Below are 111,790 nucleotides of genomic sequence, written 5' to 3'. Positions count from 1 at the left end.
TGCATCCGCATCATGACCGGCGCGCCGCTGCCGGCCGGCCACGACAGCGTCGTGCCGCAGGAACTGGTGACGCTGGCCGACGGCCGCGTGACGATCCCCGCCGGCGCCGTGCGCGCCGGCCAGCACTGCCGCCGCCGCGGCGAGGACCTGCGCCAGGGCGGCGTCGCCGTATCCGCCGGCCGCCGGCTGCGCGCGTCGGACCTGGGCCTCGCCGCTTCGCTGGGCCAGGCGACGCTCGCCGTGCGCCGCCGGCCGCGCATCGCCTTCTTCAGCACCGGCGACGAACTCACCACGCCCGGCGAGCCCTTGCCGCCCGGCGGCATCTACGACAGCAACCACACGACGCTGGGCGCGCTGCTCGCAGGCCTGGGCGTCGAAGGCGTCGACCTGGGGCATGTGCGCGACGACCGGCAGGCCCTCGCCGACGCGTTGCGCGCCGGCGCCGAGTGCGACGCGATCGTCAGCACCGGCGGCGTCAGCGTCGGCGACGCCGACCACACGCGTGCCGTGCTGGCCGGCGCCGGCGAGGTGCTGTTCTGGCGCCTGGCCTTGCGCCCCGGGCGGCCGATGGCGATCGGCCGGCTGCACGGCGGCACGCTGTTCTTCGGCCTGCCCGGCAACCCGGTGGCGGCGATGGTGTGTTTCCAGGTGCTGGTACGCGACGCGCTGCTGCGCCTGGCCGGCGCAACGCCGCGCCCGCTGCCGACCGTCGTCGCCCGCGCCACGGTGGCGCTGAAGAAACGCCCGGGCCGCAGCGAGTTCCAGCGCGGTGTGCTCTCACGCGGCGCCGACGGCGACTGGGAAGTCACGCCGACCGGCGACCAGGGCTCGGGCATGCTCAGCAGCATGAGCCGCGCCGACGGCCTGATCGTGCTCGCGCACGAGCGTGGGCCGGTGGCCGCCGGCGAGCGGGTCGAGGTCCTGCCCTTCGACTCGCTGGGCTGAAGGCGGCGCTCAGGCGGCCGGCGCCGCCTCGGCCTCGGTGATCTCGCCGGGCACGCGTTCGCGCGCCAGCAGCGTGTAGACCGTCGGCACGACGAAGATCGTCAGCAGCGTGCCCAGCGACATGCCGCCGACGATGACCCAGCCGATCTGATGCCGGCTCTCGGCGCCGGCGCCGCTGGCCAGCGCCAGCGGCAGCGCACCCAGCACCATAGCGCCGGTGGTCATCAGGATCGGCCGCAGGCGCAGGCTGGCGGCCTCGACGACCGCCTCGTGCATCGCCTTGCCCTGGCGGCGCAGCTGGTTGGAGAACTCGACGATCAGGATGCCGTGTTTGGAGATCAGCCCGACCAGCGTCACCAGCCCGATCTGCGAATAGACGTTCAGCGTGCCGCCCGAGAGCTTGAGCGCGAGCAGCGCACCGACCATCGACAGCGGCACCGACAGCAGGATCACGAAGGGGTCGATGAAGCTCTCGAACTGCGCCGCCAGCACGAGGAAGATGAACAGCAGCGCGAGCACGAAAACGAGCCCCAGCGCGCCCGAGGACGCACGGAACTCGCGGCTCACGCCGTTGAGTTCGGTCGCGTAGCCGGCCGGCAGCGTGCGTGCCGCCGCCTCGTCCATGAAGGCCAGCGCCTCGCCGAGCGAGTAGCCCGGGGCCAGCGAGGCGGTGATGCTGACCGAACGCCGCTGGTTGAAGTGGTTCAGCTCGCGCGGGCTGACCGACTCGCGCAAGCTCACCAGCGAGGACAGCGGCACCATCGCGCCGCCGGCGCTGCGCACGAAGAGCTTCTCGATGTCCTGCGGCGTCGCGCGGCCGCTGGTGCCGGTCTGCAGGATGACGTCGTACTGCTCGGCGTCGCGTTTGTAGCGCGTGACGTTGCGGCTGCCGAGCATGGTCTCGACGGTGCGCGCGACGGCGTCGACCGAGACCCCCATGTCGGCGGCACGCTGGCGGTCGACGTCGAGGTAGATCTCGGGCTTGTTCAGCTCCAGGTCGCTGTCGACCTGCACGAGGTTGGGGTTCTGTGCCATCTCGGCCATCAGCGCGCGTGTCGCCTTGGCCATGTTGTCGTAGGAGTCGCTGCTGACGACGACGAAGTTCAGCGGCCGCTCGCGAAAGCCCTGGCCCAGGCTGGGCGGGGTGATCGGGAAGACGTTGACGCCGGGCAGCTGGCGCACCTCGGGCAGCAGGGCCTGCGCCAGTTGCTGGGTCGTGCGATCGCGTTCGCTCCAGTCGGTGGTGCGCATCACCGCGGTGCCGCTGGAGACCTGGCCGCCGCCGACGAACATGAACCGCCGGTCGAACTCGGGGTAGGTGGCGGCGATCGCGTCGAGCTCGTCGAGGTAGCGCGCGGTGTACTCCAGCGTTGAGCCGTCGGGCGCACGCACCGGCATGATGATCACGCCGCGGTCCTCGATCGGCGCGAGCTCGCTCTTGGCGGTCATGAACAGCGCGGCACTGGCGGCCGCGCAGGCCAGCATCACCACGACGACGGCCCAGCGCAGGTTCAGCGCCGCCGCAAGCGCGTGGCCGTAGGCGGCCGACAGGCGCTCCAGGCCGCGCTCCATCCAGCGGTCAAAGCGTGTCGGATTCGTCTCGTGGCGCAGCAGCTTGCTGCACAGCATCGGCGTCAGCGTCAGGGCGACGAAGCCCGAGACCAGCACCGCGCCGGCCAGCGTCAGCGCGAACTCGCCGAACAGCCGCCCGGTGCGCCCCGGCGTGAAGGCCAGCGGCGCGAACACCGCGGCCAGCGTCAGCGTCATCGCGACGACCGCGAAGCTGATCTCTCGCACGCCCTTCAAGGCCGCCTGGAACGGCGTCAGCCCCTCCTCGATGTGGCGGAAGATGTTCTCCAGCACGACGATCGCGTCATCGACGACGAGGCCGATCGCCAGCACCAGCGCCAGCAGCGTCAGGGTGTTGATCGAGAAGCCGGCCACGGCGATCAGCGCGAAGCTGCCGATCAGGCTGACGGGGATCGTCACCAGCGGGATGAAGGACGCACGCAGCGTGCGCAGGAAGACGAAGACGACCAGCGCGACCAGCACCACCGCCTCGGCGATGGTGTGGAACACGGCCTTGATGGAGCGGTCGATGAAGACCGAGTTGTCGTTGGCCAGCGTCGCGGTGACGCCGGGCGGCAGCTCGCGCTGCAGTTCGGGCAGCAGCGCGCGCACGCCGGCGGACACGTCCAGCGGGTTGGCGGTGGCGTTGCGGATCACGCCGGTGCTGATCGAGGGCACGCCGTTCAGGCGCACGCGCGAACGTTCGCTGGCCGCGCCCTCCTCGATGCGCGCGACGTCGCGCAGCCGTACCGTGTAGCCGGCGACGGTCTTCAGCGCCACCTGCTCGAACTGGGCCGCGGTGTTGAGATCGGTGCGCGCGGTGACGTTGAACTCACGCTGGCGGCTCTCGATGCGGCCGGCCGGCACCTCCAGGTTCTGCGCCCGCAGCGCGTCCTCGACGTCCTGCACCGTCAGCCGGTACGCGGCCAGGCGGTCGGGGTCGAGCCAGACGCGCATCGAGTAGGCGCGGTCGCCGCCGATCTGCACGTCGGCGACGCCGGGCACGGTCTGCAGCCGCGGCTTGATGACGCGCGTGATCACCTCGGTGAGCTGCAGCGGGTCGACGCCTTCGCCGGTGTAGGCGATCCAGACGGTGGGCGTGGCGTCGGCCTCGACCTTGGCGATGACCGGCTCGTCGACCGCATCCGGCAGCCGCCCGCGCACACGCGAGACGCGGTCGCGCACCTCGGCGGCGGCGGTGTCCGGGTCCTTCTCGAGCTTGAAGCGCACCGTGATCTGGCTGCGTTCGGTGCGCGAGATCGAGGTCATGATGTCGACGCCGTCGATGCCGGCGATCGAGTCCTCGAGCGGCTTGGTCACCTGGCTCTCGATGACCTCGGAGGCCGCGCCGACCAGCGTCGTCGACACCGTGACCACCGGCTCGTCGATCTTCGGGTACTCGCGCACCGTCAGCTCGCGGTACGAGACCAGGCCGATCAGCAGCAGCAGCAGCGACATCACCGTCGCCAGCACCGGGCGGCGGATCGAGGTTTCGGACAGGCGCACGGCGCGGCCCTCCGTCAGGCCGCGGCCGAAGCCGCCGCCGCCGGTGCGGCGCCGCCGGAACGCAGCTCGACGACACGCACCGCCGGCCGCTCGCCATGCAGCCGGCCATGGCCCGCAGTGACGACCGCATCACCTTCGACCACGCCGCCGAGAAGCTCGACGACGCCGGGCCGGCGCATGCCGATGCGCGCCTCGATCCGTTCGGCGCGCGCGCCGCCGTCGGCCTGCACGACCTTCCAGACGTACTGGCGACCGCCTTCGGGCACCAGCGCTTCCTCGGGCACGACGATCGCGTCCTCGCGCACCGCGAAGACGACGCGCGGCCGCGCGAACATGCCGGGCTTCAGGCGCGCGGCGGCGTCGGCGACGCGGGCACGCACCAGCACCGCGCGGCCTTCGGCCTCGACCTGGGTGTCCAGCGCCTCGATGCGGCCGACGAAGGACTGGCCGGGTAGCGCGTCCAGCTCCAGCGCCACCGCCTGGCCGGCGGCCAGGCGCGGCAGGTAACGTTCGGGCAGCGTGAAGTCCACCGACAGCGAGGACAGGTCGTCCAGCGTGACGATGTCGGCGCCGGCCTGCACGAAGCCGCCCAGGTCGACGCGGCGGATGCCGGCCGTGCCGTCGAAGGGCGCGACCAGCCGCATGCGCTGCGCCTCGGCACGCGCCAGCGCCACCTGGGCCTCGGCGACGTCCAGCGTCGCGGCGTTCTGGTCGACCGCGCTCTCGCTGATGAAGCCCTGGGCCAGCAGCTCGCGGCTGCGCGCGAGGTTGGTGCGCGCGATCTGCGCCTGGGCCTGCGCCTGGCGCAACTGGGCCTGCTGCAGCGTGTCGTCGAGCTGCACCAGCAGCTGGCCGCGGCGCACACGCTCGCCGTTGCGAAAGCCGAAGGCGGAGATGCGGCCGGCCACCTCGGGCCGGAGCACGACGGTCTGCGCGGCGCGCAGCGACCCCACGGCCTGCGCCTCGTCGGCCAGGCGCATGCGGCGCACGCGGCCGATCTCGACGGCGGCGACGTCCGTCGTCGCGGCCGCGCCCGCCGGCGCCGCGGCGGCCGCCGGCGCGGGCCCGCGCTGCTGCCACCACCAGGCAAGACCTCCGGCCAGCGCGATGCCCAGCACCGCCACGATCGTGTGAACCCGCTTCAAGACCCCTGCACTCCGTCGAAAGGCGAACCGCCGAATGTAGCGTTTCGTTGCGACAGCCGGTTACGGAGGGCGCTCACGCCCGCAGGGATCGGGACATTCAGCGCCGCGCCGTCTCGCAGCCGCGGTTGGCCAGCGCATCGGCACGTTCGTTGCCCGGGTCGCCGGCGTGGCCCTTCACCCAGTGCCAGGACGTGTCGTGCGAGGAGGCCAGCGCCTCCAGCTGCTGCCAGAGCTCGGCGTTCTTCACCGGCTTCTTGTCGGCGGTGCGCCAGCCACGCTGCTTCCAGCCGTGGATCCAGCTCGTGATGCCGTTGCGCACGTACTCGCTGTCGGTGTAGATCGCGACCTTGCAGCGCCGCTTCAGGCTGGCGAGCGCCTGGATCACCGCCATCAGCTCCATGCGGTTGTTGGTCGTCAGCGGCTCGCCGCCCCAGAGTTCCTTCTCGTGTTCGCCGCTGCGCAGCCAGGCGCCCCAGCCGCCCGGCCCCGGGTTGCCCTTGCAGGCACCGTCGGTGTAGATCACCACTTCGTTCATTCAGATGTCCGCTTCCACCGGCTCACGGTTCGCGACCGCGGCCGTCGCCGCCTTGACGCGGCGGCGTTCGTTCTTCAACAGGCCGACCAGGCGCATGCCACGCACGCGTTTGACGGCCACCAGGAAATAGGCCGCGCCCAGCACCGGCCACCAGCGGTCGCCCACCGGGTCCATCCAGTCGAAACGCTGGAGCCAGCGCTCGGACGACAGCGGCGGGCGGTAGCAGCCGAAGCGCCCGCTCTCGATGTGAAAACCCAGCAGCCGCAGCCAGTCGCGCAGCCGCCAGTAGCCGATGAACTCGCCGGCCCGCGGCAGATAGGTGGGCCTGCCGCGGCCCAGGCCGATGCCGCGACGCGCGTTGCCGGCGCGCTGGCGCAGCGCCCACAGGCTCGCCGGATTGAGCCCGGAGATCACGACGCGGCCCTCGGGCACGAGGATGCGCTCGACCTCGCGCAGCAGCTGATGCGGGTCGGCGGCCAGCTCCAGCGCGTGCGGCAGCACGACCAGGTCGACGCTGTGCTGGGGGAACGGCAGCGCGTCGAACTCGCAGTACAGCGACACCGGCGCCGGGCGCGTGGTGATCAGCACGTCACGCGGCGGTGGCAGTTCGATGCTCTCGGGTGGCACCAGCGAGCCGCAGGCGACCCAGCGGTGCGGCATGCGGTTGGCACGCAGGCCCTGGATCTCGGGCATGCCCAGTTGCAACGCGTGAAAACCGAAAGCATCGGTCACCGCGTGATCCAGGCGGTCCTGCTCCCACTCCAGCAGATAGCGGCCGGCCGGGGATCGGAGCCAGACCCCCAACTCTATAATCGACTGGTCGCGCGTCATATGAATCTGGTCGCCATCCCCGCCCTTGCCGACAACGTCATCTGGATGCTGCACGACGGCCGCGACGCCGCGGTGGTCGATCCGGGGGACGCGACGCCGGTGGCCGCCGAACTCGACGCCCGCGGCTTGCGCCTCGGCGCGATTCTAGTGACGCACCACCACGGGGACCATGTCGGCGGCATTGCCGCCCTTCGGTCCCGGCTGCAGGGCCCCGTGTGGGGGCCCGCCCGGGAGCCCATCCCCACCCCCTTCGTGCCCGTGGCGGACGGCGACCGCATCGAGCTGTTCGGCCACGCTTTCGAGGTGATCGACGTGCCGGGCCATACGGCCGGCCACGTCGCCTTCTTCGAGCGCGACGCCGGGCGCGAACCGCTGCTGTTCTGCGGCGACACGCTGTTCTCGGCCGGCTGCGGCCGCCTGTTCGAGGGCACGCCGGCGCAGATGGCCGCCTCGCTGGCCCGGCTGGCCGCACTGCCCGAGGACACCCGCGTGTGCTGCGCACACGAGTACACGCTCTCCAACCTGGCCTTCGCCGCGGCGGTAGAACCCGGCAACGAGACGATCGCGGCCTACACTGCGCTGTGTCAGGCCCGTCGCGCGGCGGGCCGGCTCACACTGCCCGCGGTGCTGGCCACCGAGCGCGAAATCAATCCGTTCCTGCGTTGCCGCGTGGCCGCCGTCGTGGCGGCCGCGCAGGCGCAGGGCGCCGCCTCCCCGCAAGAAGTCGACGTTTTCGCCGCCCTGCGAGACTGGAAGAACCGATACCGATGACTCCCCCGACGCCTTCGCCGAGGCGCTTCGGCGCCCTGGCAGCCGCCACGCTGGCGGCTTTTCTGGCCGGCTGCGCCGGCACGCCGATCTCACCGGCTGCCGGCGGCGAGCCGACGGCGGCGATCTCCGCCAAGCCGGACTCGGCGCCTGCCGCCGGCCCGCGCCCTGCCGACGGCCCGACACCCGGTGCACTGATCCTCTCCCGCGACGGCGCCTCGCGGCCCGAGCTGGTGCCGGCCCCGCCGCTGGAAGCCGAGCCCGCGACCGCCGCCGACGCGACGCGCGCCGATGTCGCCGCGGCCGCCGACGTCGACCTCTGGGCCCGCGTGCGCACCGGCTTCTCGATGGCCGAGCTCGACGACGACTACGTGCACAAGTGGGAACAGTGGTATGCCACCCGGCCCGAGTACGTGGCGCGCATGACCGAGCGTGGTGGCCGCTACCTGTTCCACGTCATCGAGGAGGTCGAGCGCCGCGGCCTGCCGACCGAGCTCGCGCTGCTGCCTTTCATCGAGAGCGCCTTCAATCCGCAGGCGCTGTCCAGTGCACGTGCGGCGGGCATGTGGCAGTTCATGCCGATGACCGGGCGCGACTTCGAACTCAAGCAGAACCTGTTTCGCGACGACCGCCGCGACGTGCTGGCGTCCACGCGTGCCGCGCTCGACTACCTGCAGCGCCTGTACAGCCAGTTCGGCGACTGGCACCTGGCGCTGGCGGCCTACAACTGGGGCCAGGGCAACGTGCAGCGGGCGATCGCGCGCAACATGAAGGCCGGGCTGCCGACCGACTACGCCTCGCTGCGCATGCCGGCCGAGACACGCAACTACGTGCCCAAGCTGCAGGCGGTCAAGAACCTGATCTCGCAGCCCGAGGCCTTCTCGATCTCGCTGCCGGCGCTGGAGAACCACCCGTTCTTCCTCAGCGTGCCGATCGACCGCGACATCGACGTCGCGCTCGCCGCGCGCCTGGCGGGCCTGAGCCTGGAGGAGTTCCAGGCGCTGAACCCGCAGATGAACAAGCCGGTGATCCTGGCCGCGGCCACGCCGCGTGTGCTGCTGCCCTACGACAACGCCAACGAGTTCGTGCAGCGGCTGAAGGAGCACCGCGGCCCGCTGGCGTCGTGGACGGCCTGGGTGGCGCCGCGCACGCTCAAGCCTGCCGAGGCCGCGCGTCAGGTGGGCATGCCCGAGGCGCAGCTGCGCGAGATCAACCGCATCCCGCCGCGCATGCTGGTCAAGGTCGGCTCGACGCTGCTGGTGCTGCGTGCCGCGCATGCCACCCGCGACGTCGACGAACACGTCGCCGAGAACGCGATGATGGTGCTCGCACCCGAGGCCCGGCCGATGCGCAGGCTGACGCTCAAGGCCGGCCGCGGCGACACCGTCGCGACGATCGCCAGGCGCTACAAGGTCAGCGCCTCGCAGGTGGCCCAATGGAACGGCGTCGGCACGCGGGCGAGCTTCAAGCCCGGGCAGAAGATCGTCGTGATGGTCGCCTCGGGCCCGGCGCGCAGCGCCAGGCCGGCGGCGTCCAAGCGGCCGGTGGCCAAGGCCGCCAAGGGCAAGGCCACGGCGACCAAGGCGCCTGCGCCCAAGGCCAAGGCCAAGGTCTCGACGAAGAAGCTGCGCTGAGCGGGCGGCGCCCGGCATCCCCCGGCCGGGCACGGCCTTGGGCGCCGCGCGCCGCGACAATGCGGCCATACGCCCATGAACATCATCATCCTCGACGACTACCAGGACGCGGTCCGCAAGCTCCGCTGCGCGACCCGGCTCGAGCCGCTGAACGCGAAGGTGTTCACCAACACGGTCAAGGGCATCGGCCAGCTCTCGGTGCGGCTGCGCGACGCCGACGTGCTGGTGCTGATCCGCGAGCGCACGCACTTCCCGCGCGCGCTGCTGGAGAAGCTGCCGCGGCTCAAGCTGATCGCCCAGACCGGGCGCGTGGGCCCGCACATCGACGTCGCCGCCTGCACGCGGCTGGGCATCGCCGTGGCCGAGGGCGTGGGCTCGCCGGTGGCGCCGGCCGAGCTGACCTGGGCGCTGATCATGGCCTCGATGCGCCGGCTGCCGCAGTACATCGGCAACCTCAAGCACGGCGCGTGGCAGCAGTCGGGGCTGAAGTCGGCGTCGATGCCGCCGAACTTCGGCATCGGCATGGTGCTGCACGGCAAGACGCTGGGCATCTGGGGCTACGGCCGCATCGGCCGCATGGTCGCCGGCTACGGCCGCGCCTTCGGCATGAACGTCATGGTCTGGGGCAGCGAGGAGTCGCGCGCCCACGCCGGGGCCGACGGCCACCAGTCCGCGCCGAGCCGTGACGCCTTCTTCGAGCAGTGCGACGTGATCAGCATGCACCTGCGCCTGGGCGAGACGACACGCGGCATGGTCAAGCTCGACGACCTGGCACGCATGAAGCCGACGGCGCTGTTCGTCAACACCTCGCGCGCCGAGATCGTCGAGGAGAACGCGCTCGTGTCGGCCCTGAACAAGGGCCGCCCCGGCATGGCCGCCGTCGACGTCTTCGAGAGCGAACCCATCCTCCAGGGCCACCCGCTGCTGCGCCTGGAGAACGCCGTGTGCACCCCGCACATCGGCTACGTCGAGCAGGACAGCTACGAAACCTACTTCGGCGCCGCGTTCGACAACGTCATCAACTTCGTCAACAACAACCCGACGAACATCGTCAACCCGGACGCCCTGAAGGTGCTCCGGTAAGCCAGACAACGTGACGCCTTCGTCCCCGCGGGGACAGACCGCCGCAGGCGGTCAGGGGAAGCGCACAGCAAGCCCGCCTTCCCCTCGGGGACAGACCGCCGCAGGCGGTCAGGAGAAGCGCACAGCAAGCCCGCCTTCCCCTCGGGGACAGACCGCCGAAGGCGGTCAGGGGGAGCGGCAGTGTTAACGCGCCTGACCGGATCCGGGTCTCCCGGTCCGGTCAGGTTGCCCCCTCGGGGGGCGGCCGCCAGGCGGCCGGGGCTCCTACTTCGTGCCAAAGATCTTGTCGCCCGCGTCGCCCAGGCCGGGGATGATGTAACCGTTCTCGTCGAGGTGGCTGTCGATGGCCGCCGTCCAGCAGCGCACGTCCGGATGCGCGGCGTTCAGCGCCTTGATGCCCTCGGGTGCCGCCACCAGCACCAGCGCGCGGATGTCGTTGCAGCCGCGGCGCTTGAGCAGGTCGATCGTCGCGATCATCGAGCCGGCCGTGGCCAGCATCGGGTCGACGATCAGCGCGGTGCGCTCGTCCAGATGGCCGACGAAACGCTCGAAGTAGTGCTCGGGCTGCAGCGTCTCGTGGTTGCGCGACAGGCCGACGACGCTGACCTTGGCGTTGGGCACCATGTCGAGCACGCCATCGAGCATGCCGATGCCGGCGCGCAGGATCGGCACCACGGTGACCTTGCGGCCCGCGATCTGCTCGATCGTCGCCGGGCCGCTCCAGCAGTCGATCTGGATCGGCTCCAGCGGGAAGTCGGCCGTCGCCTCGTAGGCCAGCAGGCGCGCGATCTCGTTGGTCAGCTCGCGGAACTTCTTCGTCGAGATGTCTTTCTCGCGCAGCAGGCCGACCTTGTGGCGCACCAGCGGGTGGCGGACTTCGATGACAGGCATGTTGAAACTCGGAATTCGGTGATCCCGCCAGTGTAGCCAGTGGCCACCGGCGCGGCCTTGCGGCAGATCGGCGCCGCCTCAGCGCGAGCGCTGGCGCAGTGCCTCGTACAGGCAGATGCCGGCGGCGACCGAGACGTTCAGGCTCTCGACCGCACCCTGCATCGGGATGCGCACCAGCTCGTCGCAGGTCTTGCGCGTGAGCTGGCGCATGCCGTGGCCCTCGGCGCCGAGCACCAGCGCCACCGGGCCGCTCAGGTCGACGTCGTAGATCGTCTTCGTCGCGTCGTCCGAGGTGCCGATGACGCGGATGTCGCGCTCCTTCATCTCGCCCAGCGAACGCGCGAGGTTGGTCACCATCAGGTAGGGCACGGTCTCGGCGGCGCCGCTGGCGACCTTGGCCACCGTCGCGTTCAGGCCGACCGCGTGGTCCTTGGGCGCGACGAGGGCGCAGGCGCCGGCGCCGTCGGCCACGCGCAGGCAGGCGCCGAGGTTGTGCGGGTCGGTGACGCCGTCGAGCACCAGCACCAGCGGCGCGCCGGCGGCGGCGTCGAGCGCGTCGTCCAGCGAATGCGTGGGCGCCAGCGGCGTCACGCGCGCCACCACACCCTGGTGGCGGCCGCTGCCGGCGAGTTGGGTCAGGCGATCGCCGTCGCTGTCGACCAGCTTCGCGCCGGCGGCCTCGGCCCGCTCGACGAACTGGCGCATGCGCGCGTCGCGGCGCGTCGCGTCGACGTGGATCTCCTTGACCGACTGCGGCGCGGTCTTCAGCCGCACCGTCACGGCATGGAAGCCGAACAGGACCTTGTTGCTCACGGGGTTCACCTGGAATTGCGCCCGCCGCAGGGGCGGCGGGACGAAGGCGCGCATCGTAGCCGCCCGGACGGCGCACCGATCAGCGCCCGATCAGCCCCAGCGACAGCAGCGCCGTCAGCGTGCCGATGAACACCGGCTGGTGGACCATGTAGAACGACAGCGACCAGCGCCCCAGCAGCGCCAGCGGCGCCAGGGCGCGCGGCAGCACGCCGGTCAGCCAGCCGCGCCGCCTTTCCAGCGCCCACTGCCCGGCCGCCAGCCCCCAGAGCATCACGCCCAGCCAGGGCAGCAGCGGCACGTAGTCCTCGGTGACCGGCTTGTGCGTCACCAGGCCGACCCAGTTCGCCCAGCGTGTGTCGAAGAACGGGTGCTGCCAGACGAAGGGCAGCACGACGGCCACCGCGCCCAGCGGCCACAGCCAGCGCCCCAGCGGCGCGGCCAGGCGCGAGACGATCAGCATCAGCGCGATGCCGTGCAGCACGCCGAAGCTGATCCAGCTGTGCGGGAACATCGTCGCCGAGCCGGCGCTGACCAGCAGCGCGCAGCCCGCCACCTGCGCCCAGCGGCGCCAGAAACGCGGCCAGCCCTGGCCGGCGTCGAGTGCCGCGGCCTGGCCGAGCCCGGCGCAGAACAGGAACAGGCTGACGATGGCCGTGCGTTGCAGCGTCCAGGACGGATCGCCGTAGAAGTCCTGGCGCGCATCCAGCAGCCGGAAGTGGTTCAGGTCGAACACGAAGTGGTAGGCCGCCATCCAGACGATGGCCAGGCCGCGCAGCGCGTCCAGGCGGTCGAAGCGTTCAGCCCCCCGGCTCATGCTGTTTTCTCGTAAACGTCGGCGAAGCCCTGCCCGTCCCAGGCGTAGAGCAGGTGCGCGGCGTGCAGGCAGGGCCCGGCGCCACGCGGGCGGAACAGGCCGACGCATTCGCCGCCGGCATGGCGCACGCTGCGGTAGACGACGCCGTGCGAACCGGCGGCGCGCAGCGTGGCGGCCAGCGCACGCGAGGCGCTGTAGTCGCCCGGCGCATAGACCGCGTCGTCGACCGCGCCGGGCAGGCGCAGGTCGTGCAGCCGGGCGTCGATCGGCACGTGGTACAGCCGCATCGGCAGGTGCATCGCCGGCTGGCGCGTCGCGGCGAGGAAACGCGCGTGGTGGTAGCGCGTCTCGGCGATCGCGGTGGCGCGGTCGTGCGCGGCGTAGAACACGCCCTGGCGGCCGTCGGAGAAACGGCTGCCTTGTGGGTTCACGTGGGTGAACGCGGCCATCACCGGCCCGCTGCCGGGCCCGAAGACACGCTCGGCACGCGGCACGCGCTCGACGTGACCCAGCTCCTCGCGCAGGCGTTCGTTGGTCAGCGCCTCCAGGGCGTACAGCGCGTCGAAGTCCTCGGCGTCGGCGACACGGTCGAACAGCGTCACCGACGGGTAGCGTGTCGGCACGATGCGGCAGGCCTGCGTCCAGCGGACGCGGCGGACGTCGGGCGTGTTCAGGACCAGCCGCCGCCGCGCACGCCGTCGAGGTAGCGGCGCACGAAGTTCAGGTCGCCGACGTTGCCGGCCAGCATGCGCTCAAGCGCGCTGCGGCCGCCGAAGGCCTCGGCGCTGTTGGGCTGGCGCACCCAGGCGTCGGCGGCGGCCGGCTCGGGCAGCAGGATCTGCAGCGCCTTGTAGATGCCCAGCAGGTTGGACAGGCGCTCCAGCGTGTCGCGCGACAGCCGCGCCTTCTCGGGGTGCTGGCGCCAGGCGAAGAAGGTCGAGCGTGCCGGCTGGCCCAGCAGCACCAGCTGCTCGTCGACGCTCAAGCCCCAGGCCTCGGCGATGCGCCCGAAGGCGCGCAGGCCGGCCGCGGCCATGCGTTCGTCGCAGACGTCGGCAAAGGCGGGGATCGATTCGGTGGCGACGAGGCGCATGGCATCCAGCATCAGACTACAAAACCATCGTAGTCCAAAAACGGACGCCACGCCAGCGCGCGGCCGCGTTCAGCCGCCGTCGAGCTGGCGGCGCGCGGTCTCGTTGATCAGCCGCAGCTCGGCCAGCGTGGCGTCGAGGCCGGCTCGTTTGGCTTCCAGCTCGCGGATCGCCAGGTCGGTGCGTTCGACGACGTAGGCCAGCTGCTGCGTGCGGCCCTCGCCGTTGTCGCCGTAGAGGTCCAGGTAGTGCTTGATCTCGGCCAGCGAGGCGCCGATGGCCTTGCTGCGCAGGATCAGCGCCAGCCGCGCGCGGTCGCGCCGGGTGTAGACCCGCGCACCGTTGACACGCCGCGGCGCCAGCAGGCCCTTGTCCTCGTAGAAGCGGATCGTGCGCAGCGTGATGCCGAACTCGCGGCACAGCTCGGTGATGCCGAACAGCTCGCCGGTGTCGGTGTCGCGGTGCGACGCGACCACCGCCTGTGCGGCGGTGTCATCGGGTCGATCCGGGGTGTCGAGCATCGCGGGATGCTAGACGATGCGCTGGAGCTTCAGCGCCACGCTCATGTCGCCGCTGACCTTGATCTTGCCGGTCATGAACGCGGTCGCCGGCTGCAGCTCGCCCTTGATCATCGCGACCAGGTTGTCGTGCGTGATGCCGACGGTGCAGTCGGTCTCGCGGTCGACGTTGTCGACGGTGTTCGGCACGGCGCGCCCGTCGACGACGACGACGCCGTCGGCGCCGCAGTCGAACTTCAGCGTCGCGTTCAGGCCGCTGGACTCGCCGACCTTGCGGCGCAGTTCCTCAGTGCAGGCTTGAAGGTCCATCGGATCGGGGCTCCTGGGTGGGTGCGGCGCATCGTAGTCGTCGCGCATGCCCTTGAGATCATGGAAATCACCAACCCGTCACCCGGTTGACGTTAACGTTACCCACCGCGCCTAATGCCTGCGCATCACCACGACGGCGAGGCGAGATGAACGAGTCCGGCTACCGCAGCGTGTTCCGTCCCGGCCTGTTCGCCGGCCAGCTGCACTGGGTCACCGGCGGCGGCAGCGGCATCGGCCGCTGCGTCGCGCACGAGCTGGCGGCACTCGGCGCCACGGTCGTCGTCAGCGGCCGTCAGGCCGACAAGCTGGCGCGTGTGGCCGCCGAGATCGCCGAGGACGGCGGCCGCTGCGAGGCCGTGGTGCTCGACATCCGCGACGAAGACGCGGTGAAGGCCGCCGTCGCCCGCGTCGTCGCCGAACACGGCGCCATCGCCGGCCTCGTCAACAACGCCGGCGGCCAGTTCCCGGCGCCGCTGATGGCGATCTCGAAAAAAGGCTTCGACGCCGTCGTCGCCAACAACCTGAGCGGCGGCTTCTTGATGATGCGCGAGGTGTTCCTGCAGAGCATGCAGGGCGGTGGCGGCGCGATCGTCAACATGACCGCCGATTTCCGCAACGGCATGCCCGGCATGGGCCACAGCGGCGCGGCACGCGCCGGCATGGCCAATCTGACGATGACGGCGGCCTTCGAGTGGGCGCACGCCGGCGTGCGTGTCAACGCCGTCGCGCCGGGCTGGATCGCCTCCAGCGGCCTGGACCGCTACGGCCCGGAGATGAAACCCATCATCGCCTCGCTCGCCGGCCAGGTGCCGCTGCGCCGGCTGGGCGTCGAGGCGGAAGTGAGCGCGGCCATCGTCTTCCTGCTGTCGCCGGCGGCGGCCTTCGTCACCGGCGTCACGCTGCCGATCGACGGCGGCGCGCCGCTGGGCAATCAGAGCTTCCCGATGGGGCGCACGGCACGCTCGGCGCCCTTCGACGGTTTCCACCGGGCCACGACGCCCGAGGTGCTGCGCTGATGCCCGCGCTCGCCTCCCGGCTGGACCCGCGTTCGGCGGCCTTCGCCGCCAACGCGGCACGCATGCACGAACGCCTGGCCGAGGTGCGCGCACTCGAAGCCAAGGTCGTCGCCGAGTCGGCCAGCAAGGCGGAGAAGTTCGCCGCGCGTGGCCAGCTGCTGCCGCGCGAACGCGTCGCGCGCCTGCTCGACCGCGGCAGCGACTTCCTCGAGCTGTCGCCGCTGGCCGGCCTGGGCATGCACGACGACGATGGCCGCAAGAGCGTGCTCGGCGGCGGCGCCATCGTCGGCATCGGCACGGTCGCCGGGCGGCGCGTGATGGTCAGCGCCAGCGACAGCGCCGTGAAAGGCGGCACGGTCGCGCCGATGGGGCTGAAGAAGGCGCTGCGTGCGCAGGAGCTGGCGCGCGAGAACAAGCTGCCGCTGGTGGCGCTGGTCGAGTCCGGCGGCGCCAACCTGATGTACCAGGCGGAGATCTTCGTCGACGGCGGGCGCAGCTTCGCCAACCAGGCGCGGCTGTCGGCTGCCGGCATTCCGCAGATCGCCGTCGTGCACGGCTCGTCCACCGCTGGCGGCGCCTACCTGCCGGGGCTGTCGGACTACGTCGTGCTGGTGCGCGGGCGTTCCACCATCTACCTTGCCGGCCCGCCGCTGGTGAAGGCCGCGATCGGCGAGGACGCGACCGACGAAGAGCTGGGCGGCGCCGAACTGCACGCCCAGTTCACCGGCCTGGGCGAGTACCTGGCCGAGGACGACGCGCACGCGATCCAGATCACGCGCGAGCTGCTCGCCCGCCTGCCCTGGGACACGGTCGCCGCGCCGCCGCCCGCGCCCGAGCCGCTGTACCCGGCCGAGGAGCTGATGGGCATCGTGCCCGCCGACGAGCGCACGCCCTACGACGTGCGCGAGGTCGTCGCCCGTCTCGTCGACGGCTCGGAGTTCCTCGAGTTCAAGGCCGGCTACGCGCCCGACACCGTCTGCGGCCACGCGCGGCTGATGGGCCACGACGTCGGCCTCGTCGGCAACAACGGCCCGATCCAGCCCGCCGGCTCGACCAAGGCGGCGCAGTTCATGCAGCTGTGCGACCAGTCGGGCACGCCGCTCGTGTTCCTGCAGAACACCACCGGCTACATGGTCGGCCGCGAGGCCGAACGCGCCGGCGCGATCAAACACGGCAGCAAGATGATCCAGGCGGTGGCCAACGTGCGCGTGCCGAAGTTCACCGTCGTGCTCGGCGGCAGCTACGGCGCCGGCAACTACGGCATGTGCGGGCGCGGTTTCGACCCGCGTTTCATCTTCGCCTGGCCCAGCGCGCGCACCGCGGTGATGGGCGGCGCCCAGGCGGCGCAGGTGATGGATTTGCTGAACCGCCAGAAGCTGAAACGTTTGGGCCTGCCCGCCGACGAAACCGCGCTGGCGGCGATGAGCGACGCGCTGCGCCGGCGCCTGGACGCCGAGAGCACGGCGCTGTTCGGCACCGCGCGGCTGTGGGACGACGGCATCGTCGACCCGCGCGACACGCGCCGCGTGCTGGGCCTGTGCCTGTCGATTGCCGAAGAGGCCGGGTGCCGCCAGCTGCGCCCCAACAGCTACGGCGTCGCGCGCTTCTGACCCCGCGAACACCGAGGAGACACCGGATGCAGTTCACACCCGAACACCGCCAGATCGAGGACATCGTCACCCGCTTCGTCGACAAGGAGCTGAACCCGCACGTCGCCGCCTGGGAGGCGGCCGAGGAGTTCCCCAGCCACGAGGTCTTCAAGAAGCTCGGCGACCTGGGGCTGCTGGGCCTGAAGTACCCGACCGAATACGGCGGCGCCGGGCTGGACTTCAGCTACTCGATGGTGATGGCCGAGGCGCTGGGCGCCTGCCAATGCGGCGGCGTGCCGATGGCCATCGGCGTGCACACCGACATGGCGACGCCGGCGCTGGCGCGTTTCGGCAGCGAGGAGCTGAAGCGCGAATTCCTCGTGCCGACGATCGCCGGCGACTACGTCGCCTGCCTGGGCGTCAGCGAGCCCGGCGGCGGCAGCGACGTCGCCGCGGTGAAGACGACGGCGCGCACCGAAGGCGGCGACTACGTCATCAACGGCACGAAGATGTGGATCACCAACGGCCTGAAGGCCGACTGGTGCTGCCTGCTGGCCAACACCAGCGAGGGCCCGCCGCACCGCAACAAGAGCCTGATCGTCGTGCCGATGGACGCGCCGGGCATCACGCGGCAGAAGATCCGCAAGATCGGCATGCATTCGAGCGACACCGCGCAGCTGTTCTTCGACAACGTGCGTGTGCCGCGGCGTTACCTGATCGGCCAGGAAGGCATGGGCTTCACCTTCCAGATGCTGCAGTTCCAGGAGGAGCGGCTGTGGGGCGCGGCCTCGTCGCTGAAAAGCCTGGACCGGCTGATCGACCTGACGATCGACTACACCCGCCAGCGCCAGGCCTTCGGCAAGTCCATCCTCGACAACCAGGTCGTGCACTACCGCCTGGCCGAGCTGCGCACCGAGGTCGAGGCGCTGCGTGCGCTGACCTACCGCGCCGTCGAGCTCTACGTCGCCGGCCAGGACGTCACGCGGCTGGCGAGCATGGCCAAGCTCAAGTGCGGGCGGCTCTCGCGCGAGGTCACCGACAGCTGCCTGCAGTACTGGGGCGGCATGGGCTACACGCCGGAGAACCCGATCTCTCAGGCCTGGCGCGACTCGCGCCTGGTGTCGATCGGCGGCGGTGCCGACGAGGTGATGCTGGGCATCCTCTGCAAGCTCGAAGGCACCTTGCCGGGGCGTCGATGAACACCCCGGTCCTCGTCCACGAAGACGGGCGCGGCGTGCTGACGCTGACGCTCTCGCGCCCCGAGGTGCGCAACGCGATGTCGCTGGAGATGGTGCTGGCGCTGCGCAGCGCGCTCGCCGAGGCCGAAGCCGGCGGCCGCGTGCGCATCGTCGTGCTGCGTGGCGCCGGCGGCCACTTCTGCGCCGGAGCCGACCTCGCCGACATGGCCGCGGCGCGCCTGCGGCTGGCCGAGGACCCGAAGGCGATCGAGAAGGTGAGTGCCGCCTTCGGCGAACTCTGCGTCGCGTTCGCGCAGACGGGGCTGGCCACCGTCGCCCTGCTCGAAGGCAGCGTGATGGGCGGGGGTCTGGGGCTGGCCTGCGTCGCCGACGTCGCGGTCGCCGCGACCAGCGCGGTCTTCCGCCTGCCCGAAACCTCGCTCGGGCTGGTGCCGGCGCAGATCGCGCCCTTCCTCGTCGAACGCCTGGGGCCGTCGCAGGCGCGGCGGCTGGCGGTCTGCGGCGGCAAGCTCGACGCCCAGGCCGCACTGGCGCTCGGGCTGGTGCACGAGCTGCACGCCACCGGCGCGCTGGACCACGCGCTGGAGCGGGTGCTCGGCGACATCCTGCGCTGCGCACCCGGCGCCATCGCCGCGAGCAAGGCGCTGGTCGCGCAGGCGCGGCTGCAGCCGGCGGCCGGCATGGTGGCGCACGCGGCCGAGCTGTTCTCGCGTGCCGCGCTCGGGCCTGAAGGCGTCGAAGGCACGACGGCCTTCCTCGAACGCCGCGCCGCGGCCTGGGCACCCCGATGAGCCGGCCCTTCGAGACCGTGCTCGTCGCCAACCGCGGCGAGATCGCCTGCCGCGTGATGCGCAGCGCTCGGCGGCTGGGTTACCGCACGGTGGCGGTCTACAGCGACGCCGACGCGGCCGCGCCGCACGTGCGCCAGGCCGACGTCGCCGTGCGGCTGGGGCCGGGGCCGGCGTCGGAGTCCTATCTGAACGTCGCCGCGGTGCTGGACGCAGCGCGCCGCAGCGGCGCCGACGCCGTGCACCCCGGCTACGGTTTCCTGTCCGAACGCGCCGACTTCGCCGCCGCGGTCGAGGCCGCCGGTCTCGTCTTCATCGGCCCGCCGGCCGAAGCCATCCGCGCGATGGGCGACAAGGCCGGCGCCAAGCGCCGCATGCTCGCCGCCGGCGTGCCTTGCGCGCCGGGTTACCTGGGCGACGAGCAGGACGAGGCGCGGCTCGCGGCCGAGGCCGAAGCCCTGGGCCTGCCGCTGCTGGTGAAAGCCGTGGCCGGCGGCGGCGGGCGCGGCATGCGCCTGGTGCGCCGCGCCGACGAGCTGGCCGCGGCGCTGGCCGGCGCCCGGCGCGAAGCCGAGAGCGCTTTCGGCGACGGCCGGCTGATGCTGGAACGGCTGATCACCGGCGCGCGCCACGTCGAGGTCCAGGTCTTCGCCGACGCGCAGGGCCACGCCGTGCACCTCGGCGAGCGCGACTGCACGGCGCAGCGGCGGCGGCAGAAGGTCGTCGAAGAAGCGTCCTCGCCGATCGTCGGCCCCGAAATGCGCGCCGCGATGGGCCGCGACGCGGTGGCCGCGGCGCTGGCCGTCGGCTACCGCGGCGCCGGCACCGTCGAGTTCGTCGTCGACGCCGAGGGCCGGCACTTCTTCCTCGAGATGAACACCCGGCTGCAGGTCGAGCACCCTGTCACCGAGGCGATCACGGGGCTGGACCTGGTCGAATGGCAGCTGCGCATCGCCGCCGGCGAGCCGCTGCCGCTGACGCAGGACCAGATACGCTTCGACGGCCACGCGGTCGAAGCCCGGCTCTACGCCGAGGACCCGTATGCCGGCTGGACGCCGCAGACCGGGCGTGTGCTGCACTGGCGGCCCGAAGACGCCGGGCTGCGCGTCGACCACGGCCTGGCCGAAGGCGGCGAAGTGCCGCCGTATTACGACGCGATGGTCGCCAAGTTCGTCGCCCACGGCCGCGACCGCGCCGACGCCTTGCGCCGGCTGCGCCGCGCGCTGGCCGATGCGCCGCTGCTGGGCCTGCGCAGCAACGCCGGTTTCCTGCGCGCGCTGCTGGCACACCCGGACTTCGTCGCCGCGCGTTTGACGACGACACGCCTGGACGAATGGGCCGAACACGGCGAACCGCTGCTGCAGCGCCCTTGCCCGCCCGAGGCCGCGTGGTCGCTGGCCGCGGCGCTGATCGCCACCGGCACCGGCTGGCGGCCCGCCGGCCTGGCGGGCAGCGATCTGACGCTGGCCTGCGACGGCGAGCGCCGCACGCTGCGAGCGCCGCCGCCCGGCCTGCGCGTGCTCGCCTGGGCCGACGACGGCCGCGTGCGCTGGGAAGCCGACGGCCTGCAGCGCGACGCACTGGCACGCCGCGACGGCGCCACGCTGCACCTGGCGCTGGACGGGGAGGTCTTCGTCTTCAGCGAGCCCGCGGCCGGCGCACGCGAGGTGGCCGAAGACGCCTCGCGCGCCTGCGCGCCGATGGCCGGCGTCGTCGCCCAGGTGCTGGTGGTGCCGGGCGATCGTGTGCAAGCCGGCCAGCGCCTGGCCTGCGTCGAGGCGATGAAGATGGAGATGTGGCTCGAGGCCGGTGCCGCCGGCCGCGTGCGCGCGGTGCACGCCGCCGCCAAGGACCCGGTAGCCGCCGGGGCGCTGCTGGTCGAACTGGAGCTGGATGCATGAGCCTCGAACCCGCGATCCTGACCTGCGCGCTGACCGGCGTGCTGACCAACCCCGACCAGCACCCGGTGCCGGTGACGCCCGAGCAGATGGCACGCGAGGCGCGCGCCGCCTTCGACGCCGGCGCCAGCGTGATGCACGTGCACCTGCGCGACCAGGCGCCCGGCCGCGGTTTCATGCCGAGCTGGGACCCGGAGGTCGCCGCCGCCGTCTGCGACGCCATCCGCGCGGCCTGCCCCGGCGTCATCCTCAACCTGACGACCGGCGTGCTCGGCCCCGACATAGCAGGCCCGGCGGCCTGCATCCGCCGCGTGCGCCCCGAGATCGCGGCCTGCAACGCCGGCAGCCTGAATTACCTGAAGCTGCGCGAAGACGGCCGCTGGGCCTGGCCGCCGATGGTCTTCGACAACCCGGTCGACAAGATCGAACGCTTCATCGCCGTGATGCGCGAATGCGGCACGCACCCGGAGTTCGAGTGTTTCGACGTCGGCATCGTGCGCAGCGTCGGCCTGTTCGCCAAAGCCGGCCTGGTCGACGGCACGCCCGAGCTGAACTTCGTGATGGGCGTGGCCAGCGGCATGCCTTGCGACGCCGCGCTGCTGGCGCTGCTGCCGGGTTACGCGCCGCCGGGCGCCGTCTGGCAGGCGACGCTGATCGGCCGCGCCGAGATCTGGCCGGTGCACCAGCAGGCGGCCGATCTGGGCGGCATGCTGCGCACCGGGCTCGAGGACACCTTCTATCTGCCCGACGGCCGGCGCGCGCGCGGCAACGGTGAGCTGATCGAAGCCCTGGCCGACTGCGCACGCCGCGCCGGCCGCGCCATCGCGACCCCTGCCCAGGCGCGCGCGCGCCTGGGGCTGGCGCCGTGACGACGCCACCCGCGCCACGCCGCAGCGCCGCCGAGCAGCAGCGGCTGGAAGCGGCCTTCACCGAGATGTTCGAGCAGCAGATCGTCTTCAACCGCGTGCTGGGGCTGAAGGTCGAGTCGCTGGTGCCGGGCGACGTGCGGCTGTCGTTCGAGATGCGGCCCGAGCTGATCGGCCACTTCCTGCACCAGCGCCTGCACGGCGGCGCGATCTCGGCGACGCTGGACGCCACCGGCGCGCTGGCGCTGATGGTCGCGATCGCCGAACGCCACCCGGCCGACGACGCCCAGCAGGTGCTGCAGCGTTTTGCACGCATGGGCACGATCGACCTGCGCACCGACTTTCTGCGCCCCGGGCTGGCGCCACGCTACGTCGCCCACGCCGAGGTTACGCGGCTGGGCGGGCGTGTCGGCTCGACGCAGATGCGGCTGGTCGACGACGCCGGCCAGCTGGTCGCCACCGGCTCGGGCTCGTACATCGTGAGCTGAAGCACCCGCACCGGCTGCGAAAATCAGGCCTGGTCCGAGCCTCTGGCGGTGCCGCCGGCCCGCCCCGCAGACGATGAAACGACATCCGATCGCCCTCGCCCTGATCCTCGCCGGCCTGGCGCTGCCGCTGCAGGCGCGCACCGAAGCCGGGCCACGCGCCGTGACGCCGCGCGGCCCGCTGGCCGCCGAAGAGACGGCCAACATCGAACTCTTCCGCAAGGCCTCGCCCTCGGTCGTGCACATCACGACGCTGGCGGCGCGGCGCGACTTCTTCTCGCTGAACGTGCAGCAGGTGCCGGCCGGCACCGGCACCGGCTTCGTCTGGGACGAGGCCGGCCACATCGTCACCAATTTCCACGTCATCCAGGGCGGCAGCGGCGCCCAGGTGACGCTGGCCGACCAGACGAGCTTCGAGGCCGAACTCGTCGGCGCCTTCCCCGACCGCGACCTGGCGGTGCTGCGCATCAAGGCGCCGCGCGAGAAGCTGCCGCCGATCGCCCTCGGCACCAGCCGCGAGCTGCGCGTCGGCCAGCGGGTCTACGCCATCGGCAACCCCTTCGGGCTGGATCAGACGCTGACCACCGGCATCGTCAGCGCGCTCGGGCGCGAGATCGAGTCCTTCAACAGCCGCACGATCCGCGGCGTGATCCAGACCGACGCCGCGATCAACCCCGGCAACTCCGGCGGCCCGCTGCTCGACAGCGCCGGCCGGCTGATCGGCGTCAACACCCAGATCGCCAGCCCCAGCGGCGCCAGCGCCGGCATCGGCTTCGCGATCCCCGTCGACGAGGTCAACCGCATCGTGCCGCGGCTGATCCGCGACGGGCGTTTCCTGCGCCCGGCTCTCGGCGTGACCGCCGGCCCGGCCAACCTGACGCGGGCGCTGGGCCTGCCACGCGGCGTGCCGCTGGTGCAGGTTCAGCCGGGCAGCCCGGCGGCCAAGGCGGGCCTGAAACCCTTCCAGCGCGGGCGCGGCTCGCAGATCGTCGCCGGCGACGTCATCACCGCGGTGGCCGGCGAGGCGGTCGACAGCCTGGACGACATCCTGTCGCTGCTGGAGACGCGCCAGCCGGGCGAACGCGTGACGCTGACCGTCTGGCGTGCCGGCCAGTCGCGCAGCGTGACGGTGACGCTGGGCAGCGCCGAGTAGCGGGTACGCACCCTCGTCAGGGGGATGAGCCGGACGAGCCGGCGGCGACATTGCCTTAGCCTCGCCCGGTTACACCACGTCATGCCCCCGACATGTTCACCTTGCTTCGATCCGCTCTCTGCTGCACCGCCGTGGCGCTTCTGGCCGCCTGCGGCGGCGGTGGCGGCGACACCACCCCGCCGGACACCGGCACTCTGCCCGAAACCGCCTGCGGCGCCGCTCGCCCGCAGACGGTCTCCATCCGCACCGCAGGGGGCCGGGACATCCTGTCGACCGAGGACTACGTCGACGCCGAGGTCTGGATCGACGGCCGCAAGCTCGACACGCGCATCCGCGGCCGCGGCAACAGCACCTGGACGATGCCCAAGAAGCCGTACCGCCTGAAGCTCGACGAGTCGACCCCGCTGTACGGCATGCCCGCCGAGAAGGACTGGGCGCTGCTGGCCAACTACTCCGACAAGACGATGCTGCGCAACGAGGTGGCGTTCTGCGTCGCCAGGCTGCTGGAGATGGAGTACGTGCCGCGCTCGCGCTACGTCGAGCTCGAGCTCAACGGCGAGTACCAGGGGCTGTACCAGCTCACCGAGCACGTCGAGACCGGCGAGGACCGGGTCGACATCGGTGCGGAGGACGAGGCCAGCCCCGGTTTCCTGGTCGAGTGGGATACGCGCTACGCCAGCGAGGACCTCTGGTTCAAGACCACGCGGGGCAGTCCCTACGTCGTCAAGTCCGACGCCACCGGGCCGCAGACCGAGGCGATCCGCGACTTCATGAACGCCTTCGAGGACGCGCTGTACGCGCATTCGCCGGCGAGCTTCGAGCGCGCCGATGTCGCGTCGATGGCCAGCTTCTATCTGGTCAACGAACTGATGCGCAACACCGACGCGTTCAACAGCAGCACCTTCATGTACCGACGTGACGACGGGCCGCTGCGTTTCGGGCCTGTCTGGGACTTCGACATCGCCGCGGGCAACGTCGACTTCAACGACGACTGGAAGACCGAGGGCTTCTCGATGCGCCATCGCGTCTACATGAACCACGCCTTCCAGACCCCGGGTTTCGACACCGAGGTGCGGCGCCAGTGGAGCCGGCTGTATGCCCGGGCCGACGCACTGCAGTTCCATGTCGACGTGACGGTCAAGGCGCTGCAGGAGGCGCAGCAGCGCAACTTCCAGCGCTGGCCGCTGTTGGGCAGCTACGTCTGGCCCAACCACGTCGTCTACGACACCTACGACGAGGAAGTGCGCTACCTCAAGAACTGGCTGACCCGGCGCATGCGCTGGCTCGACAGCCAGTACGGCAGCACGCCCTGAACGGCGGACGCCTCAGGGCAGCACGATGGCGACGTCGTCGCCGTCTTCGCCCGGGGGCTTGCCATCGCCAGCCGGCGGCGGCGCGGTTTGCGGCAGCAGTGTCCGGGGCGCGGCGTCGCCAGCCGGCGCGGCCGCGGCCGCAGCCGCCCCGAGCACCGGCAGCACCGGCGGCGGCGAAGGCGGTGCAGACGGTGCAGGCGGGTGCGAGCGCGCCAGTGCCGCCGGCACGCTGCCGAAGGTGGGCTTGGGTTTCGCCGGCTTGGGCCGCGGCAGCGGCGGCAGCGGCAGGTCGCGCCAGCCATCCCAGCCGGGCGGCAGCACGCCAGGCGGCGGCGGGGAGATCTCCTCGAGCACGTTGCCGGCGCTGTCAGTCACGGTGACCTGCTGGGCGACCGAGTTGGCCGCCAGCGCGCGGCCGAAACGCCGCGCCACCGACAGGTCGCTGTGCCAGATCTGGGCGTGTTTGACGAGCCGCCCGTCGCTGTCGCGCCCGACCTCGACGACACGGTACAGCGGACCCTCGGCGCGCCCTTGCTGGCGCGAGAGTTCGCGGCGTACCTTGTCCAGCAGTTCGGCGCCGGCCGGCTCCTGGCCGTCGGCCTTGCCCTCGGCCATCACGTATCCATCGGTTGATCCAGCCGGAAAGCATAGCGGCGGCGCGCCGCGCCACGCGCATCCGACGTCCGCTGGGGGCTTGACGACCCTCCGGTCGTGGAGAAATCACGCTTGATGCGGCGGCGACGGCACGATGCAGCGCTGCGCTAGGATCGCGCCCCATGCAAGTCGTCTGCCTCGACCTCGAAGGGGTGCTGGTCCCCGAGATCTGGATCGCGTTCTCGCAACGCACCGGCATCGCCGCCTTCTCGCGCACGACACGCGACGAGCCCGACTACGACAAGCTGATGCGCTGGCGCCTGGCGATGCTGCGCGAGCACGGCCTGAAGCTGGCCGACATCCAGGAGGTCATCGCCGGCATGGCACCGCTGCCCGGCGCACGCGAGTTCCTCGACGATCTGCGCTCGCGCTACCAGGTGATCATCCTGTCGGACACCTTCTACGAGTTCGCCGACCCGCTGATGCGCCAGCTCGGCCGCCCGACGCTGTTCTGCCACCGGCTGGAGATCGACGCCGAAGGCTACGTCGCCGACTACAAACTGCGCCAGCCCGACCAGAAGCGCCACGCGGTCAACGCGCTGAAGTCGCTGAACTTCCAGGTCATCGCCGCCGGCGACTCGTACAACGACACCGGCATGCTCGGCGCCGCCGACGCCGGCTTCTTCATCCACCCGCCCGAGAGCATCGTTGCGCAGTTCCCGCAGTTCCCGGTGAACCGGAACTACGACGAGCTGAAGGCGTCGATCGACGGCGCTGCAGCGCGCCTGCGCGGCTGAACGGCCGCCGTCCCGCCGTGCGAGACACATTGGAACTGCTCGCGCCGGCGCGCGACGCCGACGTCGGCATCGAAGCCGTCAACCACGGCGCCGACGCCGTCTACATCGGCGGCCCGAGCTTCGGCGCGCGCGACAAGGCCGGCAACCCGCTGGCCGACATCGAACGCCTGGCGCGCCACGCGCACCGCTGGAACGCGCGTGTCTTCGTCACGCTGAACACCATCCTGCGCGACGACGAGCTCGAAGACGCGCGCCGCCTGGCCTGGGACGTCTGGCGCGCCGGCGCCGACGCGCTGATCGTCCAGGACATGGGCCTGCTGGAGCTGGACCTGCCGCCGATCCAGCTGCACGCCAGCACGCAGACCGACATCCGCACGCCGGAGAAGGCGCGTTTCCTTCAGGACGCTGGCTTCTCGCAGCTGGTGCTGGCGCGCGAGCTGACGCTGGCCGAGATCGAGGCCGTGGCCGCCGCCGCGCCCGGCGTCGTGCTGGAGTTCTTCGTGCACGGCGCGCTATGCGTGGCCTACAGCGGCCAGTGCTACATCAGCCACGCGCACACCGGGCGCAGCGCCAACCGCGGTTCGTGCTCGCAGGAGTGCCGGCTGCCGTACACGGTGACCGACGCCCAGGGCCGCATCGTCGCGCACGAGAAGCACGTGCTCTCGCTGAAGGACAACGACCAGGGCGCCAACCTGCCGGCGCTGGTGGCCGCCGGCGTGCGCAGCTTCAAGATCGAGGGCCGCTACAAGGACATGGGCACGGTGAAGAACGTCACCGCGCACTACCGCCAGCTGCTCGACCGCCTGCTCGACGAGCGCCCGGACCTGCGCGCCGCCTCCAGCGGCCGCTGCCGCTACAGCTTCACGCCCGACCCGGCGCGCAGCTTCAACCGCGGCGCGACCGACTACTTCGTCAACGGCCGCCAGAGCGACATCGGCGCCTTCGACACGCCCAAACACGCCGGCATCGAGATCGGCCACGTCACGCGGGTCGGCAAGGACCACTTCGACCTCACGCTCGCCGACGCCTCGGCGGCGCTGAACAACGGCGACGCGCTGACCTGGTGGGACCGCCAGGGCGAGCTGCAGGGCGTGCCGGTCAACGTCGCCACGTCGCTGGGCGGCCGCGCCTGGCGCGTGCAGCCCAACGCGCCTATCGAGACGCTGAAGGACCTGCGCCGCGACGCTGCGATCAGCCGCAACCGCGACATGGCCTGGGACCGGCTGCTGGAGAAGAAGTCGGCCGAGCGACTGATCGCGGTCGACCTGCGTTTCGAGGCCACCGGCGAAGGCTTCGCGCTGCAGCTCGTCGACGCCGACGGCCATTACGCGCATGCCGAGGTCGTGCACGCGCACCAGTTGCCGAAGGACGCGGCGCGCAACGAATCGACACTGCGCGAGAACCTGGCGCGCCTGGGCGGCACGATCTTCGAGGCGCGTGGCGTCGACATCGTGGCGCCGTGGTTCGTGCCGGCGTCGGTGGCCAACGCGCTGCGCCGCGACGCCGTCGCGGCCCTGGAAGCGGCGCGCGCCGCGGCCTTCGAGCCGCTGCCGCGCGCGACGCCCAAAGACCCGCCGGCGCCCTACCCCGAGGACACGCTGAGCTACCTGGCCAACGTGCACAACACGAAGGCCGCAGCCTTCTACGCCCGCCACGGCGTGAAGGTCGTCGAAGCCGCCTACGAGAGCCACGAGCGCGCCGACGAGGTCAGCCTGATGATCACGCGCCACTGCGTGCGCTGGTCGCTGTCGCTGTGCCCCAAGCAGGCCAAGGGCGTGATCGGCGTGCAGGGCACGGTGCGCGCCGAGCCGCTGACGCTGGTCTCCGGCGGCGAGCGCCTGACGCTGCGCTTCGACTGCAAGCCCTGCGAGATGCACGTCGTCGGCCGCATCAGGAAGAGCGTGCTGCGCGAGGCCAAGGCGCAACCGATGGCGTTCTACCGCACACGGCCGGCGTCGCGCGCCTGAGCTCTTCTCCCTCGCCCCCGCAAGGGGGAGAGGGCTGGGGTGAGGGGCCGCGCACGCCGCAGGCATTCACGCGGATCGCCGCCACCCTCACCCCAGCCCTCTCCCGCACGCGGGAGAGGGAGCCCGTTCAGCGCCGGTCGACCAGCGCGTGGGCGATCGTGCCCAGGTCGACGTATTCGATTTCGCTGCCCGCCGGCACGCCGCGCGCCAGGCGCGTGACCTTGAGGCCGCGTGCACGCAGTGCCTGCGCCAGCGCGTGCGCGGTGACCTCGCCTTCGGCGGTGAAGCTGGTGGCCAGGATGACCTCCTGCACCGTGCCGTCGCTGGCGCGCTCGATCAGCTCGGCGGCGCCGATGTCGCCGGCGCCGATGCCGTCCAGCGGCGACAGCCGGCCCATCAGCACGAAGTACAGGCCGCGGTAGCCGCCGCTGCGTTCCAGCGCGTGCTGGTCGGCCGGCGTCTCGACGACGCACAGCAGCCGGGCGTCGCGCTCGGGGTCGCGGCAGACGGGGCAGACCTCGTCTTCGGTGAAGGTGTGGCAGCGCGCGCAGTGGTGCACACGCTCGGCGGCGACGTCCAGCGCGTGCGCCAGGCGGCGCGCGCCGTCGCGGTCGTGCTGCAGCAGGTGGAAGGCCACCCGCTGCGCCGACTTCTGGCCGACGCCCGGCAGCCGCCGCAGCGCCTCGATCAGCGCATCGAGCGCGGTGTCGGCCATCGGCAAGGCGTCAGAACGGGAACTTCATGCCCGGCGGCATCGGCATGCCGGCGGTCAGCTTGCCCATCTTCTCGGCGCTGACCTCGTCGGCGCGGCGCACGGCGTCGTTGAAGGCCGCGGCCACCAGGTCTTCCAGCATGTCCTTGTCGTCGGCCAGCAGGCTGGGGTCGATGCTGAGGCGGCGCACGTCGTGTTTGCAGGTCATCACGACCTTCACCAGGCCGGCGCCGGACTGGCCCTCGACCTCCAGCTGCGCCAGCTCTTCCTGGGCGCGCTTCATGTTTTCCTGCATCGCCTGGGCCTGCTTCATCAGCCCGGCGAGTTGGCCCTTCATCATCGTCGTGTCCTTTCGTGGCGGCCTTCAGGGCCGCCGAAAACGCGGGATTATCGTCGTGCGGCGCTGGCGCTCAGATCGGCTTGATCGAGTTCGGCACCAGGCGTGCCGTGGGGAACTGACGCATCAGCTCCAGCACCACCGGATCGTGGCGGATCGTGTGCTCGGCCTCCTGCTGGCGGCGCGTGCGCTCCCAGGCATCGCGCCGGGCCGGCGTGTCCTCGGGCGAGCCGGGCTCGAGCACCAGCTCGACCGGCGCGCCGAGCTCGGCGGCCATCGCGGCCGCCAGCTTCTCGCGCAGCGCGTTGGTGCGCAGCGACTCGCGTTCGACCTGCAGCCGCCAGCGTGGCGGCGCGGCGGCCTCGTCGACCTCGACCAGCCCGCCCTGCCAGGCCAGTTCACGCAGCAGCGCCGAAACCGCGCCGCGTTCGGCCATCGTCTGGCACAGCGCATACCAGCGGTCGCCCAGCGGGGTGCGCGGCGGCGGTGCCGGCGGCTCGTCGCGGCGCACGGGGCGCGGGCGGCGCTCGACGGGCTGCGGCTCGTCGGGCACGGCGTCGACGGGAGCGGGCTCGAAGCGCTCGGGCTCCGGCACTTCGGCTGGCCTGCGCGACGGCGCCGCAACGGCGTGTCGGAACTCGCCTTCGAGCGGTGGCTCGTCGTCAGGATCCCAGGGGGGCCCGTCGTCATCGTGCGAAGCCGCGCGCTTGGTGGCGCGTTCAGGGGCGGCTTGCGGCACCGGCGCGGGCACGGGCGCTTCCGGTCGGCGTTCAACGACAGGCGCCGCGGTAGGTCGCGATGCGGGCGCGGCGGTCGGCGGCGCAGCCACCGGCGCGGCCGGCGCCGGCTGAGGTGCCGCGACCGGCGCAGCGGCCTTGGCCACCGGCATCGTCATCGCCGGCGGCGACGGCGCGCGCAGCGGCGCCGAACGCGGCGCTTCGCGCGGCGGCAGCGGCGCGGCACCGGCCGGCGGGAAGGCCAGCAGGCGCAGCAGCACCATCGTCAGCGCGCCGTATTCGTCGCTCATCAGCGCCAGCTCGGCGCGGCCGTGCAGCGCGATGCTGTAGAGCAGCTGCGTCTCGTCGGGCGCCAGCACGCCGGCGAGCGCCCGCGCGTCTTCGGTGTCCGGATCCTGCACGTCGAGCGCGCCGGGCACGGCCTGCTCGACCGCCATCTGCTGCAGCAGCGAGGCCAGTTCCTCCAGCGTCGCCGCGGCCGACAGGCCCATCGCACGCAGCGCGTCGACGGTGGCCAGCACCGCGGCGCCGTCGCGGGCGGCCAGCGCCTCGACCAGCCGGCGCGCATGGCCGCGGTCGACGCTGCCGAGCATGCCGCGCACGACGGCCTCGTCGACCCTCCCGCCGCCGTAGGCGATGGCCTGGTCGGTGAGCGACAGCGCGTCGCGCATCGAACCGCGCGCGGCGCGCGACAGCAGGCGCAGCGAGGCCTCGTCGTGCGGCACGTGCTCGGCGGCCAGCACCTTCTGCAGGTGATCGTGCACGGTCTGCGGCGCCATCGGCCGCAGGTTGAACTGCAGGCAGCGCGACAGCACCGTCGGCAGCATCTTCTCCGGGTCGGTCGTCGCGAGCACGAACTTCAGGTACTCGGGCGGCTCCTCCAGCGTCTTCAGCAGCGCGTTGAAGGCGTCCTTGGTGAGCTGGTGCGCCTCGTCGATCATGAAGACCTTGAAGCGCCCGATGCCGGGCTTGTAGGCCGCGCGCTCGATCAGGTCGCGGATCTCGTCGATGCTGCGGTTGCTGGCCGCGTCGAGCTCGATGTAGTCGATGTAGCGGTCGGCGTCGATCTCGGTGCAGGCGCTGCAGACGCCGCAGGGGTGCGCGGTGATGCCGCCGGTGCCGTCGGGCCCGGTGCAGTTCAGGCTCTTGGCCAGGATGCGCGAGACGGTGGTCTTGCCGATGCCGCGCGTGCCGGTGAAGAGGTAGGCGTGGTGCAGCCGCTGCTGCTCCAGCGCGTTGCTCAGCGCACGGACGACGTGCTCCTGACCGACCATCTGGTCGAAGCTGCGGGGACGATATTTGCGCGCGAGGACGACGTAGCTCACGCGGGGCATTCTACGGGCGGGGGGCGATAATCCCGGCCCATGCAAGCACCCGCCAACACTCCGCTGAGCTACGAGCAGTCCGGCGTCGTCTACGACCTGATCGACCCGCTCAAAGTGGCCGCGCAACGCGCCGCCGCCGCCACCGCCCCGCACCTCGCGGGCCACGGCTTCACCGAGGTGAAGGCCTCGCGCGGCGAATCCGCCTACGTCGTCGACGTCGGTCCGTTCTACCTCGCCAGCATCGTCGAATGCCTGGGCAGCAAGGCCCTGGTCGCCGACGAGATGCAAAAGCTCACCGGCCGCAGCTATTACGCCGGCATCGCCCAGGACACGATCGCGATGGCGGTCAACGACCTGATCACCGTCGGCGCCACACCGCTGGTCGTGCAGGCCTACTGGGCCGCCGGCGGCAGCGACTGGTTCGGCGACGCCGAGCGTGCACAGGCCCTGGTGGCCGGCTGGAAAGCCGCCTGCGACACCTGCCGCGTCGCCTGGGGCGGCGGCGAGACGCCGGCGCTGGCGGGCATCGTCGAGAGCGGCCGCATCGACCTGGCCGCCTCGTGCACCGGTATCGTCAACCCGAAGCAGCGCCTGTCGCTGGGCGACGATCTGGCCGCCGGCGACGCGATCGTGCTGCTGGCCTCCAGCGGCATCCACGCCAACGGCCTGAGCCTGGCGCGCAAGCTCGTCGAGCGCCTGCCCGAGGGTTACCTCACCGAGGTCGAGCCGGGCCTGACGTACGGCGACGCGCTGCTGGCGCCGACGACGCTGTATTCGCCGGTCACCGAAGCCCTGGCTGCGGCCGGCGTGCGCGTGCACTACGCCGCCAACGTCACCGGCCACGGCTGGCGCAAGCTGCTGCGCCACCCGGGCAGCTTCACCTACCGCATCAGCGCGGTGCCGAAGGTGCCGCCGGTGCTGGCCTTCATCCAGCGCCACGCCGGCCAGGACGACGCCGAGGCCTACGGCACGCTGAACATGGGCGCGGGCTTCGCGCTCTACGTCGCCGCCGCGGACGCCGAGCGCACCGTCGAGATCGCCCGTGCCCAGGGCATCGAGGCCCTCGTCGCCGGCCGCGTCGAGGCCGGTCCCAAGCGCCTCGTCGTCGAGCCGCTGGGCATCGAGTGGGGCGACGACGCGCTGCAGCTGCGCTGAGAGCCCATGGCCCGCGGTGCCACCCCGGCACCGGCGGGCCCGCCGCGCACTGCGGCTAGAATGCGCCCTGACGGGCCTCCCCGCATGGAAGCGCGCCCAACCGGGTCAGGTGGGGAACCAAGCAGCCCTAAGCGTTGCAACCAGTGCCGGGGGTAAGGCTCGTCACCCTCCCTTGCCAGTGCCAGCCCACGAACCTGCGGGCGATGGCACCCGAGTTCGGCCCGACGAACTCCTCCTCTGATCCGGCGCAAACCGCCAACAGCCGCATGTCGCCATCAGGCGACGCGGCGTTGACGCAGCCTGAACGCGCCGGTAATTTCTTCACCCTGCATGGCATTCGGCCATGCAGTGAAGAAACGACAGGGAAATAATGAAGAAGATCGCAATGATTGCCGCCGCCGTTCTGGCCTGCGGCGCTGCCCAAGCGCAAACGGTTGCCTCGCCGATTTACGGCGAGATCGGCTATTCGCTGCTGAACGCCGACGTCGTCGGCACCGACTTCGACCTCGGCGCCGTGCGCGGCATCCTGGGTTACGAGGTGCACCCGAACGTCGCGCTCGAAGCCATGTTCGCTCTCGGAACGAGCGACGACTCGGTGCGCGCCGGCAGCGACACCGTCAAGCTGAAGCTCGAGCACAGCTACGGCTTCTACGTCAAGCCGAAGGTGGACGTCAGCGAAGGCCTCGAACTCTTCGCCCGCGTCGGCTTCGCCGAAAGCAAGCTGAAGGCGACCCTGGTCGGAGAGTTCAGCAACTCCGACAGCGACAACGACGTTTCGTTCGGCGTGGGCATGAAGTACGCGTTCTCGAAGAACATGTACGGCGTTGTCGATTACATGCGTTATTACAACAAGGACGACGTCAAGGTCGACGGCTTCACCTTCGGCCTGGGCTACAAGTTCTAATCGGGGAGTCACTCCTCCCGATCTCGAAAGGCCCGCTTCGGCGGGCCTTTCCACGCCTGTCAACCAGGAAAGGCAGCTCCGCAACGCAATCCAGCATAATCCCGCCAGCCCCCCCGACGGACCGATGATTCGTATTGCCATCTGCGACGACTTGCCTGAAGAAGTCGCACGCCTGACGGCGCTGACTCAGCACTACGCGGCCTGCCAGGACCTGAACGCGGAGGTCACCGGCTTCACCGACCCGGATGCGCTGCTGGCCGCCATCGAGACGCGCAACTACCACCTGTACCTGCTGGACATCGTCATGCCGATGATCAGCGGGCTGGAACTCGCCCAGGAGATCCGCCGCGTCGACCGCGAGGCGCAGATCGTCTACACGACGACCGAACCGCAGTTCGCGCTGCGCGCCTATGCCGTCCAGCCGCTGGCCTATCTCGTCAAGCCGATCGCCGAAACGCAGTTCTTCGACACCCTGGCGCTGGCCGTCGCCAGGGCCGACGTCGGCGACGAGCGGACCTTCGCGGTCAAGACCGCCGACGGCCTGCGCGTGATCCGGCTGGCCGACATCGCCTGCTGCGAGTACCACCACCACACCGCCGTCTTCGCCCTGAAGAGCGGCGAGAAACTGGCCAGCCGCAGCTTCCGCGAGAGTTTCGCCGAGTACTGCGCTCCGGCCCTCGGCGACCCACGCTTCGTGCAGTGCCACGCCGCCTTCGTCGTCAACATGCGGCACGTCGAGCGCTTCTCCAAGGACAGCTTCACGCTGCGCGGCGGCAAGCTCGTGCCGATCGCCGAGAAGCGCTACGCGACGGTGCGCGACGCCTACATGGACTACCTGGCAAGCCGGCCGTGAGCGCCCATCTCCCCGATCTGCTGCGCGCACTGGTCACCGACCTGATGCTGATGCTGCTGCTCTGGACGATGGCCATGCCGAAGTATCGCGACCCGCGGATCTATATCGCGGCAACGGCCCTGATCCTCTTCGCCAATCTCGGCGCGAATTACTATTTCTATCTCGCCGGGGACTACACCGCGGTTTTCTACGTCGACCTCGCGATGCTGCTCGTGATCGGCATCGCGCTGAAACCTCTGTTCATCGACAGCATCATGCAGTGGTGTTTCAGCTACATCACGATGATCAACATATATGCCGCCGTCGTCTTCCTCAGCTATTACTTCCGGGAGGCATTTCCCGATCCGGCATACGGCAACACGTTTCTCCGCCTGATCTTCTTCGCGGCGGCCATCCTGGCATTCCGCCGCTGGGTGTCGCCGCTGTACCGGCAGGTGCTGGACTACTGGCACATCTACATCCTGCCGGCGTCGGCGCTGCTGCTGTGTTTCCTCGGCCACTTTCTCGGCGGCGACATCCGGCAGATGCTGACGGACCGCGACTCGCCGCTGCTCTTTCTCAGCCTGCTCGGCCTGTCGGTCTACATCGCGATCGTGCACTCGCTGAAGACGATCACCGGGCAGTACCACCTGCGCGAGCAGAAACTCGCCGTCGAGGCCGAGCGTGAATTCCTGCAGCTGGCGACGACCGGCATGGCGGCGCGGCTGCAGCTGATGGAAGCGGCTTCGCTGCAGAACAGCCGTGCCGCCCACGACCGCCGGCACCTCAACCGCATCCTGTCCGGGCTGCTGGAGCGCGGGCAGACCGCCGAGGCGGCGGCCCTGCTGCAGCGCGACGACCGCGCCGGCCCCGGACTCGCCCCGGCCTACTGTGAGAACGCCGCGGTGAATGCCGCGGTCGGGCACTACGCCGGCCTCGCCGAACAGGCCGGCATCCGCACGCGGATCGAACTGGACATCCCGGCCGAGCTGAAGGTGGACGCGCTGGAGCTCGCGATGGTGGTGGCCAACCTGCTGGAGAACGCGCTTCACGCCTGCAAACGCCTGCCCGCGGGACGCCCGCCCGTCATCCGCTTCATCTGCCGCCACGCCGGGCGGCTGCTGCTCGAGATCGAGAACAGCTGCGGCAGCGACGCGGCGCTGGATGCGGCCGGCCAGCCGCTGGCACGGGACGCGGGCCACGGCATCGGCAGCAAGAGCGTCGCGGCCTTCGCCAAGAAGCACGACGCGGAACTGCTGTACCGGATCGAGAACGGCCTCTTCCGGGTGCGCCTGCTGGTCTAGCGGACGGCGCCGCGATTTGTCCCAGGGCAAATCACGAACACCTCGCGCGAGCGTTTTCCGGTGGCCCGCGAAATATTCCCGAAACGGCGCGCAGTGGCTCTCGCGGGCCATCGTAGAAACGTCGCGTGATATTCACCGAGACAGCGCCCCGACGTTTTCGAGCGCAAAAACCAGCCGATTGAGTGCAACGCAAAAATCGGTGACACCGGGAGATAGGATTCAGCGCAGAACTTTACAAGACAGCATCCGCTTGTCGGAGCTCAAAATGACTTTCTCGCGCAGAAACTTCATCAAGACGCTGGGCGCCGGTGCCGGCACGTGTTTTGCGGCATTGAACCTCTCAGGCTGCGGGGACGACGGCTCGGACCCGGCGCCCGACGCCGCGCCGCTGTGGGCCGCCAACGGCAACCGCAACAAGATCGTCGTCATCAGCGACCTGCACCTGGGCATCGACGACCGGTATACCGAGACGCTGGCCAACCGGCCGCTGCTGGTCAAGTTCCTGCAATGCCTGCGCAACACCGGCGACGTGCGCGAACTGGTCATCGCCGGCGACTTCCTCGACGAGTGGTTCCTGCCGGTCCACTACCCCGTCTACACCGACCAGGCCCAGTTCTACCGGAGCGTCATCGCGAACAACCTGGAGGTCTTCCAGGAACTCAACCGCGTCGTCTCGCGTGGCATCAAGCTGGTCTACGTCCCGGGCAACCACGATCTGACGCTGGAAGCCGAGGTGCTGCAGGCGGCCATTCCGGGCCTGGTTCAGGTGCGCGACGTCCGCGGGCTGGGCGCCTACTACACCGGCGACCGCAACGAGATCGTCATCGAGCACGGCCACCGCTACGACCTGTTCTCGGCGCCGGACACGCTGACCAATGCCGAGCTCTGCGGCAACGACGACACCTTCCTGCCCGCCGGCTATTTCTATGCACGTTACGCCGCAACCTGGGTGCTGGAAGGCAAGCCGAGCGTGCCGAAGAACCTGCCGACGGTGACGGACATTCCCGACGCGTCGAACGTGGACCAGTACGGGGCCTACCTCTATCACTCGGTCCTGAAGAAGATCTCCACGCGCATGACGCCCTACGAGGGCCTCGAGGACAAGATCTTCGACATGCACATCTGCGGCTTCAACGACAGCTACAGCTACCTGGATTTCTATCCGGCGCAGCAGGCCGACGGCACGATCAGCGCGCCGGTGCTGTTCCGCAACATCCAGCGCACCTGGGCCGATCGCCAGGCGCTCAACCGGGTCAAGGTGCCCAGCAGCTTCATCACGGCGGTGACGGGCGCCGTCGACTACGAGTCCTTCTACACCCAGGCGCGGGCGCAGTATCTCGAGAACCCGGACGAGAACGTCGACGTCGTCGTCTTCGGCCACACCCACGTGCCCTCGTACCGGAGCCTGGGCAACGGCAAGCGCTACCTCAACTCGGGCACCTGGATCGACGACAACGTCGACTACGAGGACGCGCCCCGGACCTTTGCCGTGCTCAGCACCGGCACCGGCACGACGGGCGCGGTCTACACCTTCATCGGCGAAGGCATGGCCAACGACATCACCCACAAGGTCAGCCAGGGCGCCTAGCCGACGACGGCGCCGCCCGCAGCGGCGGCGCGCTCAGCTGCGCTGGCGGAAGGCCATCACCGCCTGGTTGCGCAGCGTGCGCAGCAGCGACAGCTCCTTCTCGCCCAGCCCCGGCGTGCCGGACTGGGCCTTGTCGGCGTAGATCAGTGCGAAGGTGGCGCTCTTGAGCGTCATCGGCAGCAGCAGGAACGACGGCGCAGCCACCTGCTCGCGGTACCAGGCCGGCAGCCGGGCGGCGATGTTGGACGCGGTCGCGTCGGCGATCAGCGTGTCCATGCCCTTCAGGCAGACGGCGGAGAACAGGTCCGGCGTTCCGGTGGGCCGCAACGGCACGCGGAACACGCGGCTCACCGCCTCGACACCGTCGCCCAGGCCGAAGCGGCCGGTCAGCGTCTCGGTCTTGGGGTCGCGCAGGCAGAAGACGACGCGGCGGAACTCCAGCGCGCGGTACATCGTCTCCAGCACCATGCGCAGCACCTCGTTGAGGCGGAAGTCGTCGGCCACCATCGTGTTCGTGATGTCCTGGATGCCGGCGGCCAGCACGTCGGCCATGGCCGGCGGCGGCGGCGCGATGCGCCCGTTGGTGTCCTGGGCGATGGCGACCGTCTGGTTGTCCAGCTGCAGCGCGGTCAGCGTATCGACTTCGGCGGCCGGCGCCTGCGCGTGCAGCAGACGGCGCACGCGCGCGCCGCGAGCGGTCTGCACGCCCATCGCCGGCGCCAGCTCGGCCAGGCGCAGCCGCGCGGCGTCGGCGGCCTTGGCGATCTCGCGCGGCGCGACACCCAGCGTCGGCGCATAGCGCGCGCCCAGCTCGGCCAGGCGCTCGGGCAGCGCCTCGGGCTCGAGGAACAGCATCGCGTCGGCCATCTCGTTGCCCAGCCGGCCGACCCAGCGCTGGCGCTCGACGCCGCGCTCGACGGCACGCCCGGGCGCGTCGCCGGTGGGCGAGCGCATCGTGCGCAGCAGCGTCTCGGGCAGGCCCCAGGAGCGCGCGATGCCGATGCCCAGCTCCTCGAAACCGATGCCCAGCACCCGCGCGGCGGCGGCTTCGTGCGCCGCGGCCGGCGCGTCGGGGCCGTCGAGCAGGCCGCGGATCTGCTCGGCCTCCTCGGGGAAGTAGTACTCGGTCAGCAGGCGGCCGAGGTTCTGGAACATCGACCCGAGGAAGGTCTCCTCGCCCTCGCGCGAGCCCGAACTCAGCTCGTCGGCCAGCGTGCCGGCCATCAGGGCGCGCAGGAACTCCTCCTTCAGCTGGTTGGCGTGCGCCTTGTCGCGCATGTGCTCCAGGAGCACCAGCGACATCGCCAGGTCACGCACGGTAGCGAAACCGACCAGCGCGACCGCCCGCGACACCGTGTTGACACTGCCGCCGGCAGCGCTGAAGTGCGCGGTGTTGACCACACGCAGCAGCTTGTTCGTCAGCGCGACGTCCTTCAGGATCTCCGAGGACAGGCGGTTCAGGCTCTCGGTTTCCGAGGTGGCCACACGCTGGATGCGCACCACCGACTCCGACAGCGCCGGGAAGTCGCCCTTGTGGCGCATGCGGCGCAGCAGGAAGTCCAGCGTGCCGTGGCCGGCGGGCGACGAAGGCTCGGCCTCGACGTCCGGGTCCAGCCAGCGCGTCAGCGCGGCATGAAGCTCCTGCACCGAGCGCCAGCGCAGGGTGGCGTCGCGTTCGAGCGCGCGGCGCACGACGGCGCGCAGCGTCTCCTCGACAGCCGCCTCGGCCGGGATCGCCAGGTCTTCGCGCTGCACGCGTTCGAGCGCACGGCGCACGTCGCGTTCGGGCAGCAGCCGCGTGCCGCCCAGCATCTCGCCGAGCACGATGCCGGCGGAGAAGACGTCCAGCGCCGGCGTCGGCGCCTCGCCGCGCGCGGCCTCGGGCGAGAGGTAACCCGGCGTGCCGACGATGACGCCGCGGTGGGCGCTGCCGGCGTCGACGCGCGTGGCGATGCCGAAGTCCATCACGCGCGGCCGGCCGTCCTCGCCGAGCAGCACGTTGGACGGTTTCAGGTCGCGGTGCACGATGCCCTGGGCGTGCGCGGCCGCCAGCGCGTCCAGGATGCCCAGCATCAGGGTCACCGCCTCGCGCGCCGGCAAGGCGCCGCGCTCGCGCAGCGTCTCGGCTAGCGTGCGCCCGGGCACGAACTCGAAGACGAAGTACGGCTGGCTGCCGTGGCGGTCGGCCTCGAAGACCGGGACGATGTTCGGGTGCGTCAGCCGGCTGACGCTGCGCGCCTCGTGCAGCCAGGCATCGACGTCAGAGCTGCCGACGCTGTCGTTGAGCAGCTTGAGCGCGACGTCGCGGTCCAGCCGCGGGTCGTGCGCCAGCCAGACACTGGCCTGGGCGCCGCGACCGAGTTCGCGCCGCAGCTCGAAGCGGCCGACGGCACCGGCGCTCACTGGAGCACCCTTCGGCCTTCGGCCGGTCCCGCCAGGCGGGAACGAGCCCCGGACCAGTCCTGCGGGCTCATGACACCGCCCTGCCCGCAACCCCTGCGCGCCGGTCGGAGGAGGCGGCCGGGGCCGCGCCGGCCGGCCGCATCGACGCCGCGACGGCCTCCTGCAGCTCCTTGACCGACAGGCCCAGGGCGCGCGCATAACGCTGCGCGATGCGCTGCAGTGCCGGCGCCGGCGCCGTGCCCGAGATGGCGTAGGCGTCGACGATCTCGTTGCCGGCGCTGGCGACCTGGCGCAGCAGCTCGGTGTCGCCGTCGGCATGGCGCACCGGGGTCTCCAGCGGCAGGCGGCGGATCATGTGCAGCACGACGTCGTCCAGGCCCCAATGGCGGGCGACGGCGTGGCCCAGCGCCTCGACGTCGATGCCCAGCACGGCAAACGACGCGGCCTGCTCGCTCATGCCCGGGTCCTCGCGTTCGGCGCCCGGCGCGGGAAGCATCAGGCGGCGGATCTGCTGCGCCTCGTCGGGGAAGTGGTACTGCAGCACCAGCCGGCCGAGGTTCTGCAGCATCGCGATCAGCGTCACGACCTCGGCGTCGTAGCCGGCTGGCCGCAGCGCCGTGGCGACACGCCCGGCGCGTTTCACGCGCGCGATGAGCTGCAGCAGCTCGGCCGCGGCGTCTTCGGTCAGCGGGCCGGGCCAGGGGCGCAGCGCGGTGGCGGCACGGCGCACGCCGTCGATGCCGAGCATCGCGATCGCGCGCCGCACGGTCAGCACCGGGCCGCTGCCCGAGACCTGCACGCCGCGCACCTGGGCGGTGTTGACCACCCGCAGCAGCTCGAATGCCAGCGCCAGATCCTGCAGCGCGACCTCGGCGATCTCGTCGGTGCGCTGGCGCTCCATCGCGCCCAGCCGGTTCAGCCGGCCGGCGGCACCGGGCTGGGCCGGCAGCACGCCGGCGGCACGCAGCCGGTCCGACAGCAGCGTCAGTGCACCGCTGGCGCCGGACTCGGCCTGGATCCAGCCCTCGAGCGCCCGGGACAGCGTGCGCGCCGTACGGTAGCGATGGCGTTCCTGGCGGTCGGTGGCGCGGTTGACGATCGCGCGCAAGGGCTCGGGCACGAGGTGCGAGGTGGCCCAGGGCAGGCGCACGATCTCGCGCCCCAGCGGCGGCAGGCGCTCGATGACACGCGCGGTGTCGGGCTCATCGAGGGCGTGCACGCCGGCCAGCGCGTGGTGCAGCAGCAGCCCGGCGGCGAGCACGTCGCGCTGGGCCGCGGCACGCTGGGCGGCCAGCGACGGCGCCTCGCCGACCGCGGCGGCGACCTCCAGCCCGGCCAGGCGCACGCCGCCGTGGTCGTCGACAAGCACGACGAAGCCCTGCAGGTCCTGGTGCGCGACGCCCGCCTGGTGCGCGAACGCGAGGCCGGACAGCAGCCGTGCGACGAGCGCGGCGCACTCCGGCGGCGGCAGGCCCTGCGGCCCGACACGCTCGACCAGCGGCGCGGCGTCCTCGAGGTCGTAGGCGACGTAGGGCCAGCCGTCCTGCACCCCGATGTCCACGGCGACGGCGAGTTGCGGGTGCTGCAGCCGCGAGGCGCGCTGCACGGTTTCGGTCCAGCGTTCGAGCGCCGCCAGGTCGGCCGGCTGCACGCGCGGGAGCACCAGCAGCAGGTCGCGGCCGCCGCGCGTGTCGGCCACCAGCCAGGCCATCGTGCGCTCGCTCTTGCCGACCAGCCGCAGCAGCTGGTAGGAACCGAAGAAGCGCAGCGCGGCCGGGCGCGGTGCCGCCTCCATGGCGGTAACAGGGTTGGACATGATCCGGATTGGAAACCGTCGCTTCGCCAGCCGATACCCGGATCTGCCGGGGTTTTCCGCGACAGTTTGCACGCCCCGACACTATTGCGGCGATAGCCGCCGTCCTCACGGCCGGCGTGCCCCTTTGTGCAAGAATCCGGCGCACGCCCGACGCGCACCGTCCGGTATTCCGTCCCATCCTGCGCCTGCCCCCCCCCGGGCGACCGCGGCGCCCGGAGATCACCCCCATGAGCAGCGAACTGATCAAGCACGTCACCGATGCGTCGTTTCCCAGCGACGTCCTGCAGTCCGACAAGCCCGTCCTCGTGGACTATTGGGCCGAGTGGTGCGGCCCCTGCAAGATGATCGCGCCGGTGCTCGACGAACTCGCTCCTGCCTACGACGGCCGGCTGCAGATCGCCAAGATGAACGTCGACGAGAACCGCGAAGTGCCGGCGAAGTTCGGCATCCGCGGCATCCCGACGCTGATGATCTTCAAGGGCGGCCAGCTCGCCGCGACCAAGGTCGGCGCGCTTTCCAAGGCACAACTGTCGGCCTTCATCGACAGCCATCTATAATGCGGCCGATCGGCGCCTGAGCGACTCGCTCGAAGGCGCCGACGGTACGCCACCCGCCCCGCTGCCGCCGGCTCACTCGCCGGCCTCCCGATCGGCAGCGACTCGCGGGCCAGGCTCCCCCCTTCAGCCTCTCGACGCCTCGGCGCCCTGCCCCGACCACGGGCACGCGCCACGCGTGACCAGGGTCTCGACCCATGCATCTGTCCGAACTGAAAGCGCAGCACGTCTCCGAGCTCATCAAGATGGGCGAAGCGCTGGAGATCGAGAACGTCGCCCGCCTGCGCAAGCAGGAGCTGATGTTCGCGATCATGAAGAAGCGCGCGAAGGCCGGTGAACAGGTCTTCGGCGACGGCGTGCTCGAAGTCCTGCCCGACGGCTTCGGCTTCCTGCGTTCGATCGAAGCCAGCTACATGGCCTCGACCGACGACATCTACCTGTCGCCGAGCCAGATCCGCCGCTTCAACCTGCACACCGGCGACATGGTCGAAGGCGAAGTGCGGGTGCCCAAGGACGGCGAGCGCTACTTCGCCCTCGTGAAGGTCGACCGTGTCAACGGCGTGACCCCGGAGGAGAGCAAGCACAAGATCATGTTCGAGAACTTGACGCCGCTCTTCCCGAAAGAGCAGTTCAAGCTCGAGCGTGACGGCCTCAAGGCCGAAGAGAACATCACCGGCCGCATCGTCGACCTGATCGCCCCGATCGGCAAAGGCCAGCGCGCGCTGCTCGTCGCCCAGCCCAAGACCGGCAAGACGGTGATGATGCAGCACCTGGCGCACGCGATCGTCGCCAACCACCCCGAGGTGCACCTGATCGTGCTGCTCGTCGACGAGCGGCCCGAGGAAGTGACCGAGATGCTGCGCACCGTGCGCGGCGAGGTCATCAGCTCGACCTTCGACGAGCCCGCCGCACGTCACGTGCAGGTCGCCGAGATGGTGATCGAGCGCGCCAAGCGCCTGGTCGAGCTGAAGAAGGACGTCGTGATCCTGCTCGACTCGATCACCCGCCTGGCCCGCGCCTACAACAACGTCCTGCCCTCGTCGGGCAAGGTGCTGACCGGCGGCGTCGACGCCAACGCGCTGCAGCGCCCGAAGCGTTTCTTCGGCGCCGCCCGCAACGTCGAGGAAGGCGGCTCGCTGACGATCATCGGCACCGCGCTGATCGACACCGGCAGCCGCATGGACGAGGTGATCTACGAAGAGTTCAAGGGCACCGGCAACTGCGAGATCCACCTCGATCGCCGCATGGCCGAGAAGCGTGTCTACCCGTCGATCCTGATCAACAAGTCGGGCACCCGCCGCGAAGAGCTGCTGCTCAAGCCGGAGATCCTGCAAAAGACCTGGATCCTGCGCAAGCTGCTCTATCCGATGGACGAGATCGAGGCGATGGAGTTCATCCTCGACAAGATGAAGGCGACCAAGAACAACCTGGACTTCTTCGACATGATGCGAAGAGGCGGGTGAGCCAGAGGGGCTCATGTCGTCTTCCGCGCGCCCCGGGCGCGCACGCGGGGCCCCCAGGGGCCCCGTTTCACGCTAGAATCAGCGGTTTTTCCGCCACCGGGCAAGTGCGCCGACATTTCGGCGTGGCTGCCACACCTGCACTCGAGAGGCACCATGAAAGAAGGCATCCACCCGAACTACCGCGAGGTCTGCTTCCAGGACCTGTCCAACGGCTTCAAGTTCGTGACGCGTTCGTGCGTTCAGACCAAGGAATCGATCAAGCTGGACGATGGCCGCGAGCTGCCGCTGGTGAAGCTCGAAACCACGAGCGAGACGCACCCGTTCTACACCGGTACGCAAAAGAGCGTGGACAACCTGGGTGGCCGCGTCGAGAAGTTCCGCAACAAGTTCGCGCGGGTCGGCCTCAAGAAGTGAGGCGTGCCCGCCGGGGCCCGCGTGCGGCCCCCGCAGGACAAGGCAGCCTCGGCTGCCTTTTCTTTTTTCCGCCGTCTTCGCGCATCATCGCCCACCGGTGAGCAGTCCCAATCCCGCCCTCGTCACCCAGCGCGGCGCACGCCGCCTGCCGCGCCTGGCCCTGCTGGTGTTCTGCGCCGCCTACGTGCTGCCGGGCGTCTTCCACCGCGACCCCTGGCGCAACGCCGACCTCGTCGCCTACGGGCTGATGTCGGCGATCGCCGAAGGCCGTGTGCACTGGCTGACACCGTCGCTGGGCGGCGTGCCCGCCGACGCCGCGCTGCTGCCGCACTGGCTGGGGGCGCTGGCGATCCAGTGGCTCGGGCCGCTGTTCGGCGACGGCGCCTTCGCCGCGCGCGTGCCGTTCGCGCTGCTGCTGGCGCTGACGCTGGCACTGGTCTGGTACACCACCTACTACCTCGCGCGCACGCAGGCGGCGCAGCCGGTGGCCTTCGCCTTCGGCGGTGAAGCTGACCCGGTCGACTACGCCCGCGCGATCGCCGATGGTGCGCTGCTCGCACTGATCGCGACGCTCGGCCTGCTGCAGCTGGGCCACGAGACGACACCCGAACTCGGCCAGCTCGTGGGCGTGGGCCTGTTCATGCTGGCGCTGGCGATCGCGCCGTTTCGCCGCTGGCAGCCGCGTGTGGCCGTCGTCGCCGCGCTGCTCGTGCTCGCCGGCAGCGGGGCGCCGGCGACCGCGATGGGAATCGGTCTGGGCGGGATGCTCGTCTGCGCGCGTTCGGCCTACGACAGCGTGCGCCGCTTCGTGCCCTGGGTCGGCGCGGCGACGCTGGCCTCGGCCGCGCTGGCCGCCTGGCTGGGCGCGTGGCAATGGCGCGCCTCCTGGCCCGACGCCGAGGACGCGGTCACGCTGGCACGCCAGTGGGCCTGGTTCCTGTGGCCGGTCTGGCCGCTGGTGCTGTGGACGATCTGGCGCTGGCGCCGGCACCTGACGCATCGCCACATCTCGGTGCCGCTGGTGACCGTCGTCGTCGCGATGGTCTCGGCCGTCGCCACGAACATGAACGAGCGCGTGCTGATGCTGGCCATCCCCGGGCTGGCGGTGCTCGCGGCGTTCGCGCTGCCGACGCTCAAGCGCGCGAGTTCGGCGGCGATCGACTGGTTCTCGATGTTCTTCTTCACCTTCGGCGCCATCGCGATCTGGCTGTTCTACGTCGCGATGCAGACCGGCGTGCCGGCCAAGCCGGCCGCCAACGCGCTGCGCCTGGTGCCCGGTTTCGTCGTGCGCTTCGAACCCGTCGAACTGGTCTTCGCGCTCGCCGGCACGCTGGCCTGGCTGTGGCTGCTGCGCTGGCGCACGGGGCGCCACCGCGAGGCGCTCTGGAAGAGCATGGTGATCCCGGCCGGCGGCGTCGCGCTGTGCTGGCTGCTGCTGATGACCCTCTGGCGCGCGCCGCTGGACTATGCGCGCAGCTCACGCCCCGAGGTCGAGCACCTGGGCCGCTACGTCGCCGCCGGCAGTTGCCTGGCCGCACCGTCGGCGCCGGCGGTCGCCGTCGCGGCGCTCGAGGTCTTCGGGCACTACCGCGTGGATGCCCGCCCGGGCGCCCTGGACGGCGGCTGCGAGCATCTGCTGTACCGGGTGCGGGGCGTCAAGGCGCCGCCGGCACCGCCGGGCTGGCGCCATGTCGCGACGCTGCAGCGCATGCACGACCGCGGCGAGCGGCTCGCGCTGTACCGCCGTCAGGCGGCGGCCGAAGCGCCGGCGACCGCGGCACGCTGACGCAGCCGCGCGGCGGGGAAGAAAAGCCTGAAGCGCGAGCCCTTGCCGGGCTCGCTCAAGACCTCGATCTCGCCGCCGTGGCGTTGCACGACGTGCTTGACGATCGACAGCCCGAGCCCGGTGCCGCCGGTCTCGCGCGAGCGGCTGCCGTCGACGCGGTAGAAACGTTCGGTCAGCCGCGGCAGGTGCTCGCGCGCGATGCCGACGCCGGTGTCGGCGACCTCGATCTCGGCGCTTCCGTCGTCGCGTCGGCGAAAGCGCAGGTCGATGCGCCCCCCCTCGGGCGTGTAGCGCACCGCATTGCCGACGAGGTTGCCGATGGCGCTGAGCAGCTCGGTCTCGCTGCCGGCGATCTCGACGTCCTCGCCCCCGGCGGCAACGATCTCGTGCCGGCCACCCGACAGCGCACGGCCGTCGGCCTCGGCCCGGCGCAGCAGCGTCGTCACCGGCCACCAGCGGTCCGGAGGCGGGCGGGGGCTGCCTTCGAGCTGCGCCAGCGTCAGCAGGTCGGCCACCAGCGCCTGCATGCGGTTGGTCTGCTGCTCCATCAGCTTGAGCACTCGCTCGCGCTCGACCGGCGTCAGCGGCAGCGAGGCCATGGTCTCGACGAAGCCCGCCAGCACCGTGAGCGGCGTGCGGATCTCGTGCGAGACGTTGGCGACGAAGTCGCGGCGCATCGCATCGGCGCGCTCGCGTTCGGTGACATCCAGCGACAGCACCAGGCGCAGGCCCTCGCCGTACTCGCGCACGATGACCGAGAAGCTGCGCCGCCCCAGCGGGTCGACCAGGGCCATCGGCTCGGCGAAGTCGCCGGCCTGCAGGAACTGCACGAAGGCCGGCTGGCGCACGAGGTTCGTCACCCGCTGGCGCCGGTCGCGCACCGGGTCGAGGCCGAAGTGATCGGCGGCCACCGAGTTGCACCACTCGATCTGGCCGCCGGCGTCGAGCAGCATGACGCCGTTGGGCGAGGCCTCGATCGCCGACAGGAACTGCTCCAGACGCTCGCGCTCGCGTTCGATCTGCGTCTCGCGCTGGCGCAGCGCGCGCTCGACGCGGTAGCCCAGCTCGCCCCAGAAACCGGTGTCGCGCGGTGCGCCGCGGGCCTGGTCGCCGCGCAGCCAGTTCAGCAGCCGGCGCCCGCGCCAGCCTTCGACGACCGCCGCCAGCGCGGCGAACAGCGCAGCGCCCAGCGGTGCGCCGAGGCCGGGCTGGCCCAGGGAGCGCCCGGCCACGTCGCCGACCAGAGCACCGAGCGCGCCAGCGAGCATCGCCCAGACGGCGCGCGACAGCAGTGCACCCATGCGGGGATCAGGCGGCGACGCTGCCCAGTTGCTGCGTCATGCGGTAGCCGGCGCCGCGCACGGTCTCGATGAGCGCCGAGCACTGCACCGGCGCCAGCGCCTCGCGCAGGCGCTTGACGTGCACGTCGACCGTGCGCTCCTCGATGAACACGTGGTCGCCCCAGACCCGGTCGAGCAGCTGCGCGCGGCTGTGCACGCGCTCGGGGTGCGTCATCAGGAAGTGCAGCAGGCGGAACTCGGTCGGACCCATCTTCACCTCGCGCGCCTCGCCGTCGATGCGGCGCGTGACGCGGCGCGTGGCCGGGTCCAGGCGCAGGCCGGCGACCTCGACCGGGCTGTCCAGCGCCTCGGGCGCCTTGCGCCGCAGCACGGCGCGCATGCGCGCGAGCAGCTCCTTGGGCGAGAAGGGCTTGGTGAGGTAGTCGTCGGCGCCGGCGTCGAGGCCGGCGATCTTGTCGGCCTCCTCGTTGCGAGCCGTCAGCATGATGATCGGGATCTCGCGCGTGCGCGCCTCGGCGCGCCAGCGGCGCGCGAGCTGCAGCCCGCTCTGCCCGGGCAGCATCCAGTCGACGAGCACCAGATCGGGCAGCACGCGGTCGACGGCGGCCTGGGCCTGGTCGGCCGTGGCGGCGATCGTGACCTCGTAGCCGGCGTGGCGCAGGTTGATCGAGATGAGTTCGGCGATCGCCGATTCGTCTTCGACGACGAGGACGTGGCTCATCGTGCCTCCTGGTTTCCTCAGCGCACGACGTTCTCGACCGCCTCGACCGAGGCGTGCCGCACGTCCGTGCCCTTGACGACGTAGATGATGGCCTCGGCGAGGTTCTTGGCGTGGTCGCCGACCCGCTCGATGGCCTTGGCGACGAAGACCAGGTCGATGCTCGAGGAGATCGTGCGCGGGTCTTCCATCATGTAGGTGATCAGCTTGCGCAGCAGGCCGTCGAACTCCTGGTCGATCTGGTCGTCCTGCTTGAGCACCTCGAGCGCGCGCGCCGTGTCCAGGCGGGCGAAGGCGTCGAGCGCCTTGCGCAGCTGGGCCAGCGCGAGGTTGGCCTCGAAGTCCAGGTCGGCCACCGGCAGGCGCAGCCGGCTGGAGACGCCGGTGTTGATCAGCCGCTGCACGGTGCGCGCGATGCGCGCCGCCTCGTCGCCGACACGCTCGAGATTGCCGATCGTGCGGCTGACGGCGATCAGCAGGCGCAGGTCGCGCGCGGTGGGCTGGCGGCGGGCGATGATGGCCGACAGGTCGCGGTCGATCTCGACCTCGAACTGGTTGACGCGCTCCTCCTGCTGCAGCACTTGCGAGGCGGTCTCGCCGCTGAACTGGGTCAGCGCATAGATCGCCTGCGCGACCTGGGCCTCGACGAGGCCGCCCATCTCCAGCACGCGGTTGGAGATGCCGCTGAGCTCGGCGTCGAATTGCGTCGAAAGGTGTTTGTCGGTCATGGTCGGGTCCTCGACGCGGGGGGCATCAACCGAAGCGGCCGGTGATGTAGTCCTCGGTGTCCTTCTTCTTCGGCTTCATGAAGATGTCGGTCGTGGCGCCGAACTCCACCAGGTCGCCCAGGTACATGTAGGCGGTGTAGTCGGAGCAGCGCGCCGCCTGCTGCATGTTGTGGGTGACGATCATCACCGTGTAGTCGGCCTTGAGCTCGTGGATCAGCTCCTCGATCTTGCCGGTGGAGATCGGGTCCAGCGCCGAGCAGGGTTCGTCGAGCAGCAGCACCTCGGGCTTGATGGCGATGCCGCGTGCGATGCACAGGCGCTGCTGCTGGCCGCCGGACAGGCCGGAGCCGCTCTGGCCGAGCTTGTCCTTGACCTCGTTCCACAGCGCCGCCTTCTTCAGCGCCCACTCGACGCGTTCGTCCATCTCGACACGCGGCAGCGACTCGAACAGCCGCACGCCGAAGGCGATGTTGTCGTAGATCGACATCGGGAACGGCGTCGGCTTCTGGAAGACCATGCCGACCTTGGCCCGGATCAGCGAGACGTCGGTCTTGCCACTCAGGATGTTGTCGCCGTCGAGCAGGATCTCGCCCTCGGCGCGCTGCTCGGGATAGAGCTCGAACATCCGGTTGAAGGTGCGCAGCAGCGTGCTCTTGCCACAACCCGACGGGCCGATGAAGGCGGTGACCTTGCGCTCGGGGATGTCCAGGTTGATGCGCTTCAACGCATGGAAGCTGCCGTAGTAGAAGTTCAGATCCCGAACCGAGACCTTGACCTTCTCGGTCGTTGGCAGGTCGACATGACGATCCATCGCGGTTTACCGCCTTATTGCTTGTTGCGGAACAGCACGCGGGCGAGGATGTTCAGCCCGAGCACGCCCAGCGTGATGAGGAAGACGCCGGCCCACGCGAGCTTCTGCCAGTTCTCGTACGGGCTCATCGCGAACTTGAAGATCGTCACCGGCAGGCTGGCCATCGGCTGGCTGATGTCCAGCGTGAAGAACTGGTTGGACAGCGCCGTGAACAGCAGCGGCGCGGTCTCGCCGGAGATGCGCGCCAGCGCCAGCAGCACGCCGGTGACGACGCCGGCCAGCGAGGCCTTCAGCGTCACCGCGGAGATGACCTTCCACTTCGGCGTGCCCAGCGCGTAGGCGGCCTCGCGCAGCGAGTTCGGGATCAGGCCGAGCATCGTCGCCGTCGTGCGAACCACGACCGGGATGACGATCAGCGCCAGTGCCAGAACGCCGGCATAGGCCGAGAAGCTGCGGGTGTGGGCCACGACCGCCGAGTAGATGAACAGGCCGATGACGATCGACGGCGCCGACAGCAGGATGTCGTTGATGAACTCGGTCGTGCGGCCGAGCCAGGTGCGCTGGCCGTACTCGGCTAGGTAGATGCCGGCGAGCACGCCGATGGGCGTGCCGACGAAGGTCGCCAGCCCCACCATCACGAGCGAGCCGACGATCGCGTTGGCCAGGCCGCCGACCTCGGCCAGCGGCGGCGGCGTCGACTCGGTGAACACCTGCAGCGCGAGACCGGCCCAGCCCAGGCGCACCGTCTCGATCAGGATCCAGATCAGCCAGAAGAGGCCGGAGGCCATCGCGGCCAGCGCCAGCGTCAGCGCGATCAGGTTGACCCGCTTGCGGCGGCGGTGCATCGCCAGCCGGCCGGGGCCGAAGGAGTCGGCGAGGTTCATGAACGGCTCCCCTCGCCCTTGCGCAGGCGCATCAGCAGCAGCCGCGACAGGCTCAGGACGACGAAGGTGATGAGGAACAGCACGAGACCCAGGTAGATCAGCGAAGCCTGGTGCAGCCCGGCCTCGGCTTCGGCGAACTCGTTGGCCAGCGCCGAGGTGATGCTGTTGGCGGCTTCGAACAGCGACAGCGAGTCGAGCTGGTTGAAGTTGCCGATGACGAAGGTCACGGCCATCGTCTCGCCGAGCGCGCGGCCCAGGCCGAGCATGACGCCGCCGACGACGCCGGTCTTGGTGTACGGCAGCACGACCTTCCAGACGACCTCCCAGGTCGTCGCGCCCAGGCCGTAGGCCGACTCCTTGAGCATCGGCGGCGTCACGTCGAAGACGTCACGCATCGTCGCGGCGATGAACGGGATCACCATGATCGCCAGGATGATGCCCGCCGACAGGATGCCGATGCCCACCGGCGGGCCGCTGAACAGCGCGCCGAGCACCGGCACCTCGCCGAACATCGACTGCAGCGGCGACTGCACGAAGGTCGCGAGGATGGGCCCGAAGACCAGCAGGCCCCACATGCCGTAGACGATCGAGGGCACGGCAGCGAGCAGCTCGATGGCGATGCCCAGCGGCCGCTTGAGCCACTTGGGCGCCAGCTCGGTGAGGAACAGCGCGATGCCGAAGCTGACCGGCACCGCGATCAGCAGCGCGATCAGCGAGGTGGCGACCGTGCCGTAGATCATCACCAGGCCGCCGAACTTCTGCTGCACCGGGTCCCAGTCCTTGGACCAGAGGAAACCCAGGCCGAACTCCTGGATCGCCGGCGCGGCGCCGATCAGCAGCGAGATGATGATGCCGGCCAGCAGCGCCAGCGTGAGAAGCGCGGCGCCGTGGGCCAGCGCCGAGAACAGCGCGTCGGCCCAGGGACCGTCCCGCCGCTTGCGCGGCGGCTGGCCCTTCGGGGCCGCTCGTGCCATGTCGCGATCCTGCTCGTAAGGGGTCGCGGGGAGTGTAGCGGCCAAGAGGAGCTCCGGTTCCCTGGTGACGCGTCGTTCGATCAGCCGATCACTTGAAGGCGATGGCCTTGCCGGCCCCGTCCTTCAGCTCGGCCGCCCACTGCTTGCGGATCAGGTCCTTGACCGACGCGGGCAGCGGCACGTAATCGAGTTCCTCGGCCATCTTGTCGCCGTTGGCGTAGGCCCAGTCGAAGAACTTCAGCGAGGCTGCGGCACTGGCCGGCTTGTCCTGCGCCTTGTGCATCATGATGAAGGTCGCGCCGGTGATCGGCCAGCTGTCCTTGCCGGGCTGCTCGGTCAGCACCTGGTAGAAGCTCTTGGCCCAGTCGGCGCCGGCGGCGGCGGCCTTGAAGGCGCTGTCGTCCGGGGCGACGAAGTTGCCGGCCCGGTTCTTCAACAGCACGTGCGCCATCTTGTTCTGCTTGGCGTAGGCGTACTCGACGTAGCCGATCGAGTTCGGCAGGCGCTGCACGAAGTTCGACACGCCCTCGTTGCCCTTGCCGCCGGCACCGGTCGGCCAGTTGACCGTGGTGCCCTCGCCGACACGCGACTTCCACTCGGGATTCACCTTCGACAGGTAGTTGGTGAACAGGAAGCTGGTGCCCGAGCCGTCGGCGCGGCGCACCGCGGCGATCTTCGCGTCCGGCAGCGCGACGCCAGGGTTCAGCGCGGCGATCGCCGGGTCGTTCCACTTCTGGATCTTGGCCAGGTAGATGTCGCCCAGCACCTGGCCGGTGAGCTTGAGCTGGCCCGGCTTGATGCCGGCGACGTTGACCACCGGCACGACGCCGCCGATCACGGTCGGGAACTGGATCAGGCCGTCCTTGGCCAGTTCGGCGTCGTTCAGCGGGGCGTCGCTGGCGCCGAAGTCCACGGTCTTGCCGCGGATCTGCTTCATGCCCGCGCCCGAACCGACCGACTGGTAGTTGATGCGAACGCCGGTGGCCTTGTTGTAGGCATCGGCCCACTTGGCGTAGATCGGTGCTGGGAACGAGGCGCCGGCGCCGGTCACGTCCTGAGCCCAGACGAAGGAGGAGCCGAGCGCCATCGTGGCGGCCAGCGCGATACCGCGGGTGAGATTCAGAGTCATCGAGTGCACCTTGCGTGGGATGAGAGGGAAAGGGTTCCGTCCGCTTCGGAGCGCACTCTAGGAAGGCTTCGTGACGGTGCTGTGACAAGCGCGGAAAGACTGTCACAGACGCTTTCCTGTCATGTCTTCGTCACGGGACCGTCATGACGTGCGCCTAGCCTTGCGCCCCGACGATTCCCCTTCAGACCGGAGACCCATAGATGACCCGCACTCCCCGCCTTTTCCTCGGCGCCCTGGCCGTCACGGCCTCGGCCTGGCTCGCCGGCTGCGCCACGACCCCGGCCCCGGCCTCGATCGCCGACACCGCGGCGCGCACGCCCGAACTGTCGACGCTGAACCGTCTCATCCAGGAAGCCGGCATGGCCGACACGCTGCGCGGCAGCGGCCCCTACACCGTCTTCGCACCCAGCGACGAGGCCTTCAAGGCCGTGCCGGCCAAGACCATGGCCGAGCTGTCGACGAACAAGGAGCTGCTGAAGTCCGTGCTCGGCTACCACGTGCTGCCGGGCAAGGTGACGGCCGCCGAGGTCAAGGACGGCCAGGTCGCGACGCTGCAGGGCGCCAAGGTCGCGGTCTCGCACGCCGGCGACTTCGTCACCGTCGACGAAGCCCTGGTTCAGAAAGCCGACGTGCCGGCGACCAACGGCGTGATCCACGTCGTCGACCGCGTGCTGATGCCGCCGAAGAAGTGATTCCCGGGCCGCCGCGGGCGGCCCTCACTGACGACGAGCCGCGTGGCCACCGGGCCCGCGGCTCGTGTCGTATCAACCGCGCGCGGCAGCGGCGGCGAGATGCTCGGCGCAGCGCCGGCCGAGCGCGGCATCGCGCGCCTCGACCATCACGCGCAGCACCGGCTCGGTGCCCGACGCGCGGATCAGCACGCGGCCGCCGTCCCCGAGCTCGCGTTCCACGGTCTCGCGTGCGTCCTGCAGCGCGGCGTTGCGCGTCCAGTCGCTGCCATCGGGCAGGCGGACGTTGAGCAGGGTCTGCGGGAAGAGCTGAACACCTTCGAGCAGCGTGGCCAGCGGCTGGCCCTGGCGTCGCACCGCCAGCAGCACCTGCAGCGCACTGACGATGCCGTCGCCGGTGGTGTGGCGGTCCAGCGCCAGCAGGTGGCCCGAGCCTTCGCCGCCGAGCTGCCAGCCGCGCGCGAGCAGTTCCTCGAGCACGTAGCGGTCGCCGACCTTGGCGCGCACCATCGGCACGCCGCGCCGCTGCAGCGCCTGCTCGACGGCGATGTTGGTCATCAACGTGCCGACGACACCGGGCACCGGGCGGCCTTGCGCCAGGCGGTCGTGCACGAGCACGTACAGCAGCTCGTCGCCGTCGTAGAGCCGCCCCTCGGCGTCGACCATCAGCAGCCGGTCGGCGTCGCCGTCGAGCGCGACGCCATAGTCGGCACGGTGTTCGGCAACGGCCGCGACCAGCGCCTTCGGCGACGTCGCGCCAAAGCCGGCGTTGATGTTCAGACCGTCGGGCTCGCAGCCGATCTTGACCACCGTGGCGCCCAGTTCGTGGAAGACGTCCGGCGCGACGTGGTAGGCCGCGCCGTGCGCGCCATCGACGACGATCTTCAAGCCACGCAGCGACAGGCTGTGCGGCACGGTGCTCTTGCAGAACTCGATGTAGCGGCCACTGGCATCGGCCAGCCGCCGCGCCTTGCCCAGGCCGGCGGAGTCGACCCACTGCGCCGGTTCCCCGAGGGCGGACTCGACCTCGCGCTCCCACTCGTCGGGCAGTTTCTCGCCGGCGGCGGAGAAGAACTTCACGCCGTTGTCGGCAAACGGGTTGTGCGAGGCGCTGATGACGACACCCAGGTCCAGCCGCAGTGCCCGCGTCAGGTAGGCGACGCCGGGCGTCGGCAGCGGGCCGCTCAGCAGCACGTCGACACCGGCCGAGGCGAAGCCGGCCTCCAGCGCCGACTCGATCATGTAGCCCGAGATGCGCGTGTCCTTGCCGACCAGCACCGTCGGGCGCGTGCTGCCGCGGCGCAGCACGCGGCCGACGGCGTGGCCCAGCCGCAGCATGAAGTCCGGCGTGATCGGCGCACGGCCGACGGTGCCACGGATGCCGTCGGTGCCGAAATGGGTTCTGCTCATGGGGCGATTGTCGCGGCTGGCGGCGCCGCCCGGCGCCCCCGCAACCGAGGATTTGAGCCGGCTCAGGCGGCCGGGCTCAGGCGGCCGGCCACCGCCGTCCAGAGCCTGATCGCGTCGACGGTGGCGCCGACGTCGTGCACGCGCACGATGCGCGCACCGCGTTCGACGGCCATCAGTGCCGCGGCGACGCTGGCCGCCAGGCGCTGTTCCACGGGGCGGCCGGTGACCTGGCCCAGCGTGGACTTGCGCGACCAGCCCAGCAGCAGCGGCAGGCCCGCGGCCAGCAGTTCGTGCTGGCGCGCCATCAGCTCGAGGTTGTGCGCGGCGGTCTTGGCGAAGCCGATGCCCGGGTCCAGCGCGATGCGCTCACGCGCGACGCCCGCCGCCTCCAGGACGCCGACACGTTCGTGCAGGAAGGCGGCGACCTCGGCGACGACGTCGCCGTAGTCGGTCATCGTCTGCATCGTGCCGGGCTCGCCTCGCATGTGCATCAGGCAGACGCCGGCGCTCGGATGCGCGGCCACTGCCGCCACGGCGCCGGGCCGGGCCAGCGAGCGCACGTCGTTGACGATGTCGGCACCGGCGTCGAGCACCGCGTGCATCAGCTCCGGCGTGCTGGTGTCCACCGACACCGGCACGCCCAGCGTCACCGCATGGCGCACCAGCGGCAGCACGCGGGCCGTCTCCTCGTCGAGGTCGGGTGCCCGCGAGCCCGGGCGGGTCGACTCGCCGCCGATGTCGAGGATGTCGGCGCCCTCCTCCAGCAGCTGCTCGCAGCGCGCCTTGGCGGCATCCAGCTCGGCGTAGCGGCCGCCGTCGGAGAAGGAGTCGGGCGTCACGTTGACGATTCCCATCACGCGCGGGCGCGACAGGTCGACGCGAAAACGTGCGGTCTGCCAGACCGCGGCAGGGCTGTCGTTCATCGGAACCTCCGCTCTCAGGGCCCCAACGAAACGCGGGGCCGAAGCCCCGCGCGTGATGGGATGCTGGCGCTCAGACCGTCGCCGGCGTGCCGTCCGGATGCGCCGGCGGCTGCGTGCCGCCACCGGTCTTGCCGGCCGACGGCGTCCAGTCCTTGGGCGGACGCGGCGGCTTGCCGCTCATGATGTCCTCGATCTGTTCGGCGTCGATGGTCTCCCACTCGAGAAGCGCCTGGGCCATCGAGTGCATCTTGTCCTTGTGGTCCTCGATCAGCTTGCGCGCGACGACGTAGCGCTCGTCGATGATGCGGCGGATGACCTCGTCGACCTTGCGCATGGTCTCCTCGGACATCGTCGTCGTCTTCGTCACCGAGCGGCCGAGGAAGACCTCGCCCTCGTTCTCGGCGTAGACCATCGGGCCCAGCTCGTCGGTCATGCCGTAGCGGGTGACCATGTCGCGCGCGATCTGCGTCGCACGTTCGAAGTCGTTGCTGGCGCCGGTGGTCATCTGGTTCATGAACACCTCTTCGGCGATGCGGCCGCCGAACAGCACCGAGATCGTCGACAGCATGCGCTCCTTGTCCATGCTGTAGCGGTCGCCTTCGGGCAGCTGCATCGTCACGCCCAGCGCACGGCCGCGCGGGATGATCGTCACCTTGTGCACCGGGTCGGTCTTGGGCAGCAGGCGCGCGACCAGCGCGTGGCCGGCCTCGTGGTAGGCCGTGTTCTTGCGCTCCTCCTCGGGCATGACCATGGACTTGCGCTCGGGGCCCATCATGATCTTGTCCTTGGCCTTCTCGAAGTCGACCATCTCGACCACGCGACCGTTGCGCCGCGCGGCGAACAGCGCGGCCTCGTTCACGAGGTTGGCGAGGTCGGCACCCGAGAAGCCCGGCGTGCCGCGCGCCAGGATGTCGGCACGGATGTCCTGGCCGACCGGCACCTTGCGCATGTGCACGTTGAGGATCTGCTCGCGGCCGCGCACGTCGGGCAGCGTCACGTAGACCTGGCGGTCGAAGCGGCCCGGGCGCAGCAGCGCCGGGTCGAGGATGTCGGGCCGGTTGGTGGCCGCCATCACGATGACGCCGAGGTTGGTCTCGAAGCCGTCCATCTCGACGAGCATCTGGTTGAGCGTCTGCTCGCGCTCGTCGTTGCCGCCGCCCAGGCCGGCACCGCGGTGGCGGCCGACGGCGTCGATTTCATCGATGAAGATGATGCAGGGTGCGCTCTTCTTGGCCTGCTCAAACATGTCGCGCACACGCGCCGCGCCGACGCCGACGAACATCTCGACGAAGTCGGAACCCGAGATGCTGAAGAACGGCACCTTGGCCTCGCCGGCGATGGCCTTGGCCAGCAGCGTCTTGCCCGTGCCCGGAGGGCCGACCAGCAGCACGCCGCGCGGGATGCGGCCGCCCAGCTTCTGGAACTTCTGCGGGTCCTTCAGGAAGTCGACGAGTTCCTTGACCTCTTCCTTGGCCTCGTCGCAGCCGGCGACGTCGGCGAAGGTGGTCGAGTTGTTGGCCTCGTCGAGCATGCGCGCCTTGCTCTTGCCGAAGCTGAAGGCGCCGCCCTTGCCGCCGCCCTGCATCTGGCGCATGAAGTAGACCCAGACGCCGATCAGCAGCAGCATCGGCCCCCAGCTGACGAGGATGCTCATCAGCACGGACGGCTCTTCACGCGGCTTGACGTCGAACTTGATGCCGTTGTTGATCAGGTCGCCGACGAGGCCACGATCAAGGTAGGTCGCCGTGCTGCGCAGGCGCTTGTCGTCGTTCGTCGTGGCGATGATCTCGGTGCCGCCGCCGGGGTTCTCCTGCAGCGTCACGGACTTGATGCGCTTGCTGCGGACCTCGTCGAGAAACTCGGAGTAGCCGATCTGGTTGCCCGCCGCCGCCCCCCGGTCGAACTGCTTGAAGACGGTGAAGAGCACGAGGGCGATCACCAGCCAGACGGCGACCTTGGAAAACCACTGATTGTTCACCGCGGCTCCTTCTCCAGTTCAACGGCGCGGAAGGCCACCACGCGGGCCAACCGAATTGCACGGTAGGTGGGGATCATTCTATTCGACACAAGGGTATGGACCTGGGCGAGAAAAACCGGGTGAAACAGGACCGGACGCGTTCATTTTCCGCTCTCGGCGACGCCCTTGCCGCCCTTGGGGCCGATGCCGACCAGAAAGGTCTCGGCCGACTTGTCGCGCGAGGCCTTGGGCTTGATGGGCTTGACGACACGAAAGCTCTCCTTGAAGAGCTTCACCAGCTGGCTGTAGCCGCTGCCGTGGAAGGCCTTGCAGACCAGCGCGCCCTCGGGCTTGAGGTGCTGGAGCGCGAACTCGACCGCCAGTTCCACCAGGTGCGCGATGCGCGCGGCATCCGACACGGGAATGCCCGACAGGTTGGGCGCCATGTCCGAGACGACGATGTCGACCGGGCGGCCGGCCAGCTCGGCGGCCAGACGCGCGGCGACCTCGTCCTCGCGGAAGTCGCCCTGCAGGAAGGTCACGCCCTCGATCGGCTCGAAGTCGAGGATGTCCAGCGCGATGATCGTGCCGTCGAGCGCGCCGGCGGCGGCACCGTCGGGTGCGAAGCGGCGGCGCAGGTACTGGCTCCAGGCGCCGGGCGTGGCGCCCAGATCGACGGCGACCTGGCCGGGCTTGATCAGCCCCAGGGCCTCGTCGATCTCCTTGAGCTTGTAGGCGGCGCGCGAACGGTAGCCATCGCGCTGCGCCGCTTTCACGTACGGATCGGTCAGGTGATCGTGCAGCCAGGCGCGATTGACGCGTTTGCTCTTCGATGATTTCATTCGTCAGTCGATAATACGGCGATGCCCGCCATTGAACTCACGCCTGCCGAGCGCAAGCAACACCGCGCCGACGCCCACCACCTCGACCCTGTCGTCCTGATCGGGGCCGACGGCCTGACCCCCGCGGTGGTCAAGGAGACCGACGCGGCGCTCAAGGCCCACGGACTGATCAAGGTCCGCATCTTCTCCGACGACCGCAACGCCCGCGCGGCGATGATGGCCCAGTTGGCCGGCGAGCTGAACGCCGCGCCGGTGCAGCAGATCGGCAAGCTGCTGGTGCTGTGGCGCCCGATCCCGGCCAAGGAGAAGACCGAACGCGAGGACCGCAAGCCGGGGCCGCGCGTCGTCAAGCTGGTCAAGTTCTCCAAGAGCGGCAACCACCGCGCCACGGTCACCAAGGTCAAGGTCTACGGCAACCAGCGTGTCACCGCCGGCGGCCAGATCAAGCGCGTGAAGCCGCGCGCCACCAGCGTCAAGAAGAAGGTCGCGGACTGAGCGTCGCGCGCCAGGCCAGCGTCATCACCAGGATGCACTTGAGCGCGTAGAACGAGCTGCTGATCGCGTGCAGGGCGCCGAAGGACAGCGGCCCCTGCCCCAGGCGCGCCGCCGGCATCATCGGCTGGATCGCGAAGTAGCCGGCGACGGTGCAGAAGATCGCCCCCAGCGCCAGGCCGAAACCCCAAGAGAACTGCAGGCCGCCGTCGCGCCGCGCGGCGCCGCGTTCCAGCAGCACCATCACGAGGCCCAGCGCGAGGCTGGTGTAGGCCTCCTGCGCCAGCATGCGCGCGGCCAGGCGGCCGGCATCGGCCTGCGGCAGCAGCGCGAAACCCGCCGGCGTCGCCAGCAGCGCGACACACAGCAGCCAGCCGGCCCACAGGCCCGGCAGCAGGCGTTGCCAGCGCTGCAGCGCCATCGTCAGAGGTACTTCACCTCGACGATCTCCCAGTGCTTGACGCCGCCCGGCGCCTGCACCTCGGCGACGTCGCCGGCCATCTTGCCGATCAGCGCTCGCGCGATCGGGCTGCTGATCGAGATGCGGCCTTCCTTCAGGTCGGCCTCGTCGTCGCCGACGATCTGATAGCTCACCTCGGCGCCGGTGTCCTCGTCGGCCAGAGCGACGGTCGCGCCGAACACGACCTTGCCGCCGGCGTCCAGCGCCGAGGGGTCGATGACCTGGGCCGCGGCAAGCTTGCCTTCGAGTTCCTTGATCCGGCCTTCGATGAAGCCCTGCTTGTCCTTGGCCGCGTCGTACTCGGCGTTTTCGGACAGATCGCCTTGCGCGCGCGCCTCGGCGATGGCCTGGATGACCGCATGGCGCTCGACGGTCTTCAGGCGTTGCAGTTCTTCCTTCAGCTTTTCGGCGCCGCGCCGGGTCAGGGGGATGGTGGCCATGGTGAGCGTCTTGTGTTCGGACAAAGTGAATCCGCCGCAGGGGCCCGGTCGGGCGCCTGCGGCGGATCAGCGAAGGCCCGAAGTCTAATTCAGTTCCGCGTGCAATTCCTGCAGCGAAACGACTTCGAGGTCATCCTGGTGTTTCAGCGCCTCGGTGGCGGCCTCGCTGCCGGCCATCGTCGTGTAATAGGTGACACGATTGGCCAGCGCTGCCGTACGGATATAACGCGAATCGGCAATCGCCGTGCGCGTCTCGTCCACCGTCGTGAAGACGAGCTGCACCTCGCCGGCCTTGACCTTGTCGGCAATGTGCGGGCGACCGTCCTTGACCTTGTTGACCAGCTTCACCGGCACGCCGGCGTCGGCGATGGCCTGCGCCGTGCCCTTGGTGGCGAGCACCTCGTAGCCCAGCGCGACCAGCTCGGCGGCGACCTTCACGGCGCGCTGCTTGTCGCTGTTCTTCACCGTGATGACGACCGTGCCCTTTTCGGGCAGGCGCGAGCCGGCACCGAGCTGGCTCTTCAGCATCGCCTCGCCGAAGGTCCTGCCGACGCCCATCACCTCGCCGGTGGAGCGCATCTCCGGGCCGAGGATCGGATCGACGCCGGGGAACTTGTTGAACGGGAAGACCGCTTCCTTGACGCTGAAGAACGGCGGCACGATCTCCTCGCCGATGCCCTGTTCGTGCAGCGACCGCCCGGCCATGCAGCGCGCGGCAATCTTGGCCAGCGGCCGGCCGGTGGCCTTGCTGACGAAGGGCACGGTGCGCGAGGCACGCGGGTTCACCTCGAGCACGTAGACGACGGCGTCATCGCCCTCGCCCTGCACCGCGAACTGGGTGTTCATCAGGCCGACGACGCCCAGCGCCTTGGCCATCGCCGCGGCCTGGCGGCGCATCTCGTCCTGCAGCGCCGGCGACAGCGAGTACGGCGGCAGCGAGCAGGCCGAGTCGCCGCTGTGGATGCCGGCGGCCTCGACGTGTTCCATGATGCCGCCGATCAGCACCTTGCCGGCCGCGTCGGCGATGCAGTCGACGTCGACCTCGACCGCGTCGTCGAGGAAGCGGTCGAGCAGCACCGGGCTCTTGTCGCTGACCTTGACCGCCTCGCGCATGTAGCGCTCGAGGTCCTTGTCGCCGTGCACGATCTCCATCGCGCGGCCGCCGAGCACGTAGCTCGGGCGCACGACCAGCGGATAGCCGATCTCGTGCGCCAGCGCCAGCGCCTGCTCCTCGGTGCGCGCGGTGCGGTTGGGCGGCTGCTTCAGGCCGAGTTCGTGCAGCAGCTTCTGGAAGCGCTCGCGATCCTCGGCGATGTCGATCGAGTCGGGCGTCGTGCCGATGATCGGCACGCCGGCGCGCTCGAGGTCCAGCGCCAGCTTCAGCGGCGTCTGGCCGCCGTACTGGACGATGACGCCGACCGGCTTCTCCTTGTCGACGATCTCGAGCACGTCCTCCAGCGTCACCGGCTCGAAGTACAGGCGGTCGCTGGTGTCGTAGTCGGTCGACACGGTCTCCGGGTTGCAGTTGACCATGATGGTCTCGTACCCGTCCTCGCGCATCGCCAGCGCCGCGTGCACGCAGCAGTAGTCGAACTCGATGCCCTGGCCGATGCGGTTCGGGCCGCCGCCGAGCACCATGATCTTCTTCCTGTCGGTCGGCTCGGCCTCGCACTCCTCGTCGTAGGTCGAGTACATGTAGGCCGTCTGCGTCGCGAACTCGGCGGCGCAGGTGTCCACGCGCTTGTAGACCGGGCGCACGCCCAGCTCGTGGCGACGCGCGCGCACCGCGTGCTGGTTCGTGCCCAGCAGCTTGGCCAGGCGCTTGTCGGAGAAGCCCTTGGCCTTCAGCCAGCGCAGCTCGGCGGCCGACAGCGCGGCCAGGTCGGCACGCGCGGCGACCTGCTGCTCGGTGGCCACCAGGTCCTGGATCTGGGCCAGGAACCACGGGTCGACCGCGGTCTCCTCGAAGACCTCGTCGAGCGTCATGCCGATGCGGAAGGCGTCGGCCAGGAACAGGATGCGCTCGGGGCCGACGTTGCCGATCTCGTCGACGATCTCGTCGCGGTCGGTGCTGCGTTCGGTCAGGCCGTCGATGCCGGTCTCCAGGCCGCGCAGCGCCTTCTGGAAGCTTTCCTGGAAGGTGCGGCCCATCGCCATCACCTCGCCGACGGACTTCATCTGCGTCGTCAGGTGCGGGTCGGCGGCCGGGAACTTCTCGAACGCGAAACGCGGGATCTTCGTGACCACGTAGTCGATCGAGGGCTCGAAGCTGGCCGGCGTCGCGCCGCCGGTGATGTCGTTGCGCAGCTCGTCCAGCGTGTAGCCGACGGCCAGCTTGGCCGCGACCTTGGCGATCGGGAAGCCGGTGGCCTTGGACGCCAGCGCCGACGAACGCGACACGCGCGGGTTCATCTCGATGACGATCAGGCGGCCGTTGTCCGGGTTCACCGAGAACTGGACGTTGGAGCCGCCGGTGTCGACGCCGATCTCGCGCAGGATCGCGATCGACGCGTTGCGCATCAGCTGATATTCCTTGTCGGTCAGCGTCTGCGCGGGCGCCACGGTGATCGAGTCACCGGTGTGGATGCCCATCGGGTCGAGGTTCTCGATGGAGCAGACGATGATGCAGTTGTCCGCGCGGTCGCGGACGACTTCCATCTCGTACTCCTTCCAGCCGATCAGCGACTCCTCGATCAGCAGTTCCTTGGTCGGCGACAGGTCGAGGCCGCGCTTGCAGATCTCCTCGAACTCCTCCGGGTTGTAGGCGATGCCGCCGCCGGTGCCGCCCATCGTGAAGCTCGGGCGGATGACCATCGGGAAGCCCGTGCCGCCGATCTCGGACTGGATGCGCCGCTGCACCGCGAGCGCTTCCTCCATGCTGTGCGCGATGCCGCTCTTGGCCGATTCCAGCCCGATGGCCGTCATCGCGTCCTTGAACTTCATGCGGTCTTCGGCCTTCTCGATCGCGTGCTCGTTGGCGCCGATCATCTCGACGCCGTACTTGGCGAGTACGCCATGGCGGTGCAGGTCCAGCGCGCAGTTCAGCGCCGTCTGGCCGCCCATCGTCGGCAGGATGGCGTCGGGGCGCTCCTTGGCGATGATCTTCTCGACGACCTGCCAGGTGATGGGCTCGATGTAGGTGACATCGGCCATCTCCGGGTCGGTCATGATCGTCGCCGGGTTGCTGTTGACGAGGATGACCTTGTAGCCCTCCTCGCGCAGCGCTTTGCAGGCCTGGGCGCCGGAATAGTCGAACTCGCAGGCCTGGCCGATGATGATCGGGCCGGCGCCGATGATGAGGATCTTGTGGATGTCGGTGCGCTTGGGCATGGGTCAGGCTCTCTCTTGCATCAGTGCCACGAAGCGGTCGAACAGGTAGCCGATGTCGTGCGGGCCGGGGCTGGCCTCGGGGTGTCCCTGGAAGCAGAAGGCGGGGCGGTCGGTGCGCGCCAGACCCTGCAGCGTGCCGTCGAACAGGCTGACGTGCGTCGGGCGCAGGTTGGCACCCAGCGTCTTCTCGTCGACCGCGAAGCCGTGGTTCTGGCTGGTGATGCTGACGCGGCCGCTGTCCAGGTCCTTCACCGGGTGGTTGGCACCGTGGTGGCCGAACTTCATCTTGAAGGTCCTGGCGCCCGAGGCCAGGGCCATGATCTGGTGGCCCAGGCAGATGCCGAAGGTCGGCACACCGGCGTCGATGATCTCGCGCGCCGCGGCGATGGCGTAGTCGCAGGGCTGCGGGTCACCCGGGCCGTTGCTGAGGAAGACGCCGTCGGGTTGGAGCTTGAACACCTCGGCGGCCGGCGTCCTGGCCGGCACGACGGTGACGCGGCAGCCGCGGTCGGCCAGCAGGCGCAGGATGTTGCGCTTGACGCCGAAGTCGTAGGCGACGACGTGGAACTTGGCGTCGGCCAGCGTGCCGTGGCCACGGCCGAGTTGCCAGGAGGTCTCGGTCCACTCGTAGGTCGTGTCGGCCGACACGACCTGGGCCAGGTCCAGGCCCGCCATCGACGGCGCGGCCTTCGCGGCGGCGACGGCCGCAGCGATCTCGGCTTCGCCGACCGTGTTGCCGGGCGCGAAGCTGACGATGCAGCCGTTCTGCGCGCCGGTCGTGCGCAGCACGCGTGTCAGCCGGCGCGTGTCGATGCCGGCGATGGCCACGGTGCCCTCGCGCTCGAGGTACTGCGACAGCGACAGCGTGGCGCGGAAGTTGGAAACGCGCAGCGGCAGGTCTTTGATGACCAGGCCGGCGGCGTGAACCTTGGCGGCCTCGACGTCTTCCTCGTTGACGCCGACATTGCCGATGTGCGGATACGTCAGCGTGACGATCTGCCGGCAATAGCTCGGGTCGGTGAGGATTTCCTGGTAGCCGGTGAGCGCGGTGTTGAACACCACCTCGCCGACGGTCCGACCGGGCGCGCCGATCGAGTGACCGAGGAAGGTCGTGCCGTCTGCGAGTGCGAGGAGTGCGGGGGGCAGGACGGGCAGCAAGTGAAAAGCTCCGGGATTCGCGCGCCCAGCGCCACCTGGCGACAGGTGGATCCGAGGGGAAACCGACGACGGAGTTTCGCTTGGGGCTGCGGTGATGGCGGGTAAACCTACGGAGTATAGCCGCATCGCGAACACCGTCGACATCGCGGCCGTCACCGACCCTGCTCGCAGGGCGGCCGCGCGCAGCTGCGGCCCCGTTGCCCCCGAGATCCAACAGCCCGTGGCGGTGCAGGGCCATTCGACGATTCACGGAACTTACAATTGCTTTTCCGACTCCATGAGTCGTCTTTCACCCAACCCCCTTTGGAGGTCTGATGGATCGCACTTCGCCCACCTACGGCGGTTTCGCAGGCGGCGGCGTTCTGACCGCGCAGCGCAACCGCGTCCTGCGCAACACCTATGCGCTGCTCGCGCTGTCCCTCGTCCCGACCGTGCTCGGCGCCTGGATCGGCGTCACCACCGGCATCCTCTCCGGCATCGGCATGGGGATGAGCGCGATGCTGTTCCTCGGCGGCGCGTTCGGCTTCATTTTCGCGATCGAGAAGACGAAGCACTCGGCCGCCGGCGTCGGCGTGCTGCTCGGCTTCACGTTCTTCATGGGGCTGATGCTGTCGCGGATCCTGGCGGCGGTGCTCGGCTTCTCGAACGGCGCGTCGCTGATCATGATGGCCTTCGGCGGCACCGCGGCGGTGTTCTTTGCGATGGCATCGCTCGCCACGGTCGTCAAGCGTGACCTGTCGAACCTGTCGAAGTTCCTGTTCGTCGGCGCGATCCTGCTGCTGGTGGTCGGGATCATCAACATCTTCGTGCAGTCCAGCGCGCTGATGCTGACGCTGTCGGTGGCCGCGATCGGCATCTTCTCGGCCTTCATGCTGGTCGACGTCAAGCGCGTCATCGACGGCGGCGAGACCAACTACATCAGCGCCACGCTGGCGATCTACCTGGACATCTACAACGTGTTCCAGAGCCTGCTGATGCTGCTGGGCATCTTCGGCGGCGAACGCGACTGACGATCGATCGATCGACGAAAACGGGGCCCTAGGGCCCCGTTTTTCTTGGCGGACGCGTTCTCAGACAGGACCGTCCGGCCCCGGCTCCGCGGCGAGTTCGAGCGCCGCCTCGCCCTCGGGACGAGGGTTCAGCGCCGCCTCGGTGCGCTCGAACACCGCGACGCTCTCGACGTGCGCCGTGTGCGGGAACATGTTGACGACACCCGCCGCCACGCATCGAAAGCCCGCCAGGTGCACGATCAGCCCGGCGTCGCGCGCCAGCGTCGCCGGGTTGCAGCTGACGTAGACGATGCGCCGCGGCGGCGTCCAGCCTTCGCGGCCGCGCAGATCGGCCAGCGCCTTGGCGAGCGCGAACGCACCTTCGCGCGGCGGGTCGACGAGCCAGGCGTCGGCCGCGCCGCTCGTCATCAGCTCGTCGGCGCTCATCTCGAACAGGTTGCGCGCGGCGAAGCTGGTGTTGGCCGCCAGGCCGTTGGCGGCGGCGTTCTCGCGTGCGCGCTGCACCAGCGTCTCGCTGCCTTCGATGCCGTGCACCGCCGCCGCGCGCCGCGCCAGCGGCAGCGTGAAGTTGCCCAGGCCGCAGAACCAGTCGACGATGCGTTCGTGCGGCTTCGGATCCAGCAGCCGCACCGCGCGGTCGACGAGCACGCGGTTGATCTGCGGGTTCACCTGCGTGAAGTCGGTCGGCTTGAACGGCATCGTCACGCCGTACTCGGGCAGCGAGTAGGCGAGCTGCGGGCCGCCTTCATCGAGCCGGTGCACCGTCTCCGGCCCCTTGGGCTGCAGCCACCACTGCACGCCGTGTTCGGCGCCGAAGTGGCGCAGCTTGGCGGCGTCGCCTGCGGACAGCGGCTCGAGGTGGCGCAGCACCAGCGCGATGACCTCGTCGCCGGCGGCCAGCTCGATCTGCGGCAGGCGGTCACGCTGCTCCATCGCGCCGATCAGCTCGCGCAGCGCCGGCAGCATCGCGCTGACCTTCGCCGGCAGCACCGGGCACTCCAGCATGTCGGCGACGTAGCGCGACTTGCGTTCGTGGAAGCCGACCAGCACCGTGCCCTTCTTCGGCACGTAGCGCACCGACAGCCGCGCGCGCCAGCGGTAGCCCCACGCCGGGCCGTGGATCGGCCGCAGCAGCCGCTCGGGCTTGACCTTGCCGAGGTGCCAGAGGTTGTCCTCCAGCACGCGCTGCTTGACGGCCACCTGGGCCGCCGGATGCAGGTGCTGCATCTTGCAGCCGCCGCAGGCGCCGGCGTGCAGCCCGAAGTGCGGGCAGCCCGGGCGCACGCGCTGCGAGCTCTCGCGCCCCAGCGCGGCGAGCACACCCTGCTCCCACTGGTTCTTGCGCCGCGCGACCTGCACCTGGACGGTCTCGCCCGGCAGCGCGCCTTCGATGAACACCACCTTGCCGTCGGCGCGGTGCGCGACGCCCTGGGCCTCGAGGTCGAGCGACTCGACCTGCAGCCATTCCGTTCCTGAACTCATGCCCGGATTATCCCGGGCCTGCGCACCCGTTCAGAACAGCGCGTCGCGGTCGACGCCACGGCGCTGCATGCGGCGCTTGAGCTTGAGCAGCGCTTCCTGCTGGATCTGGCGGATGCGCTCGCGCGTGAGGCCCAGGCGCGCGGCCAGTTCCTCCAGCGTCTCGGGCTCGCGATCGCGCAGGCCGAAGCGGCCGGCGAGCACCTCGCGCTCGCGGTCGTTCAGCTCGGCCAGGCCGTTGTCCAGCAGGTGCACCGCCTCGCGGCTGAGCGTCAGGCCCAGCGGGTCGATGGCGTCGTCGTCGGCCACCGTGTCGAGCATCGACTCGCCGCCCTCGCGTTCCAGCGGCATGTCCAGCGAGGTCGGCTGCTCGGCCAGCTTCAGCAGCTCGGCGACATCCTCGACGGGCCGGCCCAGCGCAGCGGCGACCTCCTCGACCGAGACCGGCCGCTCGGCCTCGCCGCGGCGCGAGGACTCCAGCGCCCGGCGAGCCTTGAGCACCTGGTTGAGCTCGCGCACGACGTGCACCGGCAGCCTGATCAGCCGCGCCTGGTGCATGATCGCCCGCTCGATGCTCTGGCGGATCCACCACGAGGCGTAGGTCGAGAAGCGGAAGCCGCGCTCGGGCTCGAACTTGCCGGTGGCGTGCATCAGGCCGAGGTTGCCTTCCTCGATCAGGTCGATCATCGGCATGCCGCGGCCGACGTAATGCTTGGCGATGCTGACGACGAGGCGCAGGTTGCGCTCGATCATCATCTGGCGCGCCGCGAAGTCGCCCCCACGGGCACGCACCGCGGTCGCATGCTCCTCCTCGGCGCTCATCAGCGGCGCGCGGCGGATGTCGCGCAGATAGCTCTGCAGCGTGTTGCCATGGTCAGCCTCGCCGTCCGAGGACGGCGCGGCGGGCAGTTCGGGCGCCTCGGGAGCGGCGCCCGGCTCGGACGCGTCGGAGCCTTCGGCGGGGCCGTCGTGCGCATCGCGCCGCGTGACCATCCGCCCGGCTCCGTGGCCGCTACCGCGAGGGCAGCAGCTTCGCCGGATCGACCGGCTTGCCCTGGCGCCGGATCTCGAAGTGCAGCTGCACCCGCTCGGCGTCGCTGGATCCCATCTCGGCGATCTTCTGGCCGCGGCGCACCGCCTGGTCCTCCTTGACCAGCAGCGTCTGGTTGTGCGCGTACGCCGAGAGGTACGTGGCGTTGTGCTTGACGATGATGAGGTTGCCGTAGCCGCGCAGGCCCGAGCCGGCGTACACGACGCGGCCGTCGGCGGCGGCGTAGACCGGATCGCCGGCCTTGCCGGTGATCGACAGGCCCTTGCTGCGCACCTCGTCGAAGCCGGTGGCGACGCTGCCCGAGGCCGGCCAGGTCCAGTGCACGTCGTCGTCGCCTTCGCGCGCCGCCGGAGCCGGCGCCGCAGTGGCGGCCGAAGGCGCCGAGCCGGCGCTCGCGCTGGTCGGCGCCGGCGTGGCCACCGTCGACGCCGCCGAAGAGGCCCCGGACGCCGCGCCACCCGCCGTGCGGGCATCGGCGCGTGCAGCCGGGAGCACGGGACGCACGACGACGCCGTTGGCGTCGGCCGCCGGCGGCACGACTCGCACCACCTGCCCGACCTCGATGCGGTCCGGGTTCTCGAGGTTGTTCCAGCGCGCGATGTCGCGCCAGTTCTGGCCGTTCTCCAGGCCGATGCGGATCAGCGTATCGCCCGGCTTGACGGCGTAGTAGCCGGGCTTGCCGAGGTTCTCCTGGCCCGGAGGCGGCGGCTTGGCGGCCGAGTCGGGTGCGGCAGCCTCGGTGCTCGTGCCGACAGGGCGGCCGCTGCGGTCTTCGACCGGGGCGCGGTGCGAAGGGTTGGCGCATCCGGCCACCACCGTGGCGACGACGGCCATCAGCAGCAGGGAAGGCGCCGGGCGGACCCGGGAGCCGGGACGGGGAATCTCGATCGTTGCGTCGTATGTCATGCCGTGCCGGATTTTAGGGGGACGAAGTGGACGGCATCGTGAACCTGGCGGCGCAAGCCCTCCGGGCGACGGTCGACGACGACGAGCACCTGCCCGCCGGCAGCGGCGTCGTGCATCGGCGCGACCAGGCGCCCGCCTTCGGCAAGCTGGTCCAGCCAGGCCTGCGGAATGTCCTCGCCGCCGGCGGCGGCCACGATGCTGTCGTACGGCGCCAGCGGCGCGTGGCCGAGGCGTCCGTCGCCGTAGAGCAGGCGCAGGTCGCCGGGCAGGCGCAGTGCGGCCAGGTTCTCGCGCGCCTTGTCGTGCAGCGGCTTCAGGCGCTCGATCGAGACGATGCGTCGCGACAGCTGCGCGAGCAACGCCGTCTGGTAGCCGCAGCCGGTGCCGATCTCGAGCACGCGCCCGAGGTGGCCCGCGGCCGCCGCACGTTCGCCGGCGAACAGCAGCGCCAGCATGCGGCCGACGACCGAGGGCTTGGAGATCGTCTGGCCCAGGCCGATCGGCAGGCTGGTGTCTTCGTAGGCCTGGATCGCCAGCGCGCTGTCCACGAAGCGGTGTCGCTGCACCGCGGCGAAGGCACGCAGCACCGGCTCGCAGCGCAGGCCGTCGGCGTGCAGGCGCGCGACCATGCGTTCGCGCACCGCGGGCGAGTCCAGGCCCAGCCCGCTGGGCGCGACGCGGCGCGCGGCGTCACGCGCGGCCTCGTGCAGCGGACGCTGCGGGCGCAGGAGGTCGCTTGCCGGGCGCGCCGACGATCGCGGCTGCACGTGATGCAGCCCGAGAGGGAAACGCGGCGGCTTGCCGCTCACTGGGGCACCCTTCGGCCTTCGGCCGGTCCCGCCAAGCGGGAATGAGCCCCGGACAAGTCCTGAGGGCTCACTGGGGCACCCTTCGGCCTGGCGGCCGGTCCCGCCGAGCGGGAATGAGCCCCGGACAAGTCCTGAGGGCTCATGCGAGCGGGACGCCCAGCCGCGACGCCCAGGCGCCGCGCATCGCGTGGTCGGTGAGGTCCACCTGCAGCGGCGTGATCGACACCGCGCCGTGGGCGACGGCGTGGAAGTCGGTGCCTTCGCCGGCGTCACGCGCATCGCCGGCCGGGCCGATCCAGTAGATCGGCTCGCCGCGCGGGTTGGTCTGGTGGATCACCGGCTCGCTCGCGTGGCGGCGTCCCAGCCGCGTCACGGAACGCGGCAGCGAGGCGGCATCGGACCGGTTGGGGATGTTGACGTTGAGCAGCCAGGGCCCTGCAGGCGGGCCGCCGGCGAGCACCTGCTCGACGATCGCACGCGCGGTGGCAGCAGCGGCGTCGAGGTGCGTCCAGCCCTTCTCGACCTGCGAAAAGGCGATCGCCGGGATGCCGAACAGGTAGCCCTCCATCGCCGCGGCGACGGTGCCCGAGTACAGCGTGTCGTCGCCCATGTTGGCGCCCTGGTTGATGCCCGAGAGCACCAGGTCGGGTTTGTGCGGCAGCAGGCCGGTCAGCGCGACGTGCACCGAGTCCGACGGCGTGCCGTTGACGACCCGAAAACCTTGCACCGGCTCGCCGCGCGCCTCGAAGACCGACAGCGGCCGGTTCAGCGTCAGCGCGTTGGAGGTGCCGCTGGCGTTCTGCTCCGGGGCGATGACGTCGATCGTGCCCAGGCCTTCGCAGGCCTTGACCAGCGCCGCGATGCCGGGGGCGAGATAACCGTCGTCGTTGGCGATCAGGATGCGCATCGGGGCATTGTAGGGAGTCGGGCGGGCGTCGCCTGCGCGACGGCGCCGGCCGGCCGCGCTGCCTAAGATGCCGCCCACCCTGGAGAGGAGACGACGATGAAGGCCTGGCTCTGCGAATCGCTGGACGGCGTGGCCGGCATGCACTGGCGCGAGATGCCGACGCCCGAACCGGCGCCCGGCGAGGTGCGCGTGGCCATCCGCGCCGCGAGCCTGAACTTCCCCGACCTGCTGATCGTCGAGGGCAGGTACCAGGCGCGCCCTCCCCTGCCCTTCGTGCCGGGCGCCGAGTTCGCCGGCGTCGTCGAGGCCCTGGGCACTGGCGTGACGACGCTGGCCATCGGCCAGCCGGTGGCCGTCATCGGCACGCACGGCGGCTTTGCCACCCACGCCTGCGTCGAGGCCGGGCGCGCGATCCCGCTGCCCCCGGACTTCGATCTCGAGGACGCGGCGGCCTTCGCCTTCACCTACGGCACTTCGCATCACGCGCTGATCGACCGCGGCGCGCTCGCCGCCGGCGAGACGGTGCTGGTGCTGGGCGCCGCCGGTGGCGTCGGTACCGCGGCGCTGCAGATCGCCAAGGCGGCCGGGGCACGTGTCATCGCCGCCGCGTCCAGCGCCGAGAAGTGCGCGCTGTGCCGCGAACTGGGCGCCGACGCCGTCATCGACTATTCGGTGGAAAACCTGCGCGACGCCCTGAAGACGCTCACTGCGGGCCGCGGACCGGACCTGATCTACGACCCGGTGGGCGGCGAGCTCGCGGAGCCGGCACTGCGTTCGATCGCCTGGCGCGGGCGCTACCTGGTCGTCGGGTTCGCCGCCGGCACGATCCCGGCGCTGCCGTGGAACCTCGCACTGCTCAAGGGCGCGTCCATCGTCGGCGTCTTCTGGGGCGAGTTCGTGCGCCGCGAGCCCCAGGCCAGCGCGACGGCCATCGGCCAGCTCGCGCGCTGGTACGCCGAAGGCCGCGTCAAGCCCGTCGTCGGCGCCCGTTTCGCCCTCGAAGACTTGCCCCAGGCTTACGAACGCATGGCCGCGCGCCGCGCCCTGGGCAAGCTGCTGTTCGTCTGCGGCAACTGAGGCAGGGGGTGGCACCGTTACGGCCAGGGGGGCAACGCGCTAGGATGACACCCGATCGAATACGGGGAGGTCGGCTATGGCCGTGAAGGTGCTGATCCTGGAAGACAACCCGGTGGCGCGGAGTTTCCTCTGCCGGGTGGTGCGCGAAAGCTTCAGCGACGCGAACCACATCACCGAGGCGGGCGACCTCGAGACCGCGCGCCGCCACATCACGCTGGCAGGCGGCGCGACCGGACTGCACGGCGTGGACCCCTTCAAGCTGATCCTGATCGACCTGGAACTGCCCGACGGCAACGGCATGGAGCTGCTGGCCGAGCTGGCGCACTACCCGGCAACGAAGATCGTCACGACGCTGTACTCCGACGACGAGCACCTCTTCCCGGCCCTTCAGCACGGCGCCGACGGCTACCTGCTGAAGGAAGACCGCTTCGAGGTCCTGGTCGAGGAGCTGCAGAAGATCGTGCGCGGCCAGCCGCCGCTGTCGCCGGCGATCGCACGTCGGCTGCTGACGCACTTCCGCCACGGTGCCGGCCCCGACGTCGCACCCGACAGTGGCTTCGTCAACACCACCGGCTTCACGACCAGCCGGCCGGTGCCGATGGAGAAGGCGCTCCCCGAGCACGAACGCCTGACGCCACGCGAAAGCGAAGTGCTCACCTACCTCAGCAAGGGCTTCACGATCAAGGAGATCGCGAGCCTGATGGGCATCAAGTGGTTCACCGTCAACGACCACATCAAGTCCATCTACAAGAAGCTGAACGTGTCGAGCCGGGCCGAGGCCGCGGTGCTCGCGAGCAAGCAGGGCCTGGTCTGATCCCGCGGCCGCCGGCCGCCGCATCGTCGCCATGACGGAACGCCCCGCCGTCCCCGGCGACTCGAGTTTTGGCCATTCGGCGCTCGAGCCCGCGCTCGGCGCCGACATCGCCGCGCGCTGGGTCGGCTGGCGCCGCCAGCTGCTCGTGCTGCTGACGGTGCTTGGCGGCCTCGGCCTGTTCGGCCTCGTGCATTGGGTCGCCGCCAGCCCGGCGCTGGACATCGCGCTGCTGGCACCGCCGAACGCACCCCCCACCGTGATGGCGACGGGTGTCCCGGCGCTCGAACCGATGGTCGGGCGCCCGCCGGTCGCGCTGCGCAACGCCGATGGCCGCGAGGTGCTGGTCGACGCGCTGCTGATGGAGCACTCGTCGCGGTGGCAGGTCGACGACGCGGTGCGCGCCCGCATCGTCGCCGGGCAGGAAGCGCTGGCCGCGGTGCTGCAGGGGCGCGAGGTCTTCGTCGAGTTCCGCAACGGCGTCGAGATCCCGGTGCTGGCCCGGCCGCGTGGTGCCGGCGGACTGGGCCTGCTGTTCTGGCCGCTGGCCGCACTCGCGCTTGCCGTCTACCTGGTCGGCATCGTCGTCCTGCTCGCGCGGCCGCAGGGCCGCAACGTCGTCTATCTCGTCGTCGTGCTGAGCCAGGCGGCGACGCTGCTGTTCATCGCCGTGGGCTCGATGCGCGGCCTGGGGCTGCCGCCCGGCTTCGCGAGCGTCGAGCCATGGGCCCGGATGGTGCTGGATCTCGTGGCAGGCGCCGGCGTGCTGCACGCGTTCACGCTGCACCCGCGGCCCTTGCCGCATCGGCACGCGATCGCGGCGGCCGGCTGGCTGCCGGTCGTGGTGCTGCCGGTGCTGGCGCACGGCGGTCTGCTGCCCGAGGCCTGGTGGTGGACCCAGGCTGCGCTGCTGGCCCAGGGCGGCGCCGCGCTGGCGACGATCAGCTGGTCCTACCGCATCGAGGCCAACCCGTTCGCCGCCGTGCTGCGCCGGCTGGGTGTCATCACCTTCTGCGCCTTCGCGCTGGTGACGCTCGGCATGGCGGCAGCGGCCGGCAACCCGGGCCCGCCCAACTCGGTGGCCGCGGCCGGCCCGCTGGTCTGGACACTGTTCTTCAGCTCGCTGCTGCTGCTGGTGCCGTTCCTCTCGCGCTCGCGCCTGGCGCTGCGCGAGCTGGCGATGCTGGCCGGCATCAGCACCATCGCGGTGTCGCTGGACCTGCTGTTCGTCGCCATCTTCTCGCTCGGCCAGTTCACGTCGCTGACGCTGGCCGTGTTCCTGGCGCTGGGCGTCTACGCCGGCGCACGCCAGTGGATCCTCAACCAGACGATCGGCTCCGAGGTGCTGACGACCGAGCGCACCTTCGAGCAGCTCTATCGCGTCGCGCGCGAGCTGCAGAAGCAGCCAACGCGCTACTCGACGCTGGTGGCCGATCTGCTGCGCGACCTGTTCGAGCCGCTGGAAGTGCTGCGCCTGGAACGTGACTCTGCGCATGCCTCGGTCGTCGGCGGCGGCGCGGCGCTGGTCGTGCCGGTGCGCAGCGGCCGCGGCGGCGGCCGGCCGCTGTCACTGGTGCTGCGCTTCGCACGCCGCGGCCAGCGCCTGTTCTCGCGCGACGACGCCCGGCTGGCCGAACGCGTCGTCGACCAGCTCAAGCGCGCCGTGGCCTACGACCAGGCCGTCGAACGCGGGCGCCACGAGGAGCGGCTGCGCATCGCCCAGGACCTGCACGACGACATCGGCGCGCGCCTGCTGACGCTGATGTACCAGGCGCAGACGCCGGAGATGGAGGACTACATCCGCCACACGCTGCTGGACCTGAAGACCCTGACGCGCGGGCTCGCCGCGGCCGAACACCGGCTGTCGCACGCGTCGGCCGAATGGAAGGCCGACCTCACCCAGCGCCTCACCGCGGCCCAGGTGCAGCTCGGCTGGTCGGTCGAGTTCGATCGCGACGTGCGCCTGACCGTCGTGCAGTGGTCGGCGCTGACACGGGTGATCCGCGAACTCGTCACCAACTCGCTCTACCACGGCCACGCGACGCGCGTGGACGTGCAGATGGTGCTGGCGGGCAGCCGGCTGGTGCTGGTGGTCGCCGACGACGGCGACGGCCGCGAGCCGCAGTCCTGGGCCCACGGGCTGGGCCTGGGCGGCGTGCGCAAACGCGTCAAGCTGCTCGGCGGCGAGGTGCGCTGGCGCGAGAACCATCCGCGCGGCATCGCCTGCGAGATGCGGGTGCCCGACTTCCAGACGCCCGACGAAGACGGCTGAACGTCGAACGGCCTCAGCGGCGCCAGCGCCGCCGCAGGTCCAGCAGGTGGGCAAGACCGGCGGCCGCCAGGCCGGCCGCCACCCAGGTCCAGGCGGCGCCGGCCAGCGCCGCACGCACCGCCAGCATCAGCGCCAGGCCGGCGCACAGATTGGCGACGAAGTCGCGCGGCGCCAGGCCACGCCCGGTGCGCGCGTGCCAGATCCACAGCACCAGCGCCTCCAGCAGCGTGACGGCGATGACGAGGTCGACGAGCGCCACGCGCGGCCGTCAGACCCGCGCCAGCCCGAGCAGGTGCGCGATGTCCTTGAAGAAGATGCGCACGTGCGCCATCGGCTTGCGCCGCGTGAGCCGCTTGTTCATGTACGAATCGAAGGTCAGCTGCTGCACGTCCTTGTCCTTGCAGATGCTGACGAAACGCTCGCGGCGTTTGTCGCTGGAATACCAGAAGCGCTGCAGGATGCCGAGGATCCAGAAGACGCGGCCGTGTTCGCGCATGAAGTTGCGGCGCGCGGCGGCCAGCGCCTTCGCGTCGCCGGTGCGCAGCATCTCCAGCACCGCCTCGGCGGCGAAGCGGCCGCCGGCCAGCGCGTAGTAGATGCCTTCGCCCGAAGCCGGCGCGACGACGCCCGAGGCATCGCCGGCGAGCACGACGTCGCGGCCGTTGTCCCAGCAGCGCAGCGGCTTCAGCGGGATCGGCGCACCTTCGCGGCGGATCGTCCTGCAGTTCGCCAGGCCGGCGTCCTCGCGCAGCTTGGCCGTCGCGTTGCGCAGCGAGAAGCCCTTGTCGGCGCTGCCGGTGCCCACGCTCATCGTCTTGCCGTGCGGGAACACCCAGCCGTAGAAGTCGGGCGAGATCGTGCCGCGGTAGTAGACGTCGCAGCGCGAGGGGTCGTAGTCGGGGTGGCCGGGCTCGGGCGCCTCGATGATCTCGTGGTAGGCGAAGACGTACTCCACCTCGTGCGCGCAGGAGATCTGCTGGCGCGCCACCTCGGAGCGTGCGCCGTCGGCGCCGATGATGGCCCGGGCGCGCACCGCGGCCTCCTGGCCCTCGCCGCGTTCGCCCTTCTCGTGCGGGCGGTAGCGCACGATGGCGCAGCCGTCGGCATCGCGGTCGATGCGCTCGAAGGTGCCGGTGCGGCGCACCGCGCCGCACTGTCGTGCACGCTCGCGCAGCCATTCGTCGAACTGCTCGCGGTCGACGAGGCCCACATAGCCGTTCTCGATGTGGATGTCCACCTTGACGTCGGTGGGCGAGATCATCCGCGCGCACAAGGCCTTGGCGACGATCAGCTCGTCCGGGATGCCGAAATCGCGGATCGCGCGCGGCGGGATCGCACCGCCGCAGGGTTTGATGCGGCCGGCACGGTCGAGCAGCAGAACGCTGCGGCCCTGCCGCGCGATCTCCGTGGCCGCCGTGGCGCCAGCCGGACCGCCGCCGACGACGACGACATCGAAGGTCTCCAGTTGCATCTCACTCCACCTTTGCCACCGCGGGTTCTGCAAACAGGCGCGGCGTCGCGGTGGCGCGGCGCCGGGCGTCGATCTTGGCCGCCAGGACGGCGGACACCACGAAAAGCAGCGCCTCGGCACCGAAGACGCTCGAATAAGCCACCGAGGACTCGCCCAGCAGCCAGTGCGCGAGGTCGCTGGCGCCGGTGCCGACGACGCCACCCAGGCCGAAGGCCACGGCCTGCGCCGCGCCCCACAAACCCATGCGCACGCCTTCGCGGCCGGGCTTGCCCTCGCCGGCCAGGCGCATCATCGAGCCGATCGCGGCGATCGAGAACGCGCCGTTGGCCACGCCGAGCAGGAAGACCGTCGGCTTGAACGGCCAGCCCGGGCCGACGATGCCGGCGCCCACCAGCGAGGCCAGGCACAGCGCCGACGCGAGGCAGCCGCCGACCGACCAGGCGCGCAGCGAGCCCAGCCGCTGGCCGGCGAGCGCGACCAGGATCATCCCGGTGAGCACGCCGCCGTGCTGCATGCCCGACAGCGTCGTCGACTCGCCCGGCGTGTAGCCGAAGACGGTGCCGGCGAAGGGCTCGAGGATCAGGTCCTGCGCGCTGAACGCGAGCATCGACACGAAGATGAAGACCGTGAAGCGGCGCGCGTCGCCGTCGGCCCAGACCTCGGACAGCGCCTGGCGGAAATCGGGTTTGGCTTCGGCCTGCGCAGCCGGCGCCCGCCCCTCGCCTTCGACGCGGTACAGCGCGAGCGTCGCCAGCACGAAGGCCAGGACGGCGACACCGGTCACGACGGTCATCAGCCGCGCCGGCGAATACGGGTCGAGCAGCTTGCCGGCGACGCCGGCGGTCACCGCCAGGCCCAGGATCATCATCATCCAGACGATGGTCGCCGCCGGTGCGCGGCGCTGCTCGGGCACGCGCTGCGCCAGCAGCACGAGCAGCGAGGTGCCGGCGGCGCCGACGCCCAGGCCGATGACGACGAAGGACACGAAGGCCGCGGCGATGCCCGGCACGCGCGCCACCGGGATCAGCGCCACCGAAGCCGCCGCACCGATGCCCCCGGCGGCCAGCACCGCGAGCCCGCCGATGATCCACGGCGTGCGCCGCCCGCCGACGTCGGAGCCGAAGCCCATGCGCGGGCGCAGCATCTGCACCATGTAGTGCACCGCCACCAGCAGGCCCGGCAGCAGCGCCGGCAACGCCAGCTCGACGACCATGATGCGGTTGAGCGTCGAGGTCGTCAGCACCACCATCGCGCCGATGCAGGCCTGCACCAGGCCCAGGCGGAAGACGGTGAACCAGCCGAAGTGCACGCCGGAGCCGCTCACGCCAGGCCCCCGGTCGCGCGCAGCGCGAAGGCGCTGACCATCATGCCGCTGACGAACAGCGGCACGCCGAAGCCGCTGTAGAACAGCGCGCGCTTGACCGGGTCCTTCAGGAACCAGAGCATCAGCACGCCCTGCGCGACCAGCAGCGCGCCGATCGCCGCGGCGTGCCAGACGGCACCCCACTGCACCAGCATGCCGATGACGAAGATCTGCGGCACCGCCATCACGACGCAGGCCGTGCGCGCGGCGCCGTCGACACCCAGGCGCACCGGCAGCGAGCCGACGCCCATCTTCTTGTCGCCTTCGATGGCCTTGAAGTCGTTGAGCGTCATGATCCCGTGCGCGCCGATGCTGTAGAGCAGCGCCAGCGCCAGCGAATGCGAGGCCGGCATCGCGCCGCCGGCCATCACTGCGGCACCCGTGACCCAGGCCAGGCCCTCGTAGCTGATGCCGCAGGCGGCGTTGCCCCACCAGCCGTTCTGCTTCAGGCGCACCGGCGGCGCGCTGTAGGCCCAGGCCAGGATCAGCCCCAGCACCGCAGCGCCGAAGCCCCAGGGGCCGAGCTGCGTGGCGACCAGCAGCGACAGCGCCGTCCAGCCGATCGCGATGTACAAGCCCCAGCGGCCGGGGATGCGGCCCGAGGGGATCGGACGGTTCGGTTCGTTGATCGCGTCGACGTGGCGGTCGAACCAGTCGTTGACGGCCTGGCTGGTCGCGCAGACCAGCGGCCCGGCGAGCAGCACGCCGAGGAAGACGAGAAACCAGTTCGCCGTGATCGGCTGCCCCGATGCGACGACGCCGCACGAGAAGGCCCACATCGGAGGGAACCAGGTGATCGGTTTGAGCAACTCCGCTACAGCGGACAACGCGGGCCTTGCCATGGGGCTGAATCTTGCGCTTGACAAAACAGAGCGTCAATTGTCGTTGACACAATCCCTGCCTTAGGACAAGCTCGACGGATGCTGATGAAGTCGGATGCCGCAGCCACGGGCGCGGCCGGAAAGCAGGATCCCCAGGCGCCGGTGGCGCTGGTGGTGGGCAGCGGGTTCGGCGGCATGGCCGCCGCGGTACGCCTGGCGGCCAAAGGCTACCGGGTCACCGTTCTGGAAAAGCTCGACGCCCCCGGCGGCCGGGCCTACGTGCACCACCGCGAAGGCCACGTCTTCGACGCCGGGCCCACCATCGTCACCGTGCCCTACCTCTTCGACGAGCTGTGGGCGCTGGCCGGGCGCAAGTTCAGCGACGACATCGAACTGAAGTCGCTGGATCCGTTCTACCGCATCCGTTTCGACGACGGCGACCATTTCGACTACAGCGGCGACCCGGCGCGCATGCGTGCCGAGGTGCGGCGCATCAGCCCCGGCGACGCCGAAGGCTTCGAACGTTTCATGCGCGAGGCCGACCAGTGTTACGAGCTGGGCTTCCGCTCGCTCGGAGACAAGGCCTTCGACACCGTCGGCGACCTGATCAAGGCCGCGCCGCTGATCATCAAGCTGCGCGGCTGGCGCAGCCTGCACCAGATGGTGGCCAGCCATCTGAAGCATCCGAAGCTGCGTGTCGCGATGAGCCTGCAGTCGCTGCTCATCGGCGGCAACCCGTTCTCGGTGACGAGCATGTACGCACTCGTCAACGCGCTCGAGCGCCAGTGGGGCGTGCACTGGGCGATGGGCGGCACCGGCGAGCTGATCCGCGGCCTGGTCGACGTCTTCGAAGGCATGGGCGGCACGATGCGGCTGAAGGCCGAGGTCAAGCGCATCGAGGTCGACAACGGCGTCGCCACCGGCGTCACGCTGGCCGACGGCGAGCGCATCCCGGCGGACATCGTCGTCTGCAACGGCGACACCGGCTACCTGTACAAGAACCTCGTCGACGCACGCTGGCGCAAGCACTGGACCGACGCGCGCATCGAACGCGGCCACTACTCGATGGGCCTGTTCGTCTGGTACTTCGGCACCGACCGGCGCTACGAGGACGTGCCACACCACATGATGGTGCTGGGCCCGCGCTACCGCGAACTGCTCGACGACATCTTCCGCAAGAAGAAGCTCGCCAGCGACTTCAGCATCTACCTGCACCGCCCCACCGCCACCGATCCGTCGATGGCGCCCGCCGGCTGCGACACCTTCTACGCCCTGATGCCGGTGCCGCACCTGGGCAGCGGCACCGACTGGACGACGCAGGCCGAACCCTACCGCCAGTCGGTCCAGGAAGCCCTGGAACGCACCGTGCTGCCGGGCCTTGGCAAGCACCTGCGCGTGTCCTTCTGCACCACGCCGCTGGACTTCCAGCACCGGCTGCTGTCGTACAAGGGCGCCGGCTTCGGCCTGGAGCCGCTGCTGCTGCAGAGCGCCTACTTCCGCCCGCACAACCGCAGCGAGGACGTGAAGAACCTGTTCATGGTCGGCGCCAGCACCCACCCGGGCGCCGGCGTGCCGGGCGTGATCATGTCGGCCAAGGCGCTGGAGTCGGTGTTGCCCGACCCGGCGACGTTCCGCCGCTGAAGCGATCGAAGACGGCCGGCAGCTGCCGGCCGCTCTACTTCTCGGCTTCGGCCGGCGTGCCGCTGCCCAGGTCGCCCAGGCCGTAGCGGCGCAGCTTCACGTACAGGCTCTGGCGCGACAGGCCGAGCATCTCGGCCGCCGATGCGCGGTTGTCGCGCGTGAGCTCGAGCGCCGCCTCGATGCACAGCTGCTCGATCAGGTCGGTGGTCTCGCCGACGATGTCCTTCAGCGGCACACGCCCGACCAGCTCGGTGAGCTGACCGACCGAGCGCGGCAGCTCGCGCGTCGTGCGCGCGTCGTGGCCCGCCAGGCGGCGGCCGACGTCGCGGATCGTGAAACCGAGGAAGGGCCGATCCCCCTGCGCGACCATCGTCGCCGAGATCTCGACGTCGGTGACGGCACCGTACTCGCCGCGAAGCGTGGTCGCGAACAGCCGCACCTGGCCACGCTGGCGCAGGTTGGAGATCATCACGCTCAGGTCGACGCCGGTGCGGCCGAGCCAGCGGTCGAGGGTCTCGCCGCGCACCTGCTCCTCGGTCGTCAGCTGGGCCAGCTCGACGAAGGCCGGGTTGGCCGAGATCACGCGGCCTTCGAGGTCGGTGACGACGAGGCAGTCGGGCGCGCTCTGCACCAGCTTGAGCAGCATCGACCCGGTCGACGGCGCCATCTCCGCGACCACCTGCGACTGCACGCGAGACAGGCGCACGAGGAAGTGCGAGACCAGGTCCTGGCGATAGGTCGACACCGCGACCGTGACCTCGCCTCGGCCGTCGGCCAGTTCGGCGCGACCCTCGTCGGCACGGCCGGTGGCGCGCACGCCGGCGAGCAGCAGGTTCAGCTGCTCGGCCGCACGCGCCTCGATCCCGGTCGGGAAGGTCACGCCGACCAGGCTGGCCACCCCGCCGTCGGCCAGCAGGCGCGCGGCGGCCGGGTTGGCCTCGAGGATCTTCTGGGTCGTCGCGTCGACGACGAGCACGGCCTCCGACGCGACCTGGAACAGGTGGCGATAACGCGTCTCGGCGTGGCGGAACTTCCAGTAGTCGCGTTCCATCGCCTGCTGCGCCTCGACTAGGCGCTGCTGCAGCGCCGCGACGGCACGCAGGTCGCGACCGAAGGCCAGGACATGGCCGGCACGCCCCTCGGCGCCACCGAGACGCACGGCGACGAACAGCAGCGGCACCTCGCGGTCGCCAGGCAGAACGAAGTTCAGGTGGCGCCAGCGGATGGAACCGGCGGCGTCCGGCGCGGCCTCGCGCAGCAGGGCCTCGACCTTGTCACGGCTTTCCGGCGTGACGATGTCCACCCAGCGTTTGTCGATCCACTCGGCGCCGGCCTCGCGGGCGAAGTCGTCGCCACCACAGGCGAGGTCACGCACGACACCGTGGGCGTCGACCACCAACGTTATGTCGTTCGCAACCGACAGCAGCGACCCGGCCGTCGCGGCGGTCACGCCGCCGAACGTCTTCTCCGGTGCTCCAAACGGTCTCATTCGGAGACCCGCCTTTCAGCTCATAAAAACTGCGTTGATCGAAACGGCAGCACTTGGTTCATGCGGCAGCTTCCCGAAATCCGGACACCAGCGTCGTGCCGTCATCGTTTCCCCGCTTTCGCCGCGACGAGCCTCGATGCCAGGACCGGGGCCTCGCGCGCGTCGCGCGCGGTGCCGTCGGCGCCCGCTTCGGCGGCGCGTTCGGGATGGAGGGCAAAGACAGGGCCTCCGACGATGACCGACATCCCGCGGTTGCGGGACGCCCGGCGCATCATCGTGATGCCATCACGAAGCCAGTCCAGGCGCGCGTCGACGCCGACGGACACCCCGACGACGTCGAACCACTCCCGGCGCACGCGGCGCACGGGATCTATCGAACGACTGTCGAGTTCGCAGACCACCTCCCAGCCGGCATGACGGAAGAACTCCGCCACCATCGACAGGCCGAAGGTGTGCTGCTCACCGGGGGCCGGCAGCAGCAGTGCGCGGCGGCCCTCGACCGGGACATGCAGATCGTGCCCGAGCGAAGGACTCAGCCCTCTCATGATACGGTGCAGGCGACCGAGAGCGACCGTGACGTCACTGAACATCACGAGGTCCTGCTCCCACATCTCGCCCAGACGCCGCGCCGCCGGCGCCAGCAGGTCCAGATAGATGAGCTCGACGGGAACACCACGCTCGCGCAGTGCGCCGACCATCTCGAGCCAGCCCGCATCACCCGGAGCAAGCGTGAACTCGATGAAACGGGCGAGATCGTCAGGGGAGAGAGTCGCCGCCGGGTCGACACGAACCGCACGCGACAGCAGCGGCACGACTTCGCCTTCGATGCTGCGCGCCAGCCGCGCCAGATGCTGCGGCACACGCGCCTCGGTGACGACGGCCTGGACGTCCTCGACGGTCGCCGGACAGTCGACCCTCGCGGCGCAGGCGGCCGGGCTCACGACGGGACTCCGGACGGCAACGCGGCGACCTCGCGGTGACCTTCACGCAAGCCCGTCGCGCCGCGCGCGCGGCGCGTCAGCGAACCGGATGCTCCGGCTTCGGTCATGCGAGCAACTCCCCAGGCGCGGGCGAACTGATCCCGCATGAGTCAAGGGTAGTGTCAGGTTCGCATGACGTCAACCCCTGTTGACATCAGGGGTGTCCCCGTCTAGATTCTGTGCCATGGGTCACAAGACCAACCTCGATCGCGGACCCACGGCGCCGCGCGTGCCTCCGCTGTACACGCCCGAAGAGCGCATTCGGCGCGACCGTTCGCCCTGGACGATCGTGCAGGGCGTGCTCGCTCCGCTGCAGTTCCTCGTCTTCCTCGTGAGCCTCGCGCTCGTCGTGCGCTACCTGATCACAGGTCAAGGCCACGACGCGGCGACGATCTCGATCGTGATCAAGACGGTGGTGCTCTACACCATCATGATCACCGGCGCGATCTGGGAGAAGGACGTCTACGGCGTCTACCTCTTCGCCCCCGCCTTCTATTGGGAAGACGTGTTCAGCATGCTGGTGCTGGCGCTGCACACGGCCTACCTCGTGTCGCTGGCCACCGGCTGGCTTGATGACCGTCAACAAATGTGGCTGGCACTTGCAGCGTACGCGACCTACGTCATTAACGCCGGGCAGTTCCTCCTTAAGCTCCGGGCCGCGCGATTGAGCGCCCAGTCGGAAGCCTACGCATGAATGCCGTCATCGACATCGCCCCTGCCCCCACGCAGCAGGGCTGTGGCGACGCCCCTGTCCTGCGCGAGCGCGGGCAGCGTGAGGTGTTCTGCGGTCTCGCGGGCATCGTCTGGCTGCACCGCAAGATCCAGGACGCCTTCTTCCTTGTCGTCGGTTCGCGCACCTGCGCGCACCTGCTGCAGTCGGCCGCCGGCGTGATGATCTTCGCCGAGCCGCGTTTCGCGACCGCGATCATCGACGACCGTGACCTCGCCGGCCTGGCCGACGCCAACGCCGAGCTGGATCGCGTCGTCACGCGCCTGCTCGAGCGCCGCCCGGACATCAAGATGCTGTTCCTGGTGGGCTCGTGCCCGTCGGAAGTCATCAAGCTGGACCTGTCGCGCGCCGCCGAGCGCCTGTCGCGCAGCTTCACGCCGCGCGTGCGCATCCTGTCCTATACCGGCAGCGGCATCGACACCACCTTCACGCAAGGCGAGGACACCTGCCTGGCGGCGCTGGTGCCCGAGCTGCCGGCCAGCGAGGAACGCGCGCTGATGGTCGTCGGCTCGATCGCCGACATCGTCGAGGACCAGTTCCGCCGCGTCTTCGACGGCCTGGGCATCGGCCCGGTGCACTTCTTCCCCGCGCGCCACGCCGGCGAGATGCCGCCGGTCGGCCCGGGAACGCGTTTCGTGCTCGCCCAACCCTTCCTGGCGGACACCACGCGGGCTCTCGAACTCCGCGGCGCACGCCGCCTGGCGGCCCCCTTCCCCTTCGGCGCCGAAGGCACGACGCTGTGGCTGCAGGCGATCGCGCGCGAGTTCCAGGTCGAGGCGACCAAGTTCGTCTCGGTCATCGGGCCGCGCCGCGAGCGCGCCGCACGCGCGCTGGCGCACCACCGCGTGCAGCTCGAGGGCCGCAAGGTCTTCTTCTTCCCCGATTCGCAGCTCGAGATTCCGCTGGCCCGTTTTCTCGCGCGCGAAATGGGCATGGTGCCGGTCGAAGTCGGCACGCCCTACCTGCACCGCCAGCTCGTCGCGTCCGAACTCGCGCTGCTGCCGGCGGGCACCCAGCTTTCCGAGGGCCAGGATCTCGAGCGTCAGCTCGACCGGTGCCGCGCCGCCCGCCCCGACATCGTCGTCTGCGGCCTGGGCCTCGCGAACCCGCTGGAAAGCGAGGGGCTCACGACCAAGTGGTCGATCGAGCTCGTCTTCACGCCGGTGCACGGCTTCGACCAGGCCGCCGACCTGGCCGAGCTGTTCACCCGCCCGCTCGCCCGGCGGATGAAACTGGTCGCCTGACATGCAGTTGACCCTCTGGACCTACGAAGGCCCGCCGCACGTCGGCGCGATGCGCGTCGCCACCGCGATGGACGACGTGCACTACGTGCTGCACGCGCCGCAGGGCGACACCTACGCCGACCTGTTGTTCACGATGATCGAGCGGTTGCCGCGCCGCCCGCCGGTCACCTACACGACCTTCCAGGCTCGCGACCTCGGCGGCGACACCGCCGAGCTCTTCAAGACCGCCTGCGCCCAGGCCTTCGAGCGTTTCCGCCCGAACGCCATGCTGGTCGGCGCCTCGTGCACCGCCGAGCTGATCCAGGACGACCCCGGCGGCCTGGCACGCGCGCTGGCGCTGCCGGTTCCCGTCATCCCGCTGGAGCTGCCGTCGTACCAGCGCAAGGAGAACTGGGGCGCGTCCGAGACTTTCTATCAGGTCGTGCGCACGCTGGCCGGCCCGAACGCGCCGGCACCCGGCACGCCGCGGCCCGCGCGCGAGCCCGGCGCCAAGCCGAGTTGCAACATCCTCGGCGCGACCGCGCTGGGGTTCCGCCATCGCGACGACGTGCGCGAGATCACCGGCCTGCTGGGCGAACTGGGCATCGAGGTGCGCACGGTGGCGCCGCTGGGCGCCTCGGCCGGCGACATCGCCCGCCTGGGCGAAGCCGATTTCAACGTCGTGCTCTACCCCGAAACCGGCGGGCAGGCCGCGAGCTGGCTGCAGCGCTTCTTCGGCCAGCCCTTCACGAAGACGATCCCGATCGGCGTCGGCGCGACCAAGGCCTTCATCGCCGAAGTGCTGCAGTTGGCCGGACTGCCAGCCGACACGCCGCTGCCCGACGCGATGTCGCGCTCGCCCTGGTATTCGCGTTCGGTCGACTCGACCTACCTCACCGGCAAGCGTGTCTTCATCTTCGGCGACGCCACGCACGTCGTCGCGGCGGCACGCGTCGCGCATCAGGAGATGGGCTTCACCGTCGTCGGCCTGGGCACCTACAGCCGCGAGTTCGCGCGCGACGTGCGCGAGGCCGCCAAGCTCTACGGCGTCGAGGCGCTGATCACCGACGACTATCTGGAAGTCGAGGCCAAGGTCGCCGAACTGCACCCCGAGCTCGTGCTGGGCACGCAGATGGAGCGCCACATCGCCAAGCGCCTGGGCGTGCCCTGCGCGGTGATCTCCGCCCCGGTGCACGTGCAGGACTTCCCCGCGCGCTACTCGCCGCAGATGGGCTTCGAGGGCGCCAACGTGCTGTTCGACAGCTGGGTGCACCCGCTGATGATGGGGCTGGAAGAGCACCTGCTGACGATGTTCCGCGGCGACTTCGAGTTCCACGACGGCGCGGCGGCCTCTCATCTCGGCCGTGCCGCCGTTCCGGCGCCGGCCGTGAGCACGGCGCCCGGCGTCGACGCGGCCGACGACACCCCGCCCGCCGAGGCTGCCGTCGCCCCCGCCGCTTCCGCGCCGATCACCGTCGCCCAGTGGGCGCCGGACGCGCAGAAGGAACTGCAGAAGATCCCGTTCTTCGTGCGCGGCAAGGCGCGCCGAAACACCGAGCGATTCGCCGCCGAGCGCGGCCTCGCCACCATCACCGTGGAAACGCTGTATGACGCCAAGGCGCACTTCGGGCGTTGACGCGACGCCCATCCGGGTCGTCATCGTCACGATGGACACCCACCTGGCGAGCGCTGCAGAGCGCGCGCGGGTCAACCTGCGCCGCGTGCTGCCGGGGCTGGAACTGACGCTGCATGCCGCGTCGGAATGGGCCAACGAGCCCGAAGGGCTCAAGCGCTGCATCGACGACATCCGCCAGGGCGACATCGTCATCGTGACGATGCTGTTCCTGGAGGACCACTTCCTGCCGCTGATGCCGGTGCTGCAGGAGCGCCGCATGCAGTGCGACGCGATGGTCTGCGCGATGTCGGCCGCCGAGGTCGTCAAGCTGACGCGCCTGGGCGGCTTCGACATGGACAAGCCGGCCTCGGGGCCGCTGGCGCTGCTCAAGCGCCTGCGTGGCAACAAGGACAAGGCCGCCACGGGCGGCGCCGCGCAGATGAAGATGCTGCGCCGCGTGCCGCAGCTGCTGCGCTTCATCCCCGGCACCGCCCAGGACGTGCGCGCCTACTTCCTGTCGCTGCAGTACTGGCTGGGCGGCTCGGAAGAGAACATCTTCAACATGGTGCGTTTCCTCGTCGACCGCTACGCGGCCGGCGAACGCGCCGCGCTGCGTGGCCGCGGCAAGCCCGCGGCGCCGGTCGAGTACCCCGACATCGGCGTCTACCACCCGCGCATGAAGGGCCGCATCGGCGAGGACGCCGCTGCGCTGCCCAAGCTCGTCAAGGACGGCGAATGCCAGGGCCGCGTCGGCCTGCTGCTGCTGCGCTCGTACCTGCTGGCGGGCAACGCCGCGCACTACGACGGCGTCATCGCGGCGCTCGAGGTCCAGGGACTGCAGGTCGTGCCGGCCTTCGCCTCGGGCCTGGACTCGCGCCCGGCGATCGAACGTTTCTTCATGAAGGACGGCAAGCCGACGGTCGATGCCGTCGTCTCGCTGTCGGGCTTCTCGCTCGTCGGCGGCCCGGCCTACAACGACGCGCGTGCGGCCGAGGAGATCCTCGCCCAGCTCGACGTGCCCTACATCGCCGCGCACCCGGTCGAGTTCCAGACGCTGGGCGAGTGGGGCGGCTCCGACCGCGGCCTGCTGCCGGTGGAAAGCACCATCATGGTCGCGATCCCCGAGCTCGACGGTGCGACCAGCCCGACGATCTTCGGCGGCCGCTGCGGCGCCGCCGGCACCACCTGTGCCGGTTGCGACAAGGGCTGCCAGTTCAGCACCAGCGACAACTCGCAGGACATGCGCAGCTGCTCGGAGCGCACCGCCACGCTGGCCGCACGTGTCGCGCGCCTCGTGTCGCTGCGCCGCGCCCGGCGCGCCGAGCGCAAGGTCGCGGTCGTCATCTTCAACTTCCCGCCCAATGCCGGGAACATCGGCACCGCGGCCTACCTGTCGGTCTTCGAGAGCCTGTACGAGACGCTCAAGGGCATGAAGGCCCAGGGCTATGCCGTCGAGGTGCCGGAGAGCGTCGACGCGCTGCGCGACGCGGTGCTGAAGGGCAACTCGCAGACCTACGGCGCCGACGCCAACGTGCACGCGTTCATCCCGGTGGACGACCACGTGCGCCGCGAACGCTGGTTGAAGCAGATCGAGGCCCAGTGGGGCCCGGCGCCCGGCCGCCAGCTGACCGACGGCCGCTCGATCTTCGTGCTCGGCGCCCAGTTCGGCAACGCGCTGGTCGCGATCCAGCCGAGCATGGGCTACGAAGGCGACCCGATGCGCCTGCTGTTCGAGCACGGCTTCGCGCCGACGCACGCGTTCTCGGCCTTCTACCGCTGGCTGCGCGACGACTTCAAGGCCGACGCGGTGCTGCACTTCGGCACCCACGGCGCGCTCGAGTTCATGCCCGGCAAGCAGACCGGCATGTCCGGCATGTGCTGGCCCGACCGCCTGATCTCGGACCTGCCGAACTTCTATCTCTACGCGTCGAACAACCCGTCCGAAGGCGCGATCGCCAAGCGCCGGGCCGCCGCGACGCTGATCAGCTACCTGACGCCGCCGGTGGCCCAGGCCGGGCTGTACCGCGGCCTGCTCGAGCTGAAGGCTTCGCTGGAACGCTGGCGTGCGCTGGAACCGGATGCCTCCGAACGCGCCGAGTACGTGTCGGTGATCCAGGCCCAGGCCGCCGAGCTCGAACTCGCCGCCGCCGAACCGGCCTGGACGCCGGAGCAGGCCGAGACCGAAGTCCAGCGCCTGACCGCCGCCGTGCTCGAACTCGAGTACACGCTGATCCCGCACGGCCTGCACGTCGTCGGCAAGCCGCTGACCGAAGTCCAGCGTGTCGACATGCTGATGTCGATGGCCGGAGACACCCCGCCGGAGCGTTCGGTGGTCGAGGCCATCGTCGCCGGCAAGGCGGTCAGCGGCCATGACGACCTGGTGCGCGCCAACCGGCTGCTGGCCCAGGACACCGAGGTGGCGGGCATCCTGCGTGCGCTCGACGGCCGTTTCGTGCCGCCGGCGCCGGGCGGCGACCTGCTGCGCACGCCCGAGGTGCTGCCCACCGGCCGCAACCTGCACGGCTTCGACCCGTTCCGCATCCCCAGTGCCTTCGCCGTCAAGGACGGCACGCGCCTGGCGCAGCTGCTGCTGGACCGCCACGTCGCCGACGGCAACGCGCTGCCGGAGTCGGTCGCGCTGGTGCTCTGGGGCACCGACAACCTGAAGACCGAAGGCGGCCCGATCGGCCAGGCCCTGGCGCTGATGGGCGCGACGCCGCGTTTCGACAGCTACGGCCGCCTGGCCGGCGCGACGCTGATCCCGCTGGAGCAGCTGGGCCGCCCGCGCGTGGACGTCGTGATCACGCTGTCGGGCATCTTCCGCGACCTGCTGCCGCTGCAGATCAAGCTGCTGGCCGAGGCCGCCTACCTGGCGGCCACCGCCGACGAGCCGGCCGAGCAGAACTTCGTGCGCAAGCACGCCCTGGCCTACATGCAGCAGCACGGCTGCGACATGGAGACGGCCGCGCTGCGCGTCTTCGGCAACGCCGACGGCACCTACGGCTCCAACGTCAACAACCTGGTCGAGAACGGCCGCTGGGACGACGAGGACGAACTCGCCGAGACCTACAGCCGCCGCAAGGGCTTCGCCTACGGCCGCGCCGGCAAGCCGATGCAGAAGGCCGAGCTGCTGCAGAGCGTGCTCGCCGATGTCGACCTCGCTTACCAGAACCTCGACTCGGTCGAGCTGGGCGTGACGACGATCGACACCTACTTCGACACGCTGGGCGGCATCAGCCGCGCGGTGCGCCGCGCCAAGGGCGGCACCGCGACGCCGGTCTACATCGGCGACCAGACCAAGGGCGACGGCACCGTGCGCACGCTGTCCGAGCAGGTCGCGCTGGAGACCCGCACGCGCATGCTCAACCCGAAGTGGTACGAAGGCATGCTGGAACACGGCTACGAAGGCGTGCGCCAGATCGAGGTCCACGTGACCAACACGATGGGCTGGTCGGCGACGACCGGCCAGGTGCAGCCCTGGGTCTACCAGCAGCTCACCGAGACCTTCATGCTCGACCCCGAGATGCGCGAGCGCCTCGCGCGTCTGAACCCCGCCGCCTCGGCGAAGGTGGCCAACCGCCTGATCGAAGCGTCCGAGCGCCAGTACTGGAGCCCGGACCCGGAAGTGCTCGAAGCCCTGCGCCGCGCCGGCGAAGAGCTGGAAGACCGCCTCGAAGGTGTATACGAAGGAACTCCAGCATGACGACGACCCCGGGGCAGTACGCCCGGACCACGGAGACGCAGGCATGAACACCGCCACGATCTCCCCCAGCCAGATCGGCCGTGGCGGACGCCCGGACGGTGAAGGCAGCGTGCAGGTGCAGATGGAGACCGGCGCCAAGATCGGCAACGCCAAGGTGTTCGCGATCTACGGCAAGGGCGGCATCGGCAAGAGCACGACCTCGAGCAACCTGTCGGTGGCCTTCAGCAAGCTCGGCAAGCGCGTGCTGCAGATCGGCTGCGACCCCAAGCACGACTCCACGTTCACGCTGACCAAGCGCATGGTGCCCACCGTCATCGACGTGCTCGAGACGGTGAACTTCCACCCCGAGGAGCTGCGTGTCGAGGACTTCGTCTACGAGGGCTACAACGGCGTGATGTGCGTCGAGGCCGGCGGCCCGCCGGCGGGCACCGGCTGCGGCGGCTACGTCGTCGGCCAGACCGTCAAGCTGCTGAAGGAACACCACCTGCTCGAAGAGACCGACGTCGTCATCTTCGACGTGCTCGGCGACGTGGTCTGCGGCGGTTTCGCCGCCCCGCTGCAGCACGCCGATCGCGCGCTGATCGTCACCGCCAACGACTTTGACTCGATCTTCGCCGCCAACCGCATCGTCCAGGCGATCGGCGCCAAGGCGAAGAACTACAACGTGCGCCTGGGCGGCATCATCGCCAACCGCTCCGACGCCACCGACCAGATCGACAAGTTCAACGACCGCATCGGCCTGCGCACGATGGCACGCATCCCGGCGCTGGACGTCATCCGCAAGAGCCGGCTGAAGAAGGCCACGCTGTTCGAGATGGAGGACACGCCCGAGGTGCGCGCGGTGCAGGCCGAGTACCTGCAGCTCGCCCAGCGCCTGTGGGACGGCGTCGACCCGCTGTACTGCGAGCCGATGAAGGACCGCGACATCTTCGACCTGCTGGGCTTCGACTGAACGCCATGGACAACGCGAGCTACCAGAACCGCCGCGGCGAAGTCGAGCACTACTTCGACCGCACCGCCGCCCAGACCTGGGCGCGGCTGACCTCGGACGCCCCGGTCAGCGGCGTGCGCGCCACCGTTCGTGCCGGCCGCGACCGCATGCGCACGACGCTGCTGTCCTGGCTGCCGCAGGACCTTCGCGGACGCCGCGTGCTCGATGCCGGCTGCGGCACCGGCGCGGCCTCGATCGAACTCGCGCGCCGCGGCGCCGAGGTCGTCGCGATCGACCTGTCGCCGACGCTGGTCGGCTACGCCCGCGAGCGCCTGCCCGAGTCGCTGGGCCCGGGCTCGATCGACTTCCGCAGCGGCGACATGCTCGACCCGGCGCTCGGCCGCTTCGACCACGTCATCGCGATGGACTCGGTGATCCACTACGACGCGCCCGACGCGGTCCAAGCGCTCGCCAAGCTCGCCGAGCGCACCTCGACCTCGATGGTCTTCACCTTCGCGCCGCGCACCGCGCTGCTGTCGCTGATGTGGACCGTCGGCAAGCTGTTCCCGCGCGGCGACCGATCGCCCTCGATCGTGCCCGTCGCCCCCGAGCAGCTGCGTGCGCTGATGGCCGCGCATCCGGGGCTGAAGGACTGGCAGTGGGGCCGCAGCGAGCGCATCGCCAGCGGCTTCTACACCTCGCAGGCCACGGAGTGGAAACGCTCGTGAAGGCGCCCCCGGCCCTGCCCGACCCGCTGCGCGAATGGCTGCAGCGCGTCGTGCCGCGCCTGATGCCTTTTGCCGACGCGGCCAGCCCCGGGCTGCCGCTGTCGCGCCTGCTGCGCCTGGCGCTGTTCCAGGTCTCGGTCGGCCTAGCCACCGCGCTGCTCGTGGGCACGCTCAACCGGGTGATGATCGTCGAGCTGGGCGTGCACGCCTGGATCGTCTCGATGATGGTCGCGCTGCCGATGCTGGCGGCGCCCTTCCGGGCCTTCGTCGGCTTCCGCTCCGACATCCACGCCTCGGTCATCGGCTGGCGCCGCGTGCCCTACATCTGGCTGGGCACGCTGATGCAGTTCGGCGGCCTGGCGATCATGCCGTTCGCGCTGCTGGTGCTGACCGGCCAGGGCCAGCTCGGCCTGGGCTGGGTGGGCCAGATCTTCGCCGGCATCGCCTTCCTGCTCGTCGGCGCCGGCCTGCAGACCACGCAGACCACGGGCCTGGCGCTGGCCACCGATCTGGCGAGCGAAGAGTCGCGCCCGCGCGTCGTCGCGCTCATGTACGTGATGCTGCTCGTCGGCCTGGTCGGCGGCGGCATGACCTGCTCGGCGCTGCTGTCGGACTTCTCCGAACAACGGCTGGTGCAGGTGGTCCAGGGTGCGGCGGTGCTGACGGTCGCGCTGAACCTGATCGCCGTCTGGAAACAGGAAGCACGCGACCCGAACCGCCGCCGCAGCAAGGACCAGCCGGCGCCCGAGTTCCGCACGATGTGGCGCGGTTTCATCGAGCAGCCGCAGGCGCGGCGTTTCCTCTGGATGGTCGGCCTGGGGACCGCGGCGTTCAACATGCAGGACATCGTGCTCGAGCCCTACGGCGGCGAGATCCTGAAGCTGAGCGTGGCCGCCACGAGCACCCTGACGGCCCTGCTGGCCGGCGGTGCGCTGGTCGCGTTCGCGCTCGCCGCACGCATGCTGGCGCGCGGCTGGGATCCGCTGCGTGTCGCGGCCCTGGGTGCGGTCTGCGGACTGCCGGCGTTCGCGCTGGTGGTCTTCGCCGCACCGATGGATTCACCGGCGATGTTCCGCATCGGCACGGTGATGATCGGTTTCGGAGGCGGTCTGTTCTCGGTCGGCACGCTGACGGCGGCGATGGGAATGGAGCGCAAGGAGCACGTGGGTCTGGCCCTCGGCGCCTGGGGCGCCGTTCAGGCCACGGCCGCCGGCGGTGCGGTTGCAGCCGGCGGCGCGATGCGCGACCTCGTGTCGAGCATGGCGACGCAGGGCCTGCTGGGCCAGGTGCTGGTCAGCCCCGTGACCGGCTACAGCTTCGTGTATCACCTCGAGATGATCCTGCTGTTCGCGGCGCTCGTCGCGATCGGCCCGCTGGTGCGCCGCGCGGGGCGGCGGCAGCAGCCTGACCACAACCAATTCGGACTGGCCGATTTCCCCGGCTAGCGAGATTCGCGAGAAGGAGAACCCCATGGGAACCGGTGCCATCACATCCTACGTCGACGTTGCGCAGCTCGTGCTGTACGCCTTCTGGGCGTTCTTCGCGGGCCTTTGTTATTACCTGATCCGTGAAAACCATCGCGAGGGCTACCCCGAGATGGACAGCGGCACGGGCCGCGGTGTCATCACCGGCTGGCCGGTGCCCGAAGCCAAGACCTTCAAGCTGGCCGACGGCCACGAGCACGTCGTGCCGAAGGCCGAAGCGCCGCAGGACAATCTCGCCGCCGAACCGGCCCACGCCTGGATCGGAGCGCCGCTGGTCCCGACCGGCAATCCGCTGCTGGCCGGCGTCGGCCCGGGCGCCTGGACCGAACGTGCCGACCGCGTCGACACCGACGGCGACGGTGGCGTTCGCATCCTGCCGCTGCGCCTGGTGCCGGACTTCGACGTTGCCCACCAGGACCGCGATCCGCGCGGCCTGCCGGTGGTTGGCGCCGACGGCGTCGAGGCCGGCACGGTCATCGACCTCTGGGTCGACACGCCGGAAAACCTGTTCCGTTACCTCGAAGTCGAACTGCCCGGCGGTGCGCGCAAGCTGCTGCCGATCAACTTCGTCAACTTCAAGCGTGACGCGGTGAAGGTCAAGGCCATCCTCGGCTCGCAGTTCGCCGACGTGCCCGCGACCAAGCATCCGGAACAGGTGACGATGCTCGAAGAAGAGAAGATCTGCGCCTACTACGGCGCCGGCACGCTGTACGCCGAGCCCGCACGGCAGGAGCCCCTGCTGTGACACACGGCCACCGGCACACCACCGGGCACGAGCACGATTACGAGCCCGTGCACGGACTGCCGGAGGTCCTCCCTGCCGAGGAGCACATCCTCTGGCAGGGCAGTCCCGACTGGCGCGCCCTCGCACGGCGCGCCTTTCACGTGCCTGCGCTGGTGCTGTATTTCGCCGCCGTCCTGGCGGCCCGTGCCGGTTACGTGCTGAGCCAGGGCGGCAGCGCCGGCGACGCACTGCGCGCGCTCGTCGTACTGCTGCCTCTGGTCGTTTTCGCGCTCGTGCTGATCACCGGGCTCGCCTGGCTGACCGCGCGCGGCGCCGTCTACACCATCACCGACCGGCGCGTCGTCATGCGCATCGGCATCGTGTTGACGGTGACCTTCAACATCCCGTTCAAGCGCATCGCGGCCGCCGGCCTGCGCCGTCATCGCGACGGCAGCGGCGACATCCCGATCACGCTTGTCGGCGGCGACCGCATCGCCTACCTGCACCTGTGGCCGCACGCCCGTCCGTGGCGCTACGCCAAGCCGGAGCCGATGCTGCGCTGCGTCCCCGAGGCCGAGGCGGTGGCCCGGCAGCTGTCGGAGGCCTGGTCGCGCGCCACCGAGCTGCCCGCCGTGCCCGCTGCGGCGCCCGGCGGCAAGCCCGCTGCCGGCAATCTCGCGGGCCAGGGTGCCGCTGCATGAGCGACACCATGCCCCGATCCAACGACCTGCCCCGCACGCCGCTGATCGCCATCGGCGTGCTGCTCGTGGCCGTCATCGTCGGCGTCGCCGCGGTGCGCCTGAGTGGGCAGTCCATCCGCGTGCCCGACGGCGATGCCGTCGCGACGCGCGCCCTCCGATTCGAGGATCGACCCGACGGCAGCATTGCCGTCATCGATGGACGCAGCGGCGTCCAGCTCGATTCGGTGCAGGGCGAGGCCGGGTTCCTCCGTGGGGCCCTGCGTGCACTCGCCCGCGAACGCATGAAGCGGGGCCTCGGCCCCGAGCAGGCGTTCGAACTCGTCGCCCGGAACGATGGTCGACTGACGCTGATGGACCCGGCAACGGGCGAGCGCATCGACCTGGAGTCCTTCGGCCCGACCAACGCCGGCGTGTTCGCGCGCCTGCTGAACGTCGAACCCCAGCAGGCCCCGGCCCGCTGACACACCACGGAGACCCTCATGCTCGCGACCCCGACGATCGAGTCACCCGAAGAGGCCGCCCGCAGGGCCAAGGAGAGCACGCTCCTGAGCCCGCGCTTCTACACCACCGACTACGCCGCGATGAACCGGATCGACGTCTCGTCGATCCGCGCGGAGTGGGACGCGATGTTGGCCGAGTACGAGGGCGACAACAACCACGACCACTTCCAGCGCACGCCCGAGTTCACGCAGGAGGTGGCCGAGCGTTTTTCGCAGGTGTCGCCGGAGCTGCGCCAGGAGTTCCTGGACTTCCTGGTGTCGTCGGTCACGTCCGAGTTCTCCGGCTGCGTGCTCTACAACGAGATCCAGAAGAACGTCGAGAACCCGGACGTCAAGGCGCTGATGCGCTACATGGCGCGCGACGAGTCGCGCCACGCGGGCTTCATCAACCAGGCGCTGCGCGACTTCGGGCTGGGCATCGACCTCGGCGGGCTCAAGCGCACCAAGGCCTACACCTACTTCAAGCCGAAGTACATCTTCTACGCGACCTACCTGTCCGAGAAGATCGGCTACGCGCGCTACATCACGATCTACCGCCAGCTCGAGCGCCATCCGGACAAACGTTTCCACCCGATCTTTCGCTGGTTCGAACGCTGGTGCAACGACGAATTCCGCCACGGCGAGTCGTTCGCGCTGATCCTGCGCGCCCATCCGCAGCTGATCTCCGGCGCCAACCTGCTGTGGGTGCGTTTCTTCCTGCTGGCCGTGTACGCGACGATGTACGTGCGCGACCACATGCGGCCCCTGCTGCACGAGGCGATGGGGCTGGAGTCGACCGACTACGACTATCGCGTCTTCCAGATCACCAACGAGATCTCCAAGCAGGTCTTCCCGATCTCGCTGGACATCGACCATCCGGCCTTCCGGGCCGGCATGGAGCGCCTGGTGCGCGTGAAGATCCGCGTCGATGCCGCCAAGGCGCGCGGCGGCCTGGTCGGCCGTCTGCAGCAGGCCGCCTGGGCCGTTGCCGGCGCCGCCACTTTCGCCCGCATGTACCTGATCCCGGTGCGCCGTCACGCGCTGCCGTCTCAGGTGCGCATGGCAGCCGCATGGTGAAAGCGAGGACACGATGCTGAGCGTGGCGATCCCGGTGCTGTTCGCGGTGTTCGTCTGGTGGTTCAGCACCGGGCTGATCCTGCTGCTGGACGGTCTGCCGAGAAAGACCTTCCGCTGGAGCCTGGTCATCTCGACCGCGCTCGCGGCGACGGCCTTCGGCGCCCTGGTCCACACCGCCGGCAACACGACGCCGGCCGACGCGTACTGCGCGTTCACCTGCGCGCTGCTGGTCTGGGGCTGGCACGAGCTGGCCTTCCTGACCGGCTGGATCACCGGGCCGCGCAAGACCGCGACGCCGCCCGGGGCCGGCACCTGGACACGTTTCGTGCACGCCATCCAGGCCATCCTGTGGCACGAGATCGCGATCATCAGCGTGGGCATCGCGATCATCGCCGTCACCTGGGGCGAGCCCAACCAGGTCGGCACCTGGACCTACCTGGTGCTCTGGACGATGCGCGCCAGCGCCAAGCTCAACCTGTTCCTGGGCGTGCGCAACCTGAGCGAGGAGTTCCTGCCGGAGCACCTGAAGTACCTCGTCAGCTTCTTCCGCCGCCGGGCGATGAACCTGCTGTTCCCGATCTCGGTCACGGTGCCGACGATCATCGCCGGGCTGATGGTCCAGGAGGCGCTGCTGCCGTCCACCGCGCCGGCGATGCACGTCGGCCTGCTGCTGGTCGCGACGATGCTCGGCATGGCCGTCATCGAGCACTGGATGATGGTCCTGCCGCTGCCGGTCGCCGCGTTGTGGCGCTGGGCGCTGCGCTCGCGCGAGCCGGGGGAGCCGCGCGATCCGCCTCCGCTTCTCGTGCCCCCGCCGGACAACAACCTGCTCCATGCCCGCTGACCTGCGCATCTCCTCCGAGATGCAGGCCTGCCGCGAACTGATGCGCGGCGGCTCGAAGTCCTTCTTCGCTGCCTCGCTGCTGCTGCCGCAGCGCGTACGTGCACCCGCCACCGCGCTGTATGCCTTCTGCCGCGTCGCCGACGACGCCGTCGACCTCAGCGGCGACCCGCATGCGGCGATGGCCGAACTGCGCTCGAGGCTGGACGACGTCTACGCCGGCACGCCAGCCCCGATCGCCGCTGACCGCGCGCTGGCCTGCACCGTGCACCGCCACGGCCTGCCGCGCGTGCTGCTCGATGCGCTGCTCGAGGGCTTCCTCTGGGACGCCGACGGCCGCCGCTACGAGACCCTCGCCGATGTCGAAGCCTACGGCGCGCGCGTCGCCGGCACCGTCGGCGCCGCGATGGCGGTGATCATGGGCGTACGCTCGCCGCAGGCGCTGGCGCGCGCCTGCGAGCTCGGCGTGGCGATGCAGTTCACGAACATCGCACGCGATGTCGGCGAGGACGCCCGCAACGGCCGGCTTTACCTTCCCCGCGAGTGGCTGCGCGAAGCCGGCCTCGACGTCGACGCCTGGCTGAAGAATCCGGTGCACTGCCCGCCCGTCGCGCAGACGGTGCGACGGCTTCTGCGCGCCGCCGACGAACTCTACGAACGCTCGGAGCACGGCATCGCTGCGCTGCCGCGTGACTGCCGCCCGGCGATTCGAGCCGCACGGCTGGTCTACGCCGAGATCGGGCACCGGCTCGAACGCGACGGGCTGGATTCGGTCAACCGCCGTGTGGTCGTGCCGGCCCGCCGCAAGGCGGCACTGATGGCGCGTGCGGCATCCGCGGCGCTGAACATGCCGAGCCGGACCCAGGCCTCGATCACGCCGCTGCCGGCGATCCAGTACCTCGTCGATGCTTCCGTCGCCCCCGCCGCCACGCTCCCGGGGCATCGGCCGCTGCCGCGCTCGTTCAACGAGCGCCTGGGCTGGGTGCTCGAGCTGATGGAGCGCCAGGCCGCGCGGCGCGGCGTCTGAGGCCGCCTCGCGCGACCCACGAACGCGGGAGCGAGGCTGACGACAGTCAAGACGGACCGGTCTGGCGCGAAGAAGTGGCGCCACGCCGGACCTGAAGCGCGCTAGATTTCCGTCATGGTCGAAAAGGTTCTCGCTGCCATCGGTCTGGCCGTCTGCATCGCCCTGCTGCTGGGCATGCTGATCGGTCGTGGTCGCGTGGCCGAGATGGTGCAGCGCACGCGCTCTGCCTGGCGCTGGAACCGGCAGCGCCGCAGCGCCGAACGCGAGGCCGTCGAGGTCATCGAACGCGCGCGCCGCGGCGCGCCGAACGTGCAGCGCGAAGGCAACGTCTACCGCCCCAGCTCCTTCAACGGCCGCCGCGCCGACGACCACCAGGAGTGAGGCCGGCGCCCCGCCGGCCCGTATTCAGCCCCGGCGCGGCATGCGCCAGGGCAGCATCAGCCGCACCGGCAGCGTGATCACGCGCGGCAGCAGCATCGTCTCGTGCACCGAGGTCACGACCTCGCCGAGCAGCCCCGAACGGACCATCGAACGGGCGTAGAACGGCGTGTCCTCGAGCGTCTGCTCCACCGCCGCCGGCACGCCCGGCTCGGTACGCATCGTGCGGCCGATGCGCCACAGCGTCGTCGGCAGCGGCTGCCGCGGGGGCGCCTCGAAGCTCTCGGTGCTGCCGTCGAGCAGGAAACGTTCGGCGATGACGCGGTCGCCTCCGACCTTCTGGCGCACGTCGTAGATCACCGCGGTGCTGCCGTCGGCCATGGTCGCGCGCGACCAGTCCCATTCGTGGAACGGGCGGTCGATCGGCTCGTCGCCTTCGTTCGAATCGAGATAGGCGTGGCCGCTCCAGCGCACCCGCGGGCTGTCGAGCTCGACCTCGATGCGGCTGCAAGGCGCGATCGGGCCCCAGCGGTGGCGCCCGCCGCTGTCCAGCGCGGTGACGAAGCGGCACAGCGCCTTCGGCCAGATGCGCACCCTGCCCTTCACCCGACGCGGGATCGGTGCGCCGATCTCGTCGAACTCGACCAGCAGCGACTCGCCGTCCCAGTGCAGCCGGCTCGGGCCGATGACGAACTCGTCGCGGCTGCGGCGCATCCAGCGCCGGCCGCGTTCGGTCATCGTCCAGCGTTTGCCGGCATCGCCGTACAGCGCGATGTTCAGCGCGCAGTGGTTCTCCGGGTCGGCGCGGTCGGCCCGCGGCCCTCCGGCCCAGGCGTAGTAAGGCGAGAAGACGCTGCCGACGAAGGCGATGAAGGTCAGGCCATGCCGCCCGTCGTCGCTGACCGCGTCGACATACCACCAGAGATAACCACCCGGCGGGACCGGCTGGTCGAATCGAGGTGCGCCATCAGCGTCTCGGCCGCCAGCCGGCCGGACATCGCCGCCATCGGCACACCCGGCCCCGGGTGAACGCTCCCGCCCGCCAGATACAGCCCCGGCAGCCGGCTCGTCGACGACGCTCGGTGGAACGAGGACATCCAGCCGTGCGTCGCCGGGCCGTACAGCGCCCCCCCCGTCGCCGGGAACAGCCGCTCGAAGTCCGCCGGCGTCACCAGCCGGTGCGTCTGCGGGCTCCACTCGATCGACAGGCCGCACTCGCGCATCAGCGCCAGACTCCGCTGCTCGCATGGTTCGGTCTCCGAAACGTCGAAGGGCCGTCGGTCCCCGTCGGCTGGTGCGTTCACCAGGCAGAGCAGGCGCTCGGGGGCGTCCGACCCGGTGCCTTCGTCGGTGCGATCCTGCGCACAGACGTAGACGGTGCCGCGCCGCGGCAGGCGGCGCTGGCGGAAGATGTCGTCGAACTCGGACGCGTAGTCCTCGTCGAAGAACACGTTGTGGCGCACCAGCGGGAAGCCGCTGGTGCGTGCGTTGACCAGCCAGGTCAACGCCGACAGCGAGCGCCGCGCGGGTGCCACCGCCGCCGTCGCGCGCCGTGCAGGGTCACCCAGCAGGCCCTGAGCCAGCGCGTTGACGTCGCCGTTGAACACCACCGAGTCCGCGGAGATCTGCTCGCCATCGGCCAGGCGCACGCCGACGGCACGGCCGTCGCGCACCAGCACCTGCTCGCAGGCGCAGCCGAAACGCAGCTTGACGCCGCGCGCCTCGGCCAGCGCCGCGAAGGCCTGGGCCACGGCATGCATGCCCCCTTCGACCGCCCAGACGCCGTCGAGCTCGACCTGCGCGACCAGCATCAGCGTCGCCGGCGCCATCCACGGCGAGGCGCCGCAATAGGTGGCGTAGCGGGCGAACAGCTGCTGCAGCCGCGGATCGCGGAAGTGCCGCGACAGCGAGCGCCAGAGGTTGGAGAACGGGCCGATCTGCATCAGCGCCATCAGGCCGCGCGGCCCGAGATCTCCGACCATGCTGCCCAGCGTCGGACGCTCGGAGCGGATGTACGGGCCTTCCAGGTGGTCGTAGAGCTGGCGCGCCTGGCGGCAGAAACCGAGGAAACGCTGCGCCTCCTGCGGGCCGCTGAACTCGCCGATCGCCTCGGCCGAACGCCGGATGTCGGCGAACAGGTCCAGCCGCGGCTCGTGGCCGCGCCAGGCGTGCCGTGCGAGCACGCCCAGCGGCTGCAGCTTCAGGTGGTCTTCGACCTTCGCCCCGGCGGCGGCGAAGATCTGGTCGAAGACCCAGCGCATCGTGAACACCGTCGGGCCGGCGTCGATCGGCGCCCCGTCGACCAGCACCCGACGCATCTTGCCTCCCGGCGCCGCGGCCTTCTCGACGAGGGTGACGTCCAGACCGCGGGCCGCCAGCAGCAGCGCGCTCGTCAGCCCCGCGATGCCGGCGCCGACGACGACCACCCGGTGCGTGCGTTGTGCATCAGCCATAGCGGCGCCCCTTCCAGACGCCGTCGATGGCCAGCGGCACGAAGCGCACGAACATCGACTCGGAGAAGAACTCGCGCGAGGCCTGGATCGCACGTTGGTGGGCACCGGTGCGTGCGTAGGCATCCATGGCCGCGACGCTGTCCCACACGCTGAAGGTGGCCTGTCGCAGGAACGGTGCCTCGCCGAGCCCCACCGCCAGCCGGCACCCCTGGGCGCGTTCGAGCGAGTCCTGCGACGGCCCGGCGTTGGGCCAGAAGCGGTGCGCCTGCGACAGACGGATCGACGCACGCGTCAAGGCCGCCACCGGCCCGCCGGCAGGCGCAGGAGAGCCGACACGCAGCTGGTGGCCGTCCCAACTGCCGCGAGCGCTGTACGGACGGGCCTTGACGATGCAGAGCTCGCGCGCGTTGCGCTGGTAACTGCGGACGAGCTCGGAGTGGTCGATGAAGGCATCGGCCGCGGCCTCGTCCTCGAAGAGCACGAACAGGCCCTGGCGCGTGGCGCTCGGGCGCAAGCCGAAGCCGCCTTCGTAGCCGGTGCCCAACTGCTTGGCGAAACGTGCACCGGGCTCGGCAAGCGCTGGCACGGTGCCGGCGATGAAGCGCCCGTAGCCCCAGAAGCGCGCGGCCGGGGCGACATCGACCAGCAACAGGACGAGCACGTCGCCGCCGGCGGTGACCGCTGGCGGGGGCTGGACCGAGAAAGAAGAAACCGCCGGGCCCTGTTGGGGGGCGCCGGCGGCAGTGCTGAGTTCGTTTGTCATGCGCAACGGCCGCGGCGGTGGCCGCGGCCGCCGTTCAACACGTCACTTCGCGGCGGTAGCCACCGTGGCGACCGGCGCGGCCGACGCGGCGGCGTCGACCGGAGCGGCTTCCACGGCCGGAGCGGCCGCAGGCGGCAGCGCTTTCAGGCCCGGGTAGTCCTTGGCCATCTGCGCGCCGTACAGCGGCTTGTAGGCACCCTGGTGGCAGGTGGCGCAGTTGATCTTCGCCACGTCGCCCGTCGGGCCAAGCCGATGCGCGGGGAAGGACTTCGTCAGCCCGTCCATGAAGTTGTTGTTGAGGTCACGCGCCATGCGGATGCCGTACCAGGCCGTCGCGCGTTGCGGCGCGGCGTTCTCCCAGCTGCCGAAGCCGTTGGTGTTGTGGCAGTACGTGCAGTTGACGCCCAGCGCGCCCGAGAAGTGCATCATCAGGCCATAGCTCTTCTCGGCCTGCTTGATGTCGGCCGTCGAAGTGCCTGCCGGCAGCGCCGTCGTCGCGTAGATACGAACGTTCGTGTCGTCCTTCAGGAAGGTCGTGAACGGATCGTAGGGCAGCGAGGTCAGCCCGACGACCTTCTCGGCCTGGTTCTGGCCGTCGAGGTTGCCGATGAAGTCCGAACGCTTGTTCTGCGGCGCGGCGGTGAACCAGATCTCCTTGGGGACCGGCTGACCACGGTGGCAGGTGTAGCAGGTGACGCCGGTAGCGGCGACGTGCTGCGTCCACTGGGCGTTGATCTTCTGCGTCATCTCGAGCATCCGGCGCGAGACGACCTTCTGATACTTCGAGTCGTCGGCGAGATTCTCGGTATGGCAATAGTTGCAGCCCTCGGTCGGCGACACCCACTCGGTGATCGCCGCCATCTGCCGCGTGAACTCCGCGACCGACAGGTGGCCCAGAACCTTGACGTTCTGGAACACCTGGTTGGCGCGCGGGCCCGAGTCGTCGGCCACCGGCGTTGCCACCGGAGCCTGCTGCGTCGGGATCTGCTCGGCGAGCGTGCGCGGGTTGACGATGTGCTGCATGCCGGTGCCGCGGTAGCCCCGCTGCACCGACTCCACCGGCGGACGCTCGCATCCCGCGAGCAGGACCGCCGCGGTCACGGCGACGGTAAGGGTCGTAAAACGAACCGCGAGTGCCATCACTTGACTCCCTGCAGGGTGGCGGGGTCGATCGTGGGCGCGAACACCGCCGGGTAGGCCGGTGCCACGCCGTGCTTCACGGCCCACAGATACCAGTTGTCGACGACGGTACCCGACAGCAGGATGCCGATGCCGCCGCACAGCGGGCACAGCACGGCGAACCACCACGCCCAGCGGTGGATCGACTCGGTCGTCGCGTTGAAGCCCATCGTCCAACGCCAGAACAGCTGGGCACGTTCCGAGGCGGTGCCACGGTCGGCGATCTGCTCCAGTTCCCGCTCGCCGCCGAAGCGGCTGACGGCCAGGATCGTCGCGCCGTGCATCGCGAACAGCAGCGTCGCGCCGTACAGGAAGGCGATCGAGAGCGCGTGGAACGGGTTGTAGAACAGGTTGCCGTAGCGCAGCGAGAACGCGGCGGTCCAGTCCAGGTGCGGGAAGATGCCGAACGGCACGGCTTCAGACCAGCTGCCCATCAGCACCGGGCGGATGAAGCCCAGCACCAGGTACAGCCAGATCGCCGCCGCGAAGGCCCAGGCCACGTGCGTGCCCATGCCCAGAGCGCGGGCGCGGGTGTACATGCGGACCCACCACAGCAGGATCGAGATCGTCAGGAACAGGCCCGCCATCAGCCACCAGCCGCCGTCGTTGAGCGGCGGCAGCTTCAGGCCGTACTGCGGAGACGGCGGCTCCAGCGCCAGCCAGAAGAACTGGCGGAAGAACTCGATCGGGTTCCAGCCGACCGAAGCCAGCATGTTGAAGCCGATGATCATGGTCGCCAGGCTGCCGAAGACGATCGACAGGATGCCCAGCGGGCCCAGGTAGATCGGCCCGATCTGCGCCATGCCCAGACGCCCGAGCAGGTGGATCTGCCAAGGCTTCTTGCCGGTGCGCGGGCTGTCCCTCTCGGGCAGCGGCACACCCATGTGCGCCGGCCCTGCGACCTGCACACGCGTGAAGATGTTTTGATACTCAGCCATTGGGTTTCTCCTGCGGGCTCAGTTGAGCGGCCACTGACTCCAGACGGGCAGATTCAGCCACCAGCCCCACCACTCCGGCCAGCCACGCGTCCAGAACGGACCGCTGATCACGATGCAGACCGCGCTCCAGAAGGCCGCCGACAGCGCCAGGAACAGGCCCAGGCGGTGGATACCGAGCGAACCGATCGAATAACCGACGGCGTCGCGGAAGAACGTGTCTTCGTGATCCGTCGTCTTCATCGGCTCACCCTTCTTCGGGTTGGCCGCCGACAGGATCAGGCCCCCGTGCATGGACATGGCGAGCGTCGTCGTGAAGAAGAACGTGATCGCCAGCATGTGTGCCGGGTTGTAGTGGAAGTGCAGATATTGGTAGCCCACGTTCGACACCCAGTCCAAGTGACTGAAGATGCCGTACGGAAAGCCGTGGCCCCAAGCGCCCATCAGAACCGGGCGGATGACGACCAGCGTGACGTAGGCAAAGATCGCGAAACCGAAAGCGATCGGCACGTGGTATTGCATGCCGAGCTTGCGGCAGATCTCGACTTCACGCAGCGCCCAGGAGACGAAAGCCCCGATCGCGCACACCGTGATGATCTGCCAGAGCCCGCCTTCCATCAGCGGTGCAACGCCCAGCCCGTACTTCAGGTCAGGGGGCGCAATACTGATCTGCCAAAGATTCCACGTCGGCCCCTGCGAAGCGCCCCAGATGATCAACGCGGTTCCCAGGACCGAGAAGAAGAGCGTCGTCACGCCGAAGAAGCCGACGTAGAACGGTCCGACCCAGAAGTCGAAGAGATCGCCCCCGACCAGCGTGCCGCCGCGCACCCGGTATTTCTTCTCGAAACTCAGCATTGCCATATTGATTCCTCCGACCGACGGGTCGCCACCGACAACCCGAACGGCGAGTTTGTAGTTGCAGCGGGTCGAAACCGGTCACGACCGGTCTCACCCGCATGCACTGGCGTGGCGCTCTTTACTTCGCCTGCGCCAGGGACGTCACTTCGGCAGGAACCGGGGCGATAGCCGTCGCCGCCGGCGCCTTCTTCGCGCCGTCCATCCAGTTGTACTTGTTCGTGCCCAGCAGCATCAGGTGAATCAGGACGGCGAGACCGAGAAGGAACACCGCCTGGGCCACCATGGCGCGCATCGGATCGAACAGACGCCAAATTCTCCACATAATCCAAGCTCCTATAGCAAATGCGACATGAAGGTATAAACCGCTGCCTTGACGCCGCCAAAAATAGATTTCACACCTTCGGCACCCGGCAACCAGGAACGCCAGTGCCAACCGAGCAATTGCCCGACGAGGGCAATGATCAGAAACGCCACGTAGCTGAGCGCGAAGATGATCCAGAAACTTCTGGAGTCACCCGCCGCGACCGGCCGGGGCATTGCAGATTCGATATGGGCCATAACGCTCCCCTGTGACGGGTTACTACCAGGTACTTAGAGCCAGGGACGCCAGACCCAGACCAGGAAGTGGGCGACGACGGCGACCGCCGTGAAACCCACGAAACCTTGGACCCAGAACTTGTGGAACTCCTGGGCCTCGTCGTCGGTAAGCCCGGAGATCGAGCCCTTTCTTTCAGCCATGAGGAAACTCCTTCATAAGCGGCCAGATGGCCGCGTGCGCACAAGACCCGCGCACGGTGGGCAGCCGCGGCAGAGTGCCACGACATTCGGTTTGTCCACTGATCGCGGACAGGAAACTTTGAACGAAGCCCTTGATCACGCGGGCTCCTTCTGGCCGAGCAACTGGCGCACGCGGATCGCGGTGACGCGTTCCTCGCCGGCGGCGCCGGCTTCGCGTTCGGCGCGATCGCGCAGCTGCTTGGCAGCGGAAATCTGGACGAGCACCGGCTGGCGTGCGACGTAGTCGCGCAGCACCTGCTGGGCCTCGTCGTCCCAGGGCTTGGAGTCGCCGCGGCGCGACGGCGTCGCGTCGATGCGATCGAGCTCCGTGCCCAGCGGCAGGATGTTGAACAGCGCGTCGAACAGCGCGTTGCAGAACTCCTGCACCAGGTAGGTCGCGCCGGCGTAGCCCATGAAGGGCGTGCCGGTGTGGCGGCGGATGATCGCGCCCGGGAACGAGGCCGGGATGTAGGCCGGCTTCGGCCCATGGCCCGACGTCGTTTCCGCCAGGTACATGCGCTCGTTGTAGCTGCCGAAGAGCACCAGCGGCGTCTTCGTGTGCACCATCTCGCGCACGCTCTCGTTGTCGGTCTTCTCGCCGGCCTTGCGGGCGACGGCGAAGTTGCACGGCAGGCCCAGCTCGTCCTCGAGGAAGTGACGCACGCCGCGTGCGTAGGTCTCGCCGGCGACGATGCCGAAGTTGGCGGTGCCAAAGAAGTCCTGCGTGACCGAGCGCCAGAGGTCCCAGATCGGCTTGAGCGTGGTGTGCTTCTCGCGCTCGATGAAGGGCTCGGGGTCGAGGTTCAGCAGGCGGCCGAGTTCACGCAGGAACGCGGTCGTGCTGTGCATGCCGATCGGCGCCTGCAGGTACGGGCGCTCCAGCGCCTCGCACAGCATGCGGCCGAACTCGCGGTACATGCAGACGTTGACGTCGGCGTCGACCAGCTTGGCCACGTCGGCCAGGTGGCTGCCGAGCGGGAACACCATGTTCACTTCGGCGCCGATGCCTTCGACCAGGCGGCGGATCTCGGCCAGGTCGCTCGGCATGTTGAAGCTGCCGTAGCTCGGGCCGATGATGTTCACGCGCGGCTTCTCGCCGGCCGGGCGCTGCTCGAACGGCACGCGCTGCGGGATCTTGCGCAGGCCGTACTCGCTCCACAGCCAGAACATCGCGCGGTTGGCGCATTGCCACTGGTCTTCGTCGATCGTGCGCGGCAGGAAACGCTGGATCGTCGTGCCTTCGGGCGTGACGCCGCCGCCGATCATCTCGGCGATCGAGCCGGTGACGACGACGGCCGGCAGGTCCGGGTCGAGCGCCGCGTGGGCGCGCTTCATCGCGCCTTCGGTGCCATCGCGACCCAGTTCCTGTTCGCCCAGGCCGGTGACGACGATCGGCAGCTCGTGCGGCGGCAGCGCGTCGGTGTAGTGCAGCACGGCGGTGGCGGGCAGGTTCTCGCAGCCCACCGGGCCGTCGATGACGACCTGCAGCCCCTTGATCGCGGTGAACACGTACACCGCGCCCCAGTAGCCGCCCGCGCGGTCGTGGTCGATCACGTACATCAGATCATCTCCTCGGCCTTGCGGCGCTTCTGGAGCTTGATGACCTGACGGCGCGTGTCGGCCCGGAATTCGGGGCGCATCTGCGGCACGTCTTCCCAGACCCCGGCGTTGTCGCCGGTGCCGACGTCGCCGAAGAACTCGCGCATCTGCTGGAAGCGCGACTTGTTGGCGATCGCCGCGTTGATGACCTGCGCCAGCGAACCGGCACCGGCGGGGCCCATCAGCGGGCGCGCGGAGATCAGGTTCGTGAAGTACAGGGCGGGGATCGTCGCCTGCTTGGCGGCCTGCACGACCGGGGTGGTGCCGATCGCCAGGTCGGGGCGGCATTCACGCACCGCGGCGATGTCCTGCTCGAGCGAGGCGCGGTACTGCACGTGCACGCCGCGCGCCTGCAGCCATTCCAGGTCGGGCGCGCTCCAGGGCGTCTTCGGGCAGGCGGTGCCGACGTAGGGCACCTCGGCGCCGCTCTCGACGAGCAGGCGCGCCACCAGCAGTTCGGAACCTTCGTAGCCGGAGACGACGACACGGCCCTTGATCGGCGTGGCGGCCAGCGCACCCTTGATGGCCCGCAGCCACTTGTTCTTCGACGCGTCGATCATCGCCTGCGGCACGTTGCAGGCGCGGCCGACGGCCTGCAGCCAAGCTTCGGTGCCGTCGTGGCCCACCGGGGCGGAAGCGACAACGGGGCGACCCGCGGTCTCGAACTCGCGCACGCTGGCGGTGTAGAACGGGTGGATCGCGGCGACGGCGGCGCAGTCCAGCGCGGCATACAGCTCGCGCCATTCACGCGTCGGCACCACCGGACCGGCGGCCAGACCCATCGGCTCGAGCATCATGCCGATGCCCACCGGGTCGGCCGGGAACATCTCGCCGAGCAGCGTGACGGTCGGCTTCTCGCTGACGCCGCCGCGCGGCGCGGCCACCGGGCCGGCTTCGGCTTCGCCACGCGCGACGCGCAGCATCGCGCCGGCGAGCACGTCCTTCGCCTCTGCATGCGTGGGCACGCCGAAACCCGGCACGTCGATGCCGATGATGCGCACGCCGTCGATTTCCTTGGGCAGCAGGCGCAGCGGCACGCCCGAGGCGCTGGGCACGCACAGATTGATGACGACCACGGCGTCGTACTGCTTCGGGTCGGCGAGCTTGTGGACGGCCTCGCGGATGTCCTCGAACAGCTTGCCGGTGACCAGCGTCTCGCTGCTGAACGGCACGTAGCCGATCGAGCGCCGCGCGCCGTAGAAGTGGGCGGTGAAGCTCAGGCCGTAGACGCAGCAGGCCGAACCGGACAGCACGGTCGCGGTGCGGCGCATGCGCAGGCCGACACGCAGCGAGCCGAAGGCCGGACACATGCTCTGCGGCTGGTCGTGCGGGCCGGCGCCTTCGGGCATCGGGTAGTCGCGGGCGTACTGCTGCAGCATCTCGCCGTTGCCCGAAGCGGCGGCCGCGGCCAGCATCTGTTCCCGACCCGCGTGGCAGCCCAGGCCGTCGTCGGCCACGGGCGCACCAGGATTGGAGACGTGTTGCTCGCTCATCGCGGGTCTCAGGCGGCGTCGTAGACGACTTCGAGCGTCGGGCGGACGATCTCGTCCTTGCCGAGCATGTCCTGCACCGTGGCAGGCTCGAGCACGACGTCACGGCCGGTGGTCTCCGAGGAGAACAGACCCAGCAGCGCGTCCTGCGACAGCGGCGTCGGGCGCACCGGCGGCGCCTCGGCGACGTTGGTCGCGAGCTGCTCGAACAGCGGGCCCCAGGTCGTGCCCGGACGGGCGACGATCTCGTAGGCGGCGCTCTTGCGGCGGATGTCCTCGTTGGCGGGGATCGCGGCCAGCACCGGGATGCCGACGTTGGCGGCGAAGGCCTGGGCCTCCCCCGTGCCGTCGTCCTTGTTGATCACCATGCCGGCGACGCCGACGTTGCCGCCGAGCTTGCGGAAGTACTCGACCGCGCTGCAGACGTTGTTGGCGACGTAGAGCGACTGCAGGTCGTTGCTGCCGACGACGATGACCTTCTGGCACATGTCGCGCGCGATCGGCAGGCCGAAGCCGCCGCAGACCACGTCGCCGAGGAAGTCGAGCAGCACGTAGTCGAAGCCCCAGTCGTGGAAGCCGAGCTTCTCCAGGGTTTCGAAGCCGTGGATGATGCCGCGCCCGCCGCAGCCGCGGCCGACCTCGGGGCCGCCGAGCTCCATCGCGAAGACGCCGTCGCGCTTGAAGCAGACGTCGCCGATCGAGACGGCCTCGCCGGCCAGCTTCTTCTTCGAGCTGGTCTCGATGATCGTCGGCGTGGCCTTGCCGCCGAACAGCAGGCTGGTCGTGTCGCTCTTCGGGTCGCAGCCGATCAGCAGGACCTTCTTGCCCTGCTGAGCCATCATGTAGCTCAGGTTGGCAAGCGTGAAACTCTTGCCGATGCCGCCCTTGCCGTAGATCGCGATGATCTGCGTGGTCTTGGTCACCGGATTCGTGGACACCGCATCGGGCTCGATCGCTGCCTCGTCCTTCAGGCGCTCGTCGCGCATCAGGATGACTGGCGAGGTGGTCTGACTCATCGGGTACTGCTCCAGTCGAGAACCATCTTCAGGCAGTCCGGGTCACCGAACGCGATGCGGTACGCGTCGGCGGCTTGGGACGGATTGGCGTGATGGGTGATCAGGCCGTCGAGCGACAGGCGCCCGGTTTCGGCCAGTTCCTTCACCGCCAGAAGGTCGGGGCGCTGCCATTCGGCGGCGCACCGGATTTGCGCTTCGCGCATGAACGCGGGCGCAAAGTTGAAGTGCAGCGGCTCGGTGTAGAAGCCCGCCAGCACGATCTCGCCGCCACGCGCCAGGCGCTGGACGAGCCGGTCGAGGATGGAGGAGTCACCGCTCACGTCGAAGATCGCGCGGTAGTCGCGGCGCGGGTCTTCGTCGGGGTGGACGACGGTGTAACCCGTCGCGCCCTGCGCGCGGGTCGGATTGGTTTCCCAGACGGTCGGCGGCGCGAAGCCGGCAACGACGGTCATGCGAGCCAGCAGGCGGCCGAGCACGCCGTGACCGACGATCAGGTCGGGCGCGACGATGGGCGTGCGCTTGCCGCCGCCGGCCACCGAGTGATAGGCGGTGGCGGCCAGCGCCAGCAGCACGGCTTGTTCGCCCAGGGAGTCGGAGACCGCGCAGACGCGCGAGCCGGCGACGACAACACGCGAAGCGGCACCGCCGAACAGGCCACGCACCTCGCCGTAACACAGCGCGCCGGGCACGAACACACGTTCCCCGACCTTGTGGTGGGCGTTGGCGCCGGCTTGCACGACGCGGCCGACGGATTCGTAACCCGGCACCAGCGGGTAGCCCATGCCGGGGAAGGCCGGCATGCGCCCGCTCCACAGCAGCTTCTCGGTGCCGGTGGAAATGCCGCTGTACTCGATGTCGACGACCAGGTCTTCGTCGGTCGGCGGCGTCAGTTCGAGTTCACGCAGAACGAGGTGCTCGGGCTGCTCGAGCACGATGGCTTGAGTCTTCATGCAGCCCTCCATGCCGAGAGCGGACGGGCCATCGGTGGCATCACAGGCCACGCAGGCAAACGGTGCTTCATCGGCTTCAACATCACGACGTCATCTTAAGCTGACAGTCCACTGTGTCAAGGTGGCTGGACATGCCTTAGATCAGGAAACCTTAAGCAGTGCAGCGAGCGACCAGCACACCCGCCTGCAAAGGCATGTGCGTGGGCAGCGGGCGCACGCTGGCGAACCCGGCTTCGTGCAGCAGCTGCGTCAGCCGGGCCGCCGAACGCGGCCGGCCGCGACCCATCGCGAGCAGGTAGAAACCGAAGTACGCGTCGCCGATCGGCTCGACACCCGGCACCTCGGCCATCGCCTCGGCGAGCACGAGGGTGCCGTTGTCGGGCAAGGCGCGACGCACGTTCTTGAACAGCGTCAACACCCGTTCATCGGGGTGGTCGAAGGCCACGCGGACGAGGGAGATGACGTCGGCACCACGCGGCAGTTCGTCGGCGAAGAAGTCGCCGCCGAAGGCCTGGGCACGGCCGGCCAGGCCCCAGCGCTGGAAGTTCTCGTTGGCGCGCTCGGCCACTGCCGGCAGATCGAAGACCCGCAGCTCGACACCCGGAACCTCGGCCGCGACGCAGCGCACGAAAGCGCCCTCGCCACCGCCGACGTCCATCAGCACCTTGTGGCGGCCGAAGCGGTAGGCCGCGATGACCTCGCGCGCCACCAGCGGCTGCGACGCGGTCATCAGCTTCGAGTACTCGGCGACCCTCTCGGTGGCCAGCGCCGCGGGCTGGCCCGGGCCGGCCTCGGCGGCGGCGGCATAGGGCCAGTAGCCGGCCATCGCCGGGCGACCCTGGCCGCGCAGCAGCGCCACCGGGTCGGTGAGGTCGCCGTACAAGGTCGCGTGGTGCTCGACCATCGCCGTGATCGCCTCGTTGGCGACCAGCGGCGCGCCCAGCCGGCCGAGCGTGACGAGGTCGCCGCTCTGCAGGTCCAGCAGCTCGAGCGAGTCGGCTGCGGCAACCAGGCGGCGCGCGGCCTCCAGGCTCAGCCCGCAGCGTTCGGCGACGGTCTCCAGCGGCAGCGGGCCGTCGGCCAGCATCTTGAAGACACCCAGGCGCACGCAGGCCAGCAGGATCTGGGAATACACGAAGCCGGCCAGCAGGTCGAACAGCTCACGCGCGTGTTTGCGCGCCACCGGGCGCGTCAGCGGAAAGGCCGCGGCCCATTTCTGGAACCCGGGGCGGGCGATCGTGCGGTGTTTCCAGTCGCGAAAGCGTTCGGCCAGCGTCGGGGAACGGCGCGGCCCGGCCTGCGGCCTCGTCTCGGCTCTGTCCATGGGAGAAACGGTCAGGCGGTCTGGGTCGGAGCGGCGGACCGCTCGGCGGCACGAACCGCGGCGCGCTCTGCGAGCGCTTCGATGTTGGCGCACCAGGCCTTGGGCACCAGGCGTTCGGCCTCCATGCGCACGATCTGGCGCAGCATGCCGGCGCCTTTGCACTCCGGGATGGCGTCGATCGCACCCTGCACGAGGCGCTCGAAATGTTCGACGGCGCCGACCAGGCCGTGCTGGATCGCCGAGCTCGGGCGGCCAAGCGCGACGTCGCGGCCGACCGGCTTGCCCAGTTGTTCGGGGTCGGCGAGCGCGTCGCGCACGTCGTCGGCCACTTGATAGGCTTCGCCCAGCCAGTCGCCGAGCGCACGCCAGGTCTCGCCGTCGCCGCCCGAGGCCTGCGCACCGGCAGCGGTCGCCGCGGCGAACAGCGCCCCCGTCTTGGCACGCTGGTAGTCGGACAGCGCGACACGCGGTTCGCACTCCCAGGCCTGGCCGGCGATGATGCCCAGCGGCGTGCCGACGCCGCATGCCACGGTCTGCAGCACGTGCGCCATACGTTGCGGGTGGCGGGCGCCGGCGGCACCCAGGGTCTGGAAGGCGGTGACGATCAGCGCGTCGCCGGCCAGCACCGCCAGGCGTTCGCCGAAGGCCTTGTGCACCGACGGCTGGCCGCGGCGCGTCGGCGCGTCGTCGAAGCACGGCAGGTCGTCGTGCACCAGCGAAGCGCAGTGGATCAGTTCGATCGCCGACGCGGCGGCGTCGGCCAGCGCCGGGTCGGTATCACCGTTGGCCATCGCGACGGCGATGCACAGCTGCGGCCGGATGCGCGCGCCGCCCGGGAAGACGGCGTGGCGGATCGCCGCGGCCAGCTTCGGGGGGCAACCGGCGCCTTCGTTGGCGACGAGGGCCGCCTCCAGCGCCTGTTCGATGCGATTGATCGTGTTCATCGAGTTCCTCCGGCGACCCGGCACCGGATGGCGCACCGCTGTAAGGTCGTCATGTCACCCCAAAGTGTCAACTGATTTTGA

At 70.3% G+C, this 111,790-nt stretch carries 104 protein-coding genes and 1 other RNA gene (1 of these 105 only partly in view); 47 read left to right on the top strand and 58 right to left on the bottom strand.

The window, feature by feature from the left end; translation table 11 throughout:
* Positions 1 to 945, top strand: the 3' portion of a protein-coding gene (gene moeA, locus EV684_RS06820) for a molybdopterin molybdotransferase MoeA (RefSeq protein WP_132645501.1). 333 nt of this gene lie to the left of the window's left edge; 945 of the gene's 1,278 nt are visible here — the last part of the coding sequence; its start codon lies beyond the left edge, outside the window; it ends in the stop codon at positions 943 to 945.
* Positions 946 to 954: 9 nt separating this feature from the next.
* Here moeA and EV684_RS06815 read toward each other — a convergent pair whose 3' ends face one another.
* The 4 genes from EV684_RS06815 to EV684_RS06800 form a co-directional block, all read right to left on the bottom strand.
* Entirely contained in the window at positions 955 to 4,020 is a 3,066-nt protein-coding gene (locus EV684_RS06815) for an efflux RND transporter permease subunit (protein WP_132645499.1), read from the bottom strand.
* A gap of 14 nt (positions 4,021 to 4,034) precedes the next feature.
* Entirely contained in the window at positions 4,035 to 5,165 is a 1,131-nt protein-coding gene (locus EV684_RS06810; RefSeq protein WP_207184279.1) for an efflux RND transporter periplasmic adaptor subunit, read from the bottom strand.
* 97 nt (positions 5,166 to 5,262) lie between these two features.
* Positions 5,263 to 5,700, bottom strand: a complete 438-nt coding sequence (gene rnhA / locus EV684_RS06805; RefSeq protein WP_132645497.1) for a ribonuclease HI — start codon at positions 5,698 to 5,700, stop codon at positions 5,263 to 5,265.
* Positions 5,701 to 6,531, bottom strand: coding sequence for a class I SAM-dependent methyltransferase (locus tag EV684_RS06800; protein WP_132645495.1), 831 nt, complete (start codon positions 6,529 to 6,531; stop codon positions 5,701 to 5,703).
* Here EV684_RS06800 and gloB point away from each other — a divergent pair, their 5' ends adjacent.
* From gloB to EV684_RS06785, 3 genes are all read left to right on the top strand, one after another.
* Positions 6,532 to 7,302 carry a hydroxyacylglutathione hydrolase gene (gloB, locus tag EV684_RS06795; protein WP_132645493.1) on the top strand — a complete coding sequence of 257 codons (771 nt, stop codon included), beginning with the start codon at positions 6,532 to 6,534 and terminating at the stop codon, positions 7,300 to 7,302. It begins immediately after the preceding gene.
* Positions 7,299 to 8,933, top strand: a complete 1,635-nt coding sequence (locus EV684_RS06790; RefSeq protein WP_132645491.1) for a transglycosylase SLT domain-containing protein — start codon at positions 7,299 to 7,301, stop codon at positions 8,931 to 8,933. Before gloB ends, EV684_RS06790 begins: the two co-directional genes overlap by 4 nt.
* Positions 8,934 to 9,008: 75 nt before the next feature.
* Positions 9,009 to 10,016, top strand: coding sequence for a D-2-hydroxyacid dehydrogenase family protein (locus EV684_RS06785; protein ID WP_132645489.1), 1,008 nt, complete (start codon positions 9,009 to 9,011; stop codon positions 10,014 to 10,016).
* A 264-nt stretch (positions 10,017 to 10,280) separates the two neighbouring features.
* Here EV684_RS06785 and upp read toward each other — a convergent pair whose 3' ends face one another.
* From upp to EV684_RS06750, 7 genes are all read right to left on the bottom strand, one after another.
* Positions 10,281 to 10,907, bottom strand: a complete 627-nt coding sequence (gene upp, locus EV684_RS06780) for a uracil phosphoribosyltransferase (protein ID WP_132645488.1) — start codon at positions 10,905 to 10,907, stop codon at positions 10,281 to 10,283.
* 78 nt (positions 10,908 to 10,985) lie between these two features.
* Positions 10,986 to 11,774: a 23S rRNA (guanosine(2251)-2'-O)-methyltransferase RlmB gene (rlmB, locus tag EV684_RS06775; protein ID WP_132645486.1), complete on the bottom strand. Its 789-nt coding sequence runs from the start codon at positions 11,772 to 11,774 to the stop codon at positions 10,986 to 10,988.
* 25 nt (positions 11,775 to 11,799) lie between these two features.
* Positions 11,800 to 12,534, bottom strand: coding sequence for a DUF1624 domain-containing protein (locus tag EV684_RS06770; protein WP_132645484.1), 735 nt, complete (start codon positions 12,532 to 12,534; stop codon positions 11,800 to 11,802).
* Complete coding sequence (locus EV684_RS06765) at positions 12,531 to 13,157, bottom strand: RES family NAD+ phosphorylase (RefSeq protein WP_132645482.1); 627 nt, start codon at positions 13,155 to 13,157, stop codon at positions 12,531 to 12,533. Before EV684_RS06765 ends, EV684_RS06770 begins: the two co-directional genes overlap by 4 nt.
* A gap of 47 nt (positions 13,158 to 13,204) precedes the next feature.
* Positions 13,205 to 13,627, bottom strand: a complete 423-nt coding sequence (locus tag EV684_RS06760) for an MbcA/ParS/Xre antitoxin family protein (protein WP_132645692.1) — start codon at positions 13,625 to 13,627, stop codon at positions 13,205 to 13,207.
* A 69-nt stretch (positions 13,628 to 13,696) separates the two neighbouring features.
* Positions 13,697 to 14,146: a MerR family transcriptional regulator gene (locus EV684_RS06755; RefSeq protein WP_132645481.1), complete on the bottom strand. Its 450-nt coding sequence runs from the start codon at positions 14,144 to 14,146 to the stop codon at positions 13,697 to 13,699.
* Positions 14,147 to 14,155: 9 nt separating this feature from the next.
* A complete protein-coding gene (locus tag EV684_RS06750; RefSeq protein ID WP_132645479.1) occupies positions 14,156 to 14,452 on the bottom strand; it encodes an SCP2 sterol-binding domain-containing protein in 297 nt (98 codons plus the stop codon).
* Between the two features lie 146 nt (positions 14,453 to 14,598).
* On the opposite strand from EV684_RS06750, the gene EV684_RS06745 reads away from it, so the two are divergent.
* From EV684_RS06745 to EV684_RS06705, 9 genes are all read left to right on the top strand, one after another.
* A complete protein-coding gene (locus EV684_RS06745; protein ID WP_132645477.1) occupies positions 14,599 to 15,468 on the top strand; it encodes an SDR family oxidoreductase in 870 nt (289 codons plus the stop codon).
* The gene (locus EV684_RS06740; protein ID WP_132645475.1) at positions 15,468 to 17,078 is read left to right on the top strand and encodes an acyl-CoA carboxylase subunit beta; all 1,611 of its coding nucleotides are present in this window, start codon (positions 15,468 to 15,470) and stop codon (positions 17,076 to 17,078) included. The genes EV684_RS06745 and EV684_RS06740 overlap by 1 nt, the downstream gene beginning before the upstream one ends.
* A gap of 26 nt (positions 17,079 to 17,104) precedes the next feature.
* Positions 17,105 to 18,256, top strand: a complete 1,152-nt coding sequence (locus tag EV684_RS06735) for an acyl-CoA dehydrogenase family protein (protein WP_132645473.1) — start codon at positions 17,105 to 17,107, stop codon at positions 18,254 to 18,256.
* Positions 18,253 to 19,047, top strand: coding sequence for an enoyl-CoA hydratase/isomerase family protein (locus EV684_RS06730; protein WP_132645471.1), 795 nt, complete (start codon positions 18,253 to 18,255; stop codon positions 19,045 to 19,047). The genes EV684_RS06735 and EV684_RS06730 overlap by 4 nt, the downstream gene beginning before the upstream one ends.
* Positions 19,044 to 20,945, top strand: a complete 1,902-nt coding sequence (locus EV684_RS06725; RefSeq protein WP_132645469.1) for an acetyl/propionyl/methylcrotonyl-CoA carboxylase subunit alpha — start codon at positions 19,044 to 19,046, stop codon at positions 20,943 to 20,945. The genes EV684_RS06730 and EV684_RS06725 overlap by 4 nt, the downstream gene beginning before the upstream one ends.
* Positions 20,942 to 21,811 carry a BKACE family enzyme gene (locus EV684_RS06720; RefSeq protein ID WP_132645467.1) on the top strand — a complete coding sequence of 290 codons (870 nt, stop codon included), beginning with the start codon at positions 20,942 to 20,944 and terminating at the stop codon, positions 21,809 to 21,811. The genes EV684_RS06725 and EV684_RS06720 overlap by 4 nt, the downstream gene beginning before the upstream one ends.
* Positions 21,808 to 22,296: a thioesterase family protein gene (locus tag EV684_RS06715; protein ID WP_132645465.1), complete on the top strand. Its 489-nt coding sequence runs from the start codon at positions 21,808 to 21,810 to the stop codon at positions 22,294 to 22,296. Before EV684_RS06720 ends, EV684_RS06715 begins: the two co-directional genes overlap by 4 nt.
* A 73-nt stretch (positions 22,297 to 22,369) precedes the next feature.
* Entirely contained in the window at positions 22,370 to 23,446 is a 1,077-nt protein-coding gene (locus EV684_RS06710; RefSeq protein WP_132645464.1) for a S1C family serine protease, read from the top strand.
* A 131-nt stretch (positions 23,447 to 23,577) separates the two neighbouring features.
* Positions 23,578 to 24,759 carry a CotH kinase family protein gene (locus EV684_RS06705; protein WP_165908409.1) on the top strand — a complete coding sequence of 394 codons (1,182 nt, stop codon included), beginning with the start codon at positions 23,578 to 23,580 and terminating at the stop codon, positions 24,757 to 24,759.
* Between the two features lie 12 nt (positions 24,760 to 24,771).
* On the opposite strand, the gene EV684_RS06700 is transcribed toward EV684_RS06705, so the two are convergent.
* On the bottom strand, positions 24,772 to 25,374 hold the full coding sequence (locus EV684_RS06700; RefSeq protein ID WP_242478368.1) for a hypothetical protein: 603 nt from the start codon (positions 25,372 to 25,374) through the stop codon (positions 24,772 to 24,774).
* 161 nt (positions 25,375 to 25,535) lie between these two features.
* On the opposite strand from EV684_RS06700, the gene thrH reads away from it, so the two are divergent.
* Both thrH and EV684_RS06690 read left to right on the top strand, forming a co-directional pair.
* Entirely contained in the window at positions 25,536 to 26,150 is a 615-nt protein-coding gene (gene thrH / locus EV684_RS06695; protein WP_132645460.1) for a bifunctional phosphoserine phosphatase/homoserine phosphotransferase ThrH, read from the top strand.
* A 17-nt stretch (positions 26,151 to 26,167) separates the two neighbouring features.
* A complete protein-coding gene (locus EV684_RS06690; protein WP_132645458.1) occupies positions 26,168 to 28,117 on the top strand; it encodes a peptidase U32 family protein in 1,950 nt (649 codons plus the stop codon).
* 127 nt (positions 28,118 to 28,244) lie between these two features.
* Here the strand turns inward: EV684_RS06690 and recR are convergent, their stop codons facing one another.
* The 3 genes from recR to dnaX all read right to left on the bottom strand — a co-directional run bounded on the left by recR (position 28,245) and on the right by dnaX (position 31,228).
* Complete coding sequence (gene recR, locus EV684_RS06685) at positions 28,245 to 28,832, bottom strand: recombination mediator RecR (protein ID WP_132645456.1); 588 nt, start codon at positions 28,830 to 28,832, stop codon at positions 28,245 to 28,247.
* 10 nt (positions 28,833 to 28,842) lie between these two features.
* Positions 28,843 to 29,169, bottom strand: a complete 327-nt coding sequence (locus EV684_RS06680; RefSeq protein WP_132645454.1) for a YbaB/EbfC family nucleoid-associated protein — start codon at positions 29,167 to 29,169, stop codon at positions 28,843 to 28,845.
* Between the two features lie 70 nt (positions 29,170 to 29,239).
* Complete coding sequence (dnaX, locus tag EV684_RS06675; protein ID WP_132645452.1) at positions 29,240 to 31,228, bottom strand: DNA polymerase III subunit gamma/tau; 1,989 nt, start codon at positions 31,226 to 31,228, stop codon at positions 29,240 to 29,242.
* Between the two features lie 39 nt (positions 31,229 to 31,267).
* Here dnaX and EV684_RS06670 point away from each other — a divergent pair, with 39 nt between their 5' ends.
* The 7 genes from EV684_RS06670 (at position 31,268) to EV684_RS06645 (ending at position 37,011) form a co-directional block, all read left to right on the top strand.
* Positions 31,268 to 32,383: an AIR synthase-related protein gene (locus EV684_RS06670; protein WP_132645451.1), complete on the top strand. Its 1,116-nt coding sequence runs from the start codon at positions 31,268 to 31,270 to the stop codon at positions 32,381 to 32,383.
* Positions 32,384 to 32,452: 69 nt separating this feature from the next.
* Positions 32,453 to 32,550: signal recognition particle sRNA small type (gene ffs, locus EV684_RS06665), an RNA gene on the top strand.
* Positions 32,551 to 32,586: 36 nt separating this feature from the next.
* Positions 32,587 to 32,754, top strand: a complete 168-nt coding sequence (locus EV684_RS23950) for a hypothetical protein (protein ID WP_165908408.1) — start codon at positions 32,587 to 32,589, stop codon at positions 32,752 to 32,754.
* Complete coding sequence (locus tag EV684_RS06660; protein ID WP_132645449.1) at positions 32,754 to 33,287, top strand: porin family protein; 534 nt, start codon at positions 32,754 to 32,756, stop codon at positions 33,285 to 33,287. The genes EV684_RS23950 and EV684_RS06660 overlap by 1 nt, the downstream gene beginning before the upstream one ends.
* Before the next feature lie 151 nt (positions 33,288 to 33,438).
* A complete protein-coding gene (locus EV684_RS06655; RefSeq protein ID WP_242478369.1) occupies positions 33,439 to 34,140 on the top strand; it encodes a LytR/AlgR family response regulator transcription factor in 702 nt (233 codons plus the stop codon).
* Between the two features lie 44 nt (positions 34,141 to 34,184).
* Positions 34,185 to 35,423, top strand: a complete 1,239-nt coding sequence (locus tag EV684_RS06650; RefSeq protein ID WP_207184289.1) for a GHKL domain-containing protein — start codon at positions 34,185 to 34,187, stop codon at positions 35,421 to 35,423.
* A 265-nt stretch (positions 35,424 to 35,688) separates the two neighbouring features.
* On the top strand, positions 35,689 to 37,011 hold the full coding sequence (locus EV684_RS06645) for a metallophosphoesterase (protein ID WP_207184281.1): 1,323 nt from the start codon (positions 35,689 to 35,691) through the stop codon (positions 37,009 to 37,011).
* Positions 37,012 to 37,044: 33 nt separating this feature from the next.
* Here EV684_RS06645 and EV684_RS06640 read toward each other — a convergent pair whose 3' ends face one another.
* Positions 37,045 to 39,414, bottom strand: a complete 2,370-nt coding sequence (locus EV684_RS06640) for a serine/threonine protein kinase (RefSeq protein ID WP_132645443.1) — start codon at positions 39,412 to 39,414, stop codon at positions 37,045 to 37,047.
* Between the two features lie 67 nt (positions 39,415 to 39,481).
* Positions 39,482 to 41,230: an HDOD domain-containing protein gene (locus EV684_RS06635; RefSeq protein ID WP_243651081.1), complete on the bottom strand. Its 1,749-nt coding sequence runs from the start codon at positions 41,228 to 41,230 to the stop codon at positions 39,482 to 39,484.
* Positions 41,231 to 41,457: 227 nt separating this feature from the next.
* On the opposite strand from EV684_RS06635, the gene trxA reads away from it, so the two are divergent.
* The 4 genes from trxA (at position 41,458) to EV684_RS06615 (ending at position 45,447) form a co-directional block, all read left to right on the top strand.
* Positions 41,458 to 41,787, top strand: coding sequence for a thioredoxin TrxA (trxA, locus tag EV684_RS06630; protein ID WP_132645441.1), 330 nt, complete (start codon positions 41,458 to 41,460; stop codon positions 41,785 to 41,787).
* Between the two features lie 194 nt (positions 41,788 to 41,981).
* Complete coding sequence (gene rho, locus EV684_RS06625) at positions 41,982 to 43,247, top strand: transcription termination factor Rho (protein WP_132645439.1); 1,266 nt, start codon at positions 41,982 to 41,984, stop codon at positions 43,245 to 43,247.
* 153 nt (positions 43,248 to 43,400) lie between these two features.
* Positions 43,401 to 43,661 carry a type B 50S ribosomal protein L31 gene (locus EV684_RS06620; protein ID WP_132645437.1) on the top strand — a complete coding sequence of 87 codons (261 nt, stop codon included), beginning with the start codon at positions 43,401 to 43,403 and terminating at the stop codon, positions 43,659 to 43,661.
* Between the two features lie 97 nt (positions 43,662 to 43,758).
* Positions 43,759 to 45,447, top strand: a complete 1,689-nt coding sequence (locus EV684_RS06615; protein WP_132645435.1) for a hypothetical protein — start codon at positions 43,759 to 43,761, stop codon at positions 45,445 to 45,447.
* Here the strand turns inward: EV684_RS06615 and phoR are convergent.
* From phoR to pstS, 7 genes are all read right to left on the bottom strand, one after another.
* Positions 45,408 to 46,748 carry a phosphate regulon sensor histidine kinase PhoR gene (phoR, locus tag EV684_RS06610; RefSeq protein WP_132645433.1) on the bottom strand — a complete coding sequence of 447 codons (1,341 nt, stop codon included), beginning with the start codon at positions 46,746 to 46,748 and terminating at the stop codon, positions 45,408 to 45,410. The two genes, EV684_RS06615 and phoR, sit on opposite strands and share 40 nt — an antisense overlap.
* A 7-nt stretch (positions 46,749 to 46,755) precedes the next feature.
* The gene (gene phoB / locus EV684_RS06605) at positions 46,756 to 47,469 is read right to left on the bottom strand and encodes a phosphate regulon transcriptional regulator PhoB (protein ID WP_132645432.1); all 714 of its coding nucleotides are present in this window, start codon (positions 47,467 to 47,469) and stop codon (positions 46,756 to 46,758) included.
* Positions 47,470 to 47,486: 17 nt separating this feature from the next.
* Positions 47,487 to 48,194: a phosphate signaling complex protein PhoU gene (phoU, locus tag EV684_RS06600; protein WP_009857161.1), complete on the bottom strand. Its 708-nt coding sequence runs from the start codon at positions 48,192 to 48,194 to the stop codon at positions 47,487 to 47,489.
* Between the two features lie 25 nt (positions 48,195 to 48,219).
* Complete coding sequence (pstB, locus tag EV684_RS06595) at positions 48,220 to 49,005, bottom strand: phosphate ABC transporter ATP-binding protein PstB (protein ID WP_132645430.1); 786 nt, start codon at positions 49,003 to 49,005, stop codon at positions 48,220 to 48,222.
* Between the two features lie 14 nt (positions 49,006 to 49,019).
* On the bottom strand, positions 49,020 to 49,889 hold the full coding sequence (gene pstA / locus EV684_RS06590) for a phosphate ABC transporter permease PstA (protein WP_132645428.1): 870 nt from the start codon (positions 49,887 to 49,889) through the stop codon (positions 49,020 to 49,022).
* Positions 49,886 to 50,863 carry a phosphate ABC transporter permease PstC gene (gene pstC / locus EV684_RS06585; RefSeq protein ID WP_200222265.1) on the bottom strand — a complete coding sequence of 326 codons (978 nt, stop codon included), beginning with the start codon at positions 50,861 to 50,863 and terminating at the stop codon, positions 49,886 to 49,888. The genes pstA and pstC overlap by 4 nt, the downstream gene beginning before the upstream one ends.
* 88 nt (positions 50,864 to 50,951) lie before the next feature.
* Positions 50,952 to 51,992 (bottom strand): phosphate ABC transporter substrate-binding protein PstS, encoded by a 1,041-nt coding sequence (gene pstS / locus EV684_RS06580; protein ID WP_132645424.1) that lies wholly within the window; start codon positions 51,990 to 51,992, stop codon positions 50,952 to 50,954.
* Between the two features lie 200 nt (positions 51,993 to 52,192).
* Here pstS and EV684_RS06575 point away from each other — a divergent pair, with 200 nt between their 5' ends.
* Positions 52,193 to 52,684 (top strand): fasciclin domain-containing protein, encoded by a 492-nt coding sequence (locus tag EV684_RS06575; protein WP_132645423.1) that lies wholly within the window; start codon positions 52,193 to 52,195, stop codon positions 52,682 to 52,684.
* Positions 52,685 to 52,756: 72 nt separating this feature from the next.
* On the opposite strand, the gene glmM is transcribed toward EV684_RS06575, so the two are convergent.
* From glmM to EV684_RS06555, 4 genes are all read right to left on the bottom strand, one after another.
* Positions 52,757 to 54,091 carry a phosphoglucosamine mutase gene (gene glmM / locus EV684_RS06570; RefSeq protein WP_132645421.1) on the bottom strand — a complete coding sequence of 445 codons (1,335 nt, stop codon included), beginning with the start codon at positions 54,089 to 54,091 and terminating at the stop codon, positions 52,757 to 52,759.
* A gap of 62 nt (positions 54,092 to 54,153) precedes the next feature.
* On the bottom strand, positions 54,154 to 55,014 hold the full coding sequence (gene folP, locus EV684_RS06565) for a dihydropteroate synthase (RefSeq protein WP_132645419.1): 861 nt from the start codon (positions 55,012 to 55,014) through the stop codon (positions 54,154 to 54,156).
* A 70-nt stretch (positions 55,015 to 55,084) separates the two neighbouring features.
* Positions 55,085 to 56,992: an ATP-dependent zinc metalloprotease FtsH gene (ftsH, locus tag EV684_RS06560; RefSeq protein ID WP_132645417.1), complete on the bottom strand. Its 1,908-nt coding sequence runs from the start codon at positions 56,990 to 56,992 to the stop codon at positions 55,085 to 55,087.
* Positions 56,993 to 57,132: 140 nt separating this feature from the next.
* Positions 57,133 to 57,813 carry an RlmE family RNA methyltransferase gene (locus EV684_RS06555; RefSeq protein WP_132645415.1) on the bottom strand — a complete coding sequence of 227 codons (681 nt, stop codon included), beginning with the start codon at positions 57,811 to 57,813 and terminating at the stop codon, positions 57,133 to 57,135.
* Between the two features lie 21 nt (positions 57,814 to 57,834).
* Between EV684_RS06555 and EV684_RS06550 the strand changes: the two genes are divergently transcribed.
* On the top strand, positions 57,835 to 58,308 hold the full coding sequence (locus EV684_RS06550; RefSeq protein WP_132645414.1) for a YhbY family RNA-binding protein: 474 nt from the start codon (positions 57,835 to 57,837) through the stop codon (positions 58,306 to 58,308).
* On the opposite strand, the gene EV684_RS06545 is transcribed toward EV684_RS06550, so the two are convergent.
* The 4 genes from EV684_RS06545 to carA all read right to left on the bottom strand — a co-directional run bounded on the left by EV684_RS06545 (position 58,286) and on the right by carA (position 63,693).
* Entirely contained in the window at positions 58,286 to 58,726 is a 441-nt protein-coding gene (locus tag EV684_RS06545) for a DUF4149 domain-containing protein (RefSeq protein ID WP_132645412.1), read from the bottom strand. The two genes, EV684_RS06550 and EV684_RS06545, sit on opposite strands and share 23 nt — an antisense overlap.
* 2 nt (positions 58,727 to 58,728) lie before the next feature.
* Entirely contained in the window at positions 58,729 to 59,205 is a 477-nt protein-coding gene (gene greA, locus EV684_RS06540; RefSeq protein ID WP_132645410.1) for a transcription elongation factor GreA, read from the bottom strand.
* An 84-nt stretch (positions 59,206 to 59,289) separates the two neighbouring features.
* Positions 59,290 to 62,535 (bottom strand): carbamoyl-phosphate synthase large subunit, encoded by a 3,246-nt coding sequence (gene carB / locus EV684_RS06535; protein ID WP_132645408.1) that lies wholly within the window; start codon positions 62,533 to 62,535, stop codon positions 59,290 to 59,292.
* A 3-nt stretch (positions 62,536 to 62,538) separates the two neighbouring features.
* Positions 62,539 to 63,693, bottom strand: coding sequence for a glutamine-hydrolyzing carbamoyl-phosphate synthase small subunit (gene carA / locus EV684_RS06530; protein ID WP_132645406.1), 1,155 nt, complete (start codon positions 63,691 to 63,693; stop codon positions 62,539 to 62,541).
* A 314-nt stretch (positions 63,694 to 64,007) separates the two neighbouring features.
* Here carA and EV684_RS06525 point away from each other — a divergent pair, with 314 nt between their 5' ends.
* Positions 64,008 to 64,703, top strand: coding sequence for a Bax inhibitor-1 family protein (locus EV684_RS06525; protein ID WP_132645405.1), 696 nt, complete (start codon positions 64,008 to 64,010; stop codon positions 64,701 to 64,703).
* Positions 64,704 to 64,763: 60 nt separating this feature from the next.
* Here EV684_RS06525 and rlmD read toward each other — a convergent pair whose 3' ends face one another.
* The 5 genes from rlmD to surE form a co-directional block, all read right to left on the bottom strand.
* Complete coding sequence (rlmD, locus tag EV684_RS06520; protein WP_132645403.1) at positions 64,764 to 66,185, bottom strand: 23S rRNA (uracil(1939)-C(5))-methyltransferase RlmD; 1,422 nt, start codon at positions 66,183 to 66,185, stop codon at positions 64,764 to 64,766.
* 30 nt (positions 66,186 to 66,215) lie between these two features.
* Complete coding sequence (gene rpoS / locus EV684_RS06515) at positions 66,216 to 67,175, bottom strand: RNA polymerase sigma factor RpoS (protein ID WP_132645401.1); 960 nt, start codon at positions 67,173 to 67,175, stop codon at positions 66,216 to 66,218.
* A 19-nt stretch (positions 67,176 to 67,194) separates the two neighbouring features.
* The gene (locus EV684_RS06510) at positions 67,195 to 68,067 is read right to left on the bottom strand and encodes a peptidoglycan DD-metalloendopeptidase family protein (RefSeq protein WP_242478386.1); all 873 of its coding nucleotides are present in this window, start codon (positions 68,065 to 68,067) and stop codon (positions 67,195 to 67,197) included.
* Between the two features lie 68 nt (positions 68,068 to 68,135).
* Positions 68,136 to 68,948, bottom strand: coding sequence for a protein-L-isoaspartate(D-aspartate) O-methyltransferase (locus tag EV684_RS06505; RefSeq protein ID WP_132645398.1), 813 nt, complete (start codon positions 68,946 to 68,948; stop codon positions 68,136 to 68,138).
* A 139-nt stretch (positions 68,949 to 69,087) separates the two neighbouring features.
* Complete coding sequence (gene surE / locus EV684_RS06500) at positions 69,088 to 69,855, bottom strand: 5'/3'-nucleotidase SurE (RefSeq protein ID WP_132645396.1); 768 nt, start codon at positions 69,853 to 69,855, stop codon at positions 69,088 to 69,090.
* A gap of 96 nt (positions 69,856 to 69,951) precedes the next feature.
* Here surE and EV684_RS06495 point away from each other — a divergent pair, with 96 nt between their 5' ends.
* The 3 genes from EV684_RS06495 (at position 69,952) to EV684_RS06485 (ending at position 74,015) form a co-directional block, all read left to right on the top strand.
* Positions 69,952 to 70,932, top strand: a complete 981-nt coding sequence (locus tag EV684_RS06495; RefSeq protein WP_132645394.1) for an NADPH:quinone oxidoreductase family protein — start codon at positions 69,952 to 69,954, stop codon at positions 70,930 to 70,932.
* A gap of 76 nt (positions 70,933 to 71,008) precedes the next feature.
* A complete protein-coding gene (locus EV684_RS06490) occupies positions 71,009 to 71,746 on the top strand; it encodes a LuxR C-terminal-related transcriptional regulator (protein WP_132645393.1) in 738 nt (245 codons plus the stop codon).
* 31 nt (positions 71,747 to 71,777) lie between these two features.
* Positions 71,778 to 74,015 carry a sensor histidine kinase gene (locus EV684_RS06485; protein WP_132645392.1) on the top strand — a complete coding sequence of 746 codons (2,238 nt, stop codon included), beginning with the start codon at positions 71,778 to 71,780 and terminating at the stop codon, positions 74,013 to 74,015.
* A 13-nt stretch (positions 74,016 to 74,028) separates the two neighbouring features.
* Here the strand turns inward: EV684_RS06485 and EV684_RS06480 are convergent, their stop codons facing one another.
* The 4 genes from EV684_RS06480 to chlG are packed head-to-tail and all read right to left on the bottom strand — an operon-like array spanning position 74,029 to position 77,691.
* Entirely contained in the window at positions 74,029 to 74,274 is a 246-nt protein-coding gene (locus EV684_RS06480) for a hypothetical protein (RefSeq protein ID WP_132645391.1), read from the bottom strand.
* A 9-nt stretch (positions 74,275 to 74,283) separates the two neighbouring features.
* Positions 74,284 to 75,486, bottom strand: coding sequence for a geranylgeranyl diphosphate reductase (locus EV684_RS06475; RefSeq protein ID WP_132645390.1), 1,203 nt, complete (start codon positions 75,484 to 75,486; stop codon positions 74,284 to 74,286).
* 1 nt (position 75,487) lies between these two features.
* The gene (locus EV684_RS06470) at positions 75,488 to 76,810 is read right to left on the bottom strand and encodes a BCD family MFS transporter (RefSeq protein ID WP_132645389.1); all 1,323 of its coding nucleotides are present in this window, start codon (positions 76,808 to 76,810) and stop codon (positions 75,488 to 75,490) included.
* Positions 76,807 to 77,691: a chlorophyll synthase ChlG gene (gene chlG, locus EV684_RS06465; protein ID WP_132645388.1), complete on the bottom strand. Its 885-nt coding sequence runs from the start codon at positions 77,689 to 77,691 to the stop codon at positions 76,807 to 76,809. The genes EV684_RS06470 and chlG overlap by 4 nt, the downstream gene beginning before the upstream one ends.
* A 78-nt stretch (positions 77,692 to 77,769) precedes the next feature.
* Between chlG and EV684_RS06460 the strand changes: the two genes are divergently transcribed.
* Positions 77,770 to 79,311 (top strand): phytoene desaturase, encoded by a 1,542-nt coding sequence (locus EV684_RS06460; RefSeq protein ID WP_132645387.1) that lies wholly within the window; start codon positions 77,770 to 77,772, stop codon positions 79,309 to 79,311.
* Between the two features lie 34 nt (positions 79,312 to 79,345).
* Here EV684_RS06460 and ppsR read toward each other — a convergent pair whose 3' ends face one another.
* Together ppsR and EV684_RS06450 are read right to left on the bottom strand one after the other, a co-directional pair.
* The gene (ppsR, locus tag EV684_RS06455; RefSeq protein ID WP_132645386.1) at positions 79,346 to 80,800 is read right to left on the bottom strand and encodes a transcriptional regulator PpsR; all 1,455 of its coding nucleotides are present in this window, start codon (positions 80,798 to 80,800) and stop codon (positions 79,346 to 79,348) included.
* 101 nt (positions 80,801 to 80,901) lie between these two features.
* Positions 80,902 to 81,741 (bottom strand): cobalamin B12-binding domain-containing protein, encoded by an 840-nt coding sequence (locus EV684_RS06450; RefSeq protein ID WP_132645385.1) that lies wholly within the window; start codon positions 81,739 to 81,741, stop codon positions 80,902 to 80,904.
* A gap of 223 nt (positions 81,742 to 81,964) precedes the next feature.
* Between EV684_RS06450 and bchF the strand changes: the two genes are divergently transcribed.
* The 14 genes from bchF (at position 81,965) to EV684_RS06380 (ending at position 97,424) form a co-directional block, all read left to right on the top strand.
* Positions 81,965 to 82,474 carry a 2-vinyl bacteriochlorophyllide hydratase gene (gene bchF, locus EV684_RS06445; protein WP_132645384.1) on the top strand — a complete coding sequence of 170 codons (510 nt, stop codon included), beginning with the start codon at positions 81,965 to 81,967 and terminating at the stop codon, positions 82,472 to 82,474.
* A complete protein-coding gene (locus tag EV684_RS06440) occupies positions 82,471 to 83,754 on the top strand; it encodes a ferredoxin:protochlorophyllide reductase (ATP-dependent) subunit N (protein ID WP_132645383.1) in 1,284 nt (427 codons plus the stop codon). The genes bchF and EV684_RS06440 overlap by 4 nt, the downstream gene beginning before the upstream one ends.
* A 1-nt stretch (position 83,755) precedes the next feature.
* Positions 83,756 to 85,369: a ferredoxin:protochlorophyllide reductase (ATP-dependent) subunit B gene (bchB, locus tag EV684_RS06435; RefSeq protein WP_132645382.1), complete on the top strand. Its 1,614-nt coding sequence runs from the start codon at positions 83,756 to 83,758 to the stop codon at positions 85,367 to 85,369.
* Positions 85,341 to 89,051 carry a magnesium chelatase subunit H gene (locus EV684_RS06430; RefSeq protein WP_132645381.1) on the top strand — a complete coding sequence of 1,237 codons (3,711 nt, stop codon included), beginning with the start codon at positions 85,341 to 85,343 and terminating at the stop codon, positions 89,049 to 89,051. Before bchB ends, EV684_RS06430 begins: the two co-directional genes overlap by 29 nt.
* Before the next feature lie 43 nt (positions 89,052 to 89,094).
* Positions 89,095 to 90,003, top strand: a complete 909-nt coding sequence (gene bchL / locus EV684_RS06425; protein ID WP_132645380.1) for a ferredoxin:protochlorophyllide reductase (ATP-dependent) iron-sulfur ATP-binding protein — start codon at positions 89,095 to 89,097, stop codon at positions 90,001 to 90,003.
* 5 nt (positions 90,004 to 90,008) lie between these two features.
* Entirely contained in the window at positions 90,009 to 90,710 is a 702-nt protein-coding gene (gene bchM, locus EV684_RS06420) for a magnesium protoporphyrin IX methyltransferase (RefSeq protein ID WP_132645379.1), read from the top strand.
* Positions 90,707 to 92,155, top strand: coding sequence for a BCD family MFS transporter (locus tag EV684_RS06415; RefSeq protein ID WP_132645378.1), 1,449 nt, complete (start codon positions 90,707 to 90,709; stop codon positions 92,153 to 92,155). The genes bchM and EV684_RS06415 overlap by 4 nt, the downstream gene beginning before the upstream one ends.
* Before the next feature lie 25 nt (positions 92,156 to 92,180).
* Positions 92,181 to 92,939: a photosynthetic reaction center subunit H gene (puhA, locus tag EV684_RS06410; RefSeq protein ID WP_132645377.1), complete on the top strand. Its 759-nt coding sequence runs from the start codon at positions 92,181 to 92,183 to the stop codon at positions 92,937 to 92,939.
* Positions 92,936 to 93,619 (top strand): photosynthetic complex putative assembly protein PuhB, encoded by a 684-nt coding sequence (gene puhB / locus EV684_RS06405; protein WP_132645376.1) that lies wholly within the window; start codon positions 92,936 to 92,938, stop codon positions 93,617 to 93,619. The genes puhA and puhB overlap by 4 nt, the downstream gene beginning before the upstream one ends.
* Entirely contained in the window at positions 93,616 to 94,080 is a 465-nt protein-coding gene (gene puhC / locus EV684_RS06400; RefSeq protein WP_132645375.1) for a photosynthetic complex assembly protein PuhC, read from the top strand. The genes puhB and puhC overlap by 4 nt, the downstream gene beginning before the upstream one ends.
* A gap of 18 nt (positions 94,081 to 94,098) precedes the next feature.
* On the top strand, positions 94,099 to 95,175 hold the full coding sequence (acsF, locus tag EV684_RS06395) for a magnesium-protoporphyrin IX monomethyl ester (oxidative) cyclase (protein ID WP_132645374.1): 1,077 nt from the start codon (positions 94,099 to 94,101) through the stop codon (positions 95,173 to 95,175).
* 13 nt (positions 95,176 to 95,188) lie between these two features.
* The gene (gene puhE / locus EV684_RS06390; RefSeq protein WP_132645373.1) at positions 95,189 to 96,019 is read left to right on the top strand and encodes a putative photosynthetic complex assembly protein PuhE; all 831 of its coding nucleotides are present in this window, start codon (positions 95,189 to 95,191) and stop codon (positions 96,017 to 96,019) included.
* Positions 96,009 to 97,043 carry a phytoene/squalene synthase family protein gene (locus EV684_RS06385; protein WP_132645372.1) on the top strand — a complete coding sequence of 345 codons (1,035 nt, stop codon included), beginning with the start codon at positions 96,009 to 96,011 and terminating at the stop codon, positions 97,041 to 97,043. The genes puhE and EV684_RS06385 overlap by 11 nt, the downstream gene beginning before the upstream one ends.
* A 114-nt stretch (positions 97,044 to 97,157) precedes the next feature.
* Positions 97,158 to 97,424 carry a hypothetical protein gene (locus EV684_RS06380; protein ID WP_132645371.1) on the top strand — a complete coding sequence of 89 codons (267 nt, stop codon included), beginning with the start codon at positions 97,158 to 97,160 and terminating at the stop codon, positions 97,422 to 97,424.
* Between the two features lie 24 nt (positions 97,425 to 97,448).
* On the opposite strand, the gene EV684_RS06375 is transcribed toward EV684_RS06380, so the two are convergent.
* The 15 genes from EV684_RS06375 to EV684_RS06305 all read right to left on the bottom strand — a co-directional run bounded on the left by EV684_RS06375 (position 97,449) and on the right by EV684_RS06305 (position 111,709).
* Complete coding sequence (locus EV684_RS06375; RefSeq protein WP_200222267.1) at positions 97,449 to 98,159, bottom strand: carotenoid 1,2-hydratase; 711 nt, start codon at positions 98,157 to 98,159, stop codon at positions 97,449 to 97,451.
* 137 nt (positions 98,160 to 98,296) lie between these two features.
* Entirely contained in the window at positions 98,297 to 99,874 is a 1,578-nt protein-coding gene (gene crtD, locus EV684_RS06370) for a 1-hydroxycarotenoid 3,4-desaturase CrtD (RefSeq protein WP_132645370.1), read from the bottom strand.
* Complete coding sequence (locus tag EV684_RS06365; RefSeq protein WP_132645369.1) at positions 99,867 to 100,637, bottom strand: spheroidene monooxygenase; 771 nt, start codon at positions 100,635 to 100,637, stop codon at positions 99,867 to 99,869. The genes crtD and EV684_RS06365 overlap by 8 nt, the downstream gene beginning before the upstream one ends.
* Before the next feature lie 42 nt (positions 100,638 to 100,679).
* Positions 100,680 to 101,777: a photosynthetic reaction center cytochrome PufC gene (gene pufC / locus EV684_RS06360; protein ID WP_132645368.1), complete on the bottom strand. Its 1,098-nt coding sequence runs from the start codon at positions 101,775 to 101,777 to the stop codon at positions 100,680 to 100,682.
* Positions 101,777 to 102,754 carry a photosynthetic reaction center subunit M gene (pufM, locus tag EV684_RS06355; RefSeq protein ID WP_132645367.1) on the bottom strand — a complete coding sequence of 326 codons (978 nt, stop codon included), beginning with the start codon at positions 102,752 to 102,754 and terminating at the stop codon, positions 101,777 to 101,779. The genes pufC and pufM overlap by 1 nt, the downstream gene beginning before the upstream one ends.
* A gap of 18 nt (positions 102,755 to 102,772) precedes the next feature.
* The gene (pufL, locus tag EV684_RS06350; protein ID WP_242478372.1) at positions 102,773 to 103,606 is read right to left on the bottom strand and encodes a photosynthetic reaction center subunit L; all 834 of its coding nucleotides are present in this window, start codon (positions 103,604 to 103,606) and stop codon (positions 102,773 to 102,775) included.
* A gap of 121 nt (positions 103,607 to 103,727) precedes the next feature.
* On the bottom strand, positions 103,728 to 103,931 hold the full coding sequence (gene pufA, locus EV684_RS06345; RefSeq protein WP_132645365.1) for a light-harvesting antenna LH1, alpha subunit: 204 nt from the start codon (positions 103,929 to 103,931) through the stop codon (positions 103,728 to 103,730).
* Between the two features lie 11 nt (positions 103,932 to 103,942).
* Positions 103,943 to 104,167 carry a hypothetical protein gene (locus EV684_RS06340; RefSeq protein WP_242478374.1) on the bottom strand — a complete coding sequence of 75 codons (225 nt, stop codon included), beginning with the start codon at positions 104,165 to 104,167 and terminating at the stop codon, positions 103,943 to 103,945.
* Between the two features lie 33 nt (positions 104,168 to 104,200).
* Positions 104,201 to 104,347 (bottom strand): light-harvesting antenna LH1, beta subunit, encoded by a 147-nt coding sequence (gene pufB / locus EV684_RS06335; protein ID WP_009857107.1) that lies wholly within the window; start codon positions 104,345 to 104,347, stop codon positions 104,201 to 104,203.
* A gap of 135 nt (positions 104,348 to 104,482) precedes the next feature.
* Positions 104,483 to 105,946 carry a chlorophyllide a reductase subunit Z gene (gene bchZ / locus EV684_RS06330; RefSeq protein WP_132645364.1) on the bottom strand — a complete coding sequence of 488 codons (1,464 nt, stop codon included), beginning with the start codon at positions 105,944 to 105,946 and terminating at the stop codon, positions 104,483 to 104,485.
* On the bottom strand, positions 105,946 to 107,478 hold the full coding sequence (gene bchY / locus EV684_RS06325; RefSeq protein WP_132645363.1) for a chlorophyllide a reductase subunit Y: 1,533 nt from the start codon (positions 107,476 to 107,478) through the stop codon (positions 105,946 to 105,948). The genes bchZ and bchY overlap by 1 nt, the downstream gene beginning before the upstream one ends.
* 8 nt (positions 107,479 to 107,486) lie before the next feature.
* Positions 107,487 to 108,491 carry a chlorophyllide a reductase iron protein subunit X gene (locus EV684_RS06320; RefSeq protein ID WP_132645362.1) on the bottom strand — a complete coding sequence of 335 codons (1,005 nt, stop codon included), beginning with the start codon at positions 108,489 to 108,491 and terminating at the stop codon, positions 107,487 to 107,489.
* Entirely contained in the window at positions 108,488 to 109,441 is a 954-nt protein-coding gene (gene bchC, locus EV684_RS06315) for a chlorophyll synthesis pathway protein BchC (RefSeq protein WP_132645361.1), read from the bottom strand. The genes EV684_RS06320 and bchC overlap by 4 nt, the downstream gene beginning before the upstream one ends.
* 151 nt (positions 109,442 to 109,592) lie before the next feature.
* The gene (locus EV684_RS06310; RefSeq protein ID WP_132645360.1) at positions 109,593 to 110,765 is read right to left on the bottom strand and encodes a methyltransferase; all 1,173 of its coding nucleotides are present in this window, start codon (positions 110,763 to 110,765) and stop codon (positions 109,593 to 109,595) included.
* A gap of 11 nt (positions 110,766 to 110,776) precedes the next feature.
* Complete coding sequence (locus EV684_RS06305; RefSeq protein WP_132645359.1) at positions 110,777 to 111,709, bottom strand: polyprenyl synthetase family protein; 933 nt, start codon at positions 111,707 to 111,709, stop codon at positions 110,777 to 110,779.
* Positions 111,710 to 111,790 lie beyond the last annotated feature (81 nt).

Origin of the sequence: Rubrivivax gelatinosus, from assembly GCF_004340905.1 — a bacterium.
GTDB classification, from domain to species: domain Bacteria; phylum Pseudomonadota; class Gammaproteobacteria; order Burkholderiales; family Burkholderiaceae_C; genus Rubrivivax; species Rubrivivax gelatinosus.
The sequence above is the reverse complement of the archived record's forward strand: the minus strand, read 5'-3'. Positions and strand labels throughout refer to the sequence as shown.

Excerpts from the sequence above, each read along its gene's own strand:
- EV684_RS06375 (WP_200222267.1), bottom strand. The coding sequence starts at position 98,159 with ATGACCGAACGCGGCCGGCGCTGGATGCGCCGCAGCCGCGACGAGTTC.
- EV684_RS06485 (WP_132645392.1), top strand. The coding sequence starts at position 71,778 with ATGACGGAACGCCCCGCCGTCCCCGGCGACTCGAGTTTTGGCCATTCG.
- rlmB (WP_132645486.1), bottom strand. The coding sequence starts at position 11,774 with ATGCGCGCCTTCGTCCCGCCGCCCCTGCGGCGGGCGCAATTCCAGGTG.
- EV684_RS06745 (WP_132645477.1), top strand. The coding sequence starts at position 14,599 with ATGAACGAGTCCGGCTACCGCAGCGTGTTCCGTCCCGGCCTGTTCGCC.
- phoR (WP_132645433.1), bottom strand. The coding sequence starts at position 46,748 with ATGGGTGCACTGCTGTCGCGCGCCGTCTGGGCGATGCTCGCTGGCGCG.
- puhE (WP_132645373.1), top strand. The coding sequence starts at position 95,189 with ATGCTGAGCGTGGCGATCCCGGTGCTGTTCGCGGTGTTCGTCTGGTGG.
- EV684_RS06620 (WP_132645437.1), top strand. The coding sequence starts at position 43,401 with ATGAAAGAAGGCATCCACCCGAACTACCGCGAGGTCTGCTTCCAGGAC.
- glmM (WP_132645421.1), bottom strand. The coding sequence starts at position 54,091 with ATGAGCAGAACCCATTTCGGCACCGACGGCATCCGTGGCACCGTCGGC.
- bchC (WP_132645361.1), bottom strand. The coding sequence starts at position 109,441 with ATGAAGACTCAAGCCATCGTGCTCGAGCAGCCCGAGCACCTCGTTCTG.
- pufA (WP_132645365.1), bottom strand. The coding sequence starts at position 103,931 with ATGTGGAGAATTTGGCGTCTGTTCGATCCGATGCGCGCCATGGTGGCC.
- pstA (WP_132645428.1), bottom strand. The coding sequence starts at position 49,889 with ATGAACCTCGCCGACTCCTTCGGCCCCGGCCGGCTGGCGATGCACCGC.
- recR (WP_132645456.1), bottom strand. The coding sequence starts at position 28,832 with ATGGCCGACACCGCGCTCGATGCGCTGATCGAGGCGCTGCGGCGGCTG.
- EV684_RS06770 (WP_132645484.1), bottom strand. The coding sequence starts at position 12,534 with ATGAGCCGGGGGGCTGAACGCTTCGACCGCCTGGACGCGCTGCGCGGC.
- EV684_RS06385 (WP_132645372.1), top strand. The coding sequence starts at position 96,009 with ATGCCCGCTGACCTGCGCATCTCCTCCGAGATGCAGGCCTGCCGCGAA.
- pstS (WP_132645424.1), bottom strand. The coding sequence starts at position 51,992 with ATGACTCTGAATCTCACCCGCGGTATCGCGCTGGCCGCCACGATGGCG.
- rnhA (WP_132645497.1), bottom strand. The coding sequence starts at position 5,700 with ATGAACGAAGTGGTGATCTACACCGACGGTGCCTGCAAGGGCAACCCG.
- EV684_RS06800 (WP_132645495.1), bottom strand. The coding sequence starts at position 6,531 with ATGACGCGCGACCAGTCGATTATAGAGTTGGGGGTCTGGCTCCGATCC.
- EV684_RS06635 (WP_243651081.1), bottom strand. The coding sequence starts at position 41,230 with ATGTCCAACCCTGTTACCGCCATGGAGGCGGCACCGCGCCCGGCCGCG.
- EV684_RS06760 (WP_132645692.1), bottom strand. The coding sequence starts at position 13,627 with ATGCGCCTCGTCGCCACCGAATCGATCCCCGCCTTTGCCGACGTCTGC.
- bchF (WP_132645384.1), top strand. The coding sequence starts at position 81,965 with ATGGGTCACAAGACCAACCTCGATCGCGGACCCACGGCGCCGCGCGTG.
- phoU (WP_009857161.1), bottom strand. The coding sequence starts at position 48,194 with ATGACCGACAAACACCTTTCGACGCAATTCGACGCCGAGCTCAGCGGC.
- bchM (WP_132645379.1), top strand. The coding sequence starts at position 90,009 with ATGGACAACGCGAGCTACCAGAACCGCCGCGGCGAAGTCGAGCACTAC.
- EV684_RS23950 (WP_165908408.1), top strand. The coding sequence starts at position 32,587 with ATGGCACCCGAGTTCGGCCCGACGAACTCCTCCTCTGATCCGGCGCAA.
- rlmD (WP_132645403.1), bottom strand. The coding sequence starts at position 66,185 with ATGAGTTCAGGAACGGAATGGCTGCAGGTCGAGTCGCTCGACCTCGAG.
- EV684_RS06545 (WP_132645412.1), bottom strand. The coding sequence starts at position 58,726 with ATGGCGCTGCAGCGCTGGCAACGCCTGCTGCCGGGCCTGTGGGCCGGC.
- thrH (WP_132645460.1), top strand. The coding sequence starts at position 25,536 with ATGCAAGTCGTCTGCCTCGACCTCGAAGGGGTGCTGGTCCCCGAGATC.
- pufB (WP_009857107.1), bottom strand. The coding sequence starts at position 104,347 with ATGGCTGAAAGAAAGGGCTCGATCTCCGGGCTTACCGACGACGAGGCC.
- rpoS (WP_132645401.1), bottom strand. The coding sequence starts at position 67,175 with ATGGTCACGCGGCGCGATGCGCACGACGGCCCCGCCGAAGGCTCCGAC.
- pstC (WP_200222265.1), bottom strand. The coding sequence starts at position 50,863 with ATGGCACGAGCGGCCCCGAAGGGCCAGCCGCCGCGCAAGCGGCGGGAC.
- EV684_RS06720 (WP_132645467.1), top strand. The coding sequence starts at position 20,942 with ATGAGCCTCGAACCCGCGATCCTGACCTGCGCGCTGACCGGCGTGCTG.
- EV684_RS06555 (WP_132645415.1), bottom strand. The coding sequence starts at position 57,813 with ATGAAATCATCGAAGAGCAAACGCGTCAATCGCGCCTGGCTGCACGAT.
- EV684_RS06430 (WP_132645381.1), top strand. The coding sequence starts at position 85,341 with ATGACGCCAAGGCGCACTTCGGGCGTTGACGCGACGCCCATCCGGGTC.
- EV684_RS06460 (WP_132645387.1), top strand. The coding sequence starts at position 77,770 with ATGCTGATGAAGTCGGATGCCGCAGCCACGGGCGCGGCCGGAAAGCAG.
- EV684_RS06440 (WP_132645383.1), top strand. The coding sequence starts at position 82,471 with ATGAATGCCGTCATCGACATCGCCCCTGCCCCCACGCAGCAGGGCTGT.
- EV684_RS06495 (WP_132645394.1), top strand. The coding sequence starts at position 69,952 with ATGAAGGCCTGGCTCTGCGAATCGCTGGACGGCGTGGCCGGCATGCAC.
- pufC (WP_132645368.1), bottom strand. The coding sequence starts at position 101,777 with ATGGCACTCGCGGTTCGTTTTACGACCCTTACCGTCGCCGTGACCGCG.
- pstB (WP_132645430.1), bottom strand. The coding sequence starts at position 49,005 with ATGGATCGTCATGTCGACCTGCCAACGACCGAGAAGGTCAAGGTCTCG.
- EV684_RS06700 (WP_242478368.1), bottom strand. The coding sequence starts at position 25,374 with ATGGCCGAGGGCAAGGCCGACGGCCAGGAGCCGGCCGGCGCCGAACTG.
- EV684_RS06340 (WP_242478374.1), bottom strand. The coding sequence starts at position 104,167 with ATGGCCCATATCGAATCTGCAATGCCCCGGCCGGTCGCGGCGGGTGAC.
- EV684_RS06490 (WP_132645393.1), top strand. The coding sequence starts at position 71,009 with ATGGCCGTGAAGGTGCTGATCCTGGAAGACAACCCGGTGGCGCGGAGT.
- EV684_RS06670 (WP_132645451.1), top strand. The coding sequence starts at position 31,268 with ATGCAAGCACCCGCCAACACTCCGCTGAGCTACGAGCAGTCCGGCGTC.
- EV684_RS06310 (WP_132645360.1), bottom strand. The coding sequence starts at position 110,765 with ATGGACAGAGCCGAGACGAGGCCGCAGGCCGGGCCGCGCCGTTCCCCG.
- trxA (WP_132645441.1), top strand. The coding sequence starts at position 41,458 with ATGAGCAGCGAACTGATCAAGCACGTCACCGATGCGTCGTTTCCCAGC.
- EV684_RS06660 (WP_132645449.1), top strand. The coding sequence starts at position 32,754 with ATGAAGAAGATCGCAATGATTGCCGCCGCCGTTCTGGCCTGCGGCGCT.
- ppsR (WP_132645386.1), bottom strand. The coding sequence starts at position 80,800 with ATGAGACCGTTTGGAGCACCGGAGAAGACGTTCGGCGGCGTGACCGCC.
- folP (WP_132645419.1), bottom strand. The coding sequence starts at position 55,014 with ATGAACGACAGCCCTGCCGCGGTCTGGCAGACCGCACGTTTTCGCGTC.
- EV684_RS06750 (WP_132645479.1), bottom strand. The coding sequence starts at position 14,452 with ATGGACCTTCAAGCCTGCACTGAGGAACTGCGCCGCAAGGTCGGCGAG.
- EV684_RS06730 (WP_132645471.1), top strand. The coding sequence starts at position 18,253 with ATGAACACCCCGGTCCTCGTCCACGAAGACGGGCGCGGCGTGCTGACG.
- EV684_RS06785 (WP_132645489.1), top strand. The coding sequence starts at position 9,009 with ATGAACATCATCATCCTCGACGACTACCAGGACGCGGTCCGCAAGCTC.
- EV684_RS06475 (WP_132645390.1), bottom strand. The coding sequence starts at position 75,486 with ATGCAACTGGAGACCTTCGATGTCGTCGTCGTCGGCGGCGGTCCGGCT.
- EV684_RS06680 (WP_132645454.1), bottom strand. The coding sequence starts at position 29,169 with ATGATGAAGGGCCAACTCGCCGGGCTGATGAAGCAGGCCCAGGCGATG.
- EV684_RS06725 (WP_132645469.1), top strand. The coding sequence starts at position 19,044 with ATGAGCCGGCCCTTCGAGACCGTGCTCGTCGCCAACCGCGGCGAGATC.
- EV684_RS06320 (WP_132645362.1), bottom strand. The coding sequence starts at position 108,491 with ATGAGTCAGACCACCTCGCCAGTCATCCTGATGCGCGACGAGCGCCTG.
- bchZ (WP_132645364.1), bottom strand. The coding sequence starts at position 105,946 with ATGTACGTGATCGACCACGACCGCGCGGGCGGCTACTGGGGCGCGGTG.
- EV684_RS06650 (WP_207184289.1), top strand. The coding sequence starts at position 34,185 with ATGCTGATGCTGCTGCTCTGGACGATGGCCATGCCGAAGTATCGCGAC.
- EV684_RS06790 (WP_132645491.1), top strand. The coding sequence starts at position 7,299 with ATGACTCCCCCGACGCCTTCGCCGAGGCGCTTCGGCGCCCTGGCAGCC.
- EV684_RS06735 (WP_132645473.1), top strand. The coding sequence starts at position 17,105 with ATGCAGTTCACACCCGAACACCGCCAGATCGAGGACATCGTCACCCGC.
- surE (WP_132645396.1), bottom strand. The coding sequence starts at position 69,855 with ATGCGCATCCTGATCGCCAACGACGACGGTTATCTCGCCCCCGGCATC.
- EV684_RS06365 (WP_132645369.1), bottom strand. The coding sequence starts at position 100,637 with ATGACAAACGAACTCAGCACTGCCGCCGGCGCCCCCCAACAGGGCCCG.
- EV684_RS06710 (WP_132645464.1), top strand. The coding sequence starts at position 22,370 with ATGAAACGACATCCGATCGCCCTCGCCCTGATCCTCGCCGGCCTGGCG.
- pufM (WP_132645367.1), bottom strand. The coding sequence starts at position 102,754 with ATGGCTGAGTATCAAAACATCTTCACGCGTGTGCAGGTCGCAGGGCCG.
- puhA (WP_132645377.1), top strand. The coding sequence starts at position 92,181 with ATGGGAACCGGTGCCATCACATCCTACGTCGACGTTGCGCAGCTCGTG.
- upp (WP_132645488.1), bottom strand. The coding sequence starts at position 10,907 with ATGCCTGTCATCGAAGTCCGCCACCCGCTGGTGCGCCACAAGGTCGGC.
- acsF (WP_132645374.1), top strand. The coding sequence starts at position 94,099 with ATGCTCGCGACCCCGACGATCGAGTCACCCGAAGAGGCCGCCCGCAGG.
- EV684_RS06645 (WP_207184281.1), top strand. The coding sequence starts at position 35,689 with ATGACTTTCTCGCGCAGAAACTTCATCAAGACGCTGGGCGCCGGTGCC.
- EV684_RS06380 (WP_132645371.1), top strand. The coding sequence starts at position 97,158 with ATGGTCGAAAAGGTTCTCGCTGCCATCGGTCTGGCCGTCTGCATCGCC.
- EV684_RS06305 (WP_132645359.1), bottom strand. The coding sequence starts at position 111,709 with ATGAACACGATCAATCGCATCGAACAGGCGCTGGAGGCGGCCCTCGTC.
- pufL (WP_242478372.1), bottom strand. The coding sequence starts at position 103,606 with ATGCTGAGTTTCGAGAAGAAATACCGGGTGCGCGGCGGCACGCTGGTC.
- EV684_RS06525 (WP_132645405.1), top strand. The coding sequence starts at position 64,008 with ATGGATCGCACTTCGCCCACCTACGGCGGTTTCGCAGGCGGCGGCGTT.
- crtD (WP_132645370.1), bottom strand. The coding sequence starts at position 99,874 with ATGGCTGATGCACAACGCACGCACCGGGTGGTCGTCGTCGGCGCCGGC.
- carB (WP_132645408.1), bottom strand. The coding sequence starts at position 62,535 with ATGCCCAAGCGCACCGACATCCACAAGATCCTCATCATCGGCGCCGGC.
- EV684_RS06510 (WP_242478386.1), bottom strand. The coding sequence starts at position 68,067 with ATGGCCGTCGTCGCCACGGTGGTGGCCGGATGCGCCAACCCTTCGCAC.
- EV684_RS06575 (WP_132645423.1), top strand. The coding sequence starts at position 52,193 with ATGACCCGCACTCCCCGCCTTTTCCTCGGCGCCCTGGCCGTCACGGCC.
- EV684_RS06550 (WP_132645414.1), top strand. The coding sequence starts at position 57,835 with ATGCCCGCCATTGAACTCACGCCTGCCGAGCGCAAGCAACACCGCGCC.
- EV684_RS06740 (WP_132645475.1), top strand. The coding sequence starts at position 15,468 with ATGCCCGCGCTCGCCTCCCGGCTGGACCCGCGTTCGGCGGCCTTCGCC.
- EV684_RS06755 (WP_132645481.1), bottom strand. The coding sequence starts at position 14,146 with ATGCTCGACACCCCGGATCGACCCGATGACACCGCCGCACAGGCGGTG.
- phoB (WP_132645432.1), bottom strand. The coding sequence starts at position 47,469 with ATGAGCCACGTCCTCGTCGTCGAAGACGAATCGGCGATCGCCGAACTC.
- gloB (WP_132645493.1), top strand. The coding sequence starts at position 6,532 with ATGAATCTGGTCGCCATCCCCGCCCTTGCCGACAACGTCATCTGGATG.
- rho (WP_132645439.1), top strand. The coding sequence starts at position 41,982 with ATGCATCTGTCCGAACTGAAAGCGCAGCACGTCTCCGAGCTCATCAAG.
- puhC (WP_132645375.1), top strand. The coding sequence starts at position 93,616 with ATGAGCGACACCATGCCCCGATCCAACGACCTGCCCCGCACGCCGCTG.
- chlG (WP_132645388.1), bottom strand. The coding sequence starts at position 77,691 with ATGGCAAGGCCCGCGTTGTCCGCTGTAGCGGAGTTGCTCAAACCGATC.
- bchY (WP_132645363.1), bottom strand. The coding sequence starts at position 107,478 with ATGAGCGAGCAACACGTCTCCAATCCTGGTGCGCCCGTGGCCGACGAC.
- bchB (WP_132645382.1), top strand. The coding sequence starts at position 83,756 with ATGCAGTTGACCCTCTGGACCTACGAAGGCCCGCCGCACGTCGGCGCG.
- bchL (WP_132645380.1), top strand. The coding sequence starts at position 89,095 with ATGAACACCGCCACGATCTCCCCCAGCCAGATCGGCCGTGGCGGACGC.
- greA (WP_132645410.1), bottom strand. The coding sequence starts at position 59,205 with ATGGCCACCATCCCCCTGACCCGGCGCGGCGCCGAAAAGCTGAAGGAA.